This is a genomic window from Rhodococcus sp. NPDC057135, from assembly GCF_042670865.1.
Taxonomy (GTDB): Bacteria; Actinomycetota; Actinomycetes; order Mycobacteriales; family Mycobacteriaceae; genus Rhodococcus_F.
In genome coordinates this window covers 167187-282529 of record NZ_JBHUUU010000004.1, presented here as the reverse complement: position 1 = coordinate 282529, position 115343 = coordinate 167187, and the positions used below count along the sequence as shown (strand labels likewise).

At 62.0% G+C, this 115343-nt stretch carries 108 protein-coding genes and 2 pseudogenes (2 of these 110 cut by a window edge); 63 read left to right on the top strand and 47 right to left on the bottom strand.

All coding sequences use genetic code 11. The annotated features are described in order from the left end of the window. Positions 1 to 813: the 5' portion of a dihydroxy-acid dehydratase gene (gene ilvD / locus ACFT1A_RS09460; RefSeq protein ID WP_378446753.1), read on the bottom strand. Its footprint begins 882 nt before the window's first position; the window shows 813 of its 1695 coding nt (coding positions 1–813); its start codon is at positions 811 to 813; its stop codon lies off the left edge, out of view. A gap of 142 nt (positions 814 to 955) precedes the next feature. Between ilvD and ACFT1A_RS09455 the strand changes: the two genes are divergently transcribed. From ACFT1A_RS09455 to ACFT1A_RS09445, 3 genes are all read left to right on the top strand, one after another. Continuing rightward, complete coding sequence (locus ACFT1A_RS09455) at positions 956 to 1297, top strand: hypothetical protein (protein WP_378446752.1); 342 nt, start codon at positions 956 to 958, stop codon at positions 1295 to 1297. Between the two features lie 103 nt (positions 1298 to 1400). Further along, entirely contained in the window at positions 1401 to 3089 is a 1689-nt protein-coding gene (locus tag ACFT1A_RS09450; protein WP_378446751.1) for an alkaline phosphatase D family protein, read from the top strand. Next, positions 3086 to 4360 carry an alkaline phosphatase family protein gene (locus ACFT1A_RS09445; protein ID WP_378446750.1) on the top strand — a complete coding sequence of 425 codons (1275 nt, stop codon included), beginning with the start codon at positions 3086 to 3088 and terminating at the stop codon, positions 4358 to 4360. The genes ACFT1A_RS09450 and ACFT1A_RS09445 overlap by 4 nt, the downstream gene beginning before the upstream one ends. Here ACFT1A_RS09445 and ACFT1A_RS09440 read toward each other — a convergent pair. Further along, positions 4357 to 4914, bottom strand: a complete 558-nt coding sequence (locus tag ACFT1A_RS09440) for a TIGR03086 family metal-binding protein (protein ID WP_378446749.1) — start codon at positions 4912 to 4914, stop codon at positions 4357 to 4359. The genes ACFT1A_RS09445 and ACFT1A_RS09440 overlap by 4 nt on opposite strands. A 101-nt stretch (positions 4915 to 5015) precedes the next feature. Here ACFT1A_RS09440 and ACFT1A_RS09435 point away from each other — a divergent pair, with 101 nt between their 5' ends. The 6 genes from ACFT1A_RS09435 (at position 5016) to ACFT1A_RS09410 (ending at position 11516) form a co-directional block, all read left to right on the top strand. Continuing rightward, positions 5016 to 6011, top strand: a complete 996-nt coding sequence (locus ACFT1A_RS09435; protein ID WP_378446748.1) for an aldo/keto reductase — start codon at positions 5016 to 5018, stop codon at positions 6009 to 6011. A gap of 45 nt (positions 6012 to 6056) precedes the next feature. Beyond that, the gene (locus tag ACFT1A_RS09430) at positions 6057 to 7328 is read left to right on the top strand and encodes a nitrate/nitrite transporter (protein ID WP_378446747.1); all 1272 of its coding nucleotides are present in this window, start codon (positions 6057 to 6059) and stop codon (positions 7326 to 7328) included. A 70-nt stretch (positions 7329 to 7398) separates the two neighbouring features. Further along, a complete protein-coding gene (locus tag ACFT1A_RS09425) occupies positions 7399 to 7827 on the top strand; it encodes a DUF6325 family protein (protein WP_317551990.1) in 429 nt (142 codons plus the stop codon). A 24-nt stretch (positions 7828 to 7851) separates the two neighbouring features. After that, complete coding sequence (locus ACFT1A_RS09420) at positions 7852 to 8175, top strand: SHOCT domain-containing protein (RefSeq protein WP_378446746.1); 324 nt, start codon at positions 7852 to 7854, stop codon at positions 8173 to 8175. Between the two features lie 83 nt (positions 8176 to 8258). Further along, positions 8259 to 10163 (top strand): alkyl/aryl-sulfatase, encoded by a 1905-nt coding sequence (locus tag ACFT1A_RS09415; protein WP_378446745.1) that lies wholly within the window; start codon positions 8259 to 8261, stop codon positions 10161 to 10163. A gap of 114 nt (positions 10164 to 10277) precedes the next feature. Then, on the top strand, positions 10278 to 11516 hold the full coding sequence (locus tag ACFT1A_RS09410) for a DUF222 domain-containing protein (RefSeq protein WP_378446744.1): 1239 nt from the start codon (positions 10278 to 10280) through the stop codon (positions 11514 to 11516). Between the two features lie 71 nt (positions 11517 to 11587). Here ACFT1A_RS09410 and ACFT1A_RS09405 read toward each other — a convergent pair whose 3' ends face one another. Then, a complete protein-coding gene (locus ACFT1A_RS09405) occupies positions 11588 to 12583 on the bottom strand; it encodes an endonuclease/exonuclease/phosphatase family protein (RefSeq protein ID WP_378446743.1) in 996 nt (331 codons plus the stop codon). 67 nt (positions 12584 to 12650) lie between these two features. Next, entirely contained in the window at positions 12651 to 14072 is a 1422-nt protein-coding gene (locus tag ACFT1A_RS09400; protein ID WP_378446742.1) for a short-chain fatty acyl-CoA regulator family protein, read from the bottom strand. 167 nt (positions 14073 to 14239) lie between these two features. Here ACFT1A_RS09400 and prpD point away from each other — a divergent pair, with 167 nt between their 5' ends. The 6 genes from prpD to ACFT1A_RS09370 all read left to right on the top strand — a co-directional run bounded on the left by prpD (position 14240) and on the right by ACFT1A_RS09370 (position 20132). Continuing rightward, positions 14240 to 15742, top strand: coding sequence for a 2-methylcitrate dehydratase PrpD (prpD, locus tag ACFT1A_RS09395; protein WP_378446741.1), 1503 nt, complete (start codon positions 14240 to 14242; stop codon positions 15740 to 15742). Beyond that, positions 15742 to 16659 carry a methylisocitrate lyase gene (gene prpB / locus ACFT1A_RS09390; protein WP_378446740.1) on the top strand — a complete coding sequence of 306 codons (918 nt, stop codon included), beginning with the start codon at positions 15742 to 15744 and terminating at the stop codon, positions 16657 to 16659. Before prpD ends, prpB begins: the two co-directional genes overlap by 1 nt. After that, the gene (locus ACFT1A_RS09385) at positions 16656 to 17777 is read left to right on the top strand and encodes a bifunctional 2-methylcitrate synthase/citrate synthase (RefSeq protein ID WP_378446739.1); all 1122 of its coding nucleotides are present in this window, start codon (positions 16656 to 16658) and stop codon (positions 17775 to 17777) included. The genes prpB and ACFT1A_RS09385 overlap by 4 nt, the downstream gene beginning before the upstream one ends. A gap of 125 nt (positions 17778 to 17902) precedes the next feature. After that, a complete protein-coding gene (locus ACFT1A_RS09380; protein WP_378446738.1) occupies positions 17903 to 18685 on the top strand; it encodes an enoyl-CoA hydratase in 783 nt (260 codons plus the stop codon). A gap of 60 nt (positions 18686 to 18745) precedes the next feature. Further along, positions 18746 to 19606 carry an SDR family NAD(P)-dependent oxidoreductase gene (locus ACFT1A_RS09375; protein WP_378446737.1) on the top strand — a complete coding sequence of 287 codons (861 nt, stop codon included), beginning with the start codon at positions 18746 to 18748 and terminating at the stop codon, positions 19604 to 19606. A 10-nt stretch (positions 19607 to 19616) separates the two neighbouring features. Then, positions 19617 to 20132, top strand: coding sequence for a MerR family transcriptional regulator (locus tag ACFT1A_RS09370; RefSeq protein WP_378446736.1), 516 nt, complete (start codon positions 19617 to 19619; stop codon positions 20130 to 20132). On the opposite strand, the gene ACFT1A_RS09365 is transcribed toward ACFT1A_RS09370, so the two are convergent. Continuing rightward, positions 20090 to 21010 (bottom strand): TIGR01777 family oxidoreductase, encoded by a 921-nt coding sequence (locus ACFT1A_RS09365; protein ID WP_378446735.1) that lies wholly within the window; start codon positions 21008 to 21010, stop codon positions 20090 to 20092. The genes ACFT1A_RS09370 and ACFT1A_RS09365 overlap by 43 nt on opposite strands. Further along, entirely contained in the window at positions 21007 to 21684 is a 678-nt protein-coding gene (locus ACFT1A_RS09360; RefSeq protein WP_378446734.1) for a TetR family transcriptional regulator, read from the bottom strand. The genes ACFT1A_RS09365 and ACFT1A_RS09360 overlap by 4 nt, the downstream gene beginning before the upstream one ends. Before the next feature lie 145 nt (positions 21685 to 21829). Between ACFT1A_RS09360 and ACFT1A_RS09355 the strand changes: the two genes are divergently transcribed. Further along, on the top strand, positions 21830 to 22234 hold the full coding sequence (locus ACFT1A_RS09355) for an EVE domain-containing protein (protein WP_378446733.1): 405 nt from the start codon (positions 21830 to 21832) through the stop codon (positions 22232 to 22234). Positions 22235 to 22246: 12 nt separating this feature from the next. Then, on the top strand, positions 22247 to 22693 hold the full coding sequence (locus tag ACFT1A_RS09350; RefSeq protein WP_378446732.1) for a MarR family winged helix-turn-helix transcriptional regulator: 447 nt from the start codon (positions 22247 to 22249) through the stop codon (positions 22691 to 22693). A 6-nt stretch (positions 22694 to 22699) separates the two neighbouring features. Here the strand turns inward: ACFT1A_RS09350 and ACFT1A_RS09345 are convergent, their stop codons facing one another. Next, positions 22700 to 23353: a TetR/AcrR family transcriptional regulator gene (locus tag ACFT1A_RS09345; protein WP_378446731.1), complete on the bottom strand. Its 654-nt coding sequence runs from the start codon at positions 23351 to 23353 to the stop codon at positions 22700 to 22702. 96 nt (positions 23354 to 23449) lie between these two features. Between ACFT1A_RS09345 and ACFT1A_RS09340 the strand changes: the two genes are divergently transcribed. The 4 genes from ACFT1A_RS09340 (at position 23450) to bla (ending at position 27559) form a co-directional block, all read left to right on the top strand. Next, entirely contained in the window at positions 23450 to 23911 is a 462-nt protein-coding gene (locus tag ACFT1A_RS09340; protein WP_054781524.1) for a MaoC family dehydratase, read from the top strand. A 28-nt stretch (positions 23912 to 23939) separates the two neighbouring features. Continuing rightward, positions 23940 to 25112 (top strand): acyl-CoA dehydrogenase family protein, encoded by a 1173-nt coding sequence (locus ACFT1A_RS09335; protein ID WP_050656415.1) that lies wholly within the window; start codon positions 23940 to 23942, stop codon positions 25110 to 25112. Between the two features lie 9 nt (positions 25113 to 25121). Next, on the top strand, positions 25122 to 26237 hold the full coding sequence (locus ACFT1A_RS09330) for an acyl-CoA dehydrogenase family protein (RefSeq protein ID WP_378446730.1): 1116 nt from the start codon (positions 25122 to 25124) through the stop codon (positions 26235 to 26237). A gap of 416 nt (positions 26238 to 26653) precedes the next feature. Further along, positions 26654 to 27559, top strand: coding sequence for a class A beta-lactamase (gene bla, locus ACFT1A_RS09325; protein ID WP_378446729.1), 906 nt, complete (start codon positions 26654 to 26656; stop codon positions 27557 to 27559). Positions 27560 to 27651: 92 nt separating this feature from the next. On the opposite strand, the gene dacB is transcribed toward bla, so the two are convergent. Genes dacB through ACFT1A_RS09290 form a run of 7 tightly spaced genes read right to left on the bottom strand, consistent with a single transcriptional unit; the run spans position 27652 to position 36191 of the window. Continuing rightward, entirely contained in the window at positions 27652 to 29040 is a 1389-nt protein-coding gene (gene dacB / locus ACFT1A_RS09320) for a D-alanyl-D-alanine carboxypeptidase/D-alanyl-D-alanine-endopeptidase (protein WP_378446728.1), read from the bottom strand. After that, complete coding sequence (locus tag ACFT1A_RS09315; protein ID WP_378446727.1) at positions 29013 to 30005, bottom strand: phosphatase PAP2 family protein; 993 nt, start codon at positions 30003 to 30005, stop codon at positions 29013 to 29015. The genes dacB and ACFT1A_RS09315 overlap by 28 nt, the downstream gene beginning before the upstream one ends. Continuing rightward, the gene (locus tag ACFT1A_RS09310; protein WP_378446726.1) at positions 30002 to 31924 is read right to left on the bottom strand and encodes a glycoside hydrolase; all 1923 of its coding nucleotides are present in this window, start codon (positions 31922 to 31924) and stop codon (positions 30002 to 30004) included. Before ACFT1A_RS09310 ends, ACFT1A_RS09315 begins: the two co-directional genes overlap by 4 nt. A 45-nt stretch (positions 31925 to 31969) precedes the next feature. After that, positions 31970 to 33310 carry an ATP-binding protein gene (locus ACFT1A_RS09305; protein WP_378446725.1) on the bottom strand — a complete coding sequence of 447 codons (1341 nt, stop codon included), beginning with the start codon at positions 33308 to 33310 and terminating at the stop codon, positions 31970 to 31972. Further along, positions 33307 to 33972, bottom strand: coding sequence for a response regulator transcription factor (locus ACFT1A_RS09300; protein ID WP_133727074.1), 666 nt, complete (start codon positions 33970 to 33972; stop codon positions 33307 to 33309). The genes ACFT1A_RS09305 and ACFT1A_RS09300 overlap by 4 nt, the downstream gene beginning before the upstream one ends. A gap of 57 nt (positions 33973 to 34029) precedes the next feature. Next, a complete protein-coding gene (locus tag ACFT1A_RS09295; RefSeq protein ID WP_378446724.1) occupies positions 34030 to 35031 on the bottom strand; it encodes a GDP-mannose 4,6-dehydratase in 1002 nt (333 codons plus the stop codon). Then, positions 35028 to 36191 (bottom strand): glycosyltransferase, encoded by a 1164-nt coding sequence (locus ACFT1A_RS09290; RefSeq protein WP_378446723.1) that lies wholly within the window; start codon positions 36189 to 36191, stop codon positions 35028 to 35030. The genes ACFT1A_RS09295 and ACFT1A_RS09290 overlap by 4 nt, the downstream gene beginning before the upstream one ends. A gap of 277 nt (positions 36192 to 36468) precedes the next feature. Here ACFT1A_RS09290 and htpG point away from each other — a divergent pair, with 277 nt between their 5' ends. The 4 genes from htpG (at position 36469) to ACFT1A_RS09270 (ending at position 41679) form a co-directional block, all read left to right on the top strand. Then, a complete protein-coding gene (htpG, locus tag ACFT1A_RS09285) occupies positions 36469 to 38397 on the top strand; it encodes a molecular chaperone HtpG (protein WP_378446722.1) in 1929 nt (642 codons plus the stop codon). A gap of 155 nt (positions 38398 to 38552) precedes the next feature. Further along, entirely contained in the window at positions 38553 to 39092 is a 540-nt protein-coding gene (locus ACFT1A_RS09280; protein ID WP_378446721.1) for a DinB family protein, read from the top strand. Between the two features lie 92 nt (positions 39093 to 39184). Further along, complete coding sequence (locus ACFT1A_RS09275) at positions 39185 to 40765, top strand: FAD-binding oxidoreductase (protein ID WP_378446964.1); 1581 nt, start codon at positions 39185 to 39187, stop codon at positions 40763 to 40765. After that, positions 40762 to 41679, top strand: coding sequence for a diacylglycerol kinase (locus ACFT1A_RS09270; RefSeq protein ID WP_192712221.1), 918 nt, complete (start codon positions 40762 to 40764; stop codon positions 41677 to 41679). The genes ACFT1A_RS09275 and ACFT1A_RS09270 overlap by 4 nt, the downstream gene beginning before the upstream one ends. A gap of 169 nt (positions 41680 to 41848) precedes the next feature. On the opposite strand, the gene ACFT1A_RS09265 is transcribed toward ACFT1A_RS09270, so the two are convergent. From ACFT1A_RS09265 to ACFT1A_RS09255, 3 genes are all read right to left on the bottom strand, one after another. Next, complete coding sequence (locus ACFT1A_RS09265) at positions 41849 to 41980, bottom strand: hypothetical protein (RefSeq protein WP_256063007.1); 132 nt, start codon at positions 41978 to 41980, stop codon at positions 41849 to 41851. A gap of 261 nt (positions 41981 to 42241) precedes the next feature. Beyond that, complete coding sequence (locus ACFT1A_RS09260; protein ID WP_256063008.1) at positions 42242 to 42364, bottom strand: hypothetical protein; 123 nt, start codon at positions 42362 to 42364, stop codon at positions 42242 to 42244. An 11-nt stretch (positions 42365 to 42375) separates the two neighbouring features. Next, positions 42376 to 42900, bottom strand: coding sequence for a hypothetical protein (locus ACFT1A_RS09255; protein ID WP_133727071.1), 525 nt, complete (start codon positions 42898 to 42900; stop codon positions 42376 to 42378). Positions 42901 to 43817: 917 nt separating this feature from the next. On the opposite strand from ACFT1A_RS09255, the gene ACFT1A_RS09250 reads away from it, so the two are divergent. Then, positions 43818 to 44645 carry a potassium channel family protein gene (locus ACFT1A_RS09250; RefSeq protein WP_378446720.1) on the top strand — a complete coding sequence of 276 codons (828 nt, stop codon included), beginning with the start codon at positions 43818 to 43820 and terminating at the stop codon, positions 44643 to 44645. A gap of 47 nt (positions 44646 to 44692) precedes the next feature. Then, a complete protein-coding gene (locus ACFT1A_RS09245) occupies positions 44693 to 45379 on the top strand; it encodes a TetR/AcrR family transcriptional regulator (protein ID WP_378446719.1) in 687 nt (228 codons plus the stop codon). Positions 45380 to 45385: 6 nt separating this feature from the next. Here ACFT1A_RS09245 and ACFT1A_RS09240 read toward each other — a convergent pair whose 3' ends face one another. Further along, positions 45386 to 46570 carry a metallophosphoesterase gene (locus ACFT1A_RS09240; protein WP_378446718.1) on the bottom strand — a complete coding sequence of 395 codons (1185 nt, stop codon included), beginning with the start codon at positions 46568 to 46570 and terminating at the stop codon, positions 45386 to 45388. A gap of 121 nt (positions 46571 to 46691) precedes the next feature. Here ACFT1A_RS09240 and ACFT1A_RS09235 point away from each other — a divergent pair, with 121 nt between their 5' ends. Beyond that, a complete protein-coding gene (locus ACFT1A_RS09235) occupies positions 46692 to 47321 on the top strand; it encodes a GyrI-like domain-containing protein (protein WP_378446717.1) in 630 nt (209 codons plus the stop codon). A gap of 3 nt (positions 47322 to 47324) precedes the next feature. Here ACFT1A_RS09235 and ACFT1A_RS09230 read toward each other — a convergent pair whose 3' ends face one another. From ACFT1A_RS09230 to ACFT1A_RS09205, 6 genes are all read right to left on the bottom strand, one after another. Beyond that, a complete protein-coding gene (locus ACFT1A_RS09230) occupies positions 47325 to 47717 on the bottom strand; it encodes an RNA-binding S4 domain-containing protein (protein ID WP_378446716.1) in 393 nt (130 codons plus the stop codon). Positions 47718 to 47741: 24 nt separating this feature from the next. Continuing rightward, positions 47742 to 48635 (bottom strand): oxygenase MpaB family protein, encoded by an 894-nt coding sequence (locus ACFT1A_RS09225; RefSeq protein ID WP_378446715.1) that lies wholly within the window; start codon positions 48633 to 48635, stop codon positions 47742 to 47744. A 164-nt stretch (positions 48636 to 48799) separates the two neighbouring features. Next, on the bottom strand, positions 48800 to 49648 hold the full coding sequence (locus ACFT1A_RS09220) for a 3-hydroxybutyryl-CoA dehydrogenase (protein ID WP_214883149.1): 849 nt from the start codon (positions 49646 to 49648) through the stop codon (positions 48800 to 48802). Positions 49649 to 49740: 92 nt separating this feature from the next. Next, positions 49741 to 50898, bottom strand: coding sequence for an acyl-CoA dehydrogenase (locus tag ACFT1A_RS09215; RefSeq protein WP_003939784.1), 1158 nt, complete (start codon positions 50896 to 50898; stop codon positions 49741 to 49743). A 159-nt stretch (positions 50899 to 51057) separates the two neighbouring features. Then, the gene (locus tag ACFT1A_RS09210; protein ID WP_378446714.1) at positions 51058 to 51750 is read right to left on the bottom strand and encodes a TetR family transcriptional regulator; all 693 of its coding nucleotides are present in this window, start codon (positions 51748 to 51750) and stop codon (positions 51058 to 51060) included. Positions 51751 to 51822: 72 nt separating this feature from the next. Further along, positions 51823 to 52443, bottom strand: a complete 621-nt coding sequence (locus tag ACFT1A_RS09205) for a TetR/AcrR family transcriptional regulator (protein WP_378446713.1) — start codon at positions 52441 to 52443, stop codon at positions 51823 to 51825. A gap of 90 nt (positions 52444 to 52533) precedes the next feature. On the opposite strand from ACFT1A_RS09205, the gene ACFT1A_RS09200 reads away from it, so the two are divergent. After that, positions 52534 to 53901, top strand: a complete 1368-nt coding sequence (locus tag ACFT1A_RS09200; protein WP_378446712.1) for a cytochrome P450 — start codon at positions 52534 to 52536, stop codon at positions 53899 to 53901. A 15-nt stretch (positions 53902 to 53916) separates the two neighbouring features. Here ACFT1A_RS09200 and ACFT1A_RS09195 read toward each other — a convergent pair. After that, a pseudogene (locus tag ACFT1A_RS09195) lies at positions 53917 to 54480 on the bottom strand (acyl-CoA synthetase); the annotation flags it as partial. 18 nt (positions 54481 to 54498) lie between these two features. Between ACFT1A_RS09195 and ACFT1A_RS09190 the strand changes: the two are divergent. Both ACFT1A_RS09190 and ACFT1A_RS09185 read left to right on the top strand, forming a co-directional pair. Continuing rightward, positions 54499 to 54639: pseudogene (locus ACFT1A_RS09190) on the top strand (response regulator transcription factor); the annotation flags it as partial. Positions 54640 to 54754: 115 nt separating this feature from the next. Then, the gene (locus ACFT1A_RS09185; protein ID WP_378446711.1) at positions 54755 to 56182 is read left to right on the top strand and encodes an amidase; all 1428 of its coding nucleotides are present in this window, start codon (positions 54755 to 54757) and stop codon (positions 56180 to 56182) included. A gap of 31 nt (positions 56183 to 56213) precedes the next feature. On the opposite strand, the gene ACFT1A_RS09180 is transcribed toward ACFT1A_RS09185, so the two are convergent. From ACFT1A_RS09180 to ACFT1A_RS09125, 12 genes are all read right to left on the bottom strand, one after another. After that, on the bottom strand, positions 56214 to 56894 hold the full coding sequence (locus ACFT1A_RS09180; protein ID WP_378446710.1) for a 3'-5' exonuclease: 681 nt from the start codon (positions 56892 to 56894) through the stop codon (positions 56214 to 56216). A 124-nt stretch (positions 56895 to 57018) separates the two neighbouring features. Then, positions 57019 to 58152: an o-succinylbenzoate synthase gene (gene menC, locus ACFT1A_RS09175; RefSeq protein ID WP_378446709.1), complete on the bottom strand. Its 1134-nt coding sequence runs from the start codon at positions 58150 to 58152 to the stop codon at positions 57019 to 57021. Then, entirely contained in the window at positions 58142 to 58963 is an 822-nt protein-coding gene (locus tag ACFT1A_RS09170) for a GNAT family N-acetyltransferase (protein WP_283302749.1), read from the bottom strand. Before ACFT1A_RS09170 ends, menC begins: the two co-directional genes overlap by 11 nt. Beyond that, positions 58941 to 60104 carry a M20/M25/M40 family metallo-hydrolase gene (locus tag ACFT1A_RS09165; RefSeq protein WP_378446708.1) on the bottom strand — a complete coding sequence of 388 codons (1164 nt, stop codon included), beginning with the start codon at positions 60102 to 60104 and terminating at the stop codon, positions 58941 to 58943. The genes ACFT1A_RS09170 and ACFT1A_RS09165 overlap by 23 nt, the downstream gene beginning before the upstream one ends. After that, positions 60101 to 63484 (bottom strand): serine hydrolase, encoded by a 3384-nt coding sequence (locus tag ACFT1A_RS09160; RefSeq protein WP_378446707.1) that lies wholly within the window; start codon positions 63482 to 63484, stop codon positions 60101 to 60103. Before ACFT1A_RS09160 ends, ACFT1A_RS09165 begins: the two co-directional genes overlap by 4 nt. Continuing rightward, positions 63481 to 64272: an ABC transporter ATP-binding protein gene (locus tag ACFT1A_RS09155; RefSeq protein ID WP_378446706.1), complete on the bottom strand. Its 792-nt coding sequence runs from the start codon at positions 64270 to 64272 to the stop codon at positions 63481 to 63483. Before ACFT1A_RS09155 ends, ACFT1A_RS09160 begins: the two co-directional genes overlap by 4 nt. Beyond that, entirely contained in the window at positions 64269 to 66149 is a 1881-nt protein-coding gene (locus ACFT1A_RS09150; protein ID WP_378446705.1) for a dipeptide/oligopeptide/nickel ABC transporter permease/ATP-binding protein, read from the bottom strand. Before ACFT1A_RS09150 ends, ACFT1A_RS09155 begins: the two co-directional genes overlap by 4 nt. A 1-nt stretch (position 66150) precedes the next feature. Then, a complete protein-coding gene (locus ACFT1A_RS09145; RefSeq protein ID WP_019745232.1) occupies positions 66151 to 67164 on the bottom strand; it encodes an ABC transporter permease in 1014 nt (337 codons plus the stop codon). A 65-nt stretch (positions 67165 to 67229) separates the two neighbouring features. Continuing rightward, the gene (locus ACFT1A_RS09140; RefSeq protein WP_378446704.1) at positions 67230 to 68831 is read right to left on the bottom strand and encodes an ABC transporter substrate-binding protein; all 1602 of its coding nucleotides are present in this window, start codon (positions 68829 to 68831) and stop codon (positions 67230 to 67232) included. Positions 68832 to 69058: 227 nt separating this feature from the next. Continuing rightward, entirely contained in the window at positions 69059 to 70657 is a 1599-nt protein-coding gene (locus tag ACFT1A_RS09135; protein ID WP_378446703.1) for an ABC transporter substrate-binding protein, read from the bottom strand. Between the two features lie 145 nt (positions 70658 to 70802). Beyond that, positions 70803 to 72404: a PucR family transcriptional regulator gene (locus tag ACFT1A_RS09130; protein WP_378446702.1), complete on the bottom strand. Its 1602-nt coding sequence runs from the start codon at positions 72402 to 72404 to the stop codon at positions 70803 to 70805. Between the two features lie 49 nt (positions 72405 to 72453). Further along, positions 72454 to 73368: an SDR family NAD(P)-dependent oxidoreductase gene (locus ACFT1A_RS09125; RefSeq protein ID WP_378446701.1), complete on the bottom strand. Its 915-nt coding sequence runs from the start codon at positions 73366 to 73368 to the stop codon at positions 72454 to 72456. 130 nt (positions 73369 to 73498) lie between these two features. Here ACFT1A_RS09125 and ACFT1A_RS09120 point away from each other — a divergent pair, with 130 nt between their 5' ends. Next, positions 73499 to 74095, top strand: coding sequence for a TetR/AcrR family transcriptional regulator (locus ACFT1A_RS09120; protein WP_378446963.1), 597 nt, complete (start codon positions 73499 to 73501; stop codon positions 74093 to 74095). Positions 74096 to 74397: 302 nt separating this feature from the next. Next, on the top strand, positions 74398 to 75549 hold the full coding sequence (locus ACFT1A_RS09115) for a magnesium and cobalt transport protein CorA (RefSeq protein ID WP_007731382.1): 1152 nt from the start codon (positions 74398 to 74400) through the stop codon (positions 75547 to 75549). Between the two features lie 88 nt (positions 75550 to 75637). Here the strand turns inward: ACFT1A_RS09115 and ACFT1A_RS09110 are convergent, their stop codons facing one another. After that, entirely contained in the window at positions 75638 to 76255 is a 618-nt protein-coding gene (locus ACFT1A_RS09110) for a hypothetical protein (protein ID WP_378446700.1), read from the bottom strand. A gap of 109 nt (positions 76256 to 76364) precedes the next feature. On the opposite strand from ACFT1A_RS09110, the gene ACFT1A_RS09105 reads away from it, so the two are divergent. From ACFT1A_RS09105 to ACFT1A_RS09045, 13 genes are all read left to right on the top strand, one after another. After that, entirely contained in the window at positions 76365 to 77411 is a 1047-nt protein-coding gene (locus ACFT1A_RS09105; protein WP_378446699.1) for an ATP-dependent DNA ligase, read from the top strand. Then, positions 77411 to 78451 (top strand): non-homologous end-joining DNA ligase, encoded by a 1041-nt coding sequence (gene ligD, locus ACFT1A_RS09100; RefSeq protein WP_378446698.1) that lies wholly within the window; start codon positions 77411 to 77413, stop codon positions 78449 to 78451. Before ACFT1A_RS09105 ends, ligD begins: the two co-directional genes overlap by 1 nt. A 78-nt stretch (positions 78452 to 78529) precedes the next feature. Continuing rightward, positions 78530 to 79045 (top strand): DUF6764 family protein, encoded by a 516-nt coding sequence (locus ACFT1A_RS09095; RefSeq protein ID WP_378446697.1) that lies wholly within the window; start codon positions 78530 to 78532, stop codon positions 79043 to 79045. A 108-nt stretch (positions 79046 to 79153) separates the two neighbouring features. Continuing rightward, a complete protein-coding gene (locus ACFT1A_RS09090; protein WP_378446696.1) occupies positions 79154 to 80365 on the top strand; it encodes a serine hydrolase domain-containing protein in 1212 nt (403 codons plus the stop codon). Between the two features lie 15 nt (positions 80366 to 80380). Further along, on the top strand, positions 80381 to 80599 hold the full coding sequence (locus ACFT1A_RS09085) for a dodecin (protein WP_003939815.1): 219 nt from the start codon (positions 80381 to 80383) through the stop codon (positions 80597 to 80599). A gap of 10 nt (positions 80600 to 80609) precedes the next feature. Then, positions 80610 to 81491: a hypothetical protein gene (locus ACFT1A_RS09080; protein ID WP_378446695.1), complete on the top strand. Its 882-nt coding sequence runs from the start codon at positions 80610 to 80612 to the stop codon at positions 81489 to 81491. An 81-nt stretch (positions 81492 to 81572) separates the two neighbouring features. Further along, positions 81573 to 83255 carry an FAD-dependent oxidoreductase gene (locus ACFT1A_RS09075; protein ID WP_378446694.1) on the top strand — a complete coding sequence of 561 codons (1683 nt, stop codon included), beginning with the start codon at positions 81573 to 81575 and terminating at the stop codon, positions 83253 to 83255. A 216-nt stretch (positions 83256 to 83471) separates the two neighbouring features. Next, entirely contained in the window at positions 83472 to 84395 is a 924-nt protein-coding gene (locus ACFT1A_RS09070; protein ID WP_378446693.1) for an Ig-like domain-containing protein, read from the top strand. Positions 84396 to 84469: 74 nt separating this feature from the next. Beyond that, positions 84470 to 85444: a carbohydrate ABC transporter permease gene (locus ACFT1A_RS09065; RefSeq protein WP_378446692.1), complete on the top strand. Its 975-nt coding sequence runs from the start codon at positions 84470 to 84472 to the stop codon at positions 85442 to 85444. Continuing rightward, complete coding sequence (locus ACFT1A_RS09060) at positions 85441 to 86343, top strand: carbohydrate ABC transporter permease (RefSeq protein WP_378446691.1); 903 nt, start codon at positions 85441 to 85443, stop codon at positions 86341 to 86343. Before ACFT1A_RS09065 ends, ACFT1A_RS09060 begins: the two co-directional genes overlap by 4 nt. Before the next feature lie 37 nt (positions 86344 to 86380). Beyond that, a complete protein-coding gene (locus ACFT1A_RS09055) occupies positions 86381 to 87712 on the top strand; it encodes an ABC transporter substrate-binding protein (RefSeq protein WP_230815425.1) in 1332 nt (443 codons plus the stop codon). A gap of 15 nt (positions 87713 to 87727) precedes the next feature. Beyond that, entirely contained in the window at positions 87728 to 88813 is a 1086-nt protein-coding gene (locus ACFT1A_RS09050; RefSeq protein WP_378446690.1) for an ABC transporter ATP-binding protein, read from the top strand. Between the two features lie 16 nt (positions 88814 to 88829). Beyond that, complete coding sequence (locus ACFT1A_RS09045) at positions 88830 to 89156, top strand: YnfA family protein (protein ID WP_029256194.1); 327 nt, start codon at positions 88830 to 88832, stop codon at positions 89154 to 89156. A gap of 68 nt (positions 89157 to 89224) precedes the next feature. Here ACFT1A_RS09045 and ACFT1A_RS09040 read toward each other — a convergent pair whose 3' ends face one another. After that, positions 89225 to 91183 (bottom strand): M13 family metallopeptidase, encoded by a 1959-nt coding sequence (locus tag ACFT1A_RS09040; RefSeq protein WP_378446689.1) that lies wholly within the window; start codon positions 91181 to 91183, stop codon positions 89225 to 89227. A 113-nt stretch (positions 91184 to 91296) separates the two neighbouring features. On the opposite strand from ACFT1A_RS09040, the gene ACFT1A_RS09035 reads away from it, so the two are divergent. From ACFT1A_RS09035 to ACFT1A_RS09025, 3 genes are read left to right on the top strand one after another with little or no spacing between them, the layout of a single operon-like run. Next, positions 91297 to 91746 (top strand): helix-turn-helix transcriptional regulator, encoded by a 450-nt coding sequence (locus ACFT1A_RS09035; protein WP_095968571.1) that lies wholly within the window; start codon positions 91297 to 91299, stop codon positions 91744 to 91746. Between the two features lie 5 nt (positions 91747 to 91751). After that, the gene (locus ACFT1A_RS09030; RefSeq protein ID WP_209909792.1) at positions 91752 to 92162 is read left to right on the top strand and encodes a VOC family protein; all 411 of its coding nucleotides are present in this window, start codon (positions 91752 to 91754) and stop codon (positions 92160 to 92162) included. Positions 92163 to 92214: 52 nt separating this feature from the next. Beyond that, on the top strand, positions 92215 to 94575 hold the full coding sequence (locus tag ACFT1A_RS09025) for an ATP-binding cassette domain-containing protein (protein ID WP_378446688.1): 2361 nt from the start codon (positions 92215 to 92217) through the stop codon (positions 94573 to 94575). Between the two features lie 13 nt (positions 94576 to 94588). On the opposite strand, the gene ACFT1A_RS09020 is transcribed toward ACFT1A_RS09025, so the two are convergent. The 6 genes from ACFT1A_RS09020 to ACFT1A_RS08995 form a co-directional block, all read right to left on the bottom strand. Continuing rightward, positions 94589 to 95572 (bottom strand): intradiol ring-cleavage dioxygenase, encoded by a 984-nt coding sequence (locus tag ACFT1A_RS09020; protein ID WP_378446687.1) that lies wholly within the window; start codon positions 95570 to 95572, stop codon positions 94589 to 94591. 66 nt (positions 95573 to 95638) lie between these two features. Further along, complete coding sequence (locus ACFT1A_RS09015) at positions 95639 to 96565, bottom strand: PaaI family thioesterase (protein WP_378446686.1); 927 nt, start codon at positions 96563 to 96565, stop codon at positions 95639 to 95641. 44 nt (positions 96566 to 96609) lie between these two features. Continuing rightward, positions 96610 to 97392, bottom strand: coding sequence for a pirin family protein (locus ACFT1A_RS09010; RefSeq protein ID WP_378446685.1), 783 nt, complete (start codon positions 97390 to 97392; stop codon positions 96610 to 96612). Between the two features lie 114 nt (positions 97393 to 97506). After that, the gene (locus ACFT1A_RS09005) at positions 97507 to 98253 is read right to left on the bottom strand and encodes a pirin family protein (protein ID WP_378446684.1); all 747 of its coding nucleotides are present in this window, start codon (positions 98251 to 98253) and stop codon (positions 97507 to 97509) included. A 1-nt stretch (position 98254) separates the two neighbouring features. Then, complete coding sequence (locus tag ACFT1A_RS09000; RefSeq protein ID WP_378446683.1) at positions 98255 to 99220, bottom strand: pirin family protein; 966 nt, start codon at positions 99218 to 99220, stop codon at positions 98255 to 98257. Between the two features lie 131 nt (positions 99221 to 99351). Further along, a complete protein-coding gene (locus tag ACFT1A_RS08995; protein ID WP_378446682.1) occupies positions 99352 to 100074 on the bottom strand; it encodes an IclR family transcriptional regulator in 723 nt (240 codons plus the stop codon). A 138-nt stretch (positions 100075 to 100212) separates the two neighbouring features. Here ACFT1A_RS08995 and ACFT1A_RS08990 point away from each other — a divergent pair, with 138 nt between their 5' ends. The 6 genes from ACFT1A_RS08990 (at position 100213) to ACFT1A_RS08965 (ending at position 105683) form a co-directional block, all read left to right on the top strand. After that, the gene (locus tag ACFT1A_RS08990; protein ID WP_378446681.1) at positions 100213 to 100662 is read left to right on the top strand and encodes a nuclear transport factor 2 family protein; all 450 of its coding nucleotides are present in this window, start codon (positions 100213 to 100215) and stop codon (positions 100660 to 100662) included. Between the two features lie 49 nt (positions 100663 to 100711). Next, the gene (locus tag ACFT1A_RS08985) at positions 100712 to 101548 is read left to right on the top strand and encodes an SDR family NAD(P)-dependent oxidoreductase (RefSeq protein WP_378446680.1); all 837 of its coding nucleotides are present in this window, start codon (positions 100712 to 100714) and stop codon (positions 101546 to 101548) included. Beyond that, positions 101541 to 102323 carry an SDR family NAD(P)-dependent oxidoreductase gene (locus tag ACFT1A_RS08980; protein ID WP_378446679.1) on the top strand — a complete coding sequence of 261 codons (783 nt, stop codon included), beginning with the start codon at positions 101541 to 101543 and terminating at the stop codon, positions 102321 to 102323. Before ACFT1A_RS08985 ends, ACFT1A_RS08980 begins: the two co-directional genes overlap by 8 nt. Further along, a complete protein-coding gene (locus ACFT1A_RS08975; RefSeq protein WP_378446678.1) occupies positions 102320 to 103777 on the top strand; it encodes an FAD-dependent oxidoreductase in 1458 nt (485 codons plus the stop codon). Before ACFT1A_RS08980 ends, ACFT1A_RS08975 begins: the two co-directional genes overlap by 4 nt. A gap of 76 nt (positions 103778 to 103853) precedes the next feature. Then, the gene (locus tag ACFT1A_RS08970; protein ID WP_317825652.1) at positions 103854 to 105167 is read left to right on the top strand and encodes an MFS transporter; all 1314 of its coding nucleotides are present in this window, start codon (positions 103854 to 103856) and stop codon (positions 105165 to 105167) included. A gap of 27 nt (positions 105168 to 105194) precedes the next feature. After that, positions 105195 to 105683, top strand: a complete 489-nt coding sequence (locus ACFT1A_RS08965) for a nuclear transport factor 2 family protein (protein ID WP_230815441.1) — start codon at positions 105195 to 105197, stop codon at positions 105681 to 105683. A gap of 66 nt (positions 105684 to 105749) precedes the next feature. On the opposite strand, the gene ACFT1A_RS08960 is transcribed toward ACFT1A_RS08965, so the two are convergent. Continuing rightward, on the bottom strand, positions 105750 to 107390 hold the full coding sequence (locus ACFT1A_RS08960; protein WP_378446677.1) for an ABC-F family ATP-binding cassette domain-containing protein: 1641 nt from the start codon (positions 107388 to 107390) through the stop codon (positions 105750 to 105752). 223 nt (positions 107391 to 107613) lie between these two features. After that, entirely contained in the window at positions 107614 to 108171 is a 558-nt protein-coding gene (locus ACFT1A_RS08955) for a TetR/AcrR family transcriptional regulator (RefSeq protein WP_378446676.1), read from the bottom strand. Positions 108172 to 108222: 51 nt separating this feature from the next. Here ACFT1A_RS08955 and ACFT1A_RS08950 point away from each other — a divergent pair, with 51 nt between their 5' ends. The 8 genes from ACFT1A_RS08950 to ACFT1A_RS08915 all read left to right on the top strand — a co-directional run. Then, the gene (locus tag ACFT1A_RS08950) at positions 108223 to 109182 is read left to right on the top strand and encodes a DMT family transporter (protein WP_378446675.1); all 960 of its coding nucleotides are present in this window, start codon (positions 108223 to 108225) and stop codon (positions 109180 to 109182) included. Further along, positions 109179 to 110774 (top strand): amidohydrolase, encoded by a 1596-nt coding sequence (locus ACFT1A_RS08945; RefSeq protein WP_378446674.1) that lies wholly within the window; start codon positions 109179 to 109181, stop codon positions 110772 to 110774. The genes ACFT1A_RS08950 and ACFT1A_RS08945 overlap by 4 nt, the downstream gene beginning before the upstream one ends. A gap of 763 nt (positions 110775 to 111537) precedes the next feature. Next, on the top strand, positions 111538 to 112479 hold the full coding sequence (locus ACFT1A_RS08940; protein WP_378446673.1) for an Ig-like domain-containing protein: 942 nt from the start codon (positions 111538 to 111540) through the stop codon (positions 112477 to 112479). Positions 112480 to 112694: 215 nt separating this feature from the next. After that, the gene (locus tag ACFT1A_RS08935; protein ID WP_378446672.1) at positions 112695 to 113195 is read left to right on the top strand and encodes an alternate-type signal peptide domain-containing protein; all 501 of its coding nucleotides are present in this window, start codon (positions 112695 to 112697) and stop codon (positions 113193 to 113195) included. 22 nt (positions 113196 to 113217) lie between these two features. Next, positions 113218 to 113760: a hypothetical protein gene (locus tag ACFT1A_RS08930; RefSeq protein WP_019745195.1), complete on the top strand. Its 543-nt coding sequence runs from the start codon at positions 113218 to 113220 to the stop codon at positions 113758 to 113760. 65 nt (positions 113761 to 113825) lie between these two features. Beyond that, on the top strand, positions 113826 to 114497 hold the full coding sequence (locus tag ACFT1A_RS08925; RefSeq protein ID WP_378446671.1) for a signal peptidase I: 672 nt from the start codon (positions 113826 to 113828) through the stop codon (positions 114495 to 114497). Between the two features lie 9 nt (positions 114498 to 114506). After that, positions 114507 to 115112, top strand: coding sequence for a SipW-dependent-type signal peptide-containing protein (locus ACFT1A_RS08920; RefSeq protein ID WP_378446670.1), 606 nt, complete (start codon positions 114507 to 114509; stop codon positions 115110 to 115112). After that, positions 115109 to 115343, top strand: the start of a protein-coding gene (locus ACFT1A_RS08915) for a signal peptidase I (RefSeq protein WP_378446669.1). The gene runs 377 nt beyond the window's last position; the window shows 235 of its 612 coding nt (coding positions 1–235); it begins with the start codon at positions 115109 to 115111; its stop codon lies beyond the right edge, outside the window. Before ACFT1A_RS08920 ends, ACFT1A_RS08915 begins: the two co-directional genes overlap by 4 nt.

Sequence of the window (115343 nt, the reverse complement as noted above, 5' to 3'; positions counted from 1 at the left end):
CGCGATGGCGTTCTCGAATGCTTCCTTGGTGAGGATGTCCCTGGCGGTGATGCCTCGACGCAGGAGCTCGACCACGGCTTTGCCGCTTTCGCGGGCGAATCCGTCACGGCGACGGTCCGGTGCGGGCGGTGAAGCGCTGCCGGGCAGCGACATTCCCATGGCCTCGGCGGCGCTGGCCATCGTGTTTGCGGTGTACATGCCGCCGCACGCGCCTTCGCCCGGGCAGATCGCTCGTTCGATGGTGTCGACGTCGGCGCGGCTCATCAGCCCACGCGAGCAGGCGCCAACGGCCTCGAACGCGTCGATGACGGTAACTTCGCGCTCGCTGCCGTCGGAAAGCTTGGCGACGCCGGGGAGAGTGGAACCGGCGTAGAGAAATACGCTGGCCAGGTCGAGGCGGGCCGCCGCCATCATCATGCCGGGCAACGACTTGTCACACCCGGCAAGAAGAACCGATCCGTCGAGGCGCTCGGCCTGCATGACGGTCTCGACGCTGTCGGCGATCACCTCGCGAGAGACGAGGGAAAAATGCATGCCCTCGTGACCCATCGAAATGCCGTCGGAGACGGAGATCGTGCCGAATTCGAGGGGGAAACCGCCGGCCTCCCGCACACCCTCTTTGACGGCTTTTGCCAGGCGATCGAGGGACAGGTTGCACGGCGTGATCTCGTTCCAGGACGAGGCGACGCCGATCTGCGACTTGACCCAGTCGTCGTCGCCCATTCCTACTGCACGCAACATGCCGCGCGCTGCGGTCTTTTCGAGTCCGTCGGTGACGTCACGACTTCTGGGCTTGATGTCGGGTTCGGTCATTTTCCAAGCATAGGCGTCGGCGGAGTGTCTTTCCGGCAGACTAGCGACTCGAGTTGTCACGAAACACCGCCCGTCGTGAATAGACTCGTCGCATCGCAGTTGGGGCTGAGTGTGCAGGTGATTGACGTACAGGGGGATTCACGTGGAGTCGGAACTGATTTCGGCTGTCGGATTTGCAGTTCTGGCCGCCTTCTTGACCGGTAGTGGTGTCTTCCTGGTTGTTCTGACGGTTCTGCATGAGATCGCCCGATGGAGGGGCCGATTCGTATCGGTGTGGTTGACGTTCTTTGCCGCACTGCTGATTCTGCCGGTGCTGTTCGGTGCGTTGATCGCAGGCTATTCCGCGTTCTCCGAGGTCGACGGGTCCGAGGCTCTGATTCCGCCGGCGTTCTGGATCCTGATCGCGGCCGGGTGCGCACTCGGCGGTTACCTCGGAGTCAAGGTCGGTGTGGTCCGAGGCTCGGCCCTCGACTACCGGTTGTAATCGGGATCGACTCGATCAAACTTCCAGAGAAGCGCAGGCGAAGCCTGGGTGAACATCCCGAAGCTCTCTTGAACGGCCGTTCAGGTGCGGGTTCACTCCTAGCGTGCACACGAATGCCTTCGATCGAATATCCAGACGTGGCCTGCTGCAGGGATCGGCGGCCCTCGCCGGCGCAGTAGGTCTCGGTGTCGCTTCGGCGAGCCACGCCGGTGCCGCGGTTCCGGGTGGCAGCCCGGGCTTCGCGCACGGCGTGGCATCCGGTGACCCGTTGCCGGATGCGGTGATCATCTGGACCCGCATCACCCCCACGGCAGAGGCGACGCCGGGTTCGGGCGTCGGGCCGGCGGTGACGCTGAACTGGCAGGTCGCGACCGATGAGGGGTTCGCGAGCGTTGTTGCGTCAGGAAGTGTTGCCGCTTCGGCAGATTCCGATCACACCGCGAAGGTCGACGTCACCGGACTCGATTCGTCGACGACGTACTGGTACCGATTCACTGCGGGTTCGGCCGTTTCCCCGGTGGGCCGCACCCGCACGGCTCCGTCGAACTCGGCAGATCTCGATCGTCTCCGCTTCGGCGTCGTGTCCTGCTCCAACTGGGAGGCAGGGTATTTCGGTGCCTACCGCCACCTCGCACTCCGCGAAGACCTCGACGCGATCATCCATCTCGGTGACTACATCTACGAGTACGGGCAGGGGGAGTACGGCGCGCGGAACGGATCCATTCGTTTGCACGAGCCGGCCCACGAGATCATTTCTCTGGCCGACTACCGAATTCGGCACGCGCAGTACAAGACCGACCCGGATCTGGCAACACTTCACCTGAAGCTCCCGTTCATCACCACGTGGGACGATCACGAATCGGCTGACAACGCGTACCGGGACGGCGCCGAAAACCACACGCCAGGTGTCGAAGGCGATTGGGCTGATCGAAAGGCGAACTCGGCCAAGGCATATTTCGAGTGGATGCCCGTCCGGCCGTCGGGTAGTGGCTCGAATGTTCAGCTGTATCGCCGGTTCCGCTTCGGGAATCTGGCCGAGATCTCGATGCTGGATCTGCGTACCTACCGTGACGAGCAGCCGACGATGAAGCAGGTCGACGATCCGTCGCGCACCATTACCGGACGCGCACAGATGGATTGGTTGACCAACGGGATCGTCAGCTCCCCGACACAGTGGAAGATCGTCGGCAATCCGGTCATGATCACGCCGTGCGTGTTCCCGCCGCTCGAACCGGCGACCACAGCGGCGTTGACCGAACTGGTGGGAGTGCCGCACGCCGGAATCCCGTACAACACCGATCAGTGGGACGGGTACACCGCCGACCGCACCAGGCTTTTCGACGCCATCACCTCGAACGGCGTCGACAACACCGTCTTCATCACCGGTGACATCCACACGTCGTGGGCGTGCGACCTACCGACCAACGCCGCCAACTATCCGGGTGGACCGACCGTCGGCGCCGAGTTCGTCGTCCCGTCGGTGACGTCCCCCAACATCGACGACATGCTGAAAGTGCCGCCGCGCACGGTAACCGTTGCGGCAGAAGAAGCATTCAAGGCAGTGAACCGACACGTGCGGTACGTCGAACTGGATTCGCACGGCTACGGCGTCTTCGAAATCGCCCGCGAAGGTACCCAGATGGACTGGTACTACGTCGACGATCTCACAAATCCGCAGAGCAACGCGCACTACGCCGTGAGCTACCGCCTACCGGCAGGCGCTGGCAGTAGAGTCTCACCCACCTCGGCCGCCCTCGATCAGGCCTCGTACCGACCAGGAGTCGACCAGTGAGCATCGAAGTTTCGCGTCGTAGCGTTCTGATCGGTGGAAGTGTTGTTGCGGGAACGGCATTGCTCGGCACACCCGCTCGCGCGAGTGTTCCCACCAGCGCTGGTATCCCAGACCTGGACGTGCATGTCATCGTCGTCGACGGCATGCGGCCGGACGAGCTGCGATCGGAGCTCACCCCGACTCTCACCGGGCTTGCGGCCGGCGGTATCCACTACCCGGATGCCAGCGCCATCACGATCGCGGAGACACTGCCGAACCACACGGCGATGATGACGGGAGTGCTGCCGGCGCGTTCGGGAGTGCCGGCCAACTCCGTCTACGATCCCGCCATCGACAAGAAGCGCGACCTCGATCGGCCTTCCGACCTGCAGACCTCGACGGTTCTGGATCGGGTGCGCACCGAACTCGGATTGACCACTGCGAGTGTGCTGTCAAAGCGCTACCTGCACGGGCTGTTCGGTGATCGCGCCTCACTGGTGTGGGATCCTCAGCCGCTTGTTCCTGGTACGGAGCATGCGCCGGACAACTTCACGATCGACGCCCTGATCCGTATCGTCGGCGGGAACTCGCCGCGACTGTCGTTCACGAATCTCGGTGACGTCGATCGCGTCGGCCACCTGGATCTGTCCGGTCCGTCCATCCGTATCGCCCGCACAGCCGCACTTCAGAACACCGACAACCAGGTTCGCCGCTTCGTCGACTTCCTTCACGACACCGGTCGTTGGAATCGGAGCATTCTGATCGTGTTGGCCGACCATTCGATGGACTGGTCGGAGCCCGCAAGGCTCATCGGCCTGGATCGACCGCTGAACGCGGACCCGTTGCTGGCAGGCAAGATTCGGATCGCCCAGAACGGTGGCGCAGACCTGATCTACTTCGTCGGACCCGATGGCGAACGGGCGGAAGCCGTCAGCCGGATTCAGCAGATCGTGGACGGAGTCGACGGCGTCGAATCCAGCCACCTTCCGGCCGAATTCGATCTCGGCACCAATGCCGGTGACGTCGTTGCGTTTTGCGCTCAGGGTTGGCGGTTCAGTGATCCGACTCCACTGTCCAACCCGATTCCCGGCAACCACGGGCACTTCGTGACTCTGCCCATCCCGTTCTTCCTCAGTGGTGGGCATCCCGCTCTCGACGGCGGACGGAAGATCGACACGCAGGCTCGCACGATCGACGTCGCGCCGACGGTGGCTGCTTTGCTCGGCCTCGGTGCACCTGCCGGTGGGTGGGACGGCGTCGCCCGCACAGCGGGTGTGTCGCTGAACGTCTAGCGAGGGTCGCGACCGGTCAGGGCAATCAGCTTGTCCTGCAACGACGCATCGTCAGGAAGATCGACGGGAGCGGAGAACAGCCCGCTCTCGGCGAGCATGGCGCGCTGCCCGTCGAGGTCGGACCAGACGGCCTCGACGAGGTCGGGATCGAGTCGCTCGTCCGCGCCGACCGCTCGCGCTAGATCCCAGGCGTGGATCGTGACGTCCGAGGTCTGTTGGCGTAGATACGGTTCCACCTTCACCGTGCCGTACGAGAGGTGAACGTGGGCACTGAGGTCCGTCGATTTCCACGCTTTGATGGCAGCATCGGAATACTTCTGCCATTCGGTCCACAGATCGTCCCCGACGGGAACGATGTCCGGAGTTGCCTCGCCGACAGTCAGTCCGGCCAGGAGCGGCGGTACCCACTGCTGCTCCTCGATGACGTGGCGAACGAGGTGTTCGACCTGCCAGTCGGAGTCAGGCGTGGGTGCGTTCCAGTCCTCGACTGCGGCGAGTCGTGAACCGAATTCGCGGTGGGCGGTGAGCACGAGTTCGAGCCAATCGAATGCCATCACTCGAGGGTAACCCGATCAGCGTGACGTTAATCGGTGCGTGAGGCGTCGATTCGGTGAAGACTGTCGAGGTTGTCGCTCAGTCGAATCGAGGAGTTTTCATGACCGTCCCCACCGTCACTCTGGCCGAAGGTCTCACTGTCAGTGCTCAGGGATACGGCGCGATGTCCGTCGCCCCTGTTTACGGCCCCGTTGATCCGGCCGAGGCGCTCGCCACGTTGCACCATGCGGTGGACATCGGGATCACGTTCATCGACACCGCCAACGTGTACGGCGAGGGCTCGAGTGAGCGTGCGGTGGGAGAACTTCTCAAAGACCGTCGAGACGAGGTGCAGTTGGCGACGAAGTTCGGTCTGGTCGGCAACATCGCCAACGGTCAGCGCGGGATCAACGGAGACCCGGCGTACGTACCGCAGGCACTCGACGAGTCTCTGGGACGACTCGGCGTCGATCACGTGGACCTCTACTACTTGCACCGGGTCGACCCGAACGTCCCGATCGAAGACACCGTCGGCGCGATCGCCGAGCAGGTGAAGGCGGGCAAGGTCCGCAACATCGGCCTGTCCGAGGCGACCGGTGACGAACTGCGTCGTGCGTACGGGGTACATCCGATCGCGGCGATCCAGTCGGAATGGAGCATCTGGAGCCGGGATGTCGAGAACAAAGTAGTGCCGACTGCCGCGGAACTCGGAGTCGGCTTCGTACCCTTCTCACCCGTCGGTCGAGGCTTCTTGGCGGGGTCGTTCGATGCGGAGACGCTTGGTGACAACGATCTGCGCCGACGCTTCCCCCGCTTCGCGGACTCCGCGCTCCCTGCCAATCAGAAGGTTCTCGACGTGGTCCGTGCTGTCGGCGAGGAGCTCGGCGCGACGCCGGCACAGGTTTCCCTGGCATGGCTCGATGCCAAGGGCCGTCAGTACGGATTGCCTTCTGTGTCGATTCCAGGCACTCGGTTTGCTGCCCGCGTCACGGAAAACGCCGGAGCATTGGACATCGTTCTGAGCGAAGACCAGATCGCGCGTCTCGACTCACTCGCCGCGATCACCGAAGGGTTCCGTTCCGCGGATTTGAATTGGGTGTCACAGGGTCGCGAATGATCATGTCCTGAGCCTTGCGAAAGACAGGAGTAACATACAGACCCGATGAAAAAAGTGTGGTTGGTCTGGGGTGTCGGTGTTTTTGCCTACGTGATCGCCGTGCTTCACCGCACTTCGTTCGGTGTCTCGGGTCTGTCTGCCGCTGACCGGTTCTCGATCTCGCCCAGCGTCCTGTCGAGCTTCGTCGTGCTGCAGATCGTCGTGTACGCGGGCATGCAGATTCCCGCGGGCGTTCTCCTCGACCGCTACGGTTCGCGGATCATGATCGCTGTCGGTGCGTTCATCATGATGTCCGCGCAGTTGGCTCTTGCGTTCACCGAATCGCTGCCCGTCGCGATCGGTGCGCGCATCGCCGTCGGTGCGGGTGACGCACTGACCTTCATCTCGGTGCTGCGATTGGTACCGCAGTGGTTCCCGCCCCGGCAGGTGCCACTGGTCTCGCAGTTCACCGGCATTCTCGGTCAGCTGGGTCAGGTCCTGTCCGCCCTGCCGTTCATGCTTCTGCTGACCGGGCCGGGCTGGACGTTCGCCTATGGCAGCGCGGCGGCCGTCGGGGTTCTGGCCTTCTTTCTTGCGCTGACCGTCATTCGCGATGCGCCACCCGGCGCCGAAGTCGTGGCAGCGCCGGCTGGTGCCAAGGAGATCGGTCGACAGATCAAGACGGTGTGGATGCGTCCAGGCACACGTCTCGGGTTCTTCAGTCACATGGGTACGCAGTTCTCGATCACCACGTTCGCGTTGCTGTGGGGTGTGCCGTATCTGAAGTCGGCTCAGGGCCTCGATTCCGCGACCGTCGGCTCGCTGTTGACGCTGTCGGTCATCTCGGCAATCGTGGCCGGCCCGATCCTGGGAATCCTGACCGGTCGCTATCCCATGCGTCGATCGTGGTTGGTTCTCACCATCATGGTGGCCAGTGCGCTCATGTGGACGATCGTGCTCTCACGCAGTGAACCGTCGCCGCTCTGGCTGTTGACGATCCTGGTGGTCGTGATCTCGGTGGGCGGGCCGGGTTCGGTGATCGGCTTCGACTACGCGCGCACGTCCAATCCGAGTTCGGCGATGGGCACAGCGCAGGGCATGGTCAACATCGGCGGATTCCTCGCTTCGCTCATCGTGATTCAAGTGATGGGCGTGATCCTCGGACACATGGGCGGATACACGTTCGACGGTTTCCGCGTCGCCTGGATGGTGCAATATCCCGTCTGGGTTCTGGGCATCATCGGCGTACTCGTCACCAGAGGTAAGGCCCGACGCGAACTCGCGGCAGAGGGCGTACACGTGCGCCCGATTCGCGAAGTCATACGCCGCAACAAATAGTTCGATCGCGGTAGGTAATTCATTCCCTGCGGGTGAGGTTACTACGCGCCGGAGCCACCAGGCTTGATGGATGAACGACGCAATGAACATCGGACCGGTCGAGCTCGTGGTGCTGGCATTCCCAGGTTCTACTGTGGATCCCGAAGCGGTTGCCGCGCTGCAGAACGTGGTGGAACGAGGTTTTGTCACTCTGCTCGACCTCGTCTACATCGCCAAGGACGCCGACGGACAGGTGTCGCAGATCGACGTCGACGAAGATCTCACCGACATCGGACTGGCGATACTGTCCATCGAAGCCAAGGCATTGATCAGTGACGAGGATCTGGACGTGGTCCGCGAGTCACTCGAACCAGGCACGTCCGCCGCAGTCATCGTCTACGAGCAGACGTGGGCGCGCGAACTCGCGTCGACGGTTCGCGGCGGCGGCGGCGAAGTAGTCCTACACGTTCAGATCCCGCGCGAGGTAGTCGTCGCAGCGGTCGAAGCAGCATTTCAGTAGCGACAATTACCTAAGGAGTTCGGCATGGTTTTTCGAGGTGGACGCAGAGGGCGGCCCGGATTGCTCGGCACGGTAGCGCGCACTGCGGTAGTGGCTGGAACCGCAAAAGCGACGTCCAACGCCATGGATCGACGGAGCCAGCGCAAGGCTGACGAGCAGCAGCAGGCGTACCAGCAGCAATACTCGCAGCAGCAGGCCCCGCCGGCCCAGGTCGCTCCCGTACAGTCCGTTCCCCCCTCCGGCGCCGACGATCTGGTCTCCAAATTGCAGGAACTGGGGCAGCTTCATCAGTCCGGCTTGTTGACCGACGCAGAGTTTGCGGCCGCGAAGGCGCAGTTGCTGAGCTAGCCCTGCGATTTCCCTCAACACGGTTTCCCTCGAAAACAAGCGGCAATACGACATTGCCGCAATTCGGCATGAAAGGCTGATCAATGATCGACCCCCGCGCAGCATCTGCCGCAATCGAAGCGGCGAACTCCCGAGTCGCCGAGACTCTGCCGTTCTCCGACGACGCCGATTTCACCGATGCGAAGCGAGGTTTCGTTGCCGCGCTCGATCCGGGAGTGGTAACCGGTTCGGACGGAAAAGTTGTGTGGAACAACGATTCCTACGCTTTTCTTGATGAGGAGTGCCCGCCAACGGTCAATCCGAGCTTGTGGCGTCAGTCGAGGTTGGTCGCCAAGCAGGGACTTTTTGCGGTGACGGATTCGATCTATCAGATTCGCGGACTTGATCTCTCGAATATGACATTGATCGAGGGGGAGACCGGAATCATCGTCATCGATCCACTGATCTCTCGGGAAACCGCCGCCGCTGGGCTCGCGTTGTACCGGGAGCACCGTGGTGATCGACCAGTCGTCGCGGTGATCTACACACATTCGCACATCGACCACTTCGGCGGGGTCAAAGGGGTGACCACCGACGACGACGTCGCTGCCGGCCGATGCGTGATCATCGCACCCACCGGGCTGGTGGAGCACGCCGTCGAGGAAAACGTCTATGCGGGAACGGCAATGGCTCGACGCGCGGCATACATGTACGGGGCGGCATTACCCCGAGGTCCTCGAGGTAGCGTCGGAGCCGGGTTGGGGCAGACCACCTCCACCGGCACGCCGACGCTCATTTCGCCGACGGTGTCGATCTCGGAAACGGGTCATACCGAGACGATCGACGGCGTTCGGATCGAGTTCCAGATGACGCCCGGTACCGAGGCACCGTCCGAGATGAACTTCTACTTCCCGGACTTGCGCGCGCTGTGTATGGCGGAGAACGCAACTCATACTCTCCACAACCTGCTTACGCTCCGCGGAGCCCTCGTGCGAGATCCTCACGTCTGGTCTGCGTACCTGACGGAATCGATCAATCGTTACGCCTCACGATCCGACGTTCTGTTTGCGTCCCACCACTGGCCGACGTGGGGGACCGAACGGCTCACCGAGTTCCTGTCGTTGCAGCGCGACCTCTACGGGTACCTCCACGATCAGACACTTCGTCGAATCAACCAGGGGTGGACCGGTCTCGAGATCGCCGAATCGATCGAACTGCCACCTGCATTGGCGCAGGCGTGGCACACGAACGGGTACTACGGTTCCGTCAGTCACAACGTCAAGGCCATCTACCAGCGCTACATGGGCTGGTTCGACGGCAACCCTGCGCATCTGTGGGAGCATCCACCCGTCGAATCGGCCAAGCGTCACGTGGAGTTCATTGGCGGATCAGCAGAAGTGTTACGAAAAGCTCGGGAATCGTACGAGCGCGGCGATTTTCGCTGGGTTGCGCAGGTGGTGAACTACGTCGTCTTCGCTGAACCGGACAACGTCGAGGCCAAGAACCTGCAGGCCGATACCTTCGAGCAACTCGGGTACGGCGCCGAGAACGGCACATGGCGGAACTTCTACCTCACCGGTGCATACGAACTGCGCAACGGCTCAGTGGGAACGCCCACGGTTGCCGCGGCGCCCGACATCACCGCGGCGCTGTCGGTGAGTCAAGTCTTCGATGCAGTATCGCTGCGCGTGGACGGAGTGCGCGCAGCGGGATCGCACATCGTCATCGATTGGAACATCACTGACGAAAACATCGTTCACCGAACGGAACTCAGCAACGGAGTTCTGATTCATTTCGATATCGATCCACTCGAGGGCGCCGGGTCTGTGGATGCAACTTTCGGTCTGAGTCGGCGCGACTTGCTCGGTGTGCTGCTCGGTGGTGCGGACTTGGGTGCTGAGATCGCGAATGGAACCATCTCGGTTTCCGGCGACCCGGCGAAGCTCGCAGAACTTGCCGGGTACCTTGACGAGCCGGATCCGAACTTTGCGATAGTCACTCCGACCTAGTGCTGTTTCACTCGCGAATGAGTCTGTACTTCAACAGGTCTCGAGTTGTGAGCGTTCTTGAAGTTGTCCGTTATGTCTCTGGTTATCGAAAGTATGTTCGATTAAACTTCCGGTATGGACAGTCGCGATGCGTGGCAGCTGGATGGTGAGGGCCTCAAGAGTGAGGTTCTGGATCTGGTGCGCGTCCGGCATGAGTTGCAGTCGCGGATGGTGTTGCTGATCGTGGAGATGTTTTCCCGGGAGACTGTGGTCGGGAAGGGTTTTCGGGCGATCGCGCAGTGGTTGCATGGTTCGACGAATCTGGAGATCGGTGAGTGCAGTCTGCTGGTCAGTCTGGCGCGGTTGCTGTTGCTCGAACCTGTTGTGGCGGATGCTTTTCACCGGGGTGATGTGGATGCGTTGAAGGCCCGTCAGGTGGCGTCGTTTTGTCAGCATCCACCCAAGAACATGACCCCGGCGGATGTGGACAAGGCCCGCAGGATCCTGCTTGACCTGGCGTCGAGGAACATAGCCGATTGTGATGCGGTGCGGGCGGCGATCCGGCGGATCGAGAAGCAGTACGGAAAACGCGAGGACGGCGTCCCGGTGGGTGAGGATTCGGAGCGCAATGAGTTCTACGCGTCGAAGGGCTTGTACGGGCGCGTGTCTGTGAAGGGTGATCTGGATGCCGTGAACGGTGCACGTCTGATCACGTTGTTGTCGAGTCTGTCGGCGCCGACGCCGGAGAAGGACGGTGTGAAGGACACCCGTACTCCGGCGTTGCGGCGCGCGGATGGGTTCTGCGAACTGCTGCGGCGGTACGAGCGGGCGGGGTTGGGTCCGATCGAGGGTGGGGTGAAACCGCACATCACTGTCACGGCCAGCGCGAAAGACATGACGGATATGCAGGCTTTGAAAGACTTGTTGCCGTCGACCGATGAACTCGGGTTCGCCTGGACGGATTGGGTGGGCCCGATCAGCATCGACACCGCACGGATGTTGGCCTGCGACTGCACCGTGACCCGGATTTTGTTGGATGAGAACGGGGTTCCGCTCGACTGCGGCAAGGAAGCGAGAACCGCGACGGTTCCGCAGCGGCGGGCGTTGGCCGTCCGTGATGGTGGGTGCGCGTTTCCGGGGTGCGGGACACCATCAGGGTGGTGCGATGCCCACCATATTGTGCACTGGAATGATGGCGGCCCAACGGATCTCGACAATCTGATTCTGTTGTGCGGTCATCATCATCGGACACTGCACCACACCGAGTGGAGGGTCGAGATAGGCCCGGATCGGAAGACGGTGTTCTATCCGCCGATGTCGATCGACCCGTTCCAGCATCCGATCGGCGGGAACAGCCCACCCACAGCCGCCTGAACGGGCACAAACTGCAGACGCGAGCACCGGGGCCTAACCATGCCCCGGTGCTTGCTCAATCCAGTATTAACTCAAGACAACGTGATGTCGGCAATCAAGCCGTGGTGATCGGATCCCTCGATCTTGATCCGTTCGAGGGAAGTCGCCACGGCGCCTTTCGTGATGATGTGGTCGATACCGACCACGGCCGGAAACCATTTGTCGGTCGGATAGGTCGGGATCAGGCCGGAACCCAATTGGTCAGCGGCGCTGGTGTATCCGTTCGTGAGAAGATTCCGGAACTGTTTGTTCGAGTACGACGCGTTGAAGTCGCCGCTCACTATCACGTTGTCCCGCCCGGCGACTTTGTCCATGTAGGACCCGAGCCTTCTCTGCTCGGCCGCCCACTCCGAGGCCGGTGAGATGTAGGCCGGTGCCGGATGTACTGCGAAAAGCGTGACCGGTTGAGACAAGCCGACATTCAGCTCGGCGGAGAGTGTTTCAGGTGAAAATCCGTCGAGGCTACGCGGATTGGAGAGCGGAAAGCGACTGTAGATGCCGGCTCCGCCACCGCCGTCGGTGTACGGGACCAGGAATTGGTGGCTCAGAACCTCTTCAAGCCCGGCGGCTTTCAGGGCTTCGGCTTCCTGGTATGTCAACTCCTGGACGGTCACGACGTCGACGTTGCGTTCGCGAACCGTCGCCACAAGCGACTCCGGATCCGCTGCACCGACCATCAAGTTGGCCTGCATGATTCGAATCGACGGGCCGGTCGCGGACGTCGATTCCCCAGTGCCACCGATGTACAGCGGGCTCACAGACCATCCGAACAACCCAAGGACGAGGATCGAGGCGGCGCACACGATCCACTGGCGCCCGATACCCGAGACCACGGCGCCGATCAGCGGTGCGATCATCAACAGAGGCGCCACGGACGCCAGAACGATCACGATGTTGTGATCGACGTCGAGCACGGTCGCGGCCAACGCGGCCAGACCAGTCGCGATTCCGGCAACACCAACCACGGCAGTAAGGCGGCGAAGAACACGCCGGCGCGGGGTCACGGTATCGGGTTGCATGACCTCCATGGAAGCAGAAGAGCGTCGTAGCTCCGGGAAACTGCAGGTGAAGTCGGTGCGCCCGACTGTTTGCGTCCTATTGTTGCGGATACGGCAGATGACTACTGCTGTTCTCGCTGACGGAGATCGAGCGACCGAGTTGAGGGAAGGCGCGTTGGGAGCACGCCGGTCTGTCGCAGACTTTGCACCCCGCACCGATCGGCACGATGGTCGCGGGGTCGTCTGTCTGGATTCCGTGGGAGTAGACCATGCGATCGGCGTAGCCGATGTCGCAACCGAGCCCGACGGCGAAGTTCCGCTCAGGTGCGAGGTATCCGAGTCCGCCGCTGTGGGTAGTGCGCGCCACCCAGAGGTATGTCCGACCGTCGGGCATCTTCGCGACCTGGGTGAGGATGCGTCCGGGGCTCGCGAATGCCTCATGGATGACCCACAGCGGGCAACTTCCGCCAACTCGCGAGAAGTGAAAAGCGGTAGCAGACTGACGCTTCGAGATATTGCCGGCGCGATCGGTTCGGACGAAGAAAAAGGGAATGCCGCGCTGGCCGTGTCGTTGGAGGGTGGACAACCGGTGACAGACGGTTTCGAAGCCGACCTCGAATTTGAGGCTGAGCAGGTCGATGTCGTATCGCAGGGCCTCGGCGGATTCCAGGAATTGGCTGTACGGGAGTAGCAGTGCGCCGGCAAAGTAGTGCGCGAGGCCGATACGCGCCAGTGCCGCGGACTCGGAACTGAGCGATTCATCCTCAGCGACAAGGGTATCGATCACGTCGGCCTGTGTGAAGAAGGCCAACTGCATCGCGATCTGGAACGCGCGTTGTCCTGCCGACAGACGCCGCGCCAGGGTGAGGATCGACTTGTCCGGATCGTAGAAGCGCTTGGGGCCGAGCTTGTCTGGTTCGTCCGTGCGGATCGTCACGGTGACGCCGTGCTGATCGCGAAGCAGTCGTGCCAGTTGCAGATCTACTGCGCCCACGGACAATCCGTTGTCCACGAACATCCGCTCAGCAGCGTCGTCGAGTACGGCGATGTGATTCTTTCGGTCGTAGAAGAAGTCCCGAACTTCCTCGTAAGGCATGGGCACCAAAGACACATCAGATGCTGTCTCGCCGGACAACTGCGTCGAGAACTGGTCCAACTGCTCTGTTGCGGCGTGAAGGCGGCGGTGCAACATCACGAGGGTGCGTCCGACCGCCGGCATTCGGGCCACCAATTCGTCCACCTCCGCCAGCGATACGTCCCCGGATTCCGAGGTTTCGGCCAGAGCGTGATGAACGTCCGCAACCAGGCGTGCGTCGGAATCGGAAGCGAAGAATTGCACGTCGAGATCGAACTCGGCGTTGAGCTTGAGGAGGACGGGGACCGTCAGCGGTCGTTGATCGTTCTCGAGTTGATTGACATAACTGGGGGAGAGTTCGAGTGCCTTTGCCAGTGCGGACTGTGACAGGTTTCGTTCTTCCCGCAGCCGTCGCAGCCGCGCTCCCGCGTACATCTTCTTCATCGAATCTCCTCGGTGCCGATCGCGTTCACCCTACCGAGTAGCCATTCGCAACATTCGCAACATTGCAGGATTGTTATTGCATAAATAGGCAATTGCGAGGGCCTATCCCGCGGTGAACGAGCTGCGTAGCGTGCAAATAGATACCGAAGCACGTGAGAAGAGGATCGATGAAGACGCATCTCGTACGCACCCACCGCTCTGCCGAAGAGTTCCCCAAGGAAGACCACCTCGCGTGGAAGATCGCGGAAGTTGCGACGGATTCCGTCGACGTCACCGATGCCACGTCCGACATGATCGTCAACCGGATCATCGACAACGCGGCGGTTGCTGCCGCCTCCCTGGTGCGCCGTCCCGTGGTGAATGCGCGGGCGCAAGCACAGTCGCATCCGTATACGCCAGGCTCCACCGTGTTCGGTATCCCCGGTACGTTCTCGCCTGAATGGGCCGCCTGGGCCAACGGCGTCGCGGTTCGTGAACTCGATTTCCACGACACGTTCCTCGCCGCCGAGTACTCGCACCCCGGTGACAACATCCCGCCGATCCTCGCCGTCGCTCAGCACACCGGCCGTGACGGAAAGGACCTGATTCGTGGTCTGGCAACCGGCTACGAGATTCAGATCGACCTGGTTCGGGCTATCTGCCTGCACGAGCACAAGATCGATCACGTCGCACACCTCGGCCCTTCGGCCGCCGCCGGTATCGGAACTTTGCTCGGTCTGGGCACCGAGACGGTCTACCAGGCAATCGGTCAGGCGCTGCACCTCACGACGGCGACACGGCAGTCTCGCAAGGGCGAGATCTCCAGTTGGAAGGCATACGCGCCTGCGCTTGCAGGCAAGGTTGCCGTCGAGGCAGTCGATCGTGCGATGCGCGGTGAAGGTGCACCTTCACCGATCTGGGAAGGCGAAGACGGCGTCATCGCCTGGCTACTCGGTGGCCCGGACAAGGAGTACCACGTTCCGCTGCCCGGTTCGGGTGAGGCGAAGCGCGCCATCCTCGACTCGTACACCAAAGAACACTCCGCGGAATACCAGAGCCAGGCGCCGATCGACCTCGCTCGCCGAATGCGTTCTCGTGTCGGCGATCTCGACCAGATCGCCTCGATCGTCTTGCACACCAGCCACCACACCCACGTCGTCATCGGCACCGGTTCCGGCGATCCGCAGAAGTTCGACCCCACCGCGTCACGCGAAACCCTCGACCACTCGGTGATGTACATCTTTGCCGTTGCGCTGCAGGACGGCACCTGGCACCACGAGCGCTCCTACGCGCCCGAGCGTGCACAGCGCCCGGACACGATCGAGCTGTGGAACAAGATCTCCACGCGCGAAGACCCCGAATGGACACGTCGTTACCACTCGACGGATCCGGACGAGAAGGCCTTCGGCGCTCGCGCCGAGATCACCTTGAAGAGCGGCGAAGTCATTGTCGACGAGTTGGCGGTGGCCGACGCGCACCCACTCGGCGCACGTCCGTTCGCTCGCGATCAGTACGTCGCGAAGTTCCGCACCCTCGCCGAGGGCGTCATCGAGCCGAGCGAACAGGATCGCTTCCTGGACGCCGCACAGCGCACAGCGCAGCTGAAGGCCGGCGAGCTCGATCAGCTGACCTTCACCGTCTCCGAAAACGTCCTTGCTCGGGCACCCAAGGTCGCCAAGGGACTCTTCTGATGACGGGCCTCATCGCAGCATCGACGTCCGCAGCCGACAAACGTATCGCTTTCCGTGCCGGGCTGACCTCCGGCAAGATTCAGCGCTTGCCAGGTGCCATCAATCCGCTGACAGCCAAGCTGATTCAGGAAATCGGGTTCGAAGGTGTCTACGTATCCGGTGGTGCATATTCCGCCGGGTTGGCGCTTCCCGACATCGGACTGACCACGTTGACGGAGGTCGCCGGCCACAGCAAGCAGATCGCGCGGGTCACCGACCTCCCGACGCTCATCGACGCCGACACGGGTTTCGGTGAACCCATGAGTGCCGCCCGAACGGTCACCATTTTCGAGGACGACGGAGTAGCCGGACTCCACCTCGAAGACCAGATCAACCCCAAGCGCTGTGGGCACCTCGACGGCAAAGCGATCGTGCCCACCGAAGACATGGTTCGCCGTGTTCGTGCTGCGGTGTCGGCGCGCCGTGACCCCAACTTCGTCATCTGTGCGCGCACCGATGCTGCCGGAATTGACGGTATCGACGCAGCCATCGAGCGGGCGAAGGCTTACGCGGATGCCGGTGCCGACTTGATCTTCACAGAAGCCTTGGCCACCGAGGCCGACTTCGAGAAGTTCCGCGCTGCCCTCGACATTCCGCTCCTCGCCAACATGACCGAGTTCGGGAAATCGAATCTCATTTCGGCGAAGACGTTGGAGGAGATCGGGTTCAACGCCGTCATCTACCCCGTCACCACCCTGCGGTTGGCGATGTTCGCCATCGAAAAGGGTCTGCGTGAGATTTTTGCGGAGGGCACTCAAGAAGGACTGCTCGGTGAGATGCAGCATCGCAGCAGGTTGTACGAGATTCTCGAGTACGAGCGCTACAACGAATTCGACAGTGGCATTTTCAATTTCAGCCTGGAGGGGAGTAGGACATGACCGAACAGATTCCGACGATCTACAAGGGCTTGGCGGGAGTTGTCGTCGACACGACGGCGATCTCCAAGGTAGTGCCTGAGACGAATTCGTTGACGTATCGCGGTTACGCAGTGCAGGACCTTGCCGCGAACTGCAGCTTCGAAGAAGTTGCGCACCTGCTCTGGTACGGCGAACTGCCGACGTCCGAGCAGCTCGAATTGCTCTGTTTGCGTGAGCGTGCGGCGCGTCGGGCCGATCGCTCACTGCTCTCGCTCCTGGCCAAGATGCCCGACAACTGCCACCCGATGGACGTGGTCCGGACGGCGATCAGCTACCTCGGCGCCGAGGATCCGGCGGAGGACGACAACTCGGAGAAGGCCAATCTGGCCAAGGCGCTGCGGATGACGGCTGTACTGCCGACCATCGTGGCAGCCGATTTCCGCCGCCGCCGCGGTCAGGATCCCACCCCGCCGCAGCCGGATCTCGGTTTCGCCGAGAATTTCCTGAACATGTGCTTCGGCGCTGTTCCCGAGCCGGCCATCGTGAAGGCCTTCGAGGTCTCGCTGATCCTGTATGCGGAGCACTCCTTCAACGCCTCGACGTTCGCCGCGCGGGTTGTGACGTCCACACTTTCGGACATCTACAGCGCAGTGACCGCTGCGATCGGCACCCTCAAGGGCCCGTTGCACGGCGGCGCGAACGAAGCCGTCATGCACGACATGCTCGAGATCGACGACCCCGACCGCGCGGAAGCCTGGATGTCGGCGAAGTTGGCTGCCAAGGAAAAGGTCATGGGCTTCGGGCACCGCGTCTACAAGAACGGTGATTCGCGTGTTCCGACGATGAAGCAGGCGCTCCTCGACGTCGCGGCGGCGACCGACGGCGAGAAGTGGGTGCAGATGTACGAGATCCTCGAGAAGACGATGGTCAGTGCAACCGGAATCAAGCCGAATCTCGATTTCCCTACCGGCCCTGCGTATTACCTCATGGGTTTCGACGTCGAGATCTTCACGCCGATCTTCGTGATGAGTCGTATCACCGGATGGACGGCGCACATCATCGAGCAGGGGCAGTCCAATGCACTGATCAGACCGCTGAGCCAGTATTCGGGCGTGCCACAGCGCACCGTCGTGGCATGACGGTGGCATGACACTGCACTAGTGTTTCTCTGTTCGCACTATCTGCAACTTTGCATCAAGGATTCGCAAAGATATTCAAGTGCAATGTGTTTCGATTCTTCTCTACCGAAAATAGTGTGAGTGTCATGACTGAAACGCACGAAGACATCTCGATCATCCGTCATGGCCATACGCTCGACGTCGTGTTCAACCGGCCGGAAAAGCGCAACGCATTGACCCCGCAGATGTACGACGCAATTGCCGGAGCCTGCCGGCGCGCCGACTCCGACCGCGAGATTCGGTTACTTACCCTCCGCGGAGCCGGGGGAGAGGCGTTCTCGGCGGGCTCCGACATTGGCCACTTTCAGACTTTCTCGAGCTTTCATGACGGACTCGACTACGAAAGTCGGTTCGTCGGCGTGCTGACCGAACTCGAGAAAGTGAGGGTCCCCACCCTCGCGGTCATCGACGGCGTGTGCGCGGGCGCAGGGCTGTTGCTGTCGGCAGCGTGCGATGTGCGGATCGCGACGCACGGGTCCCGCTTCTGCCTTCCGATCGCGCGCACACTCGGAAACTCGTTGTCGATCCATTCCGTGGCGTTGCTGGCGGACAGGATCGGCAGTTCGCGTCTGATGTCGTTGGTCGCTCGGGCGGGGGTCATGTCGAGCGACGAGGCTCTGCGGAACGGCTTCCTCAGCGACTGTGCAACAGAAACAGAGTTCGCGAGCCTGACTGCCCAGGTATCGCGGGAACTGCTGGCGGCTGCCCCGATGACCGTGTGGACGATCCGAGAGTCCCTGCGCCGCAGCAGGACCCGATCGGTCACCGACAACAACGATCTGATGAGCATGATCTACAGCAGTGACGACTTCAAAGCCGGTGTCGACGGTTTCCTTCGCGGTGAGCGACCGGTCTGGGCCGGCGTGTAGTTCGGCGGTAGAACCACAGGCTTGCGTTGGAGCGCGCTCTAACCCCTAGCGTTGCCGACCATGACAACAAAGACCTGGATCATCACTGGAGTTTCTCAGGGTTTCGGACGTGAACTCGCACTGTCTGCACTTCGATCGGGGGACGCGGTAGTCGCTGCAGTTCGTCGTCCCGAGTCCGTTGCAGATATTGCGTCGGCGAATCCGGATCGGTTCTCGGCGGTGACGTTCGACGTCAGAGATACCGCAGCAGCTCCGGGCGTCGTCGAACATGCGCTCGGGCGTTTCGGTCGCGTCGACGTGCTGGTCAACAATGCCGGTCGTGGGATGGTCGGCGCGGCGGAGATGGTGGACGATTCGACCTTGCGGGATCTCATGGAACTGCACCTGATCGGACCCGCCGCGTTGGTGCGCGCCGTCCTCCCGTCGATGCGGGCGCAGGGCAGCGGGACGATCGTGCAGATGAGCAGTCAAGGTGGCCGGATGTCGTTTCCCGGTGTCGGGGCGTACTCGGCGTCGAAGTTCGCTCTCGAGGGTTGGTCGGAGGCTCTTGCCGGTGAGGTCGCGCAGTTCGGCGTTCGGGTGATGATCGTCGAGCCCAGCCGATTCCGTACGGCATTCAACACACCTGGCGTTCTGAGCTTCGCCGAATCGTCTTCGGAATACCGTGATTTGCTCGATCCCGTTCTGCGGGACATGGCGGCCGCAGACGGTGTTCAGGAGGGTGATCCGGAGAAGGCAGCAGAGATCATCACCTCGCTTGTGCACAGCGGGAATATGCCACTTCGTCTGCCACTCGGAAAGGAAGCCGTGGAGCGGGTGTCCACGTCGTATCGGAAGAATCTCGCCGAGGTATCCGTCTGGGCCGACCTGGCTCGCAGCGCCGATTTCGCGGATGCTGCCGGACCTGTCCGCCCGTTCTAGGCTGAGAGTCATGGCTACCGAAGACTTGATGCGTAAGGCGCTCGAGGCACTTGGGGAAGTGGACGGGCCAATGTCGATCGAGGTGATTCACCGACTCGTCGATGCAGGGGACGTTCAGGAGCCGATGTCGATCGCCGAAGTCTCGGACCTGCTGGATGTCTCGGCACATACGCTGCGCTACTACGAGAAGATCGGTCTGGTCGAGGTCGATCGTGACTCGAGCGGACATCGTGTGTACGGTCCGGAATCTGTTCGCAGGCTGGTGTTTCTGACCCGCATGCGTATCTCGGGTATGGCGATTCGCGACCTGCAGCACTACGTCGAACTGGTCGACGCTGGTGAAGGGACAGTTCCGGAGAGGCTCGACATGCTGCTCGAGCACCGGGACACCGTTCGGCGGCAGATCAAGGAACTCACGCTGTCTCTGGCCGCGACGGAGTACAAGATTGCGACGTACGGTGGGCGAACCGGGGAGCAGGATATTCAGCCGAGTGAAACCGGAAGCAGCCCTCGCGGGGTCTCCTGAGCGATCTGGTCCAGCGCCGACTCCAGTGTCGGAAACTTATAGCGGAAGTTGTTGTCCGCGAGCACTCCTGGCGCTACCCAGCGGCTCTTGAGCACCAACTCGGCCTCGGTGCGGATGACCCGAGCTCCGAACTCCAGAATCCAGCCGGGAGTGGGCAAACCGTACCGTCGACCCAACGCTGCGCGCACCTGTCGCATCATCTCGTCATTGGTCACCGGGTACGGGGATGCGATGTTGACCGGGCCTGAGATATCCGGATGCTCGTAGATGTGGATGATCGAGCGAACGACATCGGCAATGTGAATCCAGCTGAACATTTGTCGTCCGTCGCCCATCCTGCCGCCGAAGCCCATTCGGGCGAGGTTGACGAACGGGTTGATCGCCCCGCCGCCCGCGCCGAGGACGATCGACATCCGAAGTGCCACTTTGCGAACAGGTGTTGGTGCCGAGAACAATTCGTGTTCCCACGCTCGCGCGACCGCGACGGAGAATCCCTTTCCCAGCTCTCCGTCCTTCTCGTCCATCGGTCGATCTCGTGCGTCTCGGTAGATCGTGCCGGTACTGGCATTCGCCCAGAGTGAGGGTGGCTGCGGCGTACGGGTCAGCGCACGACCCAACAGTGCAGTCGTTTCCACTCGGGAGGAGAAGATGTCGTCGGCATTGCGCTTGTTGTAGCGGCAGCTCACGGAGCGGCCGGCGCGGTTGACGAGCAGATCCGTGCCGCTGAGTACATCGGCGACGCCGTGCTCGTCGGACCACGTGGCATCGCTCGTTCCTCCCCGGCCGATCGTCCGAACGTCGACCCCGTTGGATTCGAGCGTTCGAAGAAGGTGTTGGCCTACGTAACCCGACGCACCACAGACAACAACGGTCTTCATGATTTTGTGTTCCCTTCTGGAGAAATCACTTTGGCCATGAGGGCGGCGACATCGCCGACCAGACCTCGTGCCACTGGCAGCCGGGCAAGTGTGAGCGCTTTCGCGATGATCGGTACCAGGCCGTCGACCAGGGAACGGGTGCGCGCTTGCCCCGGAGATGAGTCGGTAACCCAGTGCAGCGTCACGCCCAGATAGCTGAGCCACAAGAGCGTGGGGAGCTGGGTCTCCAATGACGACGGCGTCTTCTGCTTCGACGCCGCCAGTGCTTCGCGCATCAGATCGACGGCCATCGATCTCGCATCGGTCGACTCGGCCGAGAACGGGCTGGACTGTGATGTGGTGGGCAGGGCAACGTGCAGAAACGTGCTGCCGAAGCCGTGATAGGGGCCCATGACATCGAGCCCGGTGTGCAGAACAATCCTGAGATTTTCTGTCAGGGACCCACCTTCGCGAAGGAGTGGAAGCGCCAGCGCGCGGTGATCGCGTTGGATGACGAGATACAGCTCGTGAACCAGTTCGTCTTTACTGGCGAAGTAGTAGTAGGCATTCCCGAGCGAGACCTCTGCCTCATTTGCGATCTTGCGCATGGTCGTCGCTGCGAAGCCCTCGTCGCGGAAGAGTCGCAATGCTGTTTCCACCAGCTTTTCCCTGGTCTCGATCCCGCGACTACTCATCGACACTCCTTCTTTGAACATGTTCAAGTGCAGCGTACGCCCTGGAGTTGAACACGTTCAAGACCCAATCTGTTGCGAGGAATATAATAAGCGCGCATACTAAATGCATGAATGAATGTGCTTTCGGTTCGCCAGGGGGTCGGCGATGAATGCCTGGTTAGGGGTTGTCTCTGCCGAACATGTGCGTCGCGCAGTGGATCTCGGCATCGCACAGATCGGGCACGGAAAGAGAGCCGGATTGGCACGGATGAAAGCAGGTGACGTGCTTGTCTATTATTCGCCGGTCGAGTCCATCGGCGACCGAGATCCGTTGCGCGAGTTCACAGCTCTCGGTGTGATCGAAGAGGGTGAGATCTGGCAGGCGGACGAGGGCTGTTTCAAGCCGTTTCGGCGGCGAGTTCGGTACGAACAGTTCAACCCCGTTCCTCTCGACGCAGTCCGGAGTCGATTGGCGCTGACCTCGTCACCGAATTGGGGGTATCAACTCCGGCGTGGCTTGATTCCGTTGGATGACAACGACGTCGAGGTTCTGCGTTCGACGACGAGCTGACACACTGGCGCTGTGGCGAAGAAACTGGAAACCGACTTCGAGGACGCGGACGAGAGTCCCGGCCTGATGTTGTGGCGTGTCACCAACGCTTGGCAGGCTTCGATTCGCGCTGCGCTGCGACCTTTCGACCTGACCCACGTGCAGTTCGTTCTGCTGGCAGCACTGACCTGGCTGGATGCAGAGACGCCGATAACTCAACGCGGTCTTGCCGAGTACGCGCGCACCGACCCGATGATGACGTCACAGGTGATTCGGACCCTCGAATCCAAGGGGTTTGTCGAACGACGCCCACATCCGACCGATGCTCGTGCTCGCTCGCTCGCCGTCACGCCGGTGGGTGCGGCCTTGGCCGGCAGGGCGAACCGCGCGGTGGAATCTTCGGACCGGGAATTCTTCGCCGCTCTGGGGGATCGTCAGGCGGCCTTCGTCGCGATGCTCGGCGCGCTTGATCGACGGTAACAACCCTCAGTTTCGAGGAGGTTGCTCTGTAGTTCTCTGCAGCAGTGCGTATTTGGCTTCCAGTCCGTCCAGCAGGGATTCCAGTGCGAGTTCGAAGCTGGCGCCGTCGATCTCGGTGGCACGCTCACGCAACAGGTGTGCTCGCGTGAGGTGCGGGTAACGCTCGGCGTAGATAGCGGGATCGTCCACGAATCCGCCGGAGAACGTTGCCGTCGCAGCACCCATGACCACGTACTTGACGGAAGCGCCGATCAGCGTTGCCGTGCGCTGCGGCCATCCGGCGCGCACCAGGCCGCCGTGGATGGCGTTCGCGCGATCGAGGGCGATGGGCCTGACGCTCGGACCGTAGGCCAGATAGGGAACGATGTTGGGATGCTTGCCCAGGGCAGCGTGGTAGGACCGCGCCCACGTACGCAGCGCGCCGCGCCAATCGTCGGAGTCGAAGCCGCTCACGTCGACGGACTCCATGATGACGTTCGCGACGTCGTCGAGTAACTCGTCCTTGTTGGCGTAATGGCTGTACAGCGACGGCGCCTGTACGCCGAGAACAGTGGCGAGTTTGCGCATCGAGAAGTCGGTCAAACCGTGCTCGTCCACCAGTTTCAGGGCGGTGTCCCTGATGATCGGCTTACTCAGTAGTGGAACCCGCGGTCGCGCCATCGCACAGAACCCTTTCGTCTGAAAGTACTGGACAACCTTACACCGTGAGTTTATTATCGAATTAACCTAACAGTGTTCGGGAACGTGGAGGATCAGATGACACGGGTGTTCGAGAACAAGTCCGATCTCCTGGGGGCAGTCGGTGAAACGCTGGGTTCGAGCGAGTGGGTCGAGGTCACCCGCGAGATGGTCCATCAATTCGCCGACGCGACCGGTGACCATCAGTGGATTCATGTCGACGACGAAAGAGCCAGGCGCGAATCACCTTTCGGTGGACCGATTGCGCACGGGTATCTGACGCTCTCACTCCTGCCGCTTCTGTCGAAGTCCGTGTATCGCATCGACGGCGCGAAAATGGTCATCAACTACGGGTCCGACAAGGTTCGATTCCCGAGTCCGGTGCCCGTCGGGGCCAAGGTTCGAAATACCGCAGTGCTCTCCGCAATCGAAGAATTGCCGAACGGTTCACTACAGAGTCAGATCACCAACACCGTCGAGATCGAAGGCGTGGACAAACCTGCCGTCGTTGCGCAGACCGTCGCGCGAATCTTGTTCTGAAATCCTGCAAGAAGAAAGCAGACTCCACATGAATCTCGAACTGACCACTGAGGAAGTTGCGTTCCGCGAGGAGATGCGAAAGTTCTTCACCACCGAATTCTCGCCCGAACTTCGAGCACGTGCAGCCGGATTCGGAAAGCTGACTCGTGAGGACATCGTTGCGGGCCAACAGATTCTGAACGCACACGGGTTGGCGGTTCCACACTGGCCGGTCGAATGGGGTGGCAAGGACTGGACTCCGGTTCAGCGCCACATCTATTCCGAGGAAATGCAGTTGGCGTCGGTACCCAACCCGTTGCCGTTCAACGTGAGCATGGTTGGGCCCGTTATCGCTGCCTTCGGTTCGCAGGAGCAGAAGGAGAAATTTCTCCCCGCTACGGCCAACGCCGATATCTGGTGGTGCCAGGGTTTTTCGGAACCCGAAGCCGGTTCGGATCTCGCTTCACTCAAGACGGCCGCTGTTCGTGACGGCGCAGACTACATCGTCAACGGTCAGAAGACGTGGACTACTCTCGCGCAGCACGCCGAGTGGATCTTCTGTCTGGTTCGTACAGATGCCAGTGCTCAGAAGCGGCAGGCCGGAATTTCGTTCTTGCTCATCGATCTGGCAACTCCCGGCATCACGGTTCGCCCCATCAAACTGATCGACGGCAGCGTCGAGGTCAACGAGGTGTTCTTCGACAATGTCCGCGTACCTGCGGAGAATCTTGTCGGCGAAGAGAACAAAGGCTGGGACTACGCCAAGTTCCTGCTCGGCAACGAACGCACGGGCGTCACGCGGGTCGGGTTCTCCAAAACTCTTGTCGCCACGGCAAAAGAGAAGGCGCGGGAGGTTCGTGTCGGAACCGGCACCCTCCTCGATGATCCGTTGTTCGCGGCTCGGTTGGCTGAGCTGGAAAACGATTTGCTTGCGCTGGATCTGACTCAACTGCGAGTTGTGGCGAGTTCGGCAGACGGCAAGCCGAACCCGGCGTCCTCGCTGCTCAAGCTCCGCGGCTCCGAATTGCAGCAGGCAGCAACGGAATTGCTGATGGATGTTGCGGGTCCGGACTCGTTGCCGGTGAATACGGTCGAGATCGACTCGCCGGAGTGGGCGCAGCAAGCGGCGCCGCGCTACCTGAACTACCGGAAGGTTTCCATCTACAGCGGATCAAGTGAGGTGCAGCGCTCCATCATTGCCTCCTCGATTCTCGGATTGTGAGCATCTGACATGAATTTCGAACTCGACGACGAGCAGACGATGCTTCGCGACACGACGCGTGAATTGCTCAACCGCAGCTACGACGCGGAGAAGCGCAACGCCACCTCGGCTACTGACGAGGGATGGAATGCCGCGGTGTGGAAGCAGTTCGCGGAGCTAGGGCTGCTCGGCCTGCCGTTCGCGGAGTCTGACGGCGGAATGGGCGCTGGACCGGTCGAGACCATGGTCGTGATGACCGAACTGGGCCGAGCGCTTGCACCCGAGCCGTACTTGGGTGGTGTTCTGATCCCCGGCGGTTTGATCGCGGCTGTCGGTTCGGCAGATCAGCGGGCGCGGCTCCTGCCGGCGCTCAGCGACGGGACCACTCTGTCGGCCTTCGCGCATACGGAACCCGGCACGCGTTGGCCGGTCGCCACCGTCACGACCACGGCGTCGCAGTCGGGATCGGGGTGGACTATCACCGGCGTCAAGAACCCGGTCCTGCAGGGCGACAGCGCGCACGTCGTGATCGTCAGCGCCGCACTTCCAGGCGGGGGTACCGGGCTTTTTCTGGTAGATGCGGACGGCGCGGGTGTCTCACGGAGCACATACGCAACTCACGACGGCCGTCGCGGTGCGCAGTTCACGTTCACCGATGCCGCGGCCGAACAACTTGGTGAGGGCGGCGATGTCACGGAGGCGATCGTCGAAGCAGAGGTTCGGGCGCAGGCAGCTCTGTGCGCCGAGGCGATCGGGATCATGACCGAAGCGCTGCGACTGACGACGGATTACCTGAAGCAGCGCAAGCAGTTCGGCGTTCCGCTCGCGAAGTTCCAGACTTTGACGCATCGGGCTGCCGACATGTACGTGGCGCTCGAACTGGCGAGCAGCATGAGTCTGTACGCCACCATGTCCATCGCCGACGGCGTGATCGATCCGACCATCGCGTCGCGCGCGAAGCTGACTGTCGGTCGCGCCGCGCATCAGATCGGACAGGAAGCGATTCAGATGCACGGTGGTATCGGAATGACAGCCGAGTATCCGGTCGGGCACTACGTCTCGCGGCTGGTGGCCATCGAACACACTTTGGGCGGCTCGGACGATCACCTTCGGGTGCTGGCCGGCGGCGTCTCGAAGTGTCGATGAGCAGGCCTACCGTCTGGGACAGAAAGGCCGGTCAGCGGATTCTACGAATGCAACTGTGGTGACAGACACCGAGTCAGCACCGATGTCGCCGGACGCGTACTGCCGCCGTTGCCTTAAGGGTTCTCGAGTGGAGTAGGGATCCTGAAAGAAACCCGAGTAGTGGGTTTGGCCGGAGGTGGCCCGTATGGGTGCCGAGGAGGCTTCGGATGGTGGTGGACTTTTCTGGCGCCGTTTGGGCCGAGGAAATCGTGCACCTCGTCCGCGGACCTAGTAACGTCGGGGCCGGGGAGTGGCCATCGCGCTGAGCTCAGACACAGCGAACGTGCGTCGGCGAGCGTTCTTCGTCTCACGTATGTTGTTGTGTGGAATGGATTTTGGGTTTCCACCAGTTTGTTTGTGAAGGGTTGTCGGCAGTGATGGTTGAGGGTGGGGCAGTCACGCGACGTGCGTTTTTGGTTGCGGCGGTGTTGATTCCGGTCGTGGGATGTTCGGCGAAGAGTAATCAGATTGCAGATGCCGGGCCGTCGAAAGTTGGCGGGGGAGATCCGAGTGATCTTCTGGTCGAACTCGAAGGCCGATACGATGCGAGGCTGGGTGTGTATGCGAGTAGTTCGAACACCGGGAGGGTGGTGGAGTATCGCGCCGACGAGCGGTTCGCGTTCTGCTCTACATTCAAAACCCTCGCTGTCGCAGCTGTATTGGGTAAGTATCCATTGAGTTATCTCGATACAGTAGTCCACTACACTGCCGCTGATCTGCAGTCGTACGCCCCGATCGCGGAGCAAAAGCTCGATACCGGGATGACGGTTGGTGAATTATGCTCCGCAGCAGTGCAATACAGTGACAATACCGCCGCCAACCTCCTGCTGCAGATGCTTGGCGGACCTTCCACCGTCAATGCGTATCTACGCAGTATCGGTGATGATGTGACTCGGCTGGATCGGATCGAACCCGAGCTCAATACCGCCATTCCAGGCGATGATCGTGACACGACGTCGCCGCGGGCGATTGGTACGGACTATGAGCGTCTTCTCCTCGGCGATGCGCTGACGCCGGACAAGCGTGAGGTGCTAGCGGATTGGCTTCGAGGCAATACCACTGGTGCGGAGCAGATACGGGCCGGTGTTCCACAAGGGTGGACGGTCGCCGACAAGACTGGCAGCGGCGACTACGGAACCAGCAACGATGTCGGTGTCGCGTGGACGGATACTTCGGATGCGGTGACGATTTCTATCCTGACGACACGGTCGGATAGAGACGACGCCGCGGACAAAGCGATCATCGCCGACGCCACACGTCTCGTCGTCTCAGCGCTCACCTGACGTCGTAGATCAACAACGTCGTCGCCACGATGTGAGCTGAGTGGGCATGCGTCTTGCCGCACGTTGTATGAACGATCCCGAGGTCTCGGGGTTTATCGGCACCCGCAACCGCGTAGCGCCGTTGCTACGGCGTCGAGGGCGGGTCTTGCTGCCTCGGGTGCGGTGCCGTTGGACATGAGCGTGAATGTCAGGACTCGCCGGTCGTTGTCGACGACGATACCTGCCAGTGAACTGACACCGGAGAGGGAGCCAGTTTTCGCGCGCACCCACCCGGCCGCCGGGGAGGGCGGGTTGAATCGATCCATCAAGGTGCCTGTCGCTCCGGCGACGGGGAGTGTGTCGAGCAGTGGGCGAAGTTCCGGGGTGTCGGGCCCTGCTGCCGCGGTGAGCACCTGATCGATGAGGTGTGCCGAGATGCGGTCGTCGGTCGATAATCCGCTTGCATCTCGCAATTGTGCTCCGGTGGTGTCGAATCCGCTCGCTTGCAGTGTGTGAGTGATGGCGTCGACTGCTCCGTCGAAAGTTGCGGGTAACCCTCGGGCGAGTGCAATTTCGAACCCCACGGTCTCGGCGAGTACGTCGTCGGAGTGCACCATCAGGTCGCGCAAGCGTGTGCTCAGCGGAGCAGATTGAACCGAGGCCACTACGGGAGTTGCTGGTGTGGCAGTCGAAGGTGTGATGCCTTCGGTGACCGATGCCGGGTCCAGTCCGAGTTGTTCGGCGAGGGCTCGGCCGGTGTCCAGTGCGGGGGTGTGGGTGCGCGGGGAGTAGTCCGCCAAGGGGTCTGTGCGGCCGCCGTCGAGCATGACCGATTCGATGGGGGCGATACTGCCGCCGGCGATGTCGGCGGTGTCCCATCCGGGGGCGATTGTCGGGCCCGGAAATATTGTGTTGTCCACCATGAGGCTGCTGACGTGTATACCGGAACGGTGGATCTGGCTGATCAGGTCGTCGAGATGCGGTGCGTCGGTGTAATAGCCTTGCGTGCCGGTAGGTTTCGCGGTCAGTGTCGGGTCGCCGCCGCCGACGAGCACCAGTTGGCCGGGGGTGGCGCCTTGGACGACCGTTGTTGTGGTTCGGTGATCGGCCGGCAGTGTCAGTAGTGCGGCGGCGGTCGTGAGAACTTTGACTATGGAACCAGGCACTTGCGGGGTGTCGGTCTGTTGTTGCCACAGAGTTGCGCCGGTCTGGGCGTCGGTGACGTGACCTGTCAAACTTCCGAGGTCGGGGTTGTCGAGTGCGGGTTGGAGCACTGCCGCGAGTATTTCAGGGCTGGGTGAGGGGGCATCCACTGGCACTGGCGTGATTTTCGGGTGCGGGGTAATCAGTTGTGGGGCCGTCACGGTCGGGGGAGGGGCGGACGTGGGGTCGTGTTGACTGCACCCGGCAGTGAAGACTGCCGCCATTGTCGTTGCTGCTGCGCATACGAGAAGGGATCCAGACCGTCTGTTCGTCATTGTTCTGTGTCGTTTCTTCGACATTCGATGTGAACCTCGTTGCCGCACTTCTTACGGTTCGGCGATCTGATTGTGGTGATCTTTGATCCGACGTGTGTTGTCGCCCTGGCTGACAACTCTAAGCAATGGGCGTGGAAGACTCGAAATCGGCTTGTCCGGTGCTCTCTGTCACGCGAGCAGTTCGGAGTTTGTGATATCGCACCGACGAAGACAGTCATTGGAACCGCCACCGTTGTCGCGAGTACACCGGTGAGCACACCGTATGGTCGTGAATCGAGGGCCAGAACGATCACCGTCGTCGCTACCGGCCCGCCCACCAGCGTGGACACCAACGTGACCCCCCGTATTCGGCGACCACCCGTTACGAAGACGGCTGCGAAGAGGCTGACGATTGCGGCTGCGAGCAATACGGATCCCGCAACATCGCTGAGGCGGTGCCATCCCTCGCCCATGATGTCGCGGCTGACCAGCGCCACCCACGCCGCGCAGGGCACGACTCCGACCAGACGCATCCACGACGGTGCGACCAGGAGCAGGCTGAGGGCAATACCCATTGCACCGGCGACATGACCGCTCGGAAACGTGTTCGCCGTCGGCCAGGGGACATCCTGATCGAGTTGAGGCCGCTCGAGAACTTCGAGGCGAAGCGTTCTCGCCGCCACTATGCACATGACGGGAACTGCAAGCGTCGCCGCAGTAAAGAGCGGCTGACGAACCACATTTCCTGTCAACAGGATCGCGGCTGCGACAGAGATCCACATGAGCGGATTGGTCATGATGTCCAGCCGCAGGACGTCGGGCACCGGTATGCCGTCCTGCGCCGACTTCGCAGCCTGAAATACTTGCCGGTCGAGTCGTTGACCGCCGGCGGTACCAACAATCAGAAGGAATACGGCCGCCGCACCCGCGGCGAATGACATGCCGACGACAATCACTGTCCACCGTGGTCTGTTGCGTACGGCGGGCGTCATCGGGGAGGATTCGGTCACGGGCACAGCGTCGTGCTCGCGGCGTCGATGGATGCACTGACGCAGCCCGGGCCGATATCGCCGACGTCGGGGTCATGGAAAGTGCTGTCGTCAAAGTTGGCTGTCACCAACAGCTTTCCTTCGCCGAAGACGGTTTGCTGCACCATTCTGTCATCCGACAACCATTGAAAGTCCGTCATGGGCTCAGTTCCAGCCGCTTCTTGCAGGGTGGCGAAGAACTTCTGCATGGTCGCCATCCTCGGACCTTCCTCCGCGATGGTTTGCGCGTTCAGGGTGTAGTTCAGTGGCGTGTTGTACAGCATTGCCAACAACGCGCGATCGGTTTGCTCGGCCGGCAGCTTGTTGAAGGACAACTCCCATCGATCCGTGCTGACTACCGAATCGTGCAGCACCGTCTCGTACAGCGGCACACGGTATTTCGGATCGAACATGCCGGTTTTCAGTTCTGCTGAAAGCGCGACGGGCTTGAAGAAGAAAGCCGGACCGTTCTTCCCCCAGTACGCACCCCAGTTCGCCTTGTCTCGTTCCGCTTTCCAGAGGCCGTTCATCACCGGCGTGCTCGATCCGTGACTGAAGGACACAACGCTGTTGGCCCACGACCCGGCTGTCTCGGATCCCAGCACCAGATCCTTGCCGATCACCTTCATGCGGTCGATGCGGTTCTGCCGGTCCTTGGACTGGGTCATCCGGTGGTCCGGGTTGTAGTCGTCGAATACCTCGCCTGTCGCATCGACGTCCAGGAAGTAGCTGTTCACGCCGTTACCCACCTTTGCGGCGACGCGAGAGGCAACAAGCTCCGGGTCGGCAGCCAATGCCTCGGAGCTCAGGTAACAGCCACGGCCGCTGAATCCGCCTTCAAGGTCACCACTTTTGCCGACGACGCAGGCGTCGGGCCAAATCCCGTCGGGCCACGAAGACGAGGGATTGTCGACCTCGCCGGACGGGTCCTGCGCGTTGGCGAAGGTGTCGTACGGCCCGACGAGAAAGCCGTAGTTCGTGGCAGTTTCGACGGCCTCGCGGGTCATCGGCTGATCGTCGGAGTCGTAGCCGAGCCACATCTTGGTGATGCCGAGGTCATGGAGTTGGCGTATCGCTTCGGGAGTACGCGCATCTCCCCACAGATAGGCGTGAAAGGCACCGATCAGCTTGGCAGTGTCCGGGTTCTCCGCGATCTTCTGCTGCAGTGTGCGCAGTCCGCCCTGTTCCCCGAGCAGACTGCGGTAATCCAGTGCAGGGGCAATCGGGGACCCGTCGGTGACTGACAGGGCAACCGTGTAGGTGCCGGTGCCCTTTTCCTGGCTGAACTCGTGTGTTGCAGTGCTGCGCAGGCGGCCTTCAACCGAGGCGAAGTTCAGGGAGGTACCCAAGTCGGTCGGCACCAGATAGCTCGCCCCTACAGCGCCCGCGCTGAACCCCCAGAACGGCATCGTCAGGTCCTGCAATCGTTGCCCCTCGTCCCCGACCAATCCGATATCGGGGTTGTTCCAGAATGCGTCGTCGACCGGGATACTCAGCCCTTCGCCTTGGGGCAGTTGCAGATCTCGTGCACCGGCCCCGGTGACCGGCCACGACACGAGTTGATCTCGCGAACTGGTCAGGTCGATCACCAGGCGGCCGGCCTGAGCAACCGCCGTCACGTCGAGGCCGCGGTCGGGGTATGACCAACGGGCACTGTCGTTCTCGACTGACACCTGGCCGGGAACTCCGAGGCCTGTCGCAGCGGCGGCTGACAGTTCGACGTCGCTGTCCACGCGTAGGTCGTTCACATCGATCCTGGCCTCGCCGCCCTCGATCTGCACCGTGATGGTGCTTCCATCCACCCGCACCGCGGGGTCCGCCGCACTCGCGGTACACCCCGTGGAGGCAAGCGCGACCAACACGGTGCCCACAGCGATAGAAGTCAATGCCTGTGTTCTCATAGTTCGAAAAGTAAGCGCCGAACATTAGAACAAGATCAGAGTGACTTACTCCCGGGCCGGCAGGCGCACGGTGAACACCGCTCCACCGTCGGGGTTGTTGCCCACGCTGATCGAGGCGCCGTGGGCATGCGCGATCTGTTGGGCCATAGCCAGTCCCAGTCCGGAGCCGGAGGTGCCCCGACTACGGGGTGACCGATAGAAGCGTTCGAAGATCCGAGGCAAATCCGCTTCGTCTATGCCGGGTCCGTTGTCCGAAACGGTGAGAACACCGCCTGTCAGGCTCACGTTCACCGTCCCACCCGGCGGAGTGAATTTTGCCGCGTTGTCAACCAGATTCGACACCATCTTCGCGAGCCGCACATCGTTACCGCCTACCGTGTACGGATTCGTCGTGCAGTGGAAATCAATCTTCGGCCAATGAGCACGTGCCGCCTCGACTACCTGCTCGACGACGCGCTCGAACGCGACATCCTCCCTCTCGATATCCGGCTCGGTACCCCGTGCGATATCTACGATGTCGTCGATCAACCTTCGCATATCTGCAGTACTGCGAGCGAGCGCAGCCCGTACCCTCTTCTGCTGTTGGTCTGTCAGCGTGTCGCTTCGGGCCAGAAGTTCCGCGTTCGCGATGATCCCCGTCAGTGGCGTCCGCAGCTCGTGCGAGGCGTCGGAGACCAACCGTTTCTGCGATTGGACGGAGTCATCGAGTGCACCAAGCATGGTGTTGATCGATTCCCCGAGCCTGGCAAGCTCGTCCGATCCCTCGACTGTGATCTTTCGGCTCGGATCCCGTTCCTTTGCAACAGTTTCGGCCTCGCGGGACAGTCTGGCAACGGGACGCAGCGTGTAGCGGGCGACTGCGTAGCCGAGGATAGCGCTGATGATGATGCCGATACCGCACAACAGCGCTAACAACCATGCAATCCGATCGAGCGCCCGGTGTTGCTGATCGGCACGGACTCCGACAAGGAGCGCACCACCGTCCTCGAGCGGTGTCACATACATCCGTCCGGGTAGACCCGCGAGGTCGATGTTCGCGAGGAAAGGCCCTGACTCGCCGTCGAGGACGGCATCGAGGGCAGGGAGCTTCGGCAGGATAGTGGCGGGTTCGTCTGTGGCACTCGGTTCGCCTGTCGCATCGAGGACCTCGAAGCAAGCCGGCGAGGAAAGATAGGCGCACTCGGCGCCACTGCCCAACTCCTGGCCACCGGCGATCCGTAATTGGATCGCCGTCGCTTCCCGAATGAGACCGATGTCGAGGCTTCGGTACACCTCCCGTGACGAGATCCAGTACGCCCCCACCGCGCAAAGCAGCACTACCGCGGCCACGGCAATCGACGTGGTGATGGCCATTCTCGTTCGGATGGCCAATCGCGTACGCGTCACGGCAACTCCAGCCGGTATCCGATCCCACGAACCGTATGAATAATGCGTGACTCGCCGCCCGCCTCTAGTTTCGTGCGTAGGTAATTAATATATACGGCAATGGAATTCGACTGAGGCCCGAAATCTTGACCCCACACCCGATCGCTGATCACCTCACGGGTGAGCGTCTGGCCGGAGTTCGCGATGAGTAGTTCCAGCAGTGCAAACTCGGTTGCAGTGAAATCCATGCTCCGGCCGGATCTGACGCCGCGCCGTGTCTGCGGGTCGAGAGAAAGATCCCCGAACTGCACCTCGGGTTCCGGTGGCGCTGCCCGCCGCAGCAGGGCACGTACCCGCGCGCCGAGTTCGTCGATGTCAAAGGGCTTCGGCAGGTAGTCGTCTGCCCCCGCATCGAGCCCCGCAATCCGATCGCCTACCTCCGAGCGTGCCGTCAGAACCAGGATGGGGATTCGATTGCCCTGCTCACGCAAGATTCGACATACGGCGAGACCGTCGATTCCCGGCATCATGACGTCGAGCACCATCGCATCGAACGAATGCTCGGAGACCGCGGCCAGAGCGCTCGAACCGTCGGAAACCGCCTGCACCTCGTACCCGTCGGATTCGAGAGTTGTCACTACCGCTTCGCGGACCGACGGATCATCATCGACGACTAGGATCATCTTCTTATCGTGCCTGACGTGAGTCCGATACGGATACAACCCGTGCGACGTCTCGCATCACACACGGTAGCGGCGAGGATCGGTGATCGGATGAGCTTTGATCCACTCCGAGGTGCGCGTGAGTCCTGCTTTCAGGGAGACCTGTGGGCTCCAGTCCGTCAACTCACGCACTCGACTGTTGTCGGACACCAGGCGGTGAACCTCGCTGCCTGCTGGACGGTTACGTGAGTCTTCGGTTGTGACAGATGCGGAAGACCCCGTGATCTCGATCAGCATGTCAATCAGGTCGCGGATCGAAATCTCGTGGCCGGTACCGAGATTCAAGGTCAATCCGAGCGTTCGCTCGGATTCCGCGATCTCCATGAAGCCCCGGGCAGTATCGTCGACGTAGGTGAAGTCCCGAGTCGGGGTCAGCGCGCCGACAGCGATCTCGCCTGCACCGGAATGCAACTGGTGCAGGATCGCAGGAATCACGGCGCGTGTCGATTGCCGCGGGCCGAACGTGTTGAACGGTCGGCAGATCGAAACCGGTGTATCGAAGGAGTGAAAATAGGACAACGCGACCATGTCCGCCGCAATCTTGGATGCGGAGTAGGGAGATTGGGGTTGCAACGGGTGAGTTTCGGATATAGGTACTTCCCGAGCAGTTCCGTAGACCTCGCTGGTTGACGTATGCACCACCCTCCGCGCGCCGTGACGGCGCGCGGCATCCACAATATTTTGGGTACCAAGGACATTCGTCTCCAGATACGTTTGCGGAGCCTGGTAACTGTATGGGATTCCGATCAGTGCCGCGAGGTGGAAGATGGTGTCGATCCCCTCTGCCGCATCGAGGACTTGTCCGCTGTCACGGACATCTCCTGAGATCATCTCGATATCGGGAAGGTGATCCGAAAGAAAGCCGGCCGATGCGTAGGGCTTGTAGTGCGCGAGAACTCGTACGTGCGCGCCTTGCCTGAGTAACTGCTCAACCAGGGAGCTGCCGATGAAGCCTTCGCCGCCGGTGACCAAGACCTTTCGTCCGAACCAGAATCCATTGACTTGCACCATTTCACTCATTTGATTCCTTCACTCGTATTGACGTTTTCGGGCGTCGTGTGTTTGCGGGTGGCGAGCTCCCGTAGCCAGTTCGCTACTGTTCGTGCGGAATCGTTCAGTCCCGGAGTGAGATCGGTTGCCGCCGTCGCACGTTCAGCGGATTCTCCGAGAAGGTCGTCAATCGCGCTCGCCAGGTTTGCCGTGGTCAGATCCGCGTCTCCCAGCATTCGGGCGCCGCCGCGAGTTACGAGAGCTCGAGCATTGTGTCGCTGATGGTCACCGATCGCGTGTGGGTAAGGCACGAGGACGCTGGGCACCTCTACATGCGAAATCTCGGCGACGGTGATCGCTCCGGATCTCCCGACAAAGACGTCGGCGCCCGCATATACCAAATCCATCCGGTCCAAGTACGGCAACACCAGCACGTTGTCGAGGTCTTCGACAGCGGCGGAGGCCTCGGAGAAGTACTCGGGCCCAGCCTTCACAACCAGGCGGATGTTGTTGCGGCCGCGCCACTCGCGCGCCAGTGACAGTGCGGTATCGGTCATTCGGCGAGATCCGAGGCTGCCGCCGCAGACGATGACGAGGGCCTGTCCTGCCGCCGCATCGAAACTGGCACGTGCCTGATCACGGAGCGCATGTTTGTCGAGGCCGGCGATCTCCCTCATCAGCGGGGTTCCGACTACCCGAACCTCACTGCGCTTGAATGCCGGCGCAGCCTCGGCAAATGCTACTGCGACCCGGGAAGACAAGTTCGCGCACAGTCGGTTTGCCCGTCCTGCCACGGCATTGGATTCGTGGATCAGTGTCGGTATTCCGGCGAGGTGCGCACCCAGCACGATCGGCAGACTGGGATACCCGCCGGTACCGAACACGACGTCTATATCGAGTTCACGAATCGTTCTGGCGCACTGAATGCCGGACCGTGCGAGTCGTGTCGCTGCTCTTGCGCTACCGCGCACACCGGTAAGGCCTTCGATCTCGGCTGTGTGCAGTCGGTAGCCGGCCGCGGGCACAATTCTTTCTTCCAGTCTGCCTTTCGCGCCGAAGAAGTCGATCTCGACATTGGCATCGGGCATCTGACACAAGGCCTCGGCTACAGCGAGTCCCGGATAAATATGTCCACCGGTGCCACCCGCTCCGATGGCGACTCGCAGAGTCGATCGCGGTTCGTTTGTCATACCGGCACTGTGCGTGAGCGAGATTAGAACTCTGTTAGCGCCGACGCTCTGTGTGTCAGGGTGAGTTGAGTCCAGCGGTTCACAGTGACCCCGCCTGCAGGGAAAGATGTGAGAAACCCGGCGAACTCACCGCCGAAAGGGCCGAGATCGCCGCGACTCGAATCCAACTGGACGAACAGGTTCGGGTGACCTCCCGTTGTCCGTGCGGGCGCCGACCCCCGGTATTCGAGGTCAAGTAAAATTCCTGTGATCAGTCCGAGAAGAGAAAGGGATCGAAGTGACCGCGCATACCGAGCAGCTCGAGTTCCAAGCAGAAACACGTCAGCTGCTGGATCTGATGGTTCATTCAATCTATACGAACAAGGACAGCTTCCTTCGTGAGTTGATCTCCAACGCTTCGGACGCGCTGGACAAGCTCCGCCTCGAGTCTTACCAGGACAAAGACCTCAACGTCGACGTCTCCGATCTGCATATCGAGATCGACATCGACAAGGCAGCACGCACCCTGACCATCCGCGACAACGGCATCGGCATGTCGCGTGACGAGGTCGTCGACCTGATCGGCACGCTCGCCAAGTCCGGCACCGCCGAGGTCCGTCGCAAGCTCAAGGAAGCCAAGGATGCAGCGGCATCCGAAGAACTGATCGGTCAGTTCGGCATCGGCTTCTACTCCACGTTCATGGTCGCGGACAAGGTCACGCTGCTGACCCGCCGCGCCGGTGAAGATCACGCGACGCGCTGGGAATCGACCGGCGAAGGCACGTACACGCTCGAGCATGTGAACGAGGCACCGCAGGGTAGCTCCGTGACCCTGCACCTGATGCCCGAGGATTCCGAGAACGGCCTGCACGACTACACGTCGGAATGGAAGATCAAGGAACTGGTCAAGAAGTACTCCGACTTCATCGCTTGGCCGATCCGCATGGATGTCGCTCGTACGTCGACGCCGGCCGAGGGCGAAGAGCCCGAGGTCACCATCGAGACCGAGACGATCAACTCGATGAAGGCACTGTGGACTCGTTCCAAGGACGAGGTGTCCGAGGACGAGTACAAGGAGTTCTACAAGCACGTCAGCCACGCCTGGGACGAGCCTCTCGAGGTCATCCCGATGAAGGCCGAAGGTACTTTCGAATACCAAGCGCTGCTGTTCATTCCGTCGACGGCGCCGTTCGATCTCTTCATGCGTGAGCGCAAGGCCGGCATCCACCTCTACGTCAAGCGCGTCTTCATCATGGACGACTGCGAAGAGTTGGTGCCCGATTACCTGCGATTCGTCAAGGGTGTGGTCGACGCACAAGACCTCTCGCTCAACGTCTCTCGTGAAATTCTGCAGCAGGATCGGCAGATCGCCGCCATCCGTCGTCGTCTGACCAAGAAGGTCCTCTCGACCATCAAGGACATGAAGGCGAACGAGCCGGAGAAGTACTCGACCTTCTGGACCGAGTTCGGACGCGCGCTCAAGGAAGGCCTGATGGCCGATGCCGACAACCGCAAGACGCTGCTCGACGTCTCGTCCTTTGCCTCGACCAACAGCGAAGAGGGCGTGACCACTCTCGCCGAGTACGTGGAGCGTATGAAGGACGGTCAGGAACAGATCTACTTTATGACCGGCGAATCTCGTCACCTCATCGAAAGCTCCCCGCACATGGAGGCTTTCAAGGCAAAGGGCCTCGAGGTTCTCGTACTCACCGACCCCGTGGACGAGATGTGGGTCGACGCTGTCTCGGACTTCGACGGCAAGACCTTCCAGTCGATCGCCAAGGGCGAGGTCGACCTGGACACCGAGGACGAGAAGAAGGCGGCCGAGGCCGAGCGCGAAGAGAAGGAAAAGGAATTCGGCGCGCTGCTGACATGGCTGACCGAAACCCTGTCCGACGACATCAAGGAAACGCGTCTCTCGACGCGCCTGACCACGTCGGCTGCCTGCATCGTCGGCGACGCGTTCAGCATGTCGCCGACACTCGAGAAGATGTACAAGGCTTCGGGTCAGCCTGTTCCGCACAGCAAGCGCATCCTCGAGCTCAACCCGGCACACCCGCTGGTCTCGGGTCTGCGGGAGGCGCAGGCCGCCAACGACAATGCAGAGAACCTGACGGAAACCGCTCAGCTTCTCTACGGCATGGCGTTGCTTGCCGAGGGCGGCGAGTTGAGCGACCCGGCGCACTTCACGCGTCTGCTGGCCGATCGTTTGGCTCGCACAGTCTGATCTGGTCCTAGCTGGCTCGAACTCCCGGCATCCACCTTCATCGGTGGGTGCCGGGAGTTTTTTCTTGATCGTTTTCTATTGAGGACCGTTTCTGTCCGCAATAACTTCTAACGTAGTTCTCACAGGGCACGAACCCACTAGCGAAGGAAAACATCATGAACGCACCGACCACCACCGTCACCGGCGAGCGCGCGGATCTCCTCCAGAGCCTGCGACAGCATCGTGAATTCCTTCTCTTCACCGTCAAAGACCTCACCGACGAACAGGCTGCTTCGAGGCCGACCGTGAGCGAACTGTGCCTCGGCGGATTGGTCAAGCACGTGGGTCAGTCAGAAAAGGGTTGGGTCGACTTCATCCTGGAGGGGCCGGCCGGATTGGGCGGAGACTTCGATCCCACCCAGTGGTCGGAAGAGATGCAGCAGGAACGGGCGAACGAATTTGCCATGGTCGAGGGTGAAACCTTGGCAAGCATCGTTTCCGAATACGAGGGGATCGCGGCCAGGACCGACGACTTGGTGGCCTCGCTGGACAGCCTCGACATCTCGCATCCACTGCCGTCGGCACCGTGGTTCGAAGCGGGGGCTCGCTGGTCAGCCCGACGCGCGTTGCTGCACATCATCGCCGAGACGGCCCAGCATGCGGGCCACGCGGACATGCTTCGCGAAGCCATCGACGGTTCCAAGACGATGGGTTGATCGACAGCTCGATCAACCGGGATGTTTACACATCACACAAATATGTAACACTAGTGTCTATGAGCACCGAAAAGTCTGCCTTGCAACCGCCGATGCAGTGGGACGCCTGGGGCGATCCGGCCAAGAAGCGTGAACTGTCGGACGCAGTCACATCGTTGTTGACCGGATTTCTCGGTGTCTCCGCACCGACTCGATCGCGTCTCGCCATCGAAGACGTTCAGGTGACTCCGTCCGCTATGGCTCAGTCGCATGTCGAAGCGCTGGCAGGGCTGGTCGGGGCCGAGTACGTCAGCACCGAGGATTCCGATCGAATTCTTCGGGCCGGTGGCAAGAGCACCCCGGATCTGCTTCGCCGTCGTAGCGCCGAGCCGCAGGATGCCCCCGACGCAGTCGTCACCCCAGGGACAGACGCAGAGGTCGAGCAGCTTCTCCGGTACTGCACTGCCAACCGGATCGCAGTGGTCCCGTTCGGCGGCGGCACCAGCGTCGTCGGCGGGCTCGATCCCATCCGCGACGGGTTCGACGCAGTTCTTTCTCTCGACCTGCGTCGGTTCGATCAACTCGTCGGGTTGGACGAGGAGTCGGGCATCGCGACGTTCGGCGGGGGAACCACCGGCCCACGCGCCGAGGAGCTACTGCGTGAACACGGCTTCTCGGTCGGGCACTTCCCGCAGAGCTTCTTGTTCGCCACTCTGGGCGGATTTGCCGCTACCCGGTCTTCGGGGCAGGCGTCGGCTGGATACGGACGCTTCGAGGACATGGTCCAGGGCCTCACTGTTGTCACCCCGAGTGGTGTGGTCGAGACCGGGCGCGCGCCGGCATCCGCCGCCGGCCCCGACCTGGGTGAGCTCTTTGTCGGCTCCGAGGGCACCTTCGGCGTCATCACACACGTGCGTGTGCGGGTTCACCGCCTGCCGGAGACCACGGTGCGCGAAGGGTGGAGCTTCCCCGACTTCGCCACCGGCGCAGCTGCATTGCGTGAGCTTGTCCAGGAAGGATCGGCTCCGACCGTGCTGCGGTTGTCCGACGAGGCCGAGAGCGGCGTGAATCTGGCGACCACCGACAAGATCGGCGAGAACGCCTTCACCGGTGGTTGCCTCGGCATCACCACCTACGAGGGCACCGCTTCGCACACCGCTGAACGGATGGCGGAGGCCCGAGCAATTCTCACCGCTCACGGCGGCACGTCGCTCGGCGAGGAGCCCGGAAACAGCTGGGAACACGGGCGATTCGATGCGCCGTATCTGCGTGACGCTCTGCTCGATGTCGGCGCACTGTGTGAAACCCTCGAGACAGCAACCACTTGGGGTAACCTCGCGAACCTGCGCTCCTCGGTCACCGAGGCGCTGACCAAGGCTCTCGTCGAGCAGGGGACTCAGCCGCTCGTGATGTGCCACATTTCGCACACCTACAAAACCGGTGCTTCGCTGTACTTCACCGTAGTCAGCGCGCAGACCGAGGATCCGATCGCTCAGTGGCACAAGGCGAAAACTGCCGCTGGCGATGCGATCATCGCCGCCGGTGGCACGATCACCCATCACCACGCTGTCGGCGCCGATCACCGCCCATGGATGAAGGACGAGATCGGTGAATTGGGCGCGAATATCCTTCGCGCAGTGAAGAATGCAGTGGACCCTGCTGGCATCCTCAATCCTGGAAAGCTGATTCCGTGACCGAAACCCGCAGTCAGATCGAGAAGGTTACCGTCCTGATCAATCCGATGGCGGGACATGGTCACGCGCCCGCGGCAGGACGCAAAGGTGTCGCGCGACTGCGCGCTCGGGGAGTTGCCGTCACCGAGATCATCGGAACCGACGCCGACGACGCCAAGAAGTTGGCGCGTCGTGCGATCGAGGACGGTACCGACGCACTCGTGGTTGTCGGCGGCGACGGTGCCATCAGTATCGGACTGCAGGCTGCCGCGTTGACCGAGACGCCCATCGGGCTCATTCCGGCAGGCACCGGCAACGATCACGCCCGTGAGTTCGGTATTCCCACAGGCGATCCCGAAGCAGCAGCCGATGTCATCGCAGACGGTGTCGTGCAGCAGTCAGATCTGGCGAAGATCACGCTGGCCGACGGTTCCGTCGTCTGGTCGGGAACCATCATCGCCAGCGGCTTCGACTCGCTGGTCAGTGAGCGGGCCAATCGGATGTCCTGGCCCAAGGGACCGATGCGCTACAACCTGGCGATGCTCGCCGAGTTGGCGAAGATGAAGCCGTTGCCGTACCGGATCGAACTCGACGACGAGGTCATCACGGTGGACGCGACGCTCGTGGCTGTGGGCAACGGCCGCTCGTACGGCGGCGGCATGCTCATCACTCCAGGCGCGTCGAAGTCGGACGGGTTGTTGGATCTGACCGTCGTCGGGCACGGTTCGAGGTTGCGTCTGGTGCGCCTGTTTCCGCGGGTGTACAAGGGAACTCACGTCTCGCTCGACGCGGTGCAGACGTACCGATCCAAGAAGGTCCGGTTGGTCTCCGAAGGCATCATCGCTTACGCGGACGGCGATCGGGTGGGGCCGTTGCCCATCACGATCGAGGCAGTTCCCATGGCGCTCAACATCTTGACGCATACGCGGATCTGAGTCGGGTCCTGCCGGTCACGCGCAGGTATGGGGCACACCTCCGTCGAACCGCGAGGCCAACTGAACAGCATTAAGGCCGACCAAGGCTGGTCTGGTGCCCAACGAATTTCGTTCCGCACCAGACCAGCCCGCCAGACCACACCCATATTGAGGGTGTTAGAACATGTTTTCAGTCGGCGCTTGCCGACTCCAGACTTCCCCACCCGGCGCCTTCACTGGATGCTGTGTTGAGGCCGAACAAACCGATGGTGATGAGACCGGCGATCAGCGCCGCTACATTTGAAAAGTAGTCAGACGACATCGTATTGCACCTCAGCCTTTCTTAGGATAGCGCGGGGATCAACTCAGCGATTGGCCCCAACGAGCCCATCCATGAGTCGAATACCACCGCAAGGAGGTCGAGAACTACTGCCTGCAAAGACATTGCGCGGTTGTTCCTTTCACTGGGGGATGAACCCGAACGATAGGTTCAGAGGGGTCCGGATCAGAAGATCGAACATCATAGGGAGCATCTGCGTCACCGTCTGGCCCAACGATGACGTGGCCTCGGCAATAGATCCCATCACTGCGCTCCGCTCGAATAATTGTTGGACGACATCGCGTTCAGGCCGTCGATCGAACCGCCCAGCACGGGTGCTACCCCGGAAATGAAAGCACCCATCAGGGCGACGAATACTGCAAGCATTCAAAGGTCCTTTACGAGACGGTGAAATGGAAGTTGTATGCCGACAGCCATATCAAGTGCTTGTGAGCAAGGAAGGTCGAGGTGCCGATGTGGGTGGTGCCCGCATTGGACCAGGGGTTAGCGCTCGTGACGGTTGTCGGCGGAGTCGTAGTTGGTAGCGTGGCAGTGTTGAGCGTCAGTTCGACGTATCCACCGTTGTTGACAACGACATCGGACAAGCTCGAATTCGCATTGACACAGTACTTTCCGTTGGCGTCGGTCGCCGTGGATGTGCCGGTAAAGACCGGTACGGTCGGGGTTGCCGACGTCGGGTCATACAAGTTACCGGTGATCGTGACACCCGCGACTCCGGTGGAGCCGGAGCCTGAGGGCGGAGCCGAGTTCGAATTCCAGGTCCCTTTATAGACGTTGCCGCACAGTTGGTAGTTGGTTGTGGGTACCGAGTTTGCCGCTGCTGCGGATGCGGGCCCTGCGAATGCGAGGGTGGCGACTGAGGCCAGTGCTGCGGCCCCGAGTCCGATCTGCTTGATTTTCATACTGATTGATTCCTCACTGGTGAGATCTCGTGCGTATGTACATTTCCTCCGCCTGCGTGCGGGTCGGGTCGATGTCGTGACCTCAGTTGCACCCCTCAGCGCGTCTGAATCAGGCCATGAATTCGATAGGCCCGATTTGTGACAGGCAAGACGATAACCCGAAAAACTGAAACCTGTATCTGTTTTTTAGATTCGTCTTTTCGAGCTGGATGCTGCCGATTTGCCGCTCGACGGAAACGTGAAGGGTTGCCAAAGATAGGCCGTTTGGACGAGCTTCGAACTGGAAGCCGTACGGCAAACGTGATGAAATATCACCTATGTGAACAGGGATGTAATTCTCTGTTGGGCGCCCTTGTCGAGTTCGACGTCCAGAATCGACTGTAAGGTTTGCCTCCTGTGGAAAATTCTGTGAGCAGCATCGAATCATCGAAAATTGTTCAAGAGAACTGTTGGAAGACGCTAGAAGTATATGTAGGTATGGAGTTTCAGTATTTGGAGATTGGGCGAAAAGTCGTGGGCGGACCTGTTGGCCAGAAGACTTCTGAGAATTCCGTGTCAGCTCTGAGAACTTAAACATCAAGGTTTGCTTCGTTCCGGAAATTTCCCGCATATCACTAACACTTTTGACGGGTAATGGTATATCGATTCTTAATACTTTTGGAGAATGTGAAGAAAGTTTGGTTGCAACTTTTGGTGGGGTCAGCCCATTCCGCAGTGAATTTGCGGCAGCGATCGAGGATGCCCTGCAAGATGGGATGAAGCGCACAGCGGTTGCGCTGCCATTTATCTGGCGTGGTGCAGACGTGCCGATCGAAGAACATTCGAGGCAGTTCCCACGGCGCTCAACATCTTGACGCACACTCGGATCTGAGTCGGTTCTGCCGGGCACTAGGTAGCGGTGGTGTCAGACTTCTCGGATGAACGAATCGACGAAGTCGGCGCACCGCCGCACTGCGTGGACGTCGGAGAAATGGCAGCTAGCCACCGACATCCCGTTGACCGCTGCGGCCTGCCTGTTCTTGGTGGCGTACGCGTACCAAGTGCTGGCGCAACCGACGGGCCTCCCCCATCGTCTGACCGAATGGATCATGTGGGCTGTGTGGGTCGTTTTTGCCGTCGACTACGCAGTTCGCCTGTGGTTGGCACCTGCCCGCGGTCGCTGGTTCGTCAGGCATCTCTTGGATTTGGCGATGGTGGTGTTGCCCATGCTGCGTCCGCTGCGCCTACTTCGGTTGGTCACACTGCTTGCGATAGTCCACCGCTCGAGCGGGCAAAGCTTGCGTGGACGAGTGGTCGTGTACGCCACCTCTGCCACGGCATTGCTGATCGGTGTTGCGGCGCTGGCCATGCTCGATGCCGAGCGTCACGCCGAGGGCGCTGCCATCACGTCGTACGGAACGGCATTGTGGTGGGCGATGGAGACGGTCACGACCGTCGGTTACGGAGACATGGCGCCCGTTACCACGACCGGGCGCATGATCGCCGGAGCATTGATGATCGGCGGAATTGCGTTGCTGGGCATCGTGACTGCCACACTCGCTTCCTGGTTGGTCGAGCGCGTGGCGGAACAGGACGTGGCATCCCAGGCTGCGACGCGTAAGCAGGTGGCGGATCTGTCCGAGGAAGTCCGAGCCTTGGCTGCCCGCACTCACCGGGTTGATCTCGCGTCCGTCGACACCGATTCGCTGCGTCGTGAATTGGCGTCGAGGGGAGTCGTGGCGCAGCACGCGTCTTCGGACAACTGACATGCATCGCAGCGAACAATAGAACGATGGTCTGATAATCTTGCGTGATGGTGGCGACCCACGGATTTCAGCGCGCGCGCAGGCCTGAGCAGATCGAAGCGCGTCGGTGCGCGATTCTCGATGCGGCCCGCGCGATGCTCGGGTCCAGGCCCGTCGCCGACATCAGCCTGCGTGAGCTCAGTGAGAGCGTCGGACTGGCGAAGTCCAACGTGCTTCGCTACTTCGACAGTCGCGAAGCCATCTTTCTCGAAGTGCTCGACGAGAACTGGGTTGCGTGGTTGGACGGGTTGTCCGAGTCGTTAACTCCGGCCGGTGACGACTCGCCGTTCGCCACTGAAATCCATGTGGCATCGACGGTTGCGGAATCGCTTGTCGCACAGCGTTTACTGTGCGAGTTGATGAGCGTCATGGCAGGTGTCCTCGAAAGAAACATCTCCGTCGACTTCGCCCGTGACTTCAAGAAGCGGACAACGGTCAACTTGGGAAGGTTTGCGTCGCTGATTCATTCGCAATTGCCTCACCTCTCGGAGGGCGACGCGGCTCAATTCGCCAAGGTGACCCTGGTGATTGTTGCAGGCTTGTGGCCGACTGCCGAGCCTGCCGAATCCATGGTCGTCGTACTGAACGAGATGCAGGCGCCCCCTGCTGCCGACATGTTCGCAACCGGCCTACGTGAAGGTCTGATCAATCAGCTCGTCGGGCTGTCGGCGCGAGCGGCAACCCGAACGAGCTGAGCCCGTTCAGGCGCTGTGCAGCGTCAGGACGGTGATCTCGCTCGGTGCGAACACGCGGAATGGTGGACCCCAGAACCCGGTTCCGCGGCTTGTGTACAACTGCGTGCGGTCGCCGTGACGGGTGAGCCCGTGCACCGACGGTTGATCGAGTTTGACCAGAAGGTTGAACGGCCAGATCTGTCCGCCGTGGGTATGACCGGCGAGCTGCAGATCCACTCCCGCGGAAGCGGACTGAGTTACCTGCTTCGGTTGATGGGCGAGCATCAGGATCGGCAAATCGGGGTCGGTGCCGGCAAGGGCCATATCGAAGTTCGCGCCGTGACCGTCGAGCTTCGATCCCAGAGCGGTGGCGTCGTCGACTCCGGCGATGACCAGGTTGTCGCCGCCCTTGGTGACGACGAGGTGCCGGTTGTGCAGGGCATCCCAGCCGATCGAGGTCATGTAGTCGAGCCACTCCTGAGCCTCGTGGAAGTACTCGTGATTCCCGGTGACGTAGACACGAGCGAGTCTGGCTTCCACCGACGCGAGTGGGGTGGCTTGGCCGAGGCGCTGCTCCACTGTTCCGTCGGCAATGTCACCGACGTGGGCCACGATGTCGGCGTCGAGTTCGTTGACTGCCGCGATCACGCGCTCGGACCACTTCTCGCGATTGATCGGGCCGAAATGGGTGTCGGTAATTGCGACTACCCGAAGCTTGTCCATTCCCGCTCCGAGGCGAGGGATGGTGACGTCGACGTGCTTGATCCGTGGCAGTCGCATGGCTTCCCGATAGCCCCAGATCAGCAGTACGGCCGAGACGATCAGCGCCGCAACGGCGACAATTCTGGACCGAAGCGGATCCTCCACGCCCCCGACGAGGAGTCCGAGTCTCAGGACTTCGCCGAGCAGCGTCCACACGAACACGACCCAGATGACTCCGAGGAGCGCATCGCCGACCATGCGAATGGGATCACGATCGGTGTGGCCATGGCTGAGCACCATCGAGGCAGGCAGGGTGATCAGGAGGGCGGCAAACAGGACGGTGCCGAACACTGTGACGGCCGTCGGCCAGTCCGGCCGGATGAACAAACTCCACCACGGGTACACGAACAGTAGGGCCAAGATCGACGCGACAATCGCGGAAATGGCCACGATCCGCAACGGTCTGCGGCGCGGAGCTTGGACGACGTCGGTCGCCTGGGGTGTAGTCACTCCGTCCAGAGTAAAGGTCCACTGGTCTATTAACAAGGGGACGCCGGTCCGCTATTCGGTTGTCGGTGACTTCGGCTAGTTTCCTGATGTTGAACTTGGTCCGAGCTCAGGTGGGTGGCACATGGAGAAGTACGACGTCAAAAAGGCCTACAAGGATCTCTATTCGCCCGGCCGTCGCGATTTTGCCTTCGTGACCGTCCCGCGCTTCGGCTACTTTGCCGTCGACGGTCACGGTGATCCCAACACGGCCACCGAGTACTCCGAGGCGCTCGAAGCGTTGTATTCGGTGTCCTACGCGACCAAGTTCGCGAGCAAGAAGGAACTGGATCGCGACTTCGTCGTGGGCCCGCTGGAAGGGTTGTGGCGGGCAGATGACCCCGAGGTGTTCGTGACGCGGGACAAGTCGTCGTGGGATTGGACGATGATGATCTCGCAACCGGAATGGATCACGGAGACCGAACTGTCTGCGTCGATTGACGCAGTCCGGGCCAAGGCAGTGCGGGCCAAGAAGGAGATTGCCGCTCTCGACAAGGTCAGGTTTCTCGAGTTGGAGGAAGGTCTGTCCGTCCAGATTCTTCACGTCGGCTCGTACGACGACGAAGCTCCCACCCTGGACCTGCTGCACAACACGTTCATCCCGTCGAACAGCCTGAGCTTCAACGGCGATCATCACGAGATCTACCTCAGCGACGCTCGCCGGACGCCGCCCGAGAAACTGAAGACGGTTCTGCGTCAGCCTGTTTCGAGGTAGCGATTACGGCTCGAGGCCGCGCAACTTCTCGAGGTCGCGTCGATCGCGTTTGGTCGGTCTGCCGGCGCCGCGATCACGTCGCGGGATGGACGCGATCAGTTCGGGAGGCGGTGGGGGTGGTGAATTATCCTGCAGGCAATCGGCGGCCAGTACGGCGCTGACTCGTTTCGTGATCGGCTTGACCACGACGACAATGCGTTCGATGCCGGATACACGCACCCGCACCTCGTCGCCGGCTTTCACCTGCTGAGCCGCTTTTGCCGACGTTCCGTTGACCCGAACGTGTCCCGATCGGCAGGCGGTCGCCGCCTGCGAGCGTGTCTTGAACAGCCGAACCGCCCACGTCCAGCTGTCCACGCGGACACTGATCGCATCGGAAGGGAGTTGGGCTGGCACGCTCGCCAGCCTACCGATGCAGGCTCAAAGACCCTGTGCGCGGATACCCGAGTACGCGCGCGGTGCGTACTGCAGACGTAGGGGAAGTAGATGCCAGAACCGATCGGTCAGTGTCAGGAAGCGGGCGAACCAGAAGTACATTCGGTCGTCGCGCGGCGTCCATTCCCATCCGAGGGTTTCGCGCGCCTTCTCCGGCATCAGTGCCTTGCCGATCCAGTTCGCCACGGCCATCGTGGGGCGCGAGGAGAGATTCCACAACCACGTCGGCACCTTCGGGGCCGGTGCGATGCTGTGCTCGGAGATGCGCGTCGACCACTTCGTGGTGTGAGTGTTGATCAACTGGTTGTCAAGCATGTCTTCCCAGTACGCGCGAAAACTCGCGTAGTCGTCGAAAGCGGGTCGATCGGTGAGACCGTAACAACGCCACCAGGTTACGGCCTCACGGACAAGCTGGTCCTTCTGCTCCGGTGTGAACTTCTTGTATGCAAATCGTTCGTTGAAATCGAGTATCACCTCGAAGAACGTGACGTGAGTCCACCAGAAAGTGTCAGGAGCGAGGGCGTGGTAGCGCCCGCCGGTTTCGTCTGTTCCTTTGAGATCGGTGTGGAAGTTGCGAACGAGCGTGCCTGTGCCCTCTTCGGTCCGGTCGTACACGACCCCGTAGATGGGAGGAAGTGAGCGGAACAGGCGGTCGAGCGGATTGTCGAAGAAGTTCGAATGATCTTGCAGCGCTCCACTTACCGCGGGGTGCATGTTCTGCAGCGTGCCTGCGCGTCCGAGATACAGCAGACCGCGAACGTCGCCGAAGTGTGTCCACGTCAGGGAACCGGGGCCGATCGGGTCTGCTCGTAGTTCCCGGGGCTCTGGTCGCGACTGGGGCTTGGGTCGACGAGTACCGGTGTCCGGATCGCTGCTCATCTGGTTGACCCTCCGCCTGCGCTCATGTGACAACGGTTGTTGTCACATGATGACTTTTGCTGCGCCGCGCGAATTTGTCAATGGATTCGGCAAGATCTGCCCGAAAACAACTCCGGCCCCTCACCTGCAACAGGTGAGGGGCCGGAAGAGTGAAGCGGTCGGACTCAGGCGTATTCGTAGAAGCCGCGACCGGTCTTCTTGCCGAGGCGACCGGCGTCGACCATGCGGCGAAGCAGTGCCGGCGGAGCGTAGTGCGGTTCTGCGAATTCCGCGTACAGCGACTCTGCTGCTGCGAGAGCGATGTCGAGACCGACGGTGTCGAGAAGCGTCAGCGGACCCATCGGGTAGCCGCAGCCACCCTTCATTGCCTCGTCGATGTCTTCTGCTGTGGCGTAACCGGATTCGAGCATCCGGACGGCCTGGCACAGGTACGGGATGAGCAGAGCGTTGACGATGAAGCCCGAACGGTCGCCCGCGCGAACCGTCTTCTTACGCAGTGTGTTCTTTGCGTAGTCGGTGACGGCGAGGACGGTCTCTTCGGACGTCGTGAGGCTGACCACGATCTCCACGAGCGGCATGACCGGCACGGGGTTGAAGAAGTGAACGCCCACAACCTGGCCGGGGCGCGAGGTGGCCTTGGCGATCTTGATGACGGGGATCGACGAGGTGTTGGTCGCCAGAATGCCTGCAGGCTTGACGATCTTGTCGAGCTTGCCGAAGATCTCGTACTTGAGAGCTTCGATCTCGGGAGCCGCTTCGATCACCAGATCGCGATCGGCGAACTCTTCGATGTCCAGGGTGACGCGAACGCGTGCGACGGCGGCGTCGGCATCTTCCTGGGTGATCTTGCCCTTGGCCACGCCGCGGTTGATCGACTTGGCGATCCGCTCGCGAGCGGCGGCCGCGAATTCTTCTTTGGTTTCGAGCACCAGTACCGAGCTACCGGCTTTTGCACAAACTTCGGCAATGCCGGCACCCATGGTGCCGCCGCCGATTACGCCTACGAGTTCCACGATTCTCCTCAAGATTCTTCAGACAGGGGGCAAGCCCCCGTGCGCGGTTAAGGAGTCTATGGACTGCCTGACCGCGCACGGGGCCGGAGGCCCTACTTCAGCAGCGCACGCGACATCACGACGCGCTGAATCTGGTTGGTGCCCTCGTAGATCTGCGTGATCTTGGCGTCGCGCATCATGCGCTCGACCGGGAAGTCGGTGGTGTAACCGGCGCCGCCGAACAGCTGCACTGCGTCGGTGGTGACCTCCATGGCAACGTCCGAAGCGAAGCACTTGGCGGCAGCGGAGATGAAGCCGAGGTTCTTCTCGCCACGCTCGGCGCGAGCAGCGGAGGTGTAGACCATCAGACGTGCGGCTTCGACCTTCATCGCCATGTCGGCGAGCATGAACTGAACAGCCTGGAAGTCGCTGATGGACTTGCCGAACTGCTTGCGGTCCTTGGTGTATGCCAGTGCTGCGTCGAGTGCACCCTGGGCCAGGCCGACGGCCTGGGCGCCGATGGTGGGACGCGTGTGGTCGAGGGTCTCGAGAGCCGTCTTGAAGCCGGTGCCCGGTTCGCCGATGATGCGGTCGCCGGGGATGCGGCAGTTCTCGAAGTACAGCTCGGCGGTGGGGGAGCCCTTGATGCCGAGCTTCTTTTCCTTCGGTCCGACGACAAAGCCCTCGTCGTCCTTGTGGACCATGAAGGAGGAGATGCCGTTTGCGCCCTTGTCGGGATCGGTGACAGCCATGACGGTGTACCACGTGGACTTGCCGCCGTTGGTGATCCAGCACTTGGAGCCGTTGAGGATCCAGTCGTCGCCGTCAGCCTTTGCGCGGGTACGCATCGAAGCAGCGTCGGATCCGGCTTCACGCTCGGACAGTGCGTACGACGCCATTCCGCCGTTGACGAGGTCCGGGAGCACCTTGGACTTGAGCTCTTCGGAACCCTTGAGGATCAGGCCCATGGTGCCGAGCTTGTTCACGGCGGGGATCAGCGAGGAGGAGCCACAGACGCGGGCAACTTCCTCGATGACGATGCAGGTGGCGACGGAATCGGCGCCCTGGCCGTCGTAAGCCTCGGGGACGTGGATGGCGTTGAAGCCCGACGCGTTGAGGGCGGTGAGAGCTTCCTCGGGGAACCGTGCGTTCTCGTCGACGTCCTTGGCGTACGGCGCGATTTCCTTCTCGGAGAGTCCGCGGATAGCAGCCCGCAGTTCGTCGTGCTCTTCGTTCAGCGCGAAGAGATTGAAATCCGGGTTTCCTGCCATGGGAACGCTCCTTGGTGAAGGTGGCTTGAAGGCGGTCGGTGCGGCTCCGGCGTTACCAGCGAGATTCGCGGACAGACCGGTGCCAATGACTCCAGTCAAACACGGCACTGAGTGCCAGGTCAAGGGATGGGCGTGTGAAGTTTCGGTGCACGAGGAGTGTCAGCCGAGTTGTTCGTGGATCCTTCTGCTGATCTCCTCGGGGGAAGTGCCCGGGGTGAACGCTACTACCAGCACAGACTTCGATTCTGGCGTGCTGGGCTTGGATCCGGGGGCCACGCCGTACGTCCGCCGAACGTCGAGAAGCGCCTGACTCAGCGCTTCGGCTGTGGCGTCCTCGTCGCCCTTGATCATGCTTCGCAAGAGGTAGTTGTGGCACGCGGTGACAGCTGCGGCAAAACCGACAACCTCGAGGACGGGTTCGCGGGGAACAGCGCTGCGGAGATAATCGACGAAAAGGCGCTCGTAGCGGAATCCGGTGACCAGCTCGCGGTCGCGGAGGGCCGGGACATGCTGTACGACGCGGTATCGCCGCATCGACAGGTCACGGTTGCGTCGGAAGAAATCGAAGACGAGACCGGCGGCATCGCACACGGACGCCCAGGGGTCGTCGGAATCGGATGCAAGGAATTCGGCGACGTGTTCGAGGAGGGATTCGTGATCGGCGAAGATCACGTCTTCCTTGGAGCGGAACTGCCGGAAGAACGTCCGACGCGATACACCGGCGGCAGCGGCGATCTGCTCGACTGTGGTGGCTTCGTACCCGTTCTCCGAGAACAACCGGATCGCTTGAGACGCGACGTGCACCCGAAACTGTGCGGGGTCAGTTCCGGGCAAGTCTGCGCGTTCACTCATGGGGACAAGTATTGCGCCTGTGAGCACGATCCCGGTGTGACGGGCAGGATCGAGGTGCCGGGCAGTTCTGTATCAACGGTGTGCGGTGGATGTGAATTGGTAGGTTGCCGCCTCGACGATCTCCTCGGGGGAGATAGCGATTTCCTCGTTCAACCATGCGGTGACCAACTCGGCGAGGCCGCCCACAAAGAGCAGTCCGTTGATCTGACCTTGACGTGGTGGCCAAGCTCGGTCGCCGTACATTTGTGTGGCTTCGTCCGCGACCATCTGAGCGAAGCCGTGCAGTACTGCGCGTCGGTGTGTACGCAGGGGTTCGTAAGCAGCGGATTCGATCATTGCGACACGGCCCTTGCGGGGATCGTCGGTGAGGATGGTGACAAACGACGCGATGGCATCTCGTACTCGCTGCTCGAGGGTCCCGTCGCTCGCTCGTAGTGCGGCCAGACCTGCGTCGCGGACCTCGTCGGCAATCCCGTCCAGGATCTTTTCCAGCAATTCGTCTCTGCTGGAGTAGCTTTCGTAAAAGTAGCGTTCCGTCAACTTGGCCTGTGCGCAGATAGCGGTCATCGTGGCGCCGCGATTGCCTGAGGCCGCGAATAGTTCCATCCCTGCCTCCATCAAGCTCTCGCGCCGCAGCGCTGAGCGCTGGTCGCTGCTCAGGCCGGCATATCGACGCGGCGTAGGGGGAGTCATAGGTCGATATTGACAGACGCATGAGTGTGACGCAGACTACTGTCAATCTGACAGGAGACACTGTCAGATTGAGCGAGAGTAGAGGTCACAGTGCCCAAGATCCTGGCTCGTCCCCCGATGAACTCACCGTTGCACCCGATTTCGGGTCGTTCCGGGCTGCCCCTGGTCGGGCATGCGCTGGCATACATTCGCGATCCACTCGCCTTGATGCAGGAGAACTGGGATCGATTCGGCGAGGTGTCCTGGTTCTCCATGGTCGGTCGGCGATGGATCGCTGTACTCGGACCTGACGCGTGTCAGGAGGTGCTGCAGAACAAAGATCGAGCTTTCGTCAACAGCGACGGCTGGTCGGTGCTGATCGGTCCCTTCTTTCACGGTGGGCTGATGCTGCTCGATTCCGAAGAACATTTACGGCACCGTCGAATCATGCAGCAGGCGTTCACTCGATCACGACTCGAGAAGTCTGTCGACGTTCTCAACCCGGCAATCGACTCGGCGCTCGACGCATGGTCTCCCGCTGACGGATTCCATGCCTACACGGCGCTGAAGACACTGACTCTCGATCTCGCCACCGACATCTTCATGGGCGGGGCCGAAGGAAGCACCGAGAGCGAAATATCTTCGGTGAAGAAGGCTTTCGTCGATTGCGTCCAGGCAGCGACGTCTCTGGTCCGCTACCGCGTGCCAGGGACGCGATGGAAGCGAGGGCTCGACGGCCGCCGGGTCCTGGAAGACTTCTTCCGTCGTTACCTGCCGGCGCGTCGAGATCTCGAAACCGATGATCTGTTCTCCGTGCTCTGTCACATCGAATCCGAAGCGGGACAACGCTTCAGCGACGACGAGGTGATCGACCACATGATTTTCCTCCTGATGGCCGCACACGACACTTCGACGATCACCCTTTCCACGATGATGCAATATCTAGGTCAACATCCGAAGTGGCAGGACAGGTGCCGTGCCGAGTCGCTCGCTCTGGGGACCTCGACGCCCAGCTATGCAGATCTCGACGGGCTGAGCAGCCTTGATCTGGTGATGAAGGAATGCCTCCGACTCGTCTCTCCCGTTCCGGTCATGGCGCGGCGAGCGGTCCGCGACACTCAAGTACGGGGTCACTTCGTGCCTGCGGGAACGTATGTTTCTGTCGCCCCTCACTTCACACACCACATGGCGCAGTACTGGCCTGATCCCGAGCGTTTCGATCCCGAGCGTTTCGCCGAGAATCGACGCGAAGACAAGGTTCATCGGTACGCGTGGGAGCCGTTCGGCGGTGGAGTGCACAAATGTCTCGGAATGCACTTCGCCGGCGCCGAGATCAAGGCAATCATGCATCACCTCCTTCTGCGCTTCGACTGGAACGTCGACGCCGATTACGTCGCCCCGCTCGACTTCACGTCCTTGCCGTTCCCCTCCGACGGTCAACCTGTCGATCTGCGTCGGCGTTCCACTGCGGTGCGCTGAGCCCCTACGGCCGAGCTAGTTCGACGCCCGCAGTTCGAACTCGAGGACCTTGCCGGTCGGGGTGCGGGGAAGGTCGAGGGGGAAGACGATGTCACGGGGAACCTTGTACCCGGCGAGCAAGGCGCGGGTGTGCTCCACGATGTCTTCTGCGGAAGCCTGTAATCCCTTGCTCAGCAACACGAATGCTTTCGGCCGCTCGCCCCACTTCTCGTCCGGAACGCCGACGACTGCCACGTCGATCACGGCGGGGTGGCTCATGATCGCCTGCTCCACCTCGACGGTGGAGATGTTCTCGCCGCCCGAGATGATGATGTCCTTCGCGCGGTCCTTGAGCTGGATGTAACCGTCGGGATGCATGACGCCGAGATCCCCGGAATGGAACCAGCCACCGGCAAACGCTTCGGCAGTCGCGGCCTCGTCGCGGTAGTACCCCAGCATCACGTTGTTGCCGCGGAGCACGATCTCACCCATGGTCCGGCCGTCGGCGGGAACGTCGTTCATCTCGGCGTCGACAACGCGAGCATTCTCGGCCTGGACCATGCCGACTCCCTGGCGGGAGAGAAGTGCGGCACGCTCGGACTGCGGCTTCTCGTCCTACGAAATGCCGAGATCGCCGAGAGGCTGTCCCTGAGCGTCGAAACGATCAAGACGTACATGCGGAATCTGATGGGAAAACTCGACGTCCGCAGTCGACACGAAGCGGTCGTGGAAGCGCGGCGGCAGGGTTTGATTCTGTGAGGGCTTGATTCTCTGATCGGTCCCGCCAAGCGGAATTTCGGAACTGCGTCGCCGCCCCGGTTGATATGACGGACCTCACTATCGGCAGAGTTCTACACGAGTGATGAGGGCATCGATGCAGGATTTGTTCGACAACAACGACATGACCGGCCTGGCCGAAGCAATCAAGAGCGGCGACGTCTCCGCCAAGGAAGTCCTCGAGTTCAGCCTGGACAGGCTCGACGAGCGCAACCCGGCAGTCAACGCAGTGATCAGTGAGCGTCGCGAGGAAGCGCGCAACGAGGTATCAGGCGGTCTGCCGGAAGGTCCACTGCACGGCGTTCCGTTCGTGATCAAAGACCTCGGCATGGACGTCGCAGGATTGCCGAGCACCAATGGATCTCGATTGTTCGCCGACGCTGTGGCAGAGAAAGATTCGACGCTCGTCGAGCGCTACCGTCAGGCTGGTCTGGTTGTCATCGGCAAGACGAACACCCCGGAGTTCGGCAAGAACGCGAGTACCGAACCTGCGCTGTTCGGACCCACCCGCAACCCGTATGCACTTGATCGTTCGCCCGGCGGATCTTCCGGTGGCACTGCTGTGGCTGTTGCCGTCGGGATCGTGCCAGGCGGACATGCCAGCGACGGTGGTGGATCGATCCGTATACCCGCATCGGCATGCGGCTTGGTAGGCCTCAAGCCAAGCCGCGGACGCACTCCGACGGCACCGGCGCGCACGCTCTTCTCGTCGCCGATGAGTGTTCATCACGCCCTCACCCGAAGTGTCCGCGACACCGCGCTGCTTCTCGATCTCTCCGCCGGACCGACAGTGGGCGATCCTTACGTGATCCTGGCACCGAAGCGGCCGTACGTCGAGGAAGTGGGTGCGGATCCCGGACGGTTGCGGATTGGCCTGAGTAACGCGCTGCCGGACGGCACCCCGGTTGATCCGGAGTGTGCGGCCGTCACAACCAGTGTCGCGGGCTTGCTCGAAGAACTCGGTCACGATGTCACCGAGGGTGCCCCGAACTTTCCCCTCAATGCGCTTACTGCCGGGCTTTCGGTGTTGATGGGTATTCCGATGACGATCGAGGTCGACGAACGACTCGCCGCCCTGAACCGCGCAATCCGCGACGACGACCTCGAACCGATGGCCCGGATGATCTACGACCGTGCGAAGTCCGAAACTGCGACGAACGTCGTCACGGCGTTGCAGGAACTCGAGCGGGCGGCCCAGGTGATCGGTGCGTTCTTTGTCGATCACGACCTGCTGCTGACGCCGACGATGGCTCGGCCGGCAGCTCCGCTCGGTCTGCTCGATACGGCGAATCCTATGTCGATCTGGGAGCATTCGGCCGGGTACAGCGGTTTGACCAGTCCGTTCAACAGTTCCGGTCAGCCTGCGATTTCCTTGCCGATGGGTCATGACTCGGCCGGTGTGCCCATCGGCGTGCAGTTGGTCGGCGCGTTCGGGCGCGAAGATTTGCTGATCCAGGTTGCGTCGCAGCTCGAAACGGCCCGTCCGTGGTCCATTGCGCCGGTGTGGCCGCCGGTCCCGGTGTAACGCGCGCGGTTGTTCGAGCGAGGGGAGGGCGTCAGGCGATAATGCGAATCGGCCACTGACCGTTGACATCTCCCACGTCCCGGCCCTGGCTGAGTAGGTACTCGGCGAAATCACGCTGGCGCTCGGCGTGCCAATCGGCTTGATCGACCATGAGATCGAGCCCCAGGATGTCGGGGAACCGCACGGCCAGCTCGCGAGCCAACGCTGCCGCTGCCTTGGCATCGGCCTCAGCCTCGTGGGCCGACTCGAGGGAAATCCCGTAGTGCTCGCACACGGCCGCGAGCGTTCGTTTGCCCTTGCGGAAGGTGTCCATGGCGCGATCGATCACGTACGGATCGATGACCAACCCCGGAACGAAGGCGGGCTTGCCGATGCGCAGACCCTCGGCATGCATGACCGTCAGATCATAGGAGGCGTTGAACGCCACGACAGCATGATCGCGCGCCCAGGAATTGTGCAGGGCCTCACGGATCTCTTCGTAGCCCTCGGAGTAGTTCTGGCCGTGTTGCGCCGCGAACTCGGTGCTGATGCCGTGAATGGCCGAGGCGCCGGCGGGGATGTCGACGCCGGGATCGAGTAGCCACGTGCGTGTTTCGACCCTCGAACCGTCGATCACCGCTACGCAGGCACTGACGATACGAGCGGTCGACGGATCTCGTCCCGTGGTTTCGAGGTCGAACGCGCAGATCGGGCGATCGGACCAGCTACTCATCGGGGGCCTTTCGGTGCGGTGCATCATGTCCGAATCACTATGCACCTCCCTACCGACACAAACGACAAACAGTCACCTCCGCCCGGTGAGGGCGGAGGTGACTGTTTGTCGACGCTGTGGAAACCTACAGAATTTCGGTTCCGACGGTGAAGCGCTCCATGACGTCCTCACGCGGAGTCACACCGAAGCCTGGTCCCTGGGGCACGGCGATGTGGCCGTCCTCGATGACAAACGGTTCGGTGATGTCTTCCTTGTAGAAGCGATCGGACGCCGAGATATCGCCGGGCAGCGTGAAGCCGTCCAGCGCCGCGAGAGCTGCGTTGGCAGCGCGACCGATTCCGGTCTCGAGCATTCCGCCGCACCACACCGCAATACCGTGCGCCGAGGCGAGATCGTGGATGCGCTTGGCTTCCAGATATCCACCGACGCGGCTCGGTTTGATGTTGATGACCGAAGCGGCGCCGAGCGTGATGGCATCCGCCGCATCCTTGGCCGACTCGACCGACTCGTCGAGACAGATCGGAGTCGAGAGGGACTGGGCAAGCTTGGCGTGCTGCACTAAATCGTCCTCGGCCAGCGGCTGTTCGATGAGGAGCAGTGCGAATTCGTCCAGGCGGCGCAGCAACTGCGCGTCGACAAGTGTGTACGCGGCATTCGCGTCGACCTGCAACGGGACGTCGTAGCCGAACTCCTTGCGCACTGCTGCGACAGGTTCGATGTCCCAGCCCGGCTTGATCTTCAGCTTGATGCGCACGTAACCCTGCGACAGATAATTGCCGACGGTTTCGAGCAACTGCGGAATGCTGTCCTGGATACCGACGGAGACACCGGACGGAACCCGCGTGCGAGTGGCACCGAGGTACCGAGCGAACGACTGTCCACGAGCACGCAATTCAGCATCGAGGATTGCCATTTCGATAGCCGACTTCGACATCTGATGACCCACGATGTGGTGAAGTACGCTGCCAACCGTCTCGGCCGAGAGCGGCTGATCCGACTGCGACTTACGAAGCGTAGGAACGAGATACTCGCGCAGCATCGCTCGCGCGCCGGCGGTGTACTCCGAGTTGTAGTACGGATCGCTGAGCGAGCCGCACTCGCCCCAGCCGACGGTCTCCACCGGACCGTTGGGGCCCTCGGTGGTGCCACTCACCTTCAGGACGAGCGTGTTGCGCTCGAGCTGGGTGCTGAATGACGTGGTGAAAGGGGAGACGAGAGGGATGCGCAGTTCGCGCAATTCGACGGACTCAATGTGCATGGACTTGCTCTTCTCCGGTTGTCTCGCAGATTTTCGTGAACATGTAGTAGCCACTGGGGTCGAAGCCGGTGGATTGCCATTCCTTCGAGGCGATCAATGGTTCGAGGTACTCACGAAGCGCGTGTCGCCAGGCAAAGGCGGAGGCGCGGTCGACGGTTCTCAGATGCTCTATGTCTCTGGGTATTCCGACTGCGATGTCGATGCAGTCGGGTGGGATCGGGAGCATCCGAGGTGTACCGTCCTCGGTGGGTTGGAGCACCTTGAATGTATCATCCACGGCCACAGTAGAACTCGGAGATCCATCGGCGTCGAGATCCCAACTGACCAGCATTCGGTCGCTGGCGTCGCCGGCATTGATACCGTCTGCCATCGATCCGTAGAAATCCGGATTGTATTCAGCCGGTTCGGCACCGAGACGCTGGATGTTGAAGTAGGCATTGCGTGCGACGAGTGGATCGAAAGTCCAACGGATCGTTCTGACACCGCGCTCGATGCACCAGTCCCGCTGATGATGCTTCAGAGCGCGGCCGATTCCCTTGCCTGCATGCCCTGGTAGAACTCCGGCGATGTGGGAGTGCAGAACCTCGCCGAGAGGCTCGACGAAGAATCCGACGCAACCGCCGATCATTTCGCCTTCGGAGAAGGCTCCCACCACGTAGTGACCACCGTGATGGAGTGCAACCAACATCGCCGTGCCGAAATGAGCCGGTCCGGGACTGGTTGCCCAGATCTCGTCGAAAACGGCAGACAGATCGGCTATTTCGCGGGTGTCGACCAGTTCTCGAAACTCAACCGCTTTGCTTTTCGACACGAGGGCCCCCTTCAGACGTGATCGAACGAATTAGGCCCGCAACCAACGCCGTTCTCGGGGCGATAGCGGACACGAGCGCATGCTCGGTCTCGGCGTGTGCACCGCCGCCGACGCCACCGAGGCCGTCGAGGGTGGGGATGCCGATGCCGGCAGTGAAGTTTCCGTCCGAGGCTCCACCGACGGCGAGGCCGACGGGAGGAGTCAGATCATGCTCGAGCGCAACACGTTCCGCCAAGGCAAGCAACGGTGCGGACATCGCCGCTTCGAGGGGAGGCCGGTTGACGCCACCCGAGACCGTTACTACTGCTTCGGGGTGGATTGCCTGCAGGGCTCGGATATTCGAATCGACCCGCTCCTGCTCGGCTGCGCTGGTTGCGCGCACGTCCACGTCGACAAATGCTTCTGCCGGAACCGTGTTGGTGGTGGTTCCGGCCGAAATGACGGTCGGCGTGACGGTGGTTGCCTGCGCGGGAGAGGACAAGTCGTTGATCGCGATCACGAGACGAGCCAGTTCGACTGCCGAGTTGATGCCCTTTTCCGGTTCCAACCCGGCATGCGCAGCGCGGCCGGCGACATGAATCCGATACAGCGACACGCCCTTGCGGACGGTCTTGAGTTCACCGCCGTCGCCGCCGGCCTCGAGGACGAGCACCGCGCCCGCAGCAAGTTCCTCGATGAGGGACCGTGACGTGGGTGAACCGATTTCCTCGTCACCGGTCACAAGGAGTGTGATCCCGTCGAGTGCATCGTCGCCGTGCAACTCTCGAACGATGGCGAGGGCGTGAATTGCCTGAACAACACCAAGTTTCATATCGAGGCCGCCAGGACCTCGAAGTGCTCCGTCGGTGACGGCTGCGGGCAGGCGCGTCAGGGTGCCGATCGGCCACACGGTGTCGTGGTGACCGAGCAGCATCAGCCGCGTCGGTGAACTACCGAAACGGGTCACCAGATGGGTTCGGCCTTCCCTGACTATCGACTCCGGTGTAACGCCGAGTCGTTCGTGGACAAGGTCTGACGTCCATTTCGCGCTGCGGGCAACAGCTTCGAGATCGTGGGACGGCGACTCGACTTCGATGAGAGCGATGGCGTCCTCGAGGATCTGAGGAAGTTGGCGCTCGGCCAGATCGCGGAGAACGGTCATCGGTTGTTCACTCGCGGATATGCGCGGCTTCCGACGTGTAACAATTGTGTACTCCCGTTGTCGGAGAAAGTGATCCGGATCCAACTCGATGTTTGAGGGAGTCGGGTCCCGAACACTCCAGGGTGAACTTCGATCAGGTTGAGAGAGACGGACTCTGCCGTTTCGGTGTTGAGCGAAGGATCGATGTGATCGGTGCGGCGGGCGGTCAGGGAACTGCCGGTCCGTTCCAGGACGAAATCGGCGGCAGCATCGCGGTACAGACCGCACAGCGCATCGAGTTCCTCGGGTGAGGACGTGATACGGGTGTGGGGGTCACCAGGCGAGAATGCCGGTGTCACGGCGACGCCGCCGATCGAACCGATCACCTCAGCCAGAAGATCGCCCGAGAGACCGTCCATCGCTCCGCCGTTGGCCATCAGGACTACCGCTATGCCGCAGGACGGGACCACCCGCAAGAACGATTGCTGGCCGAGAGTTCCGCCGTTGTGGCCGTGCGCCAGTACCCCGCCCCAATTGTGCAGCAGCCACGTAGTTCCCATCACGTCTGCAGACGACACGTCGCTGATCTGGCGGCGTTCCTCGAGCATCGCCAGATGAGTGGAACGCTGAAGCAGTACCGGATCCTCGCGCATCGAATCCTGCGCGAACAGGAGTAGGTCTTCGGCTGTGCTGTTGATGAGACCAGCGGGGCCCATCGAACGAGGGATGAGGAATTGTGGTGTCTGCTCGAGATTGTCGGCGCCGCCGACGTGACCGACTGCCGCGCCGACGACGTGACCGACTGCGGCGCGGTGCAGTGCCGTCTCCTCGGGCAGAGTCGTGGTCTTGGTCAGGCCGAGCGGCTCGATGATCCGCTCGCGCAGAACCGCGTCCCAACTCTTACCTCGGAGAACCTCGATGATTCGTCCGGCGATGACGAAGCCGGTGTTGCAGTAGGACCAATCGGTGCCGGGGGCGAAGAGCTGCACGGTCGATGTCAGGGCTGCGACGTATCGCTCGACGCAGTCGTCGCCGCGTCCGCCGTCGATGAAGACGTCACCGTCGATGCCACTGGTGTGAGTCAACAGGTGGCGAGTCGTGACCGTTTCGGTGGCTACCGTGTCGGCAACTGCGAAGTCCGGCAGGATGTTCCGAACAGGTGCATCGAGGTCGAGCAGTCCTTCTTCGACGAGTTGCATGATCAGTGTGGCCGTCCAGACCTTGCTGATCGAACCCATCTGGAACAACGTGTCAGGTGTGGCCGCGACACCGGTCCGGGTACTGACGACACCGGAAGTGACCACGGTGCGGTCGAATCCGCTGCGACCTGTGGTCAAAATTCCCAGCGAGGCACCGGGTACCCCGTACTTCGCGCTCAGGGTGTCGAGTCGGTACTGCCAGTAGTCGGGGTCGACCGTGATGAGTGCCGGCGTGGGGGAGAGGTGACGGTCGAGCCACTCGACCAGCCTGGTGCTGTAATCCAGTCGGTGGGACGGGCGGCCCGTCAACACGAAGGCATGTGACGCGTCCGGGTAGACCACCAGTTCGGTCGGTGTGCCGGCCAAACGCAGTCCACCGAACCACTGTTCGGCTTGGTTGACCGGGCACCGGACGTCGCTGCCGCCGTGCAGTATCAGCGTCGGTGTTGTCACCTTCGCGACTCGCCCCAACGGCGAAAGTTCCTGTACTCGAGATGACTGCGGGTCGAATTCGACCGTCTGCAGCAAGATGCCCTCGTCCGACGGGCCCGCCGTGTTCGCGATGTCGCAGACGAGGCCACCGGCGACTGCGACGGCAAACCGATCCGTGACCGACGTCAGGGCGCACGTCATGAACCCGCCGTAGCTGTAGCCCGTGAGCACCAGTTGTTTCGGATCAGCAATCCCTTCGGCGACAAGCGTTTCGACTGGTTCGAGCAGGTCAGCGCGATCCGCCTCGCCCCAGCCGTCCCGCACACCGTCGAAGAAGTCGTTTCCGTAGCCGTCACTTCCGCGCGGATTGATCATCAAGACCGTGTATCCCAGCGCGACCAGTTCCGCGTGGTACGCGTGCATCACGGTGGGCGTTCCGGTCCAGGCATTGTGTGGTCCGCCGTGGACGTCCAGAACCAGCGGTCCGGCGCCTGTGACGTTCGGGTCGCGCAGGATCCAACCCTGAACACGGGTGCCGTCGCTGATGTCGAACCAACGCTCGGTGGCGACTGGGAACGCGACGGAAGTTGTCAGTTCCGTGTTCAATTCGGTGACGGTTTCGACGGCGCGAGTCTCGAGATCGATGACGGCGACCTCACCGAAGGACGTCGCCGTTGCCAGCGCGACGACGGCCTTCCCGGACGTCAGGGCAAGGCCGGAGACCACGCTCTGTTCTCCGGTGAGAAGTGTTGAGGCGGAGCCTGATCCGAAATCGACCTTGTGCAGTTCTGTGGAGCCGTGGTTGCGGATGCAGAACACGATGTCGCCGTCGGCGGTGAAACACGGTGCGCCACCGGGATAACCGGTCCCGCCAGGCATGACGTTTCGGTCGAGTTCGGACGTCAGACTGCGGTCTTCCACTCGCTGGTCGCGGTGCAGGACAAGAAGTTCGTTGTTGTGAATGATCGGCGTGTGCCAACCGACTGCTACGACGGCGTCGCCGGCAGGTGTCCACCCAAGTGGTCCGGCGATGCCGCGTGCGTGCCCCAGCATCCGCGGAGCCGAGGCGAGATCAGTCAGCGATAAGGTCCACGCGGAACTCGCCCGTGTCAGATCGGCATTGCCGTCCATTGCCGCGGTGAAAGCAAGTTCGGTGCCGTCGGGACTGTACGCGGGATGCGAAGCGTCCCAATCGCCGTCCGTCAGTTGCCGAAGCGAGCCGGCGGCCAGATCGAACTCGAACAGGTGCGCACGAACGCTGCCCCGGACGCCGGATCCGTCGACCTTGTAGTTGAGGCGTTTCGCCACCAAAAGGCGTGACGATCCGGCGGCAGTGCGGTCGACCGGGGCACTGAAGGCGATTCGAGCACCGTCGGGAGAGAACACCGGTGCCCCAGCGCCGAGCGGGAGTTGTTCCGCGGTGGTCATCTGAACGGCGGGTCCCCCGGTGGCATCGACCTTCCACAGTTGCGGTGTGCCCGAGGAATCCGGCCGAACGAAGACCAACAGCGTGGAAACGGGATGCCATGCCGGCGAGGTGTCGGCAGGTCCCGCGGTGAGCTGTAGTTGCGGGGAAGCCAACCAGATCGAGTGCTCGTTGGTATCCGCGGCCGGATTCGCTTCGGTACGTACGTATGCAATGCGTCCCGACGCCGATACGGCGATGCTGGTCGGTGTAACCACGGACGCGTAATCCTGGATTCTCGCCGAACGACGTTCTTCGGCACGGGCTACGGCAGCGGGGGAGTCGAGAGTGGTCGGCGTTGTCATTGGAACATCGGCTCCCCGAAGGTCGGGATCGCGGACAACAGCTTTGCCGTGTACGGCTCCTTGGGCGAATCGATCACGTCGAGAACCGGCCCGTGTTCGACGATCTCGCCGCCGAGCATGACTGCGACGTGGTCACAGACATAGCGGATCACCGCCAGGTTGTGACTGACGAACAGAACCGTCAGACCCAGCTGCTTCTGCAGATCCACCAACAGATTCAGAACCGCGCCCTGCACGGACACGTCCAGAGCGGAGGTGATTTCGTCGGCAAGCAGAACTGCCGGTGCGGCTGCCAAAGCCCGCGCGAGGGCAACGCGTTGGCGCTGACCACCCGACAACGACGACGGGTATTCGTGCGCCTTCTCCACCGGCAGTTGGACAGTGGTGAGGAGTCGAGCCACCTCGGTAGCGCGGTCGCCGCGGCTGCGGCGAGCTTTGTCACGACGCTCGGTGGACCGCAGCGCCTCGGCGAGTGACTGGCCGATGGTCATTCTCGGATCGAGGCACGAGTACGGATCTTGGAAGACCATCTGGATCCGGTGGCGCAGACGAGCCGTCGCGCCGCGGGCGTGAGCGACGTCCACACCGTCGAGAAGGATCTGGCCGGAACTGGGCTCGGCCAGGCCGACAGTTGCTCGCGCCAGTGTCGACTTTCCGGAACCCGATTCACCGACGAGACCGACCACCGATCCGGAGGGGATGTCGAGATTGATGTTCTTGACAGCGTGGAATTTCTTCGAACCGCTACCGAGGTGGACGTTGACGTCACGGAATTCGAGCCTGCTCATCGGATCTCCTCTGCAACAGCCAACAGTTCTTCCAACTCGATGTCGGCGGTGCTCTCCTCGGCGTCGAGGCTCTCCACCTGCCAGGCTTCGTCGACGGTGGCAAGCGGCTTGTCGCGATCGGTGCTCATGGTGGGGACCGCGGCGATCAGCGCGCGGGTGTACGGATGCTTTGCACGACCGGCAGTCAGATCGTCGACTGCGATGTCTTCGACGATTTCGCCGGCAAACATGACCAGGACACGGGTGCACATGCCGGTGATGACGGCCATGTCGTGCGAGATGAGAAGGATTGCGGCGCCGGTTTCTTCGCGAACCTCGTGGAGCAGCCCGAGGACCTCACGCTGAACGGTCACGTCGAGCGCAGTGGTGGGTTCGTCCGCGATGATCAGAGCGGGCTTGCCCATCAGACCCATGGCGATCATCGCGCGCTGACGCATACCGCCGGAGAACTCGTGGGGGTACTGCTTCGCACGCCTGGGCGCGTCGGGGATCTTGACGGCGTTCAGTCGCTCGACTGCCGCCTTCTTCGCGTCGGCCTTGCTCATACCTTCGTGGAGCCAACCGATCTCGGCGACCTGGTATCCGACCTTGAGAGACGGATTCATGGACGACATCGGATCCTGGAATACCATCGCCATACGTGTGCCGAGTTGGCGGGCAACCTTGCGCGAAGCCGCGTCGTCCGGCCGCTTCCCGTCCTTCATCAGCACGGTGCCGTCGAACTCGATGAGCCCGGCGTCGACCACGGTGGGGTGGTCGGTCAGCTGCGCGATTGCCATGCAACTCAGTGACTTTCCGGAACCGGATTCACCGACGATGCCCACGGTCTCGCCGCGATGAACTGTAAAACTGATGTTGTCGACGGGGCGACGCCAGTCGTCACCCGCGGGGACCGCGACGGACATGTTGCGAACGGTCAGTACCGCGTCTTCGTCGCTGGGTGTCGAATCCGTCTGAGCTGTGCGTGCATTGATCGGCTTCCACTTCGGCAGACGACTGCTGATCGGGCTGCGAACTCCCGCACCGCGTGCAATGGCCTCGCCGAGCAACGTGAAGGTCAAACCGGCGAGCACGACGGCGATGCCGGGAGCAAGTGCGGTGGCCGGGTTGACGAAGATCTTCGACAGGCCTTCGTTGAGCATCCGGCCCCAGTCGAACGCGGGCGGCTGAATGCCCAAGCCGAGGAACGAGAGTCCGGCGAAGACCACAAGGCCGCTGCCGACAGCGATGCTGGCGTTGACGATGAGTGGTTCACGGATGTTGGGGAGAATGTGGCGGAACAACAACCCAGGCTTGGTGACCCCGAGGATGCGTGCTGCGTCGATGAAGTCGCGTCCGTTGACCGACGAAGCCAGCGCGTACGTCAACCTCGCGAACGGCGAGGCCAGGGCGAGACCGATGGCGATCACCGCGCTGCCCGCACCCTGTCCGAGAACGACCAACAGGAAGATGGCCAGAAGGAGACCGGGGAACGCGATGGCAAAGTTGAGGAATGCCACGACCATTCGTCCGACCCAGCGGGGAGCGAGCGTCGGGAGCGTACCGAGTATCAGGCCAATTGTGACACCGAGTGCGACGGCTCCGAGAGCCATGAGCACCGACAGTCTCGCGGCGGTCATCGTGCGGGCGAAGACGTCACGCCCGCCGGCGTCGGTGCCGAAGATGTGCTCGGAACTCGGTCCCTGAGACAGTGCCTTCGGGTTGGCTGCGACAGCGGCGTCACCCCAGATCATCGGTCCGAAGATGACGAGGGCGATCAGAGCGGTCAGGAAGGTGAGGGCCAGGATTCCCAATGGGGTGCGAAACGTTCCGACGATCCAGTGTCGTCGCGGAGGCGTCTTGGGGGCCGCAGTGGGGGCCGTAGGTGAGGTGCTCAACTCAGTTCTCCCGAATTGTGGATCGTGGGTCGATGAGAGCGAGCACCACGTCGACGATGAAATTGATGAGAAGGACGATGGCGCCGTAGATCACGACCAGCGTCTGGGCGAGCGGGTAGTCCTTCTCGGTGATGGACTTGACCAGCGCCATGCCCATGCCGGGCCAGGCGAAGATGCTCTCGATGAGCACGGTGCCGGCAATCAGACCACCCAGGAGGAGTCCGGCGAGCGTCAGCGTCGACGTCATGAGGTTGGGCATTGCATGACGGAAGTAGATTCGCGCCACAGGCATTCGCTTGGCGCGTGCGGTGCGGATGTAATCCATGTCCAACACGCCGAGCGCCTCTGCACGGACGATGCGCGACATCGAGGCGATGGCGCCGATCGACATGGCCGCGACCGGAAGGATGTAGCTTTCCGGTCCACCGCGGCCGGCGACGGGCAGAACAGGGAACGTGACGGCAAAGAGGTAGACCAGCGCCGTACCGAACATGAACTCGGGGATCACGGCGATGGTGCCCGACGTTGCGGTGTAACCGATCTCGACTCCGCGTCGTCGACCGTTGCGGGTCAGCGCAGCGAAAATGAGGCCGATCGGAATGCCCAGTAGCAGCACCGTGACGACTGTGAGTACAGCCAGTTCGAGTGTTGCCGGTAGGCGGGACGCGATCACCTCGAAGACCGGAGTCCTCAAGGTGATCGAGTCACCGGGATTCCCGCTCAGCAACCCGCCGACGAATCGGAAGTACTGCTGCCACAAGGGAAGGTCGTAACCGAGCTGAGACCTCGTTGTCTCCACCAGTTCGACCGGTGCGTTCATTCCCAGTGCCAACCGAACCGGGTCTCCCGGAATCAGTTGGAGCATCAGGAACGCCGCAGTCACCAGCGCCCAGAGTGAAATCACGAAGGTGCCGAAACGACGCAGAAGATATGCGGGCCAGCTGTCGGACTCGAGCCACTTTGCTCGAGCCTGAGGCGCCGCTTCTGGTTTCGCGGCTTCAATAGTTTGACTCATGGGCTGTCTTTCCGGAGGGCGGGAACAGATGCAGGGCGGGAAGAGATGCTGAGCGGGAAAACGACTTACTGGTAGAGACGCAACGCAGAACCGGTGAGCGTCTTACCGAATGAGAGTCCGGCCTTGTTGAAGTACACGTTCATGACTGAATCTGCGAAGGGCACGGCCGCGACCGTCTTGGTGAGCTCCGACTCGGCGTCGGCCCAAGCGTCACAAGCGTCGCTACCGGTCAGACCGGAAGCCTTGGTGGCTGCTGCTTCGTAGGCGGGGTTGCTGACCGATCCGAAATTCTTGCCTGCTGCGGGGACCGGCCCGGCAAAGTACGCGGTGAACGTGCTGGGCAGCGAGGAGTTGACCTGGACCCAGGCGATGTCCCAGGCAGAGTTGTCCTTGCCGCTCAGAATGACGTCGATGATCTTGTTCGAGTCACCCCCGGTCACCTCGACGTTTGCGCCGAGTTCGGACCACGCCGACTGAGCAAGTTCTGCCGCCGCGTTGCGCGGATCGTCGGTGCCGTCGTACACGAGGCGGAGATTGAGCGGCTTGCCGTCCTTGCTGCGCTTGCCGTCAGCGCCGGCAGTCCAACCAGCGCCGTCCAGTGTTGCCTTTGCAGCTGTGAGGTCGAAGTCCGGAATGTTGCCTGCGACAGTGTCGTAGACACAGGCGCGCGGTTCGACGGCGACGAGACTGGTTGCCCGGACCCCGTTTCCGGCGGTGATGACCTGAGTGAGGTCGTCGAGATTGACCGCTTGGATCAGCGCCTTGCGCACTGCCGGATCACTGGTGGGGTTGCTGGCGATCTGGTTGAAGTACATCTGGCCCGCGGGCACCGGCCGGCCAACCGAGTCCAGATTGGCTGCCGCGACGCGGTCCTTGTCCGGCCCGGCGATCGGAGCTGCATTGAGTTCACCCGAGAGAAGCTGATTTGCGGCAGTGCTCACGTTCGGTGCCATGGCGGCGATGACCGTCTTGGGGACGCCGGGGGTATCGGAAGCGGTGCCGTCGGGGCCCCAGTTGTAGCCCTCGCGACGCTGGAACGTGTAGTGGTCGTTGGCGGCGACTTCGGTGACTTCGAACATGCCGGTGCCGAGCGACTTCTTGTTCGATGCTGTCGGATCTTTCAGCCCGGCCTCGCACAGGATCGGCAGTCGACCGACGTTGAGAAGCAGGAACGGGCTCGGCGCCGCAGTGGTGACCGTGACGGTGCGCGCTGCCGGATCGGCGGTCGCTGTGGCACCAGTCGGAACGGAGGACCCGCGCAACTGTGAACCGTTGTCCGGATTGGCCACGAAGTTGATGTTGTCCGCGACGGTCTGGGAAGTCAGCGTGGATCCGTCGGTACAGGTCACCCCGTCACGGATGGTGAAGGACGCCGAGGTCGGGGTCTCCTCCCACTTCTCCGCCAACCACGGTCCGACTTCGCTGGTATCGGGATCCTGGTAGATCAGGTAGTCGTAGGCCAAACGAGACAACTCGGCGGTTGCCTGAGAGGCCGACATGATCGGGTTGAGTGCGCCCGGATCGGCCTGCAGGGCGAAACGGAAGGTCCCGTCCGTGGCCGGTTCACCGCCACTGGCGCCCGAGGACGTGCCTCCCGAGCCACAAGCAGACAACACAAGCGTGAGCCCTGCGGCTGCCGCAAGTGTTGGATAGGAGCGGTGTTTCATGGTGCCTCCGGGATGGAGCTGGGGCCCGAGCGAAAAACGTGAGGGCGCGATTGAGTGTTGACTGCTAAATCTTGGCGCATGACGTGACGCGCATCTCTGTCGATCCTCACGAAAATCGGGTCGATTTTCGTCCGCTCCCACGAAAACCGCCAGGATCAGTGAATACCTGTCCGTATACCGACAACGACCGGCGAAACACGACGATTTCCCCGGTCGCTACCGGCGGTCTACTGGTACAGGCGCAGGGCCGAACCGATGAAATTGCGGCCGAATGCAAGACCCGCATTGTTGAAGTAGAGAGTCGTGATCTTGTCGGCAAAAGGTACCGCCGAGTTTGCTTTGATGATCTCGGACTCGGCGTCTGCCCAAGCGGCACAAGCGTCCTCGCCGGTCAGTCCGGAGGCCTTGGTGACGGCTGCGTCGTAGGCCGGGTTGGAGATCGACGCAAAATTCATTCCCGCAGCGGGCACAGGACCGGAGAGGAAGGGGACCAGCATGCTGGGCAGCGCGACGTTGATCGGCTCCCACACAACATCCCACGCCGTGTTGTCCTTGCCGCTGAGTGCTACGTCGAGGATCTTGTTCGAGTCCCCACTGGCGAGTTCAACGGTGGCGCCCAGGTCGTTCCACGCGTTGACCGCAACGTCGGCGGCAGCATCGGTCGCGTCACCGAACGTCTCGTAGACCATCCGAATGCGGAGCGGTGTGCCGTCCTTGCTGCGCTTTCCGTCCGCCCCGACCTTCCAGCCCGCAGATTCGAGAGTTGCTGCGGCTGCACTGGTATCGAAGGCCGGCAGGTTTCCGGCGATGGAGTCGTAGATGCAGGCACGCGGTTCGATGGACACCATCGTGGTCGACCGGGTTCCGCGACCGGCCGTGAAGATCTCGGCGAGGTCGTCGAGGTTGAGAGCCTGGATCAGAGCCTTGCGTACGGCAGGATCGCTCGTCGGATTGCCGGGACTGTGGTTGAAGAACATCTCGCCCGCCGGAGCAGGCTGCTTGACGGTATCCAGGTTCGCGGCGTTCATGCGATCCTGATCGGGGCCGGAAACAGCTGCGGCATTCAGATCGCCGGACAACACCTGGTTGGCAGCGGTGCTGTTGTTCGTGATGATGGACGCGACGACATTCTTGGGTACTCCGGCCGTGTCGGAGGTGGTGCCGTCCGGTCCCCAGTTGTATCCGTCGCGCCGAACGTAGGAGTAATGATCGTTGGCGACTGCCTCGGTCATCTGGAACATGCCCGACCCGAAGGTCGTCTTGTTTGCCGCCGTCGGATCCTTCAACCCGGCCTCGCACATGATCGGTATTCGCGCCAGGTTGAGAAGCAGGAACGGAGAGGGTTCCGGAGTTGTGACCGTTACTGTCCGTGTCGCCGGGTCGGCGGTGGCGCTCGCGGTAGCCGGTGCGTACACCCCGCGGAGAGCGGATTTGTTTGCGGCGTTGGTGATGAAATTGACGTTGTCGGCGACGGTCTGGGCAGTCAGAGCGGATCCGTCGTTGCAGGTGACGCCATCGCGAATGGTGAAGGACGCGGAAGTGGTTGTCTCTTCCCATTTTTCGGCGAGCCACGGCTTGGTGACACCGGTATCGGGATCTGGATGGAGCAGATAGTCGTAGCTCAAACGTGCCAGTTGGTGTGCCGGCGAGGCGGCGGTCATCAGCGGATTCAGTGCACCCGGGTCTGCGACGAGAGCCAATTTGAAGGTGCCGTCGGTGACGGGTTCCCCACCGCCCGAACCTGACGAGCCGCCCGACGAGCACGCGGTCAAGGCTAGAACGGTGCCGGTTGCTGCAGCCAGTAGTGCGTAGGACCGTTGTTTCATGGTGCCTCCGGAAGATGTAGTCCCGACCCGAGCGACGCGTGGTCTCTCGAGTGGGGAGCAAAAGACGATTGCATGAATCTTCACCCAACGAAAGAAGGAGAGCATCGTCCGAATTTACGAAGGTTCCGTGAGATTTGGTAGATCGCTACGACGCCGTCGAATAGAAGAGACGAATCTGAAGCATCAGGCTGAATCGGGTCTCGGGGTCGTCGAGATCGATGCCGGCGATTCCGGCGAGCTTCTTGAGGCGGTACCGGAATGTGTTGACGTGGATGTGAACCAAGGACGCAGCCGCCGGAATGTCACCGAACGTGTCGAGCCAGGCGCGGAGAGTGTCGACGAGGTTGATGTCGTGCGTGCGGTCGTATTCACGTAGCACGGCGAGTGGACCCGACGCGGTCTCGTTCTCGTCCGCCAGGGCGTCGGAGAGGCGCAGAAGCAGGGAATTGATCTGCACGTCGTCGGCACGCGCGACGGTCCGGCCCGAGGAATTCCACGTCGACCTCAGAACGCGAAGCGCTCGGTCGGCTTCGTCGCGTGACTTCTCCAGCGTCATCACGTCGGCCACCGTCGCGCCGATTCCGATGACCACCGACTTCTCCGAACGGGAACGGTCTGCGAACTCCGACGCGATCCGGCGCACGTAGTCGTCGTCGGTCTGATGCCGGGTGTGCGGGATGACGGCGTAGACGGTACCGCCGATCGCTGCCGCCACCGACAGCGGAAATACCTGGTGGAGATAGGTATTGAGTGTCAGGGCCAGTTGATCGACGTCGGCTTCGGCCTCCAACGACGCGCCGGCGCCGCCACGGAAGCCGGCCGCCAGCACGGTTGCCTTCGAACGACCGTAGCCCAGTCGCTCGGCCGCTTCCTTGGCCGAAGTACCGCCACTGAGTAGTGTGATCACCTCACCCAGCCTCAGCCGGCGTGCCGAATCCGCGGCCAGCTTGGCGCGAAGCAAACTCATGGCGGCCACGCCCGCAGCCTCGACGAGCGTTTTGACTTGCAATTCGTTCGGCTCCTCGTCCAAGATCACCCAGATCGAACCGAGGATTTGAGATGCCGCATGTATTCGCATGCCGACTCGGGGCCTGATGCCCGGCCCGATACCCGGTAGAAAGACCGGAAGGGCTGAGCCGTAGATCTTGTTGAAGTACCCCATGGACCTGAGTCGGTCGGAATAGTGCTGCGGCACTTGATGTCCGAGGACGCTCTGCTTGCGTGCCTCGTCGCCGAAGGCTTGATCCGCCGAGAACGCGAGGATCCGGCTCGACTGGTTCTCGATGGTGACGGGGCCGTCCATCACCTGAGCGATCGAGTTGGCGAGATCGAACAGGTCGGCGTCGGCGGCCGTCGTGCGGTCCCCGTTGTTGCCGGATTCGAGGATCTCGTTGATCAACGACGCACTTTGGAGCCAGCTCGCATCCTTGACCATTCCGAGGAGCGCGACGTCGGTGTCGGCTACCGCCTGCTCGACGAGTCCGTCGAAGTCCAGGGGTTCCTTGACGATCAGTGCTACCGCGCCTGCCGAGCCGTATTCTCTTACCGCCGTTGCGATATCGGCCGAGCCGGCGAGACCTGCACCGAGCACGACGGCGCCCGCACTGTCCTGCGTAGCTTCGGACCCTTCATGCAGGGTCACGCGGCTGACAGTGCGGGCGCCGTCGACGGTGTCGCCACCGCTGAGGAACGTCATTCCCAGTCTGTCGACGATGTCGACGATCGATACTCCCGTGGGTGTGGTCACCACCACACCTTAGGGGGAGCATGGTCGATCAGTTGGCTGGTTGGCCTGCTCAGTTGGTCGGCTGCTCCGCTACAGCCTTCTCGACGAACCGGCGGGTCTGATCGAATGCCGCGGGTACCTGAACGGAATTCGTCATGTCGCTGATCTCGGCCCACCGCTCGGCAACGACCTCGGGGGAGAGTGCGCTTTCGGGGATGTACACGCCCTGCGACTCCTCCATGCGAGCGATCGCGAAGACGCCGGCGCCCGCGCTGAGGATGGTCTTGGTTGGCGCATCGTCGGAGACCATGAACAGTGCGCCGGGTGAAATCGATTCGGGTGCAAGCAGAGCGAGAGTCTTCTCGTCGAGGAGGTCTTCGGTCATGCGGGTCGCGGCGGTCGGGGCCAGCGAGTTGACCCGGATGCCCTTGCGTTCACCCTCGATGGACAGAACGTTCATCAGGCCGACGACGCCGGACTTGGCGGCGCCGTAGTTTGCCTGGCCGAAGTTGCCGTAAATTCCCGATGCAGACGTAGTCATGAGGATGCGTCCGTAGTTCTGTTCGACCATGTGCGGCCAGACCGCCTTGGAACAGATGACGGAACCCATCAGATGCACGTCGATGACTTTGCGGAAGTCGTCGAGCTCGGCCTTGACGAAGGACTTGTCACGCAGAATCCCCGCGTTGTTGATCAAGATGTCCACGCGGCCCCATTTGGCGACTGCCGTCGCAACCATGGCGGCAACGGCGTCGGCATCGGTGATGTCGCAGTGGTCCGCGATGGCTTCGCCGCCCAGCTCGACGATTTCTGCCACGACCTTGGCTGCTGCGGTATCGGCGCCGCCACTGCCGTTGACCGAGCCACCCATGTCATTGACGACGACGCGGGCACCGCGTGCCGCGAGGGCCAATGCGTGTGAACGGCCGAGTCCGCCGCCTGCGCCCGTGATGATCGCTACCTTGCCGGAAAAATCCAACGACATTGGAAAACCTCTCTGATCTGGGATACTACTCAGTATTACTATGCGAAAGTACGGAATCAGTCAAGGTCCGACCGTTGAGCGAGGAGGAATCGAAGTCGTGAGTAGTCAGACGAGTAGTGATGTGCCGGACGTGCGATCCGCGATCATCGCCAGCGCCGCTGACGCCTTCGCCGAAGACGGTTACGCGGCCACGACTGTAGATTTACTGGCCGATCGGATCGGTGCCACCAAAGGTCTTGTCTACTATCACTTTCGCTCGAAGTTCGACATTTACCTGGCAATCTACGAGCGCGGGATGAGCATGCTTCGCGCCGAGGTCCAGGCTCGGATGGACGGAGCAGACAGCGGCCTCACGCGTCTCGAAGCGATGTCGCACGCCCACCTGGTCAACCTCATGACACATCTCGGGTATCACCACACGATCCACCAGGGGGTCCGGGGCCAGATGAACTCGGCGCTCAAACCGAGGCAACAGCAAGCCCTGGTGGAACTGAATTCGCTGCGGCTCGACTACGAGAATCTGTTCGTCGACGTGATGACCGAAGGTGTCGCGGATGGTTCCATTCGTGCGGGCTCACCTCGAATGGCGGCAAAAGTACTCCTCAGCAGTCTCAACGGCATCGACCTCTGGTACCGAAGGCGTGAAGGGCAGACGTTGGCGGAGACGGAGTCGTTGGCGGACCAGATCGTCGAACTCTTGGTCGGCGGATTGCGCGCCTCGAGCTGACTGAAAGCTGCATTCACCGTGCGGATTTCCTTCGGCCAGTTCGGGCTGTCCTGCGGCTTGTCGTTCGGTTTGTCGTGCCCTGGCAGTCGGGGTAGCATGTTGGCGTCGTGCGCGGACTTGCGCAGGAATTCAGGGAAGAGGAGGTGTGGCTGTAATGCGTGGCCAACCTCCGAGTACCAACTGAAGCTGTAGCCGTCCGGGTTGATCCGGTATTTTGCTGCAGCTTCATCGTGTGTTCATCGGCTTCGGCTTTGCTGTGAAGCAAGCGTCGTCGTTCACTCTTCCCTTGAAAGCTGTTCAGCATGCGCGAATTTCGTCGTTCACGGTCGGTACTGCCACGTCGTTCTGCGGGTCTCGGTGACTCGCATCCCGGGCACTCGCGTGCCGCGCGCACCGTCGTCAAGGCCGCCCCGCCCGAGGCAGTGGCGCCCGTCGAATCGACCGTCGTCAACAGTGGCGTGTACCGCGACGGCGAGCGGATAGCGTCACCGTCCACGCTGGCGGAAGCGCTGTCCTGTCTTCCAGATTCGCAGTCGATGGCATGGATCGGCATGTACCGCCCCGACGACGCCCAGTTGTATGCCGCTGCACAGCATTTCGACCTCCACGAACTGGCGGTCGAGGATGCGATCGTCGCGCACCAGCGCCCCAAGCTCGAGCGCTACGGCAAGACGCTTTTCGTGGTCCTGCGGGCAGCGCGGTACCGCGACGAGACCGAGCGGGTCGAATTCGGTGAACTGCACATCTTCTGTGGTCCGAACTTCATTCTGACGGTCCGGCACAGTGAATCGCCGGATCTGTCGGCGGTGCGGACTCGTATGGAGAACGATCCCGACCTCTTGCGATTGGGTACCGAAGCCGTTCTCTACGCCATTCTCGACGCAGTCGTCGACGGGTACGCGCCGGTTGTCGCCGGCCTGCAGAACGACATCGACGAGATCGAAACCGAAGTGTTCAGTGGCGATCCCGGAGTATCGCGTCGCATCTACGAACTGACCCGTGAGGTGATCGAATTCCAGCGGGCCACTCGTCCGCTGCTGGGAATGCTGCGTGGGTTGTCGGCAGGATTCGACAAGTACCACACGGACGAAGAACTCCAGCGTTACCTCCGCGACGTCACCGACCATGCGACGACGGTGGTGGAGCGGGCCGACGGATTTCGTCAGTTGCTCGGAAACATCCTCACGGTGAACGCAACTCTGGTGTCGCAGAACCAGAACGAGGAGATGCGCAATCTGACGCAGGCAAGCTACGCGCAGAACGAGGAGATCAAGAAGGTCTCGGCGTGGGCGGCAATTCTCTTCGCGCCGACGCTCATCGGAACCGTGTACGGGATGAACTTCGACGACATGCCGGAACTGCACTGGCACTTGGGCTATCCGTTTGCGCTCTCGATGATGTTCCTGACCTGTGGAAGTCTCTACACGATCTTCAAGCGTCGAGGCTGGCTGTAGAAAGCACTCGTTGCAGAAAGCGCTGTGCGCCTTGTCAACCGAGTTCGGTTGGCAAGGCGCACAGGTGTTTTCGGGAAAGGCGCTCGAATCAGAGCGTGGCGACGCAGACCGTGAACTTACGTTCCGGGTGCTCGAATCCCGAGTCTGCCCCCGAACCGCATTCGTCGATCGACGTGGAGTTCTGCAGAATTTCGACGACCTCGACGACATTGGTGCCGCTGGTGTCCGAGCATTCGATGCGGGCAGGCTCGTCCATGCCGCTGCCGAGATCCATGCATCCGCCCACTACCCAGTCGACGTCGAGACAGACAGCGCCCTGCTCGTCACCCGCGAGAGTCTCGTAGTAGTACGAGTCGACATCGGAGGCGCACTGATCAGAGGTGGGAACCTTGGCGACCACCTTGTAGTTGGAATCCTTGCTACCGCAGTCCGCATTGTCGATTTCCGCGGCCGTCGTGGTACCGCCGAGCTTGACGCAATCACCGATCGACACGTCGATGTCGACGTCGCCGCCGTCGTCCGAACCTTCCTGGCCGGTGATCTTCGAGGTGGTCGGGGACGCTGAGGTAGTTGTCGAATCGGCAACCGAGGACGATGATTCCGCGATGGCTTTCGGCTCGATGTCGGAACCGCAACCGACGGTGAAGGCGGCAATTGCAGAAGTTGCGATCACCGCAGTGCAAAGTCGCCGGACGATTCCGGACATAAGGACCCCTTTGTTGATTCTTGGATAATTCTGATGGTTCGTAGATTGTTCGGGACCTATTCCAATACATCGGTAGTCGAATTGCCAACCGGACTGTCAGTATGGGTAGGTGGACCTACCCCTGATGCCGCCGCTTGCCCCGATGCTCGCGAAGGCCGCGGCCACCGTGCCGTCTCAGCCCGAGTCCGGTGATCCGACGTGGTCGTACGAGCCGAAATGGGACGGATTTCGAGCAATCGTCTTTCGCGACGGTGATGAAGTGGTGCTCGGGTCGCGGGGAGGAAAAGACTTGGCGCGTTACTTTCCCGAAGCAGTTGAAGCTGTCAAAGCTGAATTGCCCGAGAAATGCGTCGTGGACGGCGAACTGGTGGTTCCCCGTGAAATCGACGGTGTGACGCGCCTGAGTTGGGAAGCATTGTCCGAACGTATTCATCCAGCCGCGAGCCGCGTTGCATTGTTGTCGGAACAAACGCCCGCACAGTTTGTCGGGTTCGATTTACTTGCGCTCGGGGATAGAGACGTCTCGATCGAGGATTTCGGTGTGCGGCGTGCGCTGCTCCTCGATTCCGTCGGCGGCGGACCGAGTTGCCACGTGACAGCAGCGACGGCGGACAGTGCCGAAGCAATGGCCTGGTTCGAAACCTTCGAAGGCGCGGGTCTCGACGGGGTTGTCGCCAAGAAGCTGGCGGGGCCGTACCTGCCGAACAAGCGCGAGATGATCAAGGTGAAACACGCCAGGACCGCGGATGTCGTACTGCTGGGCTACCGTCCCCACAAGAGCCAGCCAGGTATCGGGTCGATGCTTCTGGGTCTGTTCGACGGTTCGGAATTGAAGATGGTCGGTGGCGCTTCGGCTTTCACCGCGGCGAGGCGAATCGAGTTGCTGGCAGAGCTCGAGCCTCTGCGGCTCGGGGACGACGTTGTGGCCGAAGGCGAGGCCAGTCGGTGGAGATCTGCCGCAGACCGCTCGTGGATTCCGCTTCGTCCGGAGCGGGTGCTGGAAGTGGCATACGACCAGATGGAAGGGGAACGCTTTCGGCACGCTGCACGATTCCTGCGCTGGCGTCCGGACAGGGTGCCCGACGAATGCACATTCGATCAGTTGGAGGTTCCGGTGCGATACGACTTCGCGGATGTACTTGCAGGTGGTAAGTGATGGCGAGTCCGGCAGAGGAATTGGACGTCGACGGGATCGCGGTCCGGTTGTCGAGCCCGGACAAGATCTACTATCCGCAGCTGGGTGAGGACGGCGGAACCAAGCGACATCTTGTCGAGTACTACCGCACGGTGGCGCTGCAGGGCGCAGCGCTGCGAGCGCTCCAAGATCGCCCCACACATCTTCAGCGGTTCCCCGACGGCATCGAGGGCGAAGAGGTCTACCAGAAGCGGCTGCCGGCAAAGCGGCCCGAGCACGTCGAATCCTGCGAGGTCACGTTTCCGTCGGGTCGCAAGGCCGATGTCCTTCGAGTGCGCAGTGCCGCGAACATCGTGTGGGCTGCAAATCTCGGGACCGTCACGTTTCATCCGTGGGCCGTGCGGTGCCCGGACACCGATCACCCGGACGAACTCCGCATCGATCTCGATCCGCAACCGGGGACCGGATTCGACGAGGCCGTTGCCATCGCGGATGAAGTTCTTCGCCCACTGCTCGACGAGCTGGGATTGGAGGGATTCCCCAAGACGTCCGGTGGCCGAGGCCTTCACGTCTACATCCCGCTCGAAGCGCGCTGGGATTTCGTCGAGGTCCGTCACGCGGGTATCGCCCTCGCTCGTGAGGTCGAGCGTCGCAGTGCCGATCGAGCCACCACGGCGTGGTGGAAGGAAGAGCGCGGGGAGCGAATCTTCATCGACTTCAATCAGAATGCCCGCGACCGGACCATCGCGGCGGCGTACTCCGCCCGTAAGACACCGATCGCGACAGTGTCGACCCCGGTGACGTGGAACGAACTGCGCGACGTGCATCCCGACGACTGCACCATCGCCACGGTTCCCGGCCTGCTCGCAGATCGCGGAGATCCGATGGAAGCGATGCACGACAAGGCCTTTGCCCTCGACGTTCTGCTGGAGATGTGGGAGAAGGATCTTGCGGCAGGACTGGGCGATCTGCCGTACCCGCCGAACTATCCCAAAATGCCCGGTGAACCCAAACGTGTTCAACCGAGCAAGGACCGCGATCGGAAGAACAAAGACGGGTAGCGTCAGAGGCGGACATATCGGGTAATTCGATTAGACGTCGAATGTACGGTCACGTCGAATGCACTGTGGGGGTTGGATATGGATCGCCGGAAAACGCGAGCAGTAGGTATAGCGGCGGGTGGCATGATTCTTGCCGCCTTCGGATTGTCACTCGGTAGCGGAACGGCCTCAGCTGCGACGTTGGATTGTTCGGCGCGCGGCCAAGATCAGACGATCGTCGAGGGGGCGTCCGCGTGCCGAGCGGTGGCAGATCCCTCCAGCTACGCGATTTCACACGTGGAGGGCGACGGCGTCGGCGTCGCGGATTCGCGAGACGGTGGCCGGTCGGCGGGCGTGGGACTCTTCGGCGGAGTCGCGGCGGCGGAGTCGCGCGGTGGTCTACTTGCCGCCGTTGCGTACGGTCCGGGTTCGCTGGCACTCGGCCGCACCGACTCCTCGCCTTTTGCCGTGGTGCTCAGCGGGCCCGGCGGCAGAGCGGCGGTGGGTGACGCGGACGTCGGGGCGATCTGCTCGGGAGGCCCCACCCTTGTTTTCAACATCGCCACAGGTCAGGGATGTTTCAGCGACGGCACTTCGACGTGGGTCACCCCGTGAGGGCACCCCGGCCCTGAGCCTCTTGCGTGACAGTGGTCACAATGGTGTCAAGCTCCTGTCACCGATCGGGTGACCGGGCAACTTGATCAGTGGGGATCGGAGGACGCGATGACTCCCAATGCACGACGGGGTTCGCTCGCCCGGGTGGAGGTGCCTTCGCGCACCGAGCTGTACGTGGACCGGCGATTCCTTCCTCTGGCAGACCGCTTCTTCGCGATGTACCGCCAACCACAACAAGGTGGCGGCGCGCTCGTCGTGTACCTGGGCGGCGAGAAAGTGCTCGATATCTGGGCCGGCAATGCCGATCGCGATCGGCGCTGGGACCACGACACGGTGTCGCTGTCGTTCTCGACCGGCAAAGGCGTCGCCAGCACTGTCGTTCATCGGCTCGCCGAACGAGGACTCATCGACTACGACGCTCCGGTTGCTCAGTACTGGCCCGAATTCGCGGCGGCAGGCAAGGACAAGATCACCGTCCGTGAATTGATGTCGCATCGAGCGGGCCTTCACCGAGTGCGTGGGCTCATGCCGCATCCCCTCGACCTGATGGACTACGACGCGGTCGTGGCTGCCTTGGCTGCCGAGAAGCCGGACCCTCGTCGACTCCGAGGCCCCGGCTATCACGCTGTGACCTATGGCTGGTTGGTGGCCGAACTTGTCGCCAGGGTGTCCGGTCAGTCGTTCATCGACGTAGTGCAGGCCGAAATCGCGAAGCCCCTCGGAGTCGACGAATTCTGGTACCGCGTACCCGAAACCGAGCGTCCACGTATCGCGAAGCTGTTCCCACATATCAATCCTGCGGGCCTGAACTGGGCCTTCGCTTCGACCGTGCTCTCACACGTCGGCCCGACTCGCGGACTTGCGGAGGCCGCGATGCCGGACGGTTTCGACGTCATGGTGCGCAACCCCGCTGTCCACGACGCCGTGATGCCGGGCTGGAACGGAGTGTTCAGCGCACGTGCTCTCGCGAAGATGTACGGCGCCATCGCGAACGGCGGCGTGATCGACGGGAAGCGGTTCCTGAAGGAATCGACCATCGACCAGATGTCGACGATTCAGACTCGCGATCGTGACTACGTCCTTGCGGTGCGGCCCAACTGGACTCTCGGTTACCACCCGCCGATCATCGCCGCGCGTCGGCAGCCGCGTAATGCGATCGGCCACTACGGAGTCGGCGGTTCGGGCGCGTACGCGGACCTGTCCAGCGGACTCTCACTCGGTTTCACCACCAACAGGTTGGGTAGTGCTGTGACAGCTCTCGGTGATCTTCGCCTTGCGAGGCTCGGTGCCGAGGCGCAGGAGTTGGTTCGTCGAATCTGACACGAAGGGAATGCCATGAGCAGCAACGTGTACCGGGTGACCGAGATCGTCGGCTCGTCCACCGAGAGCAGTGACGCGGCAATTCGCACCGCCATCGCCCGGGCGAACGAGACGGTGCGCAACCTCGAGTGGTTCGAAGTGGTGGAAACCCGCGGGCACATCGAGAACGGCGCCGTAGCGCACTTCCAGGTCACGTTGAAGGTCGGCTTCCGGCTCGACGGCGACGAATCTTGAGCCGTCCTTGATGAGTGTCGATCTCACGGCGGCCGTCGGGTTCATGGCAGGACACGCCAGGACGCTCGATCGGCATCGACTGAATCTGATTCTCGGACAGGGTGACCGGACCGCGGCATTGGCGGCTGTGGACAGCTATCGCAACCCGGACGGTGGGTACGGCTGGGGACTCGAACCTGATCTCCGCTCGGCAACCAGCCAACCTGGCGGAGCGCTGCATGCCTTCGAAGCTTTTGCCGACATCGGAACGCCGACGCGCAGAGCCGTCGAACTGTGCGATTGGTTGCAGGCGAATTCGCTGGCCGGCGGCGGTTTGCCGTTCGCCTTCCCGATCGCCGACCCGGCCGGTTGTGCGCCCTTCTGGGTGAGCGCGGATCCGACTGCGCCGTCGTTGCAGATCACCAGCATCGTGTGTGCTGCAGCGGCCAGCGTCGCCGAATTCGACGAGGCTGTCGCCGAACATCCGTGGTTCGTCTCTGCCGTTCGATATTGCCTCGACTCGATCGACGGGGCGGAGTCTCTGCATGCCCTCGAGTTGGCCTTTGCGTTGCAGTTTCTCGACGCGGTTCACCGGAGCAGTCCCGAAGCGTCGTCATTGGTGACCGCTCTTGGTTCGCGGATACCAGCTGACGGCTTGGTTCACGTGGACGGCGGAGCGGAGGGCGAATTCATGCGGCCACTCGATTTCTCACCACTTCCAGGTGGTCCGACCCGCACGTTGTTCGATGCATCGGTGATCGACTCCGAACTGTCCGCGCTCGCTGCGCGACAACGTGATGACGGCGGATGGGCGGTGGATTTCGACAGCTACTCGCCCGCCGCTGCATTGGAATGGCGAGGTCACGCCACCGTGCAGGCGGTGTGGCTGCTGAAGCGCAATGGCGTGATCTGAAAACGATTCTCGCGCCAAATTGGAACACGTTATAGTCTGGGAACCAGTTCGAGCTTCGTGTTTCAGGGATAGGGGAATGTCATGGCGTATGTGATCACGCAGCCGTGCTGCAACGACGCCTCGTGTGTTGACGTGTGTCCGGTCAATTGCATTCATCCGACACCGGACGAAGCTCCGTTCGCGACCACCGAAATGCTCTACATCGACCCGGACACCTGCATCGATTGTGGTGCGTGTGTGGACGAATGCCCTGTTGAGGCAATTTTTCCGGACAACGAACTCGACGAGGACGACGCGCCGTATCTGCAGATGAACGCGTCGTACTTCGAGAAGCATCCGATGGGCCCGGATTGGCCCGAGCCGATCACGATGGCCAAGATCGACCCCGAGCTGGGAACGTTGAAAGTAGCGATCGTCGGCTCCGGCCCCGCCGCCTGCTACGCGGCGATGGAACTGACCGGAAAGCCCCGTGTCGAGGTCGACATGTTCGATCGACTTCCCACTCCCTACGGATTGGTGCGTGCCGGTGTGGCTCCGGATCATCCCGGAACCAAAGGCGTCACCGACCAGTTCCGTGCCGTGGTCGCGAAGAAGACCGTGCGCTGCCACTTCAACGTCGAGGTGGGCGCGCACATCTCGCACTCCGAACTCTTGGACCATCACCATGCGGTGATCTACGCGGTGGGTGCTGCGGGGGACCGCAAGCTCGAGATCCCGGGTGAGGATCTGCCGGGAAGTAACGCGGCCACGGAGTTCGTCGCCTGGTACAACGGCCACCCGGGATATGCCGACCGAACTTTCGACCTCTCCGGAGAGCGAGCGGTGATCGTCGGAAACGGCAACGTCGCACTCGACGTCGCGCGAATCCTGGTGACCGACCCTGACAAGCTTGCGAAGACGGACCTCGCCGAGCATGCATTGGACGCGCTGCGCAACAGCAAGATTCGTGAGGTCGTCATTCTCGGACGGCGCGGGCCGGCTCAGGCCGCGTACACCAACCCCGAACTGTTGGCACTCGGACAGATGGCGGACGTGGACGTCGTGGTCGACCCGGTCGAGGCCGAACTCGACGAGGCCAGCCAGGCATTCGTGGACAGTGATGCTGCCGAGCCGTCCGTGTTGCTCAAGGTCAAGCAGGCGCAAGAATTTGCTTCACGTACTGCAGATCCGTCTCGCAAGAGGATTGTTCTGCGGTTCCTCACCTCTCCCGTCGAGATCCTCGGTGACGACGCGGTCTCTCAGGTGCGCATCGTGAAAAACGAGTTGGTTGCAACGCCGACCGGTCAGCTCTCCGCCCGACCCACCGAAACCGAGGAGACGATCGACACGTCGCTGGTGCTTCGATCCGTGGGATACCGCGGTACGCCGATGGCCGACTTGCCTTTCGACGACGCTCGCGGCGTGATCCCCAACGAGAACGGCCGAGTGATCGACACCGAGACCGGCACACCGATCCCGGGTGTCTACGTCGCGGGTTGGATCAAGCGCGGACCGACGGGCGTGATCGGCACGAACAAGTACTGCTCCGCGGAGACCGTTTCGATGATCTTCGACGACTTCGCAGGTGGACGCCTCGCCAATCCCACCGAGGATGCCGACAAGTTGCAGGTTCTGCTGGCAGACAGGTCGCCGGATCAGGTGGACTATCAAGGTTGGCAGCGTATCGACAAGGCAGAACGTGCATCCGGTGCCGCGGCCGGACGGCCGCGAACCAAACTCATCTCCATCGAATCCATGTTGGCGGCTGCCCGCAGCGAGGGATAGCAACGGTTGGGCGAACATCCGAATTGCTCGATTGCCGCATTTGTGTGTTAATGACTATGGAAATGTGCGGTTTGCTCTCTTCGGCGTGCTCGGGTGTGTAGGTGTGCGCCCGGCGGGTGCGTCCGAATGGTGCATCGGCATCGGTACCAGGCGGGTATCGATGCCGGCCGCGCACGATCCACGTGAGTACGTGGTCAGTCGAGCGAAGGTAGTGACATGGGCAGCAAACAGGGTCGTCGGACGTCGCGGGTTGCCGTGGCAATCGTCGGAGCGGTGGCTGCCGGCCTCGCTCTCGCCGGACCTTCCGCGGCTGTTCCTCTCTTTCCCGGTGGACCCGACATTCCGTTGCCCGTGATCCCCGGCGTTCCGTACCTCGACCCGGCAATTCCGGTTCCGGGCATCCCCGGTACGCCGATTCAGGCGCCCATCGGTGCCCCCAACTTCTCCGCGCCGTCGCTCAACCCGTCCGCGGGCGAGACCGTCGGCATCGCGCAGCCGATCATCATTCGTTTCAACGAGGCCGTCGATGACCGTGCGACGGCCGAACGCGCTATTCGCGTGACCACCAATCCACCGGTCGAGGGCAACTTCTACTGGATCAACAACAGTCAGGTCCGTTGGAAGCCGGCACAGTTCTGGCCGGCGAACATCTCCGTGACCGTCGACGCCGGCGATTCGCACTCCACATTCAACATCGGTGACGCACTCGTCACCGTCGCGGACGACAACACCAAGCAGGTCACCGTCACCCGCAACGGCGAGGTGGTGCGCACCATGCCGACGTCGTTCGGCAAGCCGGGACACGAAACACCGAACGGCACGTACATCGTCGGCGAGCAGTTGCGTGACATGTACATGGATTCGTCCACGTACGGCGTTCCGATCGATTCTCCGGAGGGCTACCGCACCTACGTCGAGTACGCGACACGAATCTCCTACAGCGGCATCTTCGTCCATGCCGCTCCGTGGTCGGTTGCGCAACAAGGTTTCACCAACGTCAGCCACGGCTGCCTCAATGTCAGCACCGAGAATGCCAAGTGGTTCTTCGAGAACGCAGGCAAGGGCGACCCGGTGATCGTGCAGAACACCGCAGGTGGAGTCCTCAGCGGCGCCGACGGATTGGGTGACTGGAACCGTTAGACCTCGTCGACGAAGGCCCTGCGCGAGAAGTATTCGCGCAGGGCCTTTTTCGTGTCGCGTTCAGCTCGAGTGTCTTGTACGTTCACCATTCATTCTTTGCGGGCGGTCAGACTGCCTCAGTGAGATCGAGTCCGGAAAGAACGCTGCCCACTTCAGGCAAGCCAGGTCTGTGGGGCAGACCATGGCGTGACTATGCGCTCTTTGCGCTCTTGGTAGGTCCCAATCTCGCGTTGCTGATCTTGTTCACCTATCGTCCGTTGGTCGACAACATCCGACTTTCGTTCTTCGACTGGAACATTGCGGACCCGAAGGCGACGTTCATCGGTCTGAGTAACTACCGCGAGTGGTTCGGACGAAGCGACACCTGGCAGATCGTCACCAACACAGTGGTATTCACGTTGGTCACCGTCGTGGGTTCGATGGTCATCGGCTTGGCGTTGGCCATGCTGCTCGATCGCAAACTCGTCGGACGAAACCTGGTCCGATCGGCAATCTTCGCTCCCTTTGTGATCTCCGGTGCAGCGATCGGTGTGGCGTTTCAGTTCGTCTTCGACCCCAACTTCGGATTGATCCAGGATCTCCTGCACCGTGTCGGACTCCAATCGCCCGACTTCTATCAGGATCCCCACTGGGCACTGTTCATGGTGACCGTGACGTACATGTGGAAGAATCTCGGGTACACGTTTGTCATCTATCTCGCTGCGCTGCAGGGAGTTCGGCAAGAGCTGAATGAAGCCGCCGAAATCGACGGCGCCAAGCCGTGGACAAAGTTCCGCCGCGTGCTCCTGCCTCAGTTGCGTCCGACGACGTTCTTTCTCTCCATCACCGTCATGCTCAACTCGCTCCAGGTCTTCGACATCATCAATGTCATGACCCGAGGTGGCCCGCTGGGGACGGGGACGACCACCATGGTCTACCAGGTGTACAACGAGACGTTCCGAAACTTCCGGGCGGGCTACGGCGCGACGGTTGCAACCATCATGTTCTTGATCCTGCTGATCATCACCGTCTACCAGGTTCGTGCCATGGATCGGGGAGAAGAGAAATGACAGCCGTAGAGGAAAAGAAAAGCGCTGCTCCGACTTCCGTCGTCCGGCCAGGCCCGGACCGCAGGAACGTGGATAAGCGTGAGGTCGGCGTCAAGATCCTCGGCTACACGGCAATGGTGATCGCCTTGGTCATCATCGTCCTGCCGATGTACTGGATCGTGATGACTTCGTTCAAGGAACGACCGGAGATCTACACCCAGCCGGCAACGTGGTGGCCGTCGTCGTTGCATCCCGAAAACTATTCCGAAGCAACAACATCGGTCCCGTTCTGGATGTTTCTGCGGAACTCGATAGTGATCACGACGATTCTGTCCGCGGCGAAGTTCGTTCTGGGGACTCTCAGTGCCTACGGATTGGTGTTCCTGCGCTTCCCGGGGAAAAACTTCGTCTTTCTCGGCATCATCGCAGCGTTGATGGTTCCGAACCAGATCACCGTGATCTCGAACTACGCGCTCGTGGCAGAATGGGGATGGCGTAACACGTTCCAGGGCATCATAGTTCCGCTCGCGGGTGTAGCCTTCGGTACGTTCCTCATGCGCAACCATTTCCTCTCGATCCCTTCGGAGATCATCGAGGCGGCGCGGATGGACGGCGCCGGCCACTGGCGACTGCTCTGGCGCGTGGTGCTTCCCGTGTCGGGGCCGACGATGGTGGCGTTCGGCATCATCACGGTGGTGAACGAATGGAACGAGTACCTGTGGCCGTTCCTCATGTCCGACGATTCCTCGGTAGCGCCGCTGCCGATCGGATTGACCCAACTGCAGAACAACGACGGACTCACCAACTGGGGTCCGGTCATGGCAGGAACGGTGCTGACGATGCTACCGATCCTGGTGATTTTCCTTCTGCTGCAACGACACATGATCAAGGGCCTCACCTCCGGTGCGGTCAAGGGCTGACAGCTTTCCCGTCACATTTCTTTTTCGAGGAGCAGTAATGGCAAACATGAACAGGCGCGGATTCTTGAGCCTTGGCGGCGCAATCGCCGCCGGCGCCGCACTGACCGCGTGCGCGGGTTCGGGCGGGTCGAGCGCTGATGCTGCGGGAACATCCGGTGCTGCAGGTGATTCCAACACCATCACCTTCTGGTCGAACCACCCGGGTAAGTCCACCGACGTGGAGAAGGAACTGATCAACCGCTTCCAGGCCAAGTACCCGGACCTGAAGGTCAACTTGGTGGACGGTGGCAAGAACTACGAAGAGGTGGCACAGAAGTTCAACGCTGCACTCTCCGGCGGAGATGTTCCCGATGTGGTTGTGCTGTCGGATGTCTGGTGGTTCAACTACGCACTGGCGGGCGCTATCGAGCCGCTCGACGGACTCTTCTCCGAGGTGGGCGTCGACTCGGCCGACTACGTCGATTCGCTGCTCGCCGACTACCTTTTCCAGGGTAAGCACTACGCGCTTCCCTACGCCCGGTCGACGCCGTTGTTCTACTACAACAAGGCGGTCTGGTCGCAGGCCGGCCTTCCCGACCGTGGGCCCGCGACGTGGCAGGAGTTCGACGAGTGGGGACCCGAGTTGCAGAAGGTCGTGGGTAACGGCAAGTTGGCACACGGCTGGGGCAACGCGAAGGATTACCTCGGGTGGACCTACGAAGGCCCCATCTGGACGTTCGGCGGATCGTACTCCGACCAGTGGAATCTGCAGCTCGACAACGAGAAGACCATCGCTGCGGGGCAATTCCTCTCCAGCATGATTCACGACAAGAAGTACGCCGCGGTCTCCACCGACATCGCCAACGAATTCGGTACCGGCATTCTGGCGTCGACCATTGCGTCGACGGGTGATCTGTCCGGCATCAAGAAGACCGCGAACTTCGACTTCGGCACCGCTTTCCTCCCCGCGGTGGATGGAACTCCCGGTTGCCCCACCGGCGGCGCCGGGCTTGCCATCCCGTCGAAGATCTCCGATCAGCGTAAGAAGAACGCGCTCAAGTTCATCGACTTCATCACCAATGGTGAGAACACGGCGTACTTCTCGCAGAACGTCGGCTACATGCCGGTCCGCAAGTCGGCAACGTCGGAGCCGAGCATGAAGGCGTTCCTCGACGCGAACCCCAACTCCCGAACCGCAGTGGATCAGCTTGCGCGCACGCGCTCGCAGGACTACGCACGCGTGTTCGTGCCGGGTGGAGATCAGATCATCGGTACCGGACTCGAGCAGATCGCTCTCCAGAAGGCCGACGTCGCATCGACATTCGCCGGTGTCGCGACCCAGCTGCAGCAGATCATCGACCGGCAGATCACCCCCAAGCTGCCGAAGTAGTAGGAGAGAACACTCATGGCCAACGTGCAATTCGCGGGAGTAACGCACCGCTACGAAGGAACCGATCGACCGGCAGTCGACCGTCTCGACCTCGACATCGCCGACGGTGAGTTCCTGGTACTCGTAGGACCTTCCGGTTGCGGTAAGTCCACCAGCCTGCGAATGCTCGCCGGTCTCGAATCCGCGTCGGACGGCCGGATCGAGATCGGCGGCACGGACGTCACGCACCTCGCTCCGCGAGCACGTGACGTCGCCATGGTGTTTCAGAGTTACGCGCTGTACCCGAACATGACCGTCGAACAGAACATGGGCTTCGCGCTCCAGAATGCCGGAGTGGGAAAGACGGAGCGCCGGGAGCGGGTACTCGAGGCCGCGCGGATGCTCGAACTCGAACCCTTGCTCGGACGGAAACCGGCAAAGCTCTCCGGCGGGCAACGTCAGCGAGTTGCCATGGGTAGAGCCATCGTTCGCCATCCCAAGGTGTTCTGCATGGACGAACCACTCAGTAATCTGGACGCCAAACTGCGCGTCAGTACGCGGTCACAGATCGCCGCCCTGCAACGTCGGCTCGGCACCACAACGGTCTACGTCACCCACGATCAGGTGGAAGCGATGACGATGGGAGACCGGGTGGCGGTCATGCTGGACGGTCGCTTGCAGCAGGTGGCGAAGCCGCGCGAACTCTACGACAACCCCGTCAACACTTTTGTGGCCGCCTTCATCGGGTCGCCGGGCATGAACTTGATCGAAGCGCCGGTCGAGGGCACCGTCGCAGTGGTCGGTGATCTACGGATACCGCTGCCCACCGGGGCATCCGAGCGGGAACGGGTCGTCGTGGGAGTTCGCCCGGAGTCGTGGGATCTGGTGGGAGCGTGGCGAAAGGGCTCGCTGGCCGTGGATGCCGATCTGCTCGAAGAGTTGGGCGCCGAATCGTTCGTGTACGCGAAGGGGTCGCCGGATTGCCAGTGGCAGAGCCGATCCGGACGGATTGTCATTCGCGTCGACCGGAAGATGTCCGTGACACCAGGGGAGTCGCTTCACCTGCTGCCCAAAGCAGGTGAGGTGTACTTCTTCTCCGCGGAGACCGGGGTCCGTCTGTAGCGATACTGTGTGCGGCATGACCGTCGCGCGTTCGCTGTTGTTGTTCGTTCTCGCCGCGCTGCTCGAAATCGGGGGCGCGTGGTTGGTGTGGCAGGGAATTCGCGAGCACAAGGGTTGGATCTGGGTAGGGCTGGGTGTCATCTCGCTCGGCCTCTACGGCCTGGTCGCGACCATGCAACCTGATGCCAACTTCGGCCGTATCCTCGCCGCGTACGGCGGCATCTTCGTTGCGGGGTCGCTGCTCTGGGCGGTGGTGATGGACGGATTTCGCCCGGATCGCTTCGACATCGTCGGTGCGCTGATCTGTCTGGTCGGTGTCGGGGTGATCATGTACGCCCGGTAAGGCCTTCGGCCCCGTGCGCGCTCGAGGAGTCCAGAGGGTCCTTAAGCGCGCACAGGGGCTTGCCCCACTTACCAGATCTTCACACGCTTCTCCGGCTCCAAGTACAGTGCGTCACCGGGCTTGACGTCGAACTCCTCGTGGAACGTGTCGAGGTTGCGGACGACGCCGTTGCACCGGAACTCCGGCGGCGAGTGCGGGTCGACGGCCAGGCGGCGAAGCGCTTCGGCCTCCCGAGCCTTCGTGCGCCACACCTGCGCCCAACCGAAGAACACGCGCTGCAAGCCGGTGAGTCCGTCGATGACCGGCGGTTCGGTACCTTCGGTTGCGATCTTGTACGCCGCGATCGCGATCGACAGTCCGCCGAGGTCGCCGATGTTCTCGCCGATCGTGAACTCGCCGTTGACGTGGTGGCCTGGCAGTTCCTTCGGCTCGAATTCGTTGTACTGCTCGATGAGAGCCTTTGTGCGCTTGCCGAATTCGCTGCGATCCTCGTCGGTCCACCAGTCGACCATGTTGCCGTCGCCGTCGTACTTCGCGCCCTGATCGTCGAAGCCGTGACCGATCTCGTGTCCGATGACTGCGCCGATGCCGCCGTAGTTGGCAGCGTCGTCCGCTGCCGCGTCGAAGAACGGCGGCTGGAGAATGGCTGCGGGGAACACGATTTCGTTCATGCCCGGGTTGTAGTAGGCGTTGACGGTCTGCGGCGTCATGAACCACTCGTCACGGTCGACGGGGCCGCCCAGCTTGGCCAGGTCACGGTCGTACTCGGCGGCGTATCCACGACGGTAGTTGCCCACCAGGTCGGTAGCCGAGATCTCGAGACCGGCGTAGTCCCGCCACTTGTCGGGGTAACCGATCTTCGGAGTGAACTTCTCGAGCTTGGCCAATGCGGCCTCACGCGTCTGCGGGCTCATCCACTCGAGGTCGGAGATGTTGCGGCGGTACGCCTCCTGCAGGTTTGCGACCAGTTCCAGCATCCGGGTCTTGGCCTCTGCGGGGAAGTGCCGATCGACGTAGAGCTTGCCGACGGCCTCTCCGAGCAGATCCTGAACCAGGCTGACCCCGCGCTTCCAGCGCTCACGGTTTTCTTCGGTCCCGGACAGCGTGGTGCCGTAGAACGCAAAGGTTTCGTCGACCAGGGCCGAATGCAGGTAAGGGGAGCGGGCATGAAGCACCTTCCACGCCGCCCACGCCTTCCAGTCGTCGAGTGACTCCGACGCCCACAGAGCGGTGAAGGTGTGGAGGAAGTCCGGCTGACGGACGACGATCTCGGCGAACTTCTCCGAATCGGCGCCGAGACCCGACAACCACGCCGCCCAGTCCAACCCGGGGTTCTGCTCGGTCAGTTCCTCGAAGCCCACGAGGTTGTAGCTCAGATCTGCGTCACGACGCTTGACGACGTCCCAGTGCCCGGCCGCGATCTTCTTCTCGAGTTCGAACACACGCTGTGCGTCGTACCCGACGCCGGCGAGGGTGAACATCTTGTCGATGTGCGCGACGTACTTCTCGCGGATTTCCGCGTAATTGTCCTCGCGGTAGTACGACTCGTCGGGCAGGCTGATGCCCGACTGGCTGAAGTGAATCAGGTATCGCTCGGAGTTCTTGGCGTCGGTGTCGACGTAGTGAGAGATGGCGCCACCGACGCCGACGCGCTGGTGGCGTCCGATCACGGTGGCGAGAGACGAACGGTCCGGTGCGTCTGCGACGGCGTCGAGTTCGTCGTCGATGGGGTTCAGACCAGCGGCTTCCACGGAATCGGCGTCCATGAAGCTCGAGTACAGGTCGCCGATGCGCTGAGCATCGGTACCGGCGGCGGCGTTGGACTCCGCGGCTTCGGTGATGATGGTCTGTACGTCTTCTTCGGCCTTGTCGTAGAGCGTGCGGAACGCTCCGTCGACGGCGCGGTCTGCCGGAATCTCGTATTCGGCGAGCCATTTTCCGTTGACGTGGACGAACAGATCGTCCTGCGCCCGTGTGTCGCCGTCGAGGTGGGTGAGGTCGATGCCTGAGCGATGAGCCGTGGTCATTTCTCCATCCTTACACGATCATGACGAACTGCTCGGTGTGTGCATGATCGCTCCGAGCCCCAGTTCAACTATTGCGCTGGGCAACGTCGGTATGGCATGGCACGATCGATTACGTGACCAGCAGACCTGCCGCAGATCCGCACCTGCAGGACCTCGCGCGACTACGACGCGTTCGTGACCGTATCGACCGCGAGTACGCACGGCCTCTGGACGTGGAGGCGCTCGCGCGGGGAGTGAACATGTCTGCGGGGCATCTCAGTCGTCAATTCCGCCAGGCGTACGGCGAACCTCCGTACGCCTACTTGATGACCAGGCGAATCGAGCGAGCGATGGCCTTGCTGCGGCGCGGAGACCTCAGTGTCACGGACGTCTGCTTCGAGGTCGGTTGCAGCTCTCTCGGCACTTTCAGCAGTAAGTTCACCGAATTGGTGGGGGTTCCGCCCAGTGTCTATCGGCGCGAGGCCGAGCAGTCGACGGCCGGAATGCCGTCCTGTGTGTCGAAACAAGTCACCAGACCGATCAGGAATCGAGAAGCGCAGACCCCACAACCGCAATTAACGTGATCGCCATGGACATCACCATTCACTCGAGTTTCCTTCCGCAGGACGACCCTGATGCCGCCCTGAACTTCTATCGCGACACGCTCGGCTTCGAGGTTCGCAACGACGTCGGTTACGACGGGATGCGTTGGATCACCGTGGGGCCGCCCGGCCAGCCCGGCACCTCCATCGTGCTGCATCCGCCGGCCGTCGATCCCGGAATCACCGACGAGGAGCGCCGCACCATCATCGAGATGATGGCCAAGGGCACCTACGGCGGACTTCTCCTGGCCACCAAAGATCTGGACGACACGTTCGAGCGGCTTCAGGCCGGCGACATCGACGTCGTGCAGGAACCGACCGAGCAGCCCTACGGTGTTCGCGATTGCGCCGTCCGCGACCCAGCGGGAAACCTGATCCGTATTCAAGAACTGCGCTGAGACCGTCAACTGCGCTGAGACCGTCGGCGATCGACTGACAGATGGAGACACGATGACTGCCTTGCACACCGCAGACAGCCACGATTTGATCCGCGTGCAAGGCGCGCGGGTGAACAACCTCGAAGACATCAGTGTCGAGATCCCGAAGCGGAGGCTGACGGTCTTCACCGGCGTCTCCGGTTCGGGAAAGAGTTCGCTGGTGTTCAGTACGATCGCCGCGGAATCGCAGCGGATGATCAACGAGACGTACAGCGCTTTCGTTCAAGGATTCATGCCGACGCTCGCGCGGCCGGACGTCGACGTTCTCGACGGCCTGACCACCGCGATCATCGTCGATCAGCAGCGGATGGGCGTCGACCCTCGCTCGACCGTCGGAACCGCAACCGACGCCAACGCGATGCTCCGCATCCTGTTCAGCCGTCTCGGAAAGCCTCACATCGGTTCGCCCCAGGCGTTTTCGTTCAACGTCGCCTCCATCTCCGGTGCGGGCGCGGTCACCATGGAACGTGGTGGCCGCCAGACGAAAGAGCGTCGCAGCTTCAAGATCACCGGCGGTATGTGTCCGCGGTGTGAGGGACGAGGCGCGGTCAACGATTTCGATCTGACCGCACTGTACGACGACACGAAGTCGCTGAACGAGAGTGCGATCACGGTCCCCGGCTACAGCATGGAGGGTTGGTACGGCCGGATCTATCGAGGCTGCGGCTTCTTCGATCCCGACAAGCCGATCAAGAAGTACACGAAGAAAGAACTGAACGACCTTCTCTACAAAGAGCCGACCAAGATCAAGGTCGAAGGAATCAACCTGACGTACACGGGTCTGATTCCGCAGATTCAGAAGTCGTTCCTGGCCAAGGACGTCGACGCGATGCAGCCCCACATCCGGGCTTTCGTCGAGCGCGCGATCACCTTCACCACCTGCCCCGAATGCGACGGCACGCGACTGAGCGAGGGGGCGCGGTCGTCGAAGATCAAGGGCGTCAACATCGCCGACGCCTGCTCGATGCAGATCAGTGATCTCGCGGAATGGGTCAGCGGACTGAAGGAACCGTCGGTCGCGCCGTTGCTCACGACGCTCGGTGAAACGCTCGACTCGTTCGTGGAGATCGGACTCGGCTACCTCAGCCTCGATCGGCCGTCGGGAACCCTCTCCGGCGGTGAAGCTCAGCGCACCAAGATGATTCGTCACCTGGGTTCCTCGCTTACCGACATCACGTATGTATTCGACGAGCCCACCACCGGCCTGCATCCGCACGACATCGCGAGGATGAACGACCTACTGCTGCGTCTGCGGGACAAGGGCAACACGGTGCTCGTGGTCGAGCACAAGCCGGAGACGATCGTGATCGCCGACCACATCGTCGACCTCGGTCCGGGCGCGGGTAGCGCCGGCGGAAACGTCTGCTTCGAGGGCACCGTCGACGGTTTGCGTGCCAGCGACACCGTCACCGGCCGTCACTTCGACGACCGGGCCGCAATCAAGGAGACCGTGCGCGAGTCCACCGGGGCAATCGAGATTCGTGGAGCGAACTCACACAACCTGCAGGATGTCGACGTCGACGTACCGCTCGGCGTCCTGGTGGTGGTCACCGGTGTCGCCGGGTCGGGCAAGAGTTCGCTGATCCACGGCTCGCTCGCGAAACGCGAAGACGTGGTGTCGGTCGATCAGAGCGCGATCCGCGGCTCGCGTCGGAGCAACCCGGCGACGTACACCGGGCTTCTCGACCCGATCCGCAAGGCATTCGCGAAGGCCAACGGCGTGAAGCCGGCGCTGTTCAGTGCCAACTCCGAGGGCGCCTGCCCGACGTGCAACGGCAACGGTGTCATCTACAGCGACCTGGCGATGATGGCCGGCGTTGCCACTCTCTGCGAGGAGTGCGAGGGCAAGCGCTTCCAAGCCGAGGTACTCGAATACAAATTCGGTGGCAAGGACATCAACGAGGTTCTCACGATGTCGGTGGCCGAGGCCGAGGAGTTCTTCGGCGACGGTGAGGCCAAGACCCTCGCTGCGCACAAGATCCTTGTCCGACTGGTCGACGTGGGGCTCGGATACCTCACGATCGGCCAGCCGCTGACGACGCTGTCGGGCGGTGAGCGTCAGCGCATCAAGCTGGCAACGCACTTGGGCGAGAAGGGCGGCGTGTACGTCCTCGACGAGCCGACCACCGGACTGCACCTGGCCGACGTCGAGCAGTTGCTCGGCCTGCTCGATCGACTCGTCGATTCCGGCAAGTCGGTCATCGTCATCGAGCACCACCAAGCGGTGATGGCACACGCCGACTGGATCATCGACCTCGGCCCTGGTGCCGGTCACGACGGCGGTCGGATCGTCTTCGAGGGCACTCCCGAGGAACTGGTCGCCGACGGCTCCACCCTCACCGGAAAGCACCTCGCGGCATACGTCGGCGGCTGACCTGGCTCCTACCTCAGGCGTCGATACCCAGGTTGATGACGGCGAGGTAGGAACCGTCCGACTGCTTTTCGACGGTCATGAGGCCGGTGTCGTCGTAGATGCCGTCACTGGCGTTGTTCGTGTTGTTCTCACGTCCGGTGTGCTCGCTGTACGGGGACTGTGAGTACACCTCGTCGAGGAGCGTCTCGTCGAAGAAGGTCTGCGACGTGAGGACCGTTTTCTTGTCGATGTGCACCTTGACGTGGATGTGCGTCGTGCGGCCCATGTACCAGCCGGGAAAGATCGTGGTGAACTGCGCGATGCCGTTTGCATCGGTGGTCTGGGCCCCGCGTAGGTAGGTGCCGTCGTCGGTGGTGGTGGCTTCGGTGTCGCCGACGCTGTACGAACCGTCCGACGTCTCACCGGAACCACCCATGTCGCCGCCCATCCCGCCGGGTGCGCCTGACGGAGGTTCCCCCATTCCGCCGCCGGGTGCCCCTGACGGAGGTTCCCCCATTCCGCCGGCCGGGGGAGTTCCGCCGCCACCGCCGCCGTTGGCGCTCAGGGAGCCGGATTCGAAACCGGAGTACACGCCGCCGGCGTCGCAGTGCCAGATCTCGACGACGGCGTTACCGACCGCGCCGATACTGCCGTCGGCGTTGCACTGGCTGTTGTCCTGCACACGCATCGCCACCTGCAGCGTGGTGCCCGGACGGTCTTCGCGGATGTCGCCGCGAATGGAGTCGACGTCGAACCAGTAGGGGCCCTGTGTCTCTTCCTTACTCATGACGCATTGGGGTGCCTTGGCCAGAAGTGCGGTCACGGCATCGCCGGACGTGGCCGCAGCGGAAGTACCGGAAGCTGTTGTCGTCGATGCAGCCGCAGCCGACGTAGTCGTGGAAGTGCCACTGTTGCCGGAACAGGCTGCGATGAGCCCGCCCAGGCTGATGGTTCCGCCGAGTGCGAGGGCCCGTCGACGGCTCACGCGTAGCCGGCTTGCTTCGATGTCTTTGTTCACGCCGCTGTACCTCCATTGTGTGGGCTGTTGTCTCAATGGTGGACGGGCGACCTGGTGCGGAACTGGTTATCCGCTGTGAACTTGCTGGGAGAGCATCTGAATGCTCGAGGTGGCCCGCACGTAGACCTGTCCGCCGGCGTCGACGATGCGAGTTTCGATCAGTGCGAGCCTGCGCCCGGCACGAATCACGACGGCCTCGGCGCGCATGATCGGCCCACCGATGTCGGGGGAGCGCAGGAAGTCGATCTTGTGGTCGAGGACGCGATAGTCCTGATCGACGCTGGTCAGCGTCTGCGCTGCCAAACCGGTGATGGCATCGACCGCTGAGATGAGGACACCTCCCTGAACGGCGCCCAACGGGTTGGCCATCCAGGCGACCGGGGCGAACTCGCCCACGACGGAACCCGGGGTCACGTCGACGACCGCAAGATCGAGGAGCCCGGCGAGCGGACCGCGTTCGAGTTCGCCGTCGCGGATTCCTTCGACGACGTCGGACCCGGACAACCCGCTCAGGTTGCTTGTCTTTTCCGGCGTCGGGACGGGCAACGGCTCACCCTCCACGTAGTCGTCGATTCCCACGATGGGAGGACGCGAGACCACCATGGCACGGCCGGCCATCACCGCCAGGAGCGAGCCGTTCTCGTCGCGAAGTTGACCGGACGCGAGCCCGACGCCGTCGTCGAGATGCACGAGTGTGCCGGTGGCGCCGACGTCGGCGACAGCGGGGATGTCGGCGCCCGCACTGACTGTGACCTGCGCGAGCACGGACTGATGGCCCGAGGTCAGTCCCGAGTACACCGCGCCGCCCATGGCACCGTCGATCATGACTCCGATGGAACCGAGCACGGTCTTGCCACGGTGATCGTGGAATCGCTCGCCGACGGCCTGCGCGAAGGCCAGGTCCCCGGGCACGACCGACACGGCGCGCACACCCATCAACGTGTTGAGGGGGTCAAGTTTCTTGACGGGCGCGGCGGAGTTGTCGATGCTCATGCGTCGAGTATCTCCAGCGCACCCAGTCTTGCCGAGACCGGGTCTCAACCACCGATACGTGAATGCATCTCCCAGACGAGGACTTCGGCCCCGGCGTCGGAGGTCAGTTGCTGCCCACCCGAATCGCTCAACCGGACGGCATCACCCTCGTACAGTGTGCCGACGCCCTCCATCTCGGCAGTACCCTGCGCGACGAAGACGTGCAGGAACGGTGCGCTGGGAAGATATACCGAGGTGCCGGGGAGAATTCGCGCGACGTGCATGGCGGCGTTCTTGTTGTTGATGCGAATCGCCGAATGATCCTTGTAGCGGCCCATTCCGGAGGCAACCGGGATCAGACCGCCGCGCAGCAATTCGTCGTCGATCTCGAGTTGTTCGTACCCGGGAGTGAGTCCACCTTCGTCCGGGACCACCCACATCTGGATGAAATGCACGGGGTCGGAATGCTGTTCGCCGCCAATACGCCACGAATCGTTCTTCTCACTGTGCATGATTCCGGTACCGGCGCTCATGCGCTGGGCGAGTCCCGGATAGATGACGCCGGTGTGACCGATGGAATCCTGGTGCACGAGCGAACCGCGAAGCACCCAGGTCACGATTTCCATGTCCTTGTGCGGATGGGTGTCGAAACCGGTTCCCGCCAGTACGGTGTCGTCGTTGTTGACGAGCAGCAATCCGTGATGGGTGTTGTCGGGGTCGTAGTGCTGTCCGAACGAGAACGAATGTTTCGAATCCAGCCAGGAGACGCGGGATTTCAAGCGATCACCGGAGCGGTGCACATCGATGTGCGGTGTCGTCCGTGGGGCCTGTGCTCGACCAGATGCCATGGCTCCTCCTTCTGTGCCACCGGGATCCATCACTGCCGGATCCACCACTACCGGAATCCACCCTACGACGAACCTGCTGTGTAGTCCGAGCATTGGGCGTACTCGGTGGTGTCGTCAGTTCGTCGACGCGTGCATCTCCCACACGAGTATCTCCGCATCGTCGATCCCCTCGACTCGTTGACCACCAGTATCCTTGAGACGCAACGAATCTCCCGGACCGAGCAATCCGACTCCCTCGACGTCGACAGTGCCACTGGCAATGAAGCCGTGCACGTACGGTGCGTCTGGCAGGAATACCGACCCGCCGGTCTCGGGGCGTGCAACATGAAGGGCCGCATGTTTGTTGTGCAAGCTGATCGCGCTGTGATCACGATGCGCGGGCATCCCCGACGCCAGGGTGATCAGGCCACCGGCGTCGAGCTCGGTGTTGATGTCGAGTTCTTGATAACTCGGAGTCACTCCGGATTCGTCCGGCGGTATCCACATCTGAACGAGGTGAACGGGTTCGGTGACACGTGAGCCGTCGGCGCGCCAGCGGTCGTTGCGTTCGGAGTGCAGGATTCCGGTACCGGCGCTCATTCTTTGCGCGAGGCCTCGATGGATGACTCCGGAGTGCCCAGCGGAATCCTGGTGAACCAGGGATCCGCTGAGCACCCACGTCACGATCTCGGTGTCGCGGTGCTGATGAGTGTCGAAACCGTAGTCGGCTTCGATGATGTCGTCGTTGTTCACCAACAGAAGTCCGTGCGCGTACGCGGCGTGATCGAAGTTTCCGGCGAAGGGGAAACTGTGACGCGCCGTGAGCCAGCCGTAGTTGAGATGCGCACGTTCGTCAGCTCGTTGGACGACTATCGACGACATGTCAGCTCAGCGTCTCGTGTGCCGCCGGGATGGATCCCAGGCGTCCGGCCTGGAAGTCCTCGAAAGCCTGCATGACCTCGGACTTGGTGTTCATGACGAAGGGCCCGGCCATCGCGATGGGTTCGCGGATCGGCTTGCCGCCGAGGATGAAGACCTCGAGGGATTCGGTCCGTGAATCCTGGCGATCGGAAGCGGCGACGGTGATGGAGTCACCACGTCCGAAGACAGCTGTCTGTCCGGCACGAATGGGCCGACGCTCGGCCCCGACGGTGCCTTCGCCGGCGAGGACGTAGACGATCGCGTTGAACTCGGGATTCCACGGAAGTGTCAGGCTCGCACCCGGGGCCACAGTCGTGTGGGAGAGCGCGATGGGTGTGTACGTCGAACCGGGTCCGGCGTGGCCGGCGATGTCTCCGGCGATGACGCGTACCAAGGCTCCGCCGTCGGGGGAGGAGAGCAATGCCACCTTGTTACCGGTGATGTCCTGGTACCGCGGCGCTGCCATCTTGTTGTCGCGGGGCAGGTTGACCCACAGTTGGACACCGTGGAACAGGCCGCCGCTGACGACGAGGTGTTCCGGCGGAGTTTCGATGTGGAGGATGCCGCCACCCGCCGTCATCCACTGGGTGTCGCCGCCGCCGATAATGCCGCCGCCGCCGTTGGAGTCCTGGTGCTCCATGATGCCGTCGATCATGTAGGTGACGGTTTCGAATCCGCGGTGCGGGTGCCACGGTGTGCCCTTGGGTTCGCCGGGTGCGTAGTTGACCTCACCCATCTGGTCCATGTGGATGAAGGGGTCGAGGGCGGAGAGGTCTATGCCTGCGAAGGCGCGGTGAACGGGGAAGCCTTCACCTTCGTATCCGACCGGTGCGGTGGTGATGCTCTTGACCGGGCGGTCGACTGCCGACGCTGCCGGCTCGTCGAGGCGGGGCAGGGCCAAGATGTTCTCGACTGTCACAGCAGGCATGTCGTACTCCTCGTGTCCGTGAAGCTGAAGTCAGGTAGTTGATTGTTCAACTATCTCATCAGGAGTCAACAAAGTCGAGCCCCGGGTATTCCCGGGGCCCGACTGGTGTTCGGATCGGCCTGTTCTCTGGATCAGCGCAACATGCTGCCGAGGGTTCTTGCGGCTGCCATGACCTCGGCGCCCAGCGCTGCTTGGTCCTGGGAGTCGAAGACGGAAATTCCGAGGCTGGAAATGGCGTCGCGGCGTCTGCCTGGGATCACTGCCGAGATTCCCAGGACGGACGGGATGACTTCGCCGACGGTCACTGCGTAGCCACGTGCGCGTGCGGCCGTCACTTCCTCTCGTTCCCCACTCGTCGGCGGGAGTGAGGCAAGGATCGAAAGCCCGGCGGAGCCGCGGTCGATCGGATCAACCTGCCCTGGGTGGAACGCGACGTGGACTTTGGCGCTGCGCGGTTCGACCACCATCAGGGCGCGCACTTCGGTGTCGCTCTCGCGGACCACCAGGTGTGCGGTCGCCTCGGTGGCCTCGGCGAGTTCTTGAAGAATCGGGCGAGCGAGGGTGCGCAAATCTTGTTCCACCGGTTCGGCAAGGGTGACCAGCCCGGCGCCGAGAGTGACGCGCTTGAAGGAGTCCTTGCGGCACAGGTGATGAGCCTCGAGTGTGCGGATCAACCGATGTGCGACGGTTCGGTGGACTCCCACGCCGTCGGCGATGTCGGTGACCGACAAGCCGTGCGGATAGGACGTCAGGAGTTTCAGGATCTCGAGTCCGTGGTGCAGCGTTTTCGACATGCTCGAGTCCACTTGAACTGCACTTTTGCGCGGTCGGTGTTCCTCGCTCAGCTCTGACATCAAATCCCTTTCTTGACGTTTGTGAGGTATGCCACCTACGCTTTGAACATATCGCACAGTGTGTGCGATTATCGCACACTTTACGAAGCTGCACAACCTTCGGGTGGATGCAGCGCAGCGTGTTCGGAGAGAACCTTCATGAGCAACTACCGCGTCGTGGCAACGGAGGACGTTGTCGCAATCCATCAGCTGTACGGCCACCAGAGTCATTGCATAGACTCTGGGCGCCAGCAGGATTGGGCGCAGACATTCACCGAAGGCGGTGAGTTTCATTCCCCCAGTTATCCGGAACCCGTGGTCGGTTTCGACGACCTTGCGGCTTTTGCTGCTCGCTTCTACGCTGCGGCGGAAGCTGCCGACGAGGTGCATCGTCACGTTCTGACCAATGTCGTCGTCGAGGCGGTGGACGAGAGTGCTCTGGCAGTGCGCGGGTACCTGCAGATCGTTGCCACCGCTCGCGGCGGCGAGTCGCGACTGGTGCGGATGACGACTGTCGCTGATCGTGTGGTTCGGGTCGGTGAGGAGTGGAAGATCGCCCGCCGCTCCGTCTCCCGTGACGACGCGCCCCGAGCGTCCGAACACGCTTGAAGTACCGAAATGTTTCTTGCACAACAATATTCAGTAGGAGAAGTTCATCATGACCGAAAGCTCTGACCAGACGAACCCGGGCCGCACCGTAGTGACGCAGATGTCGGCGGTATACCCGGAGTTGGCAGGCAAGGTCGCAGTGGTGACCGGTGCGGCCCAGGGAATGGGTGCGACGTTCGCCGAAGGACTGGCAACACGCGGCGTACATGTCGTCGGCGCCGACATCAACGAAGAGCAGATGCTCGCCACGGCCACGCGAATCAACACGAACCTGGAGTCGAATGCACTGGCGGACAAGCCGGGTCGCGTCGTGGGAGCCAGGGTCGACGTCACCAAGCCGGACGAGCACGAGTTGCTTGCCCAGTTGGCACTGAAGGAGTTCCGCCGGGTTGATTTCTGGATCAACAATGCGGGAATCTTCCCGTTCGCACTGGCCGAGGAGATCACCCCGGAGCAGATCGGGGCTACGTTGAGCGTCAACGTCGAAGGAGTGCTCTACGGCGCTCAGGCCGCGGCGCGGCACCTCGGTCCCGGCGGCGCCATCGTCAACATGTCCTCGGTGTCTGCGCTGCGTGTGCGAAAGGGGAGAGGGGCATACTGCACGTCGAAGGCTGCCGTCGCGCACCTCACGGAGTCTCTTGCAGTGGAGTTCGGCGACAAGGGTATTCGGGTCAACTCTATTGCGCCCGGCTACATCGACACGGCGATGACGAAGTGGGTCCAGGAAGATCCGATCGCGCTCGCGAACGCACTCGACGCGGTACCGCTGCATCGTCTGGGCTCGCCCGAAGAGGTCTTCGGCCCGCTGCTGTTCCTGCTCTCGGACAGCGCGCGCTACGTCACCGGGCACAGCATTGCGGTGGACGGTGGTTCGCGGCATGTCTGAGTCCATGACGTATCCCGGCGTCGTTCTCGTTACCGGCGGTGCTGCCGGGATGGGAGCGCATCACGCGCGCACGCTCGCCGCGCGCGGTTCGCATGTCTGCATTGCCGATGTTTCGGATTCATCCGGCGTGGTCGACGACATCGTCGCCGCCGGCGGATCGGCGTCCGCTCACCTTCTCGACGTCACCGATGCCGATGCCTGGGACCGGGTTGTCGACGAAATTCGCACCACCCGTGGGGAACTCGGCGGATTGGTCAACAATGCCGGCATCTCGCGTCGGCTCGAATTCATGGACACCCCGAACGACATCTGGGAACTGACCATGAAGATCAACCTCTTCGGCCCGTTCTACGGTATGAAGGCGGTGGCGCCGCTGATGCGCGAGAGTGGTGGCGGATCGATCGTCAACATCTCGTCCATCGCCGGTCAGATCGGATACTTCTCTCCGGCGTACTCGTCGAGCAAGTGGGGTCTGACCGGTCTGTCGAAGTCGGCGGCAGGCAACTTCGCGCAGTGGGGGATTCGCGTCAACTCGGTGCACCCGGGACTGGTCGGTACCGCGCTGCTCGGCGGCGCGAACGACTTCGTCGCCGCGTCACTGAAGTCGGTTCCCTTCGGACGCATGGGCACTCTCGACGAGATCACCGAAGCAGTGCTGTTCCTGCTCTCGAACAGTTCGACCTACACCACCGGTACGGAACTCACTGTCGACGGCGGGTTGGTGTCGAACGGTCTTTACCACCGCATCATCGCGGAGACTGGAGAACTTTCATGACTGATCACTGGGACGTCGTTGTCATCGGTGGCGGCGGAGCAGGTCTCGCCGCTGCGGTGTCGGCAGCAGAAGAAGGCGCATCCGTTCTGCTGTTCGAGTCCGAAACCGAACTCGGTGGCTCCACCGCGCTTTCAGCCGGAATCTTCACGGCCGCAGGAACAAGCGTGCAGGCAAGTCTCGGAGTCGACGATTCGGCGGAGAAGTTCTTCCAGCACTACATGGACCTCAACCAGTGGATGCTCGCGCCCGGATTGATTCGTGCGTTCTGTGAAAACGCCGGTCCGACACTGGAATGGCTCATCGGACTCGGCGTCGAGATTCCCGCGGCGATCTCGGGTAATGCCCACCAACCTGGGCTCGCCCAAGCCGGCGTCGAGGACGTCTGGCGCGGCCACGTGCCGAAGGATCAGGGATACGGACTGATTCAGGTGCTGGACAAGGCTCGTCGTAAGCACGGCATCGAGGTCATCTTCGGGACTCGGGTGCAGAAGCTGATCGAGGAAGGCGGCCGGGTTGTCGGTGTTGTCGCCGACGACATCGAGGTACCTGCAGGCGCAGTCGTGGTTGCTTCCGGAGGATTCGCGCAGGATCCAGGGTTGGTGGAACGCCACTTCCCGGACGCGAACAAGGCTGGGGACGCGTTGTTCGTCGTCGCGGCGGCGGGTAGCCGCGGAGATCACCTTCGCTTTGCCGAGGACCTCGGGGCTTCGGTGGCCGGCGACGGCTGGGGCTTGATGCTGCCCACCGTCTACTTCCAGCGATTCCATCACTGGCAGGCCGGTTTTCCGCCGAAGTCACGGATCTACGTCAACCAGGACGGCCGTCGATTCATGGACGAGGACAGCTCGTACGCCGTCTCGACCGGCATCATCGACCATCAGGGCGGATACGGATGGATGATCTTCGACGAGAACGCTCGCGTGAATCTGGCTCCGGGATATGCGGATTGGAATCCCGAACGCATCGAGGAAGAAGTTGCCGCCGGTGGCACGATTCGCGCTGACACGATCGAAGCCCTCGCAGTGGCGACTGGTGTTCCGGTTGCGACGTTGACGCAAACGCTGCGTCGATGGAACGAGCAACTGCCCAGCGGCCACGACGACGACTTCCTCCGCCATCGCACGTTGCGGAACAAGGGCGCCGTCGGCAACCCGGATCCTATTGCGGCAGCACCGTTCTATGCCGCGAAAATCCTTCCGGCAGAGCTCGTATGCACGCATGCGGGAATGGAGATCGACACCGATGCGGCCGTACTCGGGCGCACCGGAGTACCAATCGAGGGTCTGTACGCGGCCGGTGAGGCCGGCGCGGGAATCCTCGGACTGAGATACGTGGGCGGTGGCAATGCAGTTGCCAACGCTTTGACCATGGGCCGCGTAGCGGGACGTAATGCGGCGAACTACACCAGGACCAGCGCTGAGCGCGCACCGGTCCATTCCATCGCGCACTCCTGACGTCCGACGTCTGCGCGGCACCGAATCCAGTCAGTATCCAATCCAGGCAGGGAACAACATGTCAGAGAATGAGACCATGGCGAGAGCCGAATTCACCGAGGGCAGCAGCGTGGCAACCGAACGACAGTCGACGACGAAGGTAATTCGCGCGGCCATCGTCGGTACCGTCGTCGAGTACTACGACTTCGGTATCTACGGGTATATGGCGACAACCATCGCCGCGCTGTTCTTCGTCTCCCACGACCCGAACGCAGCACTGCTCGGTACCTTCGCGGCATTCGCCGTGGCCTTCTTCCTACGTGTGCCAGGCGGAATCTTCTTCGGCCATATCGGCGACAAGTACGGCCGCAAGAACGCCTTGTCCTGGACCATCCTCCTGATGGTTCTGGCGACAGCAGGAATGGGCTTGCTGCCGACTTACGCCACGTTGGGTGTGTGGGCGACGTCCATCCTCGTTCTGGCTCGTTGCCTGCAGGGCTTCGCGGCCGGCGGTGAACTCGGCGGCGCCAACGCGTTCGTCTCCGAGTCCGCTCCCAAGCGGTGGCGTGCGACGCAGACGTCGATGGTCAACACCGGCACCTACCTGGGTTCGTTGGCAGCTTCGCTCATGGCTCTCGGCCTGACCTCGGTGTTCTCGCAAGAGCAGATCCTCGAATGGGCTTGGCGCATCCCGTTCCTGCTCAGCCTGCTGATCGGTGGCATCGGTATCTGGATCCGTAGCCAGATGGAAGACACTCCTCAGTTCGAAGAACTGCAGGACAAGGGTGAGACCAAGAAGCTTCCCATCCGGGAACTGCTCAGCACCTCCGGCGGCAGCGTCGTCAAGATCATCATGCTGGGCGCACTCATCACCGGTGGCTACTACATCGCCTCGGTATATGCCGCGACTTACCTGCAGACCACGGGCGGTCATTCGTCGCGGGTTGCCTTCCTTTCCACCTCCCTTGCACTGGTTCTCGGCGTCATCACGTTGCCGATCTCGGGATACATGGCAGACAAGTACGGGCGTCGGCCGGTGCTGTTCGCCGGTAGTGCCGCCGCCGTGGTTCTCGGAATCCCGATGTTCATGATGATGGCCGGTTCCGGCATCTGGCAGGCGGTTGTGGGTCAGTCGGTGCTCTTCATCTGTGTTTCCGTCGTCAACGGTGCTTCGTACGTGACCTATGTCGAGATGCTGAAAGCATCTGTGCGGTACAGCGGTCTGGCATTGGGTAACAACGTCACCAACATGTTCCTCGGTGGCACCGCGCCTTTCATCGCCACCTATCTGATCAGCTTGACCGGTAACTCTCTCGCTCCGGCTGGATACTTCGTCTTCTGCGCCGTGATCACCCTCGTCACGGTCTTCTTCATCAAGGAGACCAAGGGTGTTGAGCTGCAGGTTGATTGATCATCCGGGTAGAACAGGAGCGTGACCGTGTCCCTCGCTGACAAGCAAGCAATCACCGAAGTTCTGTATCGCTATGCTCGGGCCGTCGATCGGAAAGACTTCGACAGCGTTGCCCTCTGCTACTTCGACGATGCGATAGACAACCACGGTGGTTACATCGGAACCGTCGACGGGCTCATCGAAGACATGAAGCTCAGACACAAGACGATCGACTCGTCGATTCACTGCATTTCCAACATTCTGATCGACGTCAACGGCGATGTCGCTCAGTGCGAGTCGTACTGCTTGTGTTTCCTGCGTCAGGAGCGATCAGGTCCGGATGCCGTGCAGACCCTTGCGACGATCAAGTGTCGGTACGTCGACAGGTTCGAAAGGCGCCATGGTGAATGGCGAATCGCCGATCGGATCGTCGTATTCGACGAATCGCGTGAAGACGTGATCGAGAACGTCTTACCCACGGACTGGGTGACGCAGCGTCGATCGTTCGACGACCCGGTCTACACCAGGATTCCCTGACCGGTCGTGCAGACGAAGGCCTTCACACACGATGTGTGTGAAGGCCTTCGTCTGTTCAGCGCTTGATCAGTCCGCTAGAGCCGGCGCCGCGACCTCGGTCAAACAGCCGTCCGAGAGTCGAAGCCAGCGTTCGACCTTCACCTCGGCCAGGAATCTCTCGTCATGACTGACCACCACGAACGCCCCCCGATATGCGTTCAGGGCGCTTTCGAGTTGAGCAACACTCACCAAGTCGAGGTTGTTGGTCGGCTCGTCGAGAAGCAGCAGCTGTGGGGCCGGATCGGCAAAGAGAACGCATGCCAACGTAGCTCGCAATCGTTCACCACCCGAGAGGGCGGCGACGGGCAGGTGAGCACCCGCACCCCGAAAGAGGAAGCGTGCCAGTATGTTCATGCGTTCCGGCGCCGGGAGATTCGGAGCAGACAATGCAAAGTTCTCCGCGACGGTGCGCGTGGGGTCGAGGAGGTCGAGCCTTTGTGACAGGTAGGCCACCCGACCGTCGGCTCGCTTGATCTCACCGGAAGTCGGCGCCAAGTCCCCACTGACGATTCTCAGTAACGTCGACTTTCCGACGCCGTTCGGCCCCGTCAAGGCGATACGTTCCGGTCCTCGAATGGCCAGGTCAGCTCCGGGTTCGACGAAGATCGTACGTTTGTCGAACGCGAATTGCATTCGCTCACCGAGGAATACCGTCCGGCCGGCCGGTACGTAGGTTCCCGGCAATTCGAGCGAAATGGTCTGGTCGTCTCGGAGAGCTCGACCGGCTTGGTCGAGTCGTTCCTTTGCCGCGTCGACCCGGGCGAGGTGTGTCTCGTTGGCCTTGCCCGCCGACTCCTGGGCATTGCGCTTCATGGTCCCCGCAAAGATCTTGGGCAAGCCCGCATTCCCCAGATTGCGGGCAGCGTTACTTGCGCGTCGTGAGGCTCGTTCTCGGGCCTGCTGCAGTTCGCGCTTCTCGCGTTTGACCTCTTGCTCCGCGTTGCGGATGTTCTTCTCCGTCACTTCGCGAGCCGAACGTGCAGCAGCTTCGTATTCGGTGAAATTGCCACCGTAGAAGCTGATCTCGCCGCTGTGGAGTTCGGCGATGCGGTCCATGCGGTCGAGTAGGCCTCGATCGTGGCTGACGACGAACAGGCAACCACTCCACTCGTCGAGAACGTCGTAGAGCCTGTGGCGCGCGTCGAGGTCGAGGTTGTTGGTCGGTTCGTCGAGGAGAAGGACATCGGGGCGTCGCAGTAGTTGAGCCGCCAGTCCGAGGGAGACCACCTGCCCGCCGCTCAGAGTGTCGAGGCGACGATCGAACGTCATGTCGCCCAAACCGAGTCGGCCGAGTTGGGCTCGCGTGCGCTCCTCGATATCCCAGTCGGACCCGATTGTCGTGAAGTGTTCTTCTTGCGTGTCCCCGGATTCGACGGCGTCAAGCGCGTCAAGAATCGGGGCAATGCCCAAGACCTCGGCAACGGTCAGATCGCCCGTCAGTGGCAGATCCTGCGGAAGGTATCCGAGAACGCCGTCGACAGACACACTTCCCGAGCGCGGGTGCAGTTGACCGGCGATCAGTCTGAGCAAAGTGCTTTTCCCGACGCCGTTCTGGGCAACCAGTCCGGTTCGGCCACCAGGCACGGTGAAGGACAGTTGGTCGAAGACCGGAGTGTCGTCCGGCCAGGCAAAAGACAGATTCGAGCAAACGATATAGGTATCGGGCATGAATAGACCTCAGAAGTCGTGCGGGCGCGGCAACGCTGCTCCGCGAAGAGTCGGGTGAGTGAACGACAACATGGCCACGACGGCAGCGCTCGAAGCGTCTACCGGTGGCCGTCATGCCCGGTTTTATCCGGAGATGTCGAGTTCACCAACCATGTCTGATCCTTTTGGTCTGTGTCGTTTCATCCGACGATAACAGGGGTCGGTATTTACATGCGAGCGTTGTCTACATGCGAGCAATGCCGGCGCAGAGAAGTTCGACCAGTCGTCGATACACCAGATCGGGGTCGGTTCCTGCGGGTTGGCCCTCTACCGATTCGAGGATGCAGAAACCGTGCAGCGCGCTACGAAGAGACCACGCCGCCTGCTCTGAATCATCCGGGCTCAGACCGTATCCCGCGATCACCCGGTTGATGACCTCGACCACCTCGCCGACAGCCGAGACCAGATCGGGATGCGGAGCGGTGGGGTAGCGATCGGTGATGGCGTAGAGACCGGGGTGCGCCCGGACGAAGGCGCGCCATGCGTCGGCGAGCGCCGTGACGGCGTCGTCGCGGGAGAGGCCGACAGCGGCGGCGCGCAGTTGTTGGGCGAGAAGGTTGCGTGCGAGGAGGCTGAGTTGATGTTGGACGTCGTCCACCCCGTCGACGTGTTTGTAGAGGGCTGACTGCCGGACGTCGAGGGTCTCGGCGAGTTGACTCAGTACCAGAGCGTCGGCGCCTTTGCTGTCGACCAGGTCGGCAGCGGCAGCGATCACGCGTTCACGGGTAACCGGAGTTCTCATGTACGCATCTTCCCTGTATGACAGGCCTCGCGTAGGTGATACCTTATCACCATGAGTGATGATGCATTGCCGAGTGAGATGTCCGGCGACCACCTGCGTCGTCGTGACCTGCGCGTAGTCGTCACCGGTGCATGCATCCTCGGGTTGACCTCGGTGCTCTACGAACTCTCCGGGGTGTCGCCGTCGACTGGTGCGTTCTTTCGGTGCCTCTATGCACTCGTCCCACTCGGCGTACTCGTGCTCGTCCAGCGTCGCCGGTCACCCCGGCGGTCGGCGGCGGCGCCCTGGATTGTGAAGTCTCTACTTGCCGGAGCTTTCCTCGGAGTCGATCTGGTGCTCTGGCACGAGTCGATTCATTCGATCGGGGCAGGTCTTTCGACGGTGATCCTGAACCTGCAGGTGCTGTTCGTCGCAATCCTCGGCTACGTTGTTCTGCGTCAACGGATCGGCCGGGAATTGGTCGCGAGCCTTCCGCTGCTCTTCGTCGGAGTTGCCCTGGTAGCCGGGACGAGCACCACGCTCACGGGATCGAATCCTGCTGTCGGAGCGTCGTTTGCCGTGATCGCCGCAGGTGCCTACGCGGTCTACATCTTCCTCATGGGTCTGGCTACTCGGGCGGCGGGCAGAACGGCGTTGCCGATGTTCGTCTCGACCGGAGCCACTGCCCTCACGGCAGGTGTCTACGGCCTCGTGAGTGGAACTTTGGATCTGACGCCTTCGCTCGTAGCTCAAGGCTGGCTTGTGCTGCTCGCGTTGGTGTCTCAGGTGATCGGGTGGCTGCTGGTGGCCAGCGCCAGTCAACGCCTGCCCGCCAGTGCCGTCGCCGCCAGCCTCGTGTTGCAGTCGGCGTCGGCACTGCTGTTCGGTGCGGTGCTGCTTGCGCAGGCCCCGACACTTGTCCAACTCGCGGGTGCCGGAATGATTCTGGCCGGAGTGGTTGTCGCGACACGGATACCCCCGAAGAAGTCCTCGACGACTGTTGTCGGAAAACGAATGGAGACAAGCGTATGACCACGGCGGCTGACCGCATCTACATCAACGGCGATATCAGGCCCATGGACAGTACGGTCGGCCACAACCCGACCGCAATGGCTGTAAAGGGCGGCAGATTCGTCGCCCTCGGAACTGATGCCGAGATCTCGGCGCTGTCCGATCACGAAACCGCTGTCGTCGATCTCGCCGGGGCGGTGGTCGTTCCGGGGTTCATCGAGACGCACCTGCATCCGATGATGTGGGGCTTGATGCTCAGTGGGGTCGACGCAACGACGGGTGCGTGCCCCACCATCGAGAAGCTGATCACGGCGTTGGCTGCGCGGGCCGCGATCACACCGGTCGGCGAGCCCATCGAAGCCTGGGGCTTCGACGACAGCCTCGTGGCGGACGATCGTGGCCTGACCGCAGCTGATCTCGACAAGGCTTCCACCGACCATCCGATTCTGGTGCGGCACTTGTCTGCTCACGGGATCTATGTCAACTCGGTCGCATTGGAGAAGGCCGGGATCGATGCCACCACGGTTGACCCGGAGGGCGGTGTCATCATTCGGGACAGCGACGGTGTACCCACCGGTGAGCTGTGTGAGATTCCGGCAATGTCTCTGGTACACGGCCTGGTTCCGGAAATGAATCCGGATGCATCCAAGACTGCGATGCTGCGGGCGCAGGAAGTCATGGCGTCGGTGGGCGTGACGAGTTTCCACGACATGTACGTCACGGCCGAGATGTACGAGGCGTACCGGCAACTCGACGCCGATGGTGAACTGCGTCTGCGTGCGCGCCTCTATCTCGGCCACGGGGTGCACGATCAGTTGGGTGAACTCGCCGATTCGAGCGACCGAATCCGTGTGGGTGGCGTCAAACTCATTTCGGACGGGTCGATTCAGTTGCACACTGCTGCTCTGAGCGAGCCTTACCACGATCTGGATGGATGTCACTGCGGCGGAATGGCAATCCCGGCAGGTGCACTCGGGTCACTCGTCGAGGAGCATCACGTTGCCGGCCGGCAGGTTGCTATCCATACCAACGGTGATCAGGCCATCGATTTTGCATTGGACGCAATTGCCGCGGCTCGGGCAGCGCACCCGGACGTCGAAGTCTCGCATCGACTCGAGCACGTTCAGACCTTGCGGGAAGATCAGATCGCGCGAATGGTCGAACTCGGGGTGGTGGCGTCGATCTTCGTGAACCACGTCTACTACTGGGGCGACCGGCACCGCGATCGTTTTCTCGGACCGGGTCGCGGCGAACGGATCAGCCCCGTGGCGTCGGTGGTGGCGGCCGGGCTTGCCTACGCGCTGCATTGCGACTGCCCAGTCACTCCGGTGAACCCGCTCTTCACCATGAACACTGCCGTACATCGAGTGACGCGAGAAGGTCATGTTCTGGGTGCAGATCAACGGGTTTCCGCATCCGATGCGTTGGCCGGCTACACGAGTGCTGCCGCTCGTCTCACCGGTGAGTCATCGGACAAAGGTCGGATAGCGGTGGGACTTTTGGCGGATTTTGTTGTGCTCGACGGAGATCCGTTGCACAGCGCTTCGGCGGACTTGAATGAACTGGCGATCCTGCGCACGGTTGTCGGCGGTGAGACCGTCTTCGAGGTGTAGTCGCACACGTTGTTTTACTTTGCGTTTGGGTGCCGATAGTCAACTCCTTACTGGCGTCGGTGACTGTCGGTGTACGTAGGCCGGGAAGCGAATGTGCTTCCCGGCCTGTTGCTTTGGGCGCAGTGAAGCGTCCGCGATTCGATGGTTTCGACAAAGATATTGGTGGAGTATCGATTTCGGTGCGCACGCGAGTTGCCGCGGTCGGCTGATCCGAACGGGTGCAGCGATCGGTGACGTCTTTCGTCGGCCGCGCTCGCAAAATGAATGTGACGGCTCATCGAAGGGGCTCGTTCCCTCTGTTTGCTCGAGGGTCGCTGTTGTCTGCAGCTAAGTGTGTGAAATCTTCGCGGGCACACCAAGGTCATGTAGAACGTGTTCTCGTTGGGATTGGAACGAATCGCCCGTTCGATAACAGATCGTTTTCGGAGAACTAGTTATGATGCACAGCTAACTATTTCCAATGACACTGGTCAGGGTGCAAAATTCGCTCGTGACGGATGTCGAAATTGCTCCTGAACGTTTGACCAGTAAAACCGCCACAAAAGCTGATACGTGTGATAAAAATTGATCCGAAGTGGAACAGTAGCTATGCATGAGCGAGGGCATGCACAGCATTTCGGTTCGACTCGCAAGCCTTCTGCAACATGTTTGGCACTTTTGATGTTCGGCATTTTCGACGTTCGGCACCGATGGCGGATGTACCTGGATCCGTTGTCTCTTCACCTCCATACCCGGCAACGGGACAGATGAAATGAGTCTTCACATGCCTCGATTTTTCCCGGTCGGGGACGGACACGAATCCCGTCTCCCTCGGCGCGCCACTGCTGTGTTGGCGGCGCTGCCGGCTGCACTGCTTCTCGCGACTTCGGGTGCGCTGCTCGCACCCGGTATCGCCTCGGCCGCCCCGGGCGACGACATCACGGACCAGTGCCTGGAGATGTCCCAGGACGGTGGACCCTGGGTGAAGCCAGCGGCCTTCGATCCCAGTGGAACCGACTACATCCCGATCCCCGGCGACGAGGGCACGCAGTTGGCCTTCAATGTTCGTAATGTCTGCGACCTTCCTGCCACGCTCACTCTTTTCAGTGAGAGCTGGTCCGTCTCGGGCGGCGGCACTGCGACAGTGCGGGGCAAGCTCGACGGCCAGGTCGGCCAGCAGTTCGTCATCGGGCCGAATGCGGATTCGTCGACTCGGATCGAGCTGGTGAAAACGCCTCTCGCGCAGAACGTCAACGTGATGGCCGGTTTCATGATCGGCATCCCGGCCGGCGAAGTTGTGCAGGGATACGAGATCAACCCCGGCTGGGGTCTCGTTCTCGTGGAGGGCGAGCCCGCCGTGGCCGCTCCCAGTGCACCGACCGGTTTGACTCTGGGTTCGGCCGAGGTTGAGGCGGGCACACCCGTCAAGGTCTCCGGCAACGCAGAGCCGAACAGTACCGTCACCGTGACCGGAGGCGGCGCCACCTGCACCGCCACCGCGGATACGAGTGGGAACTTCAGCTGCAATCTGACGATCACCACGCCCGGCAGTCATCCGATCACCGCCACTGCGACAAATGCGGGTGGGACCAGCCCCGCCTCTACGGCGGTCACAGTGAAGGTGACGGCGAAAACCACCGATCCAGGTGGCAGCAGCAGCGGTTCGCTCGGAAGTAGCACCGGTTCGCTCGGAAGTCTCGACCTGTTCGGCAGCCTCGGGGGATAGCCCTCCGGCCCACGCGACCACCTAGACCTCGCGATGCGCGGGGCGATCTCGAAACTATCCGCGCATCGCCAGCCTTCTCGGCCACCGAATTCATTCGGCGGCTTCGATTCCCATGCCCCTTCCAGGGCTGTTTCACCGGAGTGCACATCCGCACGGCCCGGGCTCAACCAAGCGCGTCGGATGTCCCGCCGCGAACTGCACAGGAGGAATACCAGATGAACAAGACCACAAAGGGTGCCATCGCCGCTGGTGCGGCTGCCGTTCTGCTCGCAGGCGGTGCCGGCACCATGGCCGCGTGGAACGCGTCGACCGGCGCTGGCGGAAGCCAGACCGTCGGCGCGGGCTCGATGACGATCAGCGAAGCGGCGGGCTCCGGTGTGTGGAAGCTCGGCGGGAATGCATTCAACCCGACCACCGACAAAGTCGTCCCCGGTGACGTCCTCACCTACACCGCGACGTACAACTACAACCTCGTCGGCACCAACCTCAAGGCGACGCTCACACCGACCGTCGGCGGTATCTCCGGGGCTCTCGCGAGCAAGCTGGAGGTCGCGACTGCCGGTGGGCAGAACGCGACCGTCACTGCGGGCAGCGGCACTCGGGCTATCACCACCACGATCACGTTCAAGCCGGACACCACCAACACGGACGGTGCGGGCGAGGCAGCCACGCTGTCCGGAGCCTCGGTCACCCTCGAGCAGACGCTCACCCCGTAATTCGAGACCAGAAGAAGGTCACGTGAAGACCCAATACAAATGGGCGATCGCAGCGTCGTCGGTTCTGCTCATCGGGTTCGTCTCGGTGCAGCAGACCGGCGCGCTGTGGCGCGATACCGCAGAATCGACCGGCGGCACTATCCAGGCAGGCATGCTCGATATCTCTGCCGGCGGTGAAGGGGTCAAGCAGTTCAACCTCGATGGGTTCAAGTTGGACAACAAGGGCCCGGGCGACAGCATTCAGATGCCTCTGCCGGTGATCAACTCCGGCAACGTGCAGATGAACTACGTGCTTTCCGATGTTGTGCTCAACGGCGCGACCCCACCGCCGCTGAGCCTGCGCGTGGCCAAGGTAGCCAACGAGGCGGCCTGCACCGCCACTGGCGACGTGGGCACTGAGCTCTACAACGGTGCCATGGACGGCGCGGCCTTTTCCGAACAGCTGGTTCCGGCCGGGCAGATGCAGGTGTTGTGCCTGCGGGCCACGCTGGGCCAGGGCGCAGCAGCGAGCCAACAGTCCAACGCGACATTCACTTTCGATGCAAGCTCAGTGAGCCAGTCATGACCGTCACCGCGAGAAGCCGTCGCGCGGGCGAACGTGCCGAGTATCGACCCCGGCACAGCGCACACGTGGAAACATCTGAGCGGCAACATGATCCCGAACAAGACGCAAACGAGAAGACCACCCTCTGGTGGTGGACTCGCACCATCGTCTCGTGGGTACTGCTGCTGCTGATGGTCGGCGTTCTCGCGGTGATGGTTGTTATCCCTCGGCTCACCGGCTCCACTGCGTACACGGTGCTCACCGGTTCGATGGAACCGACCATGCCCCCTGGCACGCTCATCGTGGTCAAGCCGACACCCAACGAGGATCTGACCACCGGGGACGTGATCACGTTCCAGCCCGTCTCCGGCGATCCAGCGGTGGTCACCCACCGCATCGAAGGCATCTACTACACGGGGGAAGGGGAGCGCCGCATCCACACTCGAGGCGACAACAACCCCGTCGCCGACTCGTGGTCGCTGGTGCCCGAGCAGATCCGTGGTCGTGTCATCTACTCGGTGCCGTATCTGGGCCGGGTGAACTCGGTGATCAACGGGCAATCGCGTTCGATTCTCACCACGGGCGTGGCTGCGGGCTTGGCTGTATATGCCGTGTGGATGGTCGTCAGCGGTATCCGCGACAAGCGGGGCAAAGCCGATGACGACGAAAGCGGCACCGACTCGACTCCTTCCGGCCCAGAGTTCGGCGCGCCAGTATTGCCCGCCGACCCATCGGCACCAACCTCCGAATCGAAATAGGACAGCAGAATGTCTACAGAACAGAAATCGGGCGGCGACGCGCGTCTCGGGGCGCGGATGCGAAGCCGTCTGGGCGAGACCGGTTGGATACGAACCCGGGCCGTGCTCTCACTGGGCATGGTCCTGGGCCTCGGAGCGGTCGGCACGATGGCGGCGTGGTCCGACAGCGCTACCGCGACCACAGGTATGTTCAGCACCTCGTCGGTCCAGTTGAAAGTCGACAATCAGCGGCCTGCCCACCAGTTCACCGAACTCAAGCGCAACAGCATGTTGCCAGGCCAGAGCGAGGCCGGGGCGTTGACGGTACAGAACACCGGAACGGCCAACTTTCAGTGGGCGGTATCCGCCGCTGCCACAGGCTCGCCCGCGCTGATCGGCAAGCTCAAGGTGTCCCTCCATCAGACTGGCGCCAATGACGGCAGCACCTGTTCGGGGCCGATCATCGGCACGCAACAGGGCTTCTCCGGCAACCCGACGCTCGTCTCGGGCAGGTCACTCGCAGCTGGTGTGTCGGAGCAGGTGTGCGTAAAGGTCACCGTCGATTCCACCGCGGGTCAGACCGAGCAGTTCAAGATCGCCGACCTCGGCTTCAACTTCACCGCAACGGGGCAGTGATCATCGAGATGGACAGCACCGATGAGGAGGTGACCGTGGGACGCAGTCGTGGCAAGGAAATTGCCTTGAATGTGGCTGCGGTCGCCGGGCTCATCTGCATCATCGCTACTCTCGCGTCCCTGATATTCGGGATCAAGCCGCTGGTGTTTCGCTCGGGTTCGATGGAACCGGCGATCTCCACCGGTGCGCTGGCGCTGGCGAAGACCGTGCCTGCAACTGAACTCTCAGTCG

Bases quoted from the DNA above. Each gene is read 5' to 3' on its own strand.
- bla (WP_378446729.1), top strand. From the start codon at position 26,654: ATGGTTGAGGGTGGGGCAGTCACGCGACGTGCGTTTTTGGTTGCGGCG.
- ACFT1A_RS08940 (WP_378446673.1), top strand. From the start codon at position 111,538: ATGCCTCGATTTTTCCCGGTCGGGGACGGACACGAATCCCGTCTCCCT.
- ACFT1A_RS09340 (WP_054781524.1), top strand. From the start codon at position 23,450: ATGACACGGGTGTTCGAGAACAAGTCCGATCTCCTGGGGGCAGTCGGT.
- ACFT1A_RS09155 (WP_378446706.1), bottom strand. From the start codon at position 64,272: ATGAGCAGGCTCGAATTCCGTGACGTCAACGTCCACCTCGGTAGCGGT.
- ACFT1A_RS09160 (WP_378446707.1), bottom strand. From the start codon at position 63,484: ATGACAACGCCGACCACTCTCGACTCCCCCGCTGCCGTAGCCCGTGCC.
- ACFT1A_RS09410 (WP_378446744.1), top strand. From the start codon at position 10,278: ATGGACAGTCGCGATGCGTGGCAGCTGGATGGTGAGGGCCTCAAGAGT.
- ACFT1A_RS09000 (WP_378446683.1), bottom strand. From the start codon at position 99,220: ATGCCTGCTGTGACAGTCGAGAACATCTTGGCCCTGCCCCGCCTCGAC.
- ACFT1A_RS09040 (WP_378446689.1), bottom strand. From the start codon at position 91,183: ATGACCACGGCTCATCGCTCAGGCATCGACCTCACCCACCTCGACGGC.
- ACFT1A_RS09280 (WP_378446721.1), top strand. From the start codon at position 38,553: ATGAACGCACCGACCACCACCGTCACCGGCGAGCGCGCGGATCTCCTC.
- ACFT1A_RS08985 (WP_378446680.1), top strand. From the start codon at position 100,712: ATGACCGAAAGCTCTGACCAGACGAACCCGGGCCGCACCGTAGTGACG.
- ACFT1A_RS09080 (WP_378446695.1), top strand. From the start codon at position 80,610: ATGAGTGTCGATCTCACGGCGGCCGTCGGGTTCATGGCAGGACACGCC.
- ACFT1A_RS08995 (WP_378446682.1), bottom strand. From the start codon at position 100,074: ATGTCAGAGCTGAGCGAGGAACACCGACCGCGCAAAAGTGCAGTTCAA.
- ACFT1A_RS09070 (WP_378446693.1), top strand. From the start codon at position 83,472: ATGGGCAGCAAACAGGGTCGTCGGACGTCGCGGGTTGCCGTGGCAATC.
- ACFT1A_RS09005 (WP_378446684.1), bottom strand. From the start codon at position 98,253: ATGTCGTCGATAGTCGTCCAACGAGCTGACGAACGTGCGCATCTCAAC.
- ACFT1A_RS09115 (WP_007731382.1), top strand. From the start codon at position 74,398: ATGCGCGAATTTCGTCGTTCACGGTCGGTACTGCCACGTCGTTCTGCG.
- ACFT1A_RS09090 (WP_378446696.1), top strand. From the start codon at position 79,154: ATGACTCCCAATGCACGACGGGGTTCGCTCGCCCGGGTGGAGGTGCCT.
- ACFT1A_RS09300 (WP_133727074.1), bottom strand. From the start codon at position 33,972: ATGATCCTAGTCGTCGATGATGATCCGTCGGTCCGCGAAGCGGTAGTG.
- ACFT1A_RS09030 (WP_209909792.1), top strand. From the start codon at position 91,752: ATGGACATCACCATTCACTCGAGTTTCCTTCCGCAGGACGACCCTGAT.
- ACFT1A_RS09385 (WP_378446739.1), top strand. From the start codon at position 16,656: ATGACCGAACAGATTCCGACGATCTACAAGGGCTTGGCGGGAGTTGTC.
- ACFT1A_RS08950 (WP_378446675.1), top strand. From the start codon at position 108,223: ATGAGTGATGATGCATTGCCGAGTGAGATGTCCGGCGACCACCTGCGT.
- ACFT1A_RS09235 (WP_378446717.1), top strand. From the start codon at position 46,692: ATGGAGAAGTACGACGTCAAAAAGGCCTACAAGGATCTCTATTCGCCC.
- ACFT1A_RS09085 (WP_003939815.1), top strand. From the start codon at position 80,381: ATGAGCAGCAACGTGTACCGGGTGACCGAGATCGTCGGCTCGTCCACC.
- ACFT1A_RS08935 (WP_378446672.1), top strand. From the start codon at position 112,695: ATGAACAAGACCACAAAGGGTGCCATCGCCGCTGGTGCGGCTGCCGTT.
- ACFT1A_RS09295 (WP_378446724.1), bottom strand. From the start codon at position 35,031: ATGAGTGAAATGGTGCAAGTCAATGGATTCTGGTTCGGACGAAAGGTC.
- ACFT1A_RS09430 (WP_378446747.1), top strand. From the start codon at position 6,057: ATGAAAAAAGTGTGGTTGGTCTGGGGTGTCGGTGTTTTTGCCTACGTG.
- ACFT1A_RS09330 (WP_378446730.1), top strand. From the start codon at position 25,122: ATGAATTTCGAACTCGACGACGAGCAGACGATGCTTCGCGACACGACG.
- ACFT1A_RS09405 (WP_378446743.1), bottom strand. From the start codon at position 12,583: ATGGAGGTCATGCAACCCGATACCGTGACCCCGCGCCGGCGTGTTCTT.
- ACFT1A_RS09055 (WP_230815425.1), top strand. From the start codon at position 86,381: ATGGCAAACATGAACAGGCGCGGATTCTTGAGCCTTGGCGGCGCAATC.
- ACFT1A_RS09135 (WP_378446703.1), bottom strand. From the start codon at position 70,657: ATGAAACAACGGTCCTACGCACTACTGGCTGCAGCAACCGGCACCGTT.
- ACFT1A_RS09180 (WP_378446710.1), bottom strand. From the start codon at position 56,894: ATGAGTAGCTGGTCCGATCGCCCGATCTGCGCGTTCGACCTCGAAACC.
- ACFT1A_RS09260 (WP_256063008.1), bottom strand. From the start codon at position 42,364: ATGCTTGCAGTATTCGTCGCCCTGATGGGTGCTTTCATTTCCGGGGTA.
- ACFT1A_RS09310 (WP_378446726.1), bottom strand. From the start codon at position 31,924: ATGAGAACACAGGCATTGACTTCTATCGCTGTGGGCACCGTGTTGGTC.
- ACFT1A_RS09290 (WP_378446723.1), bottom strand. From the start codon at position 36,191: ATGACAAACGAACCGCGATCGACTCTGCGAGTCGCCATCGGAGCGGGT.
- ACFT1A_RS09210 (WP_378446714.1), bottom strand. From the start codon at position 51,750: ATGAGTGAACGCGCAGACTTGCCCGGAACTGACCCCGCACAGTTTCGG.
- ACFT1A_RS08955 (WP_378446676.1), bottom strand. From the start codon at position 108,171: ATGAGAACTCCGGTTACCCGTGAACGCGTGATCGCTGCCGCTGCCGAC.
- ACFT1A_RS09415 (WP_378446745.1), top strand. From the start codon at position 8,259: ATGATCGACCCCCGCGCAGCATCTGCCGCAATCGAAGCGGCGAACTCC.
- ACFT1A_RS08960 (WP_378446677.1), bottom strand. From the start codon at position 107,390: ATGCCCGATACCTATATCGTTTGCTCGAATCTGTCTTTTGCCTGGCCG.
- ACFT1A_RS09095 (WP_378446697.1), top strand. From the start codon at position 78,530: ATGGATCGCCGGAAAACGCGAGCAGTAGGTATAGCGGCGGGTGGCATG.
- ligD (WP_378446698.1), top strand. From the start codon at position 77,411: ATGGCGAGTCCGGCAGAGGAATTGGACGTCGACGGGATCGCGGTCCGG.
- ACFT1A_RS09370 (WP_378446736.1), top strand. From the start codon at position 19,617: ATGGCTACCGAAGACTTGATGCGTAAGGCGCTCGAGGCACTTGGGGAA.
- ACFT1A_RS08920 (WP_378446670.1), top strand. From the start codon at position 114,507: ATGTCTACAGAACAGAAATCGGGCGGCGACGCGCGTCTCGGGGCGCGG.
- ACFT1A_RS09205 (WP_378446713.1), bottom strand. From the start codon at position 52,443: ATGACTCCCCCTACGCCGCGTCGATATGCCGGCCTGAGCAGCGACCAG.
- ACFT1A_RS09265 (WP_256063007.1), bottom strand. From the start codon at position 41,980: ATGTCGTCTGACTACTTTTCAAATGTAGCGGCGCTGATCGCCGGTCTC.
- ACFT1A_RS09215 (WP_003939784.1), bottom strand. From the start codon at position 50,898: ATGGCAGGAAACCCGGATTTCAATCTCTTCGCGCTGAACGAAGAGCAC.
- ACFT1A_RS09375 (WP_378446737.1), top strand. From the start codon at position 18,746: ATGACAACAAAGACCTGGATCATCACTGGAGTTTCTCAGGGTTTCGGA.
- prpB (WP_378446740.1), top strand. From the start codon at position 15,742: ATGACGGGCCTCATCGCAGCATCGACGTCCGCAGCCGACAAACGTATC.
- ACFT1A_RS09050 (WP_378446690.1), top strand. From the start codon at position 87,728: ATGGCCAACGTGCAATTCGCGGGAGTAACGCACCGCTACGAAGGAACC.
- ACFT1A_RS09125 (WP_378446701.1), bottom strand. From the start codon at position 73,368: ATGTCGTTGGATTTTTCCGGCAAGGTAGCGATCATCACGGGCGCAGGC.
- ACFT1A_RS09435 (WP_378446748.1), top strand. From the start codon at position 5,016: ATGACCGTCCCCACCGTCACTCTGGCCGAAGGTCTCACTGTCAGTGCT.
- ACFT1A_RS08970 (WP_317825652.1), top strand. From the start codon at position 103,854: ATGGCGAGAGCCGAATTCACCGAGGGCAGCAGCGTGGCAACCGAACGA.
- ACFT1A_RS09380 (WP_378446738.1), top strand. From the start codon at position 17,903: ATGACTGAAACGCACGAAGACATCTCGATCATCCGTCATGGCCATACG.
- ACFT1A_RS09425 (WP_317551990.1), top strand. From the start codon at position 7,399: ATGAACGACGCAATGAACATCGGACCGGTCGAGCTCGTGGTGCTGGCA.
- ACFT1A_RS09140 (WP_378446704.1), bottom strand. From the start codon at position 68,831: ATGAAACACCGCTCCTATCCAACACTTGCGGCAGCCGCAGGGCTCACG.
- ACFT1A_RS09275 (WP_378446964.1), top strand. From the start codon at position 39,185: ATGCAGTGGGACGCCTGGGGCGATCCGGCCAAGAAGCGTGAACTGTCG.
- ACFT1A_RS09045 (WP_029256194.1), top strand. From the start codon at position 88,830: ATGACCGTCGCGCGTTCGCTGTTGTTGTTCGTTCTCGCCGCGCTGCTC.
- menC (WP_378446709.1), bottom strand. From the start codon at position 58,152: ATGCACATTGAGTCCGTCGAATTGCGCGAACTGCGCATCCCTCTCGTC.
- dacB (WP_378446728.1), bottom strand. From the start codon at position 29,040: ATGTCGAAGAAACGACACAGAACAATGACGAACAGACGGTCTGGATCC.
- ACFT1A_RS08980 (WP_378446679.1), top strand. From the start codon at position 101,541: ATGTCTGAGTCCATGACGTATCCCGGCGTCGTTCTCGTTACCGGCGGT.
- ACFT1A_RS09010 (WP_378446685.1), bottom strand. From the start codon at position 97,392: ATGGCATCTGGTCGAGCACAGGCCCCACGGACGACACCGCACATCGAT.
- ACFT1A_RS09365 (WP_378446735.1), bottom strand. From the start codon at position 21,010: ATGAAGACCGTTGTTGTCTGTGGTGCGTCGGGTTACGTAGGCCAACAC.
- ACFT1A_RS09165 (WP_378446708.1), bottom strand. From the start codon at position 60,104: ATGACCGTTCTCCGCGATCTGGCCGAGCGCCAACTTCCTCAGATCCTC.
- ACFT1A_RS09250 (WP_378446720.1), top strand. From the start codon at position 43,818: ATGAACGAATCGACGAAGTCGGCGCACCGCCGCACTGCGTGGACGTCG.
- ACFT1A_RS09420 (WP_378446746.1), top strand. From the start codon at position 7,852: ATGGTTTTTCGAGGTGGACGCAGAGGGCGGCCCGGATTGCTCGGCACG.
- ACFT1A_RS09440 (WP_378446749.1), bottom strand. From the start codon at position 4,914: ATGGCATTCGATTGGCTCGAACTCGTGCTCACCGCCCACCGCGAATTC.
- ACFT1A_RS09400 (WP_378446742.1), bottom strand. From the start codon at position 14,072: ATGAAGAAGATGTACGCGGGAGCGCGGCTGCGACGGCTGCGGGAAGAA.
- ACFT1A_RS09255 (WP_133727071.1), bottom strand. From the start codon at position 42,900: ATGAAAATCAAGCAGATCGGACTCGGGGCCGCAGCACTGGCCTCAGTC.
- ACFT1A_RS09335 (WP_050656415.1), top strand. From the start codon at position 23,940: ATGAATCTCGAACTGACCACTGAGGAAGTTGCGTTCCGCGAGGAGATG.
- ACFT1A_RS09225 (WP_378446715.1), bottom strand. From the start codon at position 48,635: ATGAGCAGCGATCCGGACACCGGTACTCGTCGACCCAAGCCCCAGTCG.
- ACFT1A_RS09345 (WP_378446731.1), bottom strand. From the start codon at position 23,353: ATGGCGCGACCGCGGGTTCCACTACTGAGTAAGCCGATCATCAGGGAC.
- ACFT1A_RS08945 (WP_378446674.1), top strand. From the start codon at position 109,179: ATGACCACGGCGGCTGACCGCATCTACATCAACGGCGATATCAGGCCC.
- ACFT1A_RS08990 (WP_378446681.1), top strand. From the start codon at position 100,213: ATGAGCAACTACCGCGTCGTGGCAACGGAGGACGTTGTCGCAATCCAT.
- ACFT1A_RS09025 (WP_378446688.1), top strand. From the start codon at position 92,215: ATGACTGCCTTGCACACCGCAGACAGCCACGATTTGATCCGCGTGCAA.
- ACFT1A_RS09060 (WP_378446691.1), top strand. From the start codon at position 85,441: ATGACAGCCGTAGAGGAAAAGAAAAGCGCTGCTCCGACTTCCGTCGTC.
- ACFT1A_RS09015 (WP_378446686.1), bottom strand. From the start codon at position 96,565: ATGAGCATCGACAACTCCGCCGCGCCCGTCAAGAAACTTGACCCCCTC.
- prpD (WP_378446741.1), top strand. From the start codon at position 14,240: ATGAAGACGCATCTCGTACGCACCCACCGCTCTGCCGAAGAGTTCCCC.
- ACFT1A_RS09075 (WP_378446694.1), top strand. From the start codon at position 81,573: ATGGCGTATGTGATCACGCAGCCGTGCTGCAACGACGCCTCGTGTGTT.
- ACFT1A_RS09245 (WP_378446719.1), top strand. From the start codon at position 44,693: ATGGTGGCGACCCACGGATTTCAGCGCGCGCGCAGGCCTGAGCAGATC.
- ACFT1A_RS09185 (WP_378446711.1), top strand. From the start codon at position 54,755: ATGCAGGATTTGTTCGACAACAACGACATGACCGGCCTGGCCGAAGCA.
- ACFT1A_RS09360 (WP_378446734.1), bottom strand. From the start codon at position 21,684: ATGAGTAGTCGCGGGATCGAGACCAGGGAAAAGCTGGTGGAAACAGCA.
- ACFT1A_RS09110 (WP_378446700.1), bottom strand. From the start codon at position 76,255: ATGTCCGGAATCGTCCGGCGACTTTGCACTGCGGTGATCGCAACTTCT.
- ACFT1A_RS08975 (WP_378446678.1), top strand. From the start codon at position 102,320: ATGACTGATCACTGGGACGTCGTTGTCATCGGTGGCGGCGGAGCAGGT.
- ACFT1A_RS09355 (WP_378446733.1), top strand. From the start codon at position 21,830: ATGAATGCCTGGTTAGGGGTTGTCTCTGCCGAACATGTGCGTCGCGCA.
- ACFT1A_RS09145 (WP_019745232.1), bottom strand. From the start codon at position 67,164: ATGAGTCAAACTATTGAAGCCGCGAAACCAGAAGCGGCGCCTCAGGCT.